Source organism: Enterococcus wangshanyuanii (genome assembly GCF_002197645.1).
GTDB lineage: Bacteria > Bacillota > Bacilli > Lactobacillales > Enterococcaceae > Enterococcus_L > Enterococcus_L wangshanyuanii.
This window is the reverse complement of record NZ_CP021874.1, coordinates 2825121-2940463: the sequence shown is the minus strand read 5'-3', so window position 1 is coordinate 2940463 and position 115343 is coordinate 2825121. Positions and strand designations below refer to the sequence as shown.

The following is a 115343-nucleotide window of genomic DNA, read 5'->3' as shown; positions in this document are numbered from 1 at the left end:
TACCTAAGGCAACTGTTCGTCAAAAAAAGAGAGTAAAACAGCCACGACCAAAGCCTAGTTGTTTTATCCTCTACATAGTATCCCTTAACTATCTTGCAGCTCTTGAAGTTCCACCTCTGTCAATGAACGATAGGCTCCCAAAGGCAGCTGCTCATCTAATACTAAACTGCCCATACGTAAACGTTTCAGATAAACAACTTTTTTATCGACCGCTTCAAACATTCGTTTCACTTGATGAAACTTTCCTTCTTGAATGATCAAACGGATCTGTGATGCTTGATCTGTTTCATTGATCGAGTCGATCAAAAGCTTGCTTGGTTTTACCTGTTCACCGTTCGTTAGAGCAAAGCCAGAAGCGAATATCTGCACATCTTCTTCTGTCACTAGCCCTTCGATTTCAGCAAGATATTCTTTATCTACATGCTTCTTAGGTGACAATAGTCGATGCGCCAATTGGCCGTCATTCGTTAAAAGTAATAACCCTTCCGTATCCTTGTCTAAACGCCCAACAGGAAATAAATCGGTACGATAATCTTCCTCTTTCAGTAAATCGATCACCGTTTGATCCCTTGCATCTTCCGTTGCGGACACAACTCCTTGCGGTTTATGTAATAGATAATAATAAAATTTTTGATAGATCACTCGTTCTCCTGCAAATAAAACGATGTCCTGATATTCATCGATATGCAGCTTGCCATCTTTTACAGGTTGTTCATTTACCGTTACGAGATTTTTTTTCAGTAATTGTTTGACTTCCTTCCTACTGCCAACTCCTGCTTCGGCAAGAAATTTATCTAAACGCATTCAATCGAGTCTCCTTTTATAAGAAAATAAGTGTGAGCAAAAGTATCACTACTTCTGCTGCACACTCTAAATTTAAATCCATCATGAGCGAATGCTCTTATCTTATTTTTAGTTTGCGGCGAATTTTATTCACGCTGCTCCCTAATAATTTATCTGCTAGTCTCAATTTCAACGTAATATAACCATATACAGCTCCGCCAAAAGCTGCCACGATGATAATGATCATAAATGACTGGAACTTACGTGTTGGGTCTAAGAATAAATATAAGAACTGACGCATAATAACAGTCGCAACGACCATCACTAACGTGATCAAAAAGATCAATAATCCTCGGCGCAAGGTCAAGCTAAAATTAAAACGGCTGACTTTTTTGATTTTTCTCAAAATCAACGTACATGCAAAAGCAAAACCGATCATCGTAGCAATCGCTGGTCCATAGACTTCAAATAATCGAATGGCTGGATATTGAACGATCAGTTTCAAGGCTAAGCCTAAGCCAAAATACTTGATGGCCGCTTTATTTTCATACATCCCCATCAACATTGTTGAAGACAACATATATAGCCCCATAAACAAGCCAGCAAAACACGCCTGTACCAAGACTGAGACTCCTAGATTATCTGGTGCATAAAACATTGTATATAACGGTTTCGCTAATACGATCATTCCAAACGTCGCCGGCAACATCACAAACATAAATAATTGTAAATTATTGCTGATCAGCTTTGAAAGATCACGGTAATTTTTCAATGTGATCGCTTCGGTGATCAATGGCAATCCCGTTGCAGAAATCGATGTTGCTAAAGCAATGACAACCATCGTTAATTTGTCAGGGTTCGCATTAAAAATAGCGAAAAATGTACGCAACTGACTGCCTGAATATGTCGTAAAAGTATTCATGAAATTTGAAAATGTAAATTGATCGACCAATTTAAACACAGTAACGCCTGAGCCTACAATGATAAATGGAATCGCTTCTTTTAATGTTTCTGTCAATAAATCACGAGTAGATGCTTCGTGCTCATTCGCACTGTGGGCTTCCAAGTAATCGAACATTGGCTTTTGTTTACGAATATAGAAAAATAGTACAACAAAGCTAGCTAACATTCCGATTGCTGCTGCCAAGGTAGATTGTGTTACCGCATCAACATAATTCCCCTTGAAAACTTTCATGATAATGAATGCTGTCAGTAACATATAGAAGACACGAGCAACTTGTTCAACGATCTGTGACAAGGCATACGGCATCATATCCTGATTTCCTTGGAAGTAACCACGAACAACACTCATACAAGGGAAGATCAAGACTGCCAAGCTCAGTGACCGCATCGTTGGAATCAAATCTTCACCGCCTCCTGACCACTTAGCCAACAAAGGCGAGGCCAGATACATGACGATAGCAAAAATCGCTCCTAAAATAGCCATCAATTGGAGAGCTTTATAAAAGAGCTGTCGGCTCACCTTATACTCATTAAGAGAATTGTAATACGAGGTTTGTTTAGCGATCGCTGCAGGAATCCCTGCTGTAGAAATTAATAAAAAAAGTGCGTAAACAGTATACCCCATTGAAGACAAACTATTCGCTTCATTGGCGTGTTCACCCATCCATGCATACCAAGGAATGATATATACTGCACCCAACAACCGAGAAATTATATTACTAGCTGTCATCCACGCCGAACCTTTGACCATTTTTTCCTGGTTCGTCAAGACTGGTTGATCAGCAGGATTTGATTGATTGATCATTTAACTCCTCCAACTTTCTTCAAACATGCTTTCTTTATTTTAATTGTTAAATCAAGTATATGCAACGAATTTCTCGAATAATTTCACTTATTTATTGTTTCCCTATATAAAATTTTGAAAAACACTCAGAAACCTATTTTTATAATTATCGATCAAACTATCACTTCGTCATCTTTTAAATAAATTAATTTAAAATAACCAAAATAAAGAGCAAATAATCATGGTTTTTTTATCTATTATTAACCAATTGTTCTTCTTATGTACAGTCAAATTTCCTGAAGTTATACAAAAAAATTCTTCTCCATTTCTTTCTACTTATATAATAAAATAGCACACATCTTGAAGTTTTACTGTTTAAATTGTATGATGAAATTCTAAACTAGTATAGGTATACCGATAAAACCTGATATTCAGATTTTAATCAGTACTTGGAGGCCGAATAATGATTATTTCTTTAGAAAAAATCCGGGAGTGTTTACTCAAAGAACACCTTTTAAAAGAATTTACTTCAGCTGAAAGCTGGAGCTTAACATCACCAATTTCATTAGAAAATAAACAATTCGATGCTCTTTCTTATGATTCCCGTACCGTAAATAGTGACACACTTTTTTTCTGTAAAGGCTTGAATTTTAAAGAAGACTATTTAACAAAGGCAATTGCAGCCGGACTTGAAGTTTATGTGGCAGAACAGCCTTATGAGGTTGAAGGGGCTCTAGGAATCATCGTCACGGATATCAAAAAAGCGATGGCTGTTTTAAGCATGGCGTTCTATGATTATCCGCAGAATAAACTGAAATTAGTTGGCTTTACAGGTACAAAAGGAAAGACAACTGCCGCTTATTTCACAAAATTCATTTTAGATCATGCGACAAATAAAAAAACAGCGATGTTATCTACTATGAACTCGACCTTGGATGGGCAAACTTTTTTCAAATCACAGCTGACAACACCTGAATCATTAGATCTTTATCGTATGATGGCAGAAGCGGTCGATAATCAGATGACCCATTTTATCATGGAGGTTTCTTCACAGGCTTATAAAACGAATCGAGTGTATGGTCTATTTTTTGATGTAGGGATTTTTCTAAATATCACACCTGACCATATCAGCCCGATCGAACATCCGACCTTCGATGATTATTTTTATTGTAAAAGGCAATTGATCTCACATTCTAAAACAATCATTTTAAACCATGATTCTGATTATTTCAAATTATTGAAGGAAACAGCAGAGCTTCACCAAATACCGTACATCATTTATGGCAGCCAGCGGGCAGATACAGATTATGCTTATCAAACCGATCCAGAAGACTCATTAGCCTTTTCTGTTACAGCTAAAAAGGACACACTTGGACTTGTTGGCGACTATCATTTACGCTTAGGCGGCGACTTCAATAAAGGAAATGCACTCAGTGCAATGATCGCTGCTTCTTTGGTCGGTGCTACTCATGATTCATGTATCCAAGGCATTCAAGAAGCGACTGTCCCAGGACGAATGGAGCTTTTAACAAACACAAATGGGGCAAAAGTCTATGTTGATTATGCCCATAATTATGATAGCTTGAAAAACCTTCTGACTTTTATAAAAGAAGAACATCCAGAAGGCCGTTTGATTGTAGTGATCGGCAGTACGGGAAACAAAGCGATTTCCCGCCGTAAAGATTTCGGCAGGGTGTTAACTGAACTTGCAGATGTCGCGATTTTAACCACAGATGACCCTGCTGATGAAGAACCTGCTGCAATTTGTAAAGAGATCGCAGAATATATAACTGCACCGATCCAGGTCGAAACGATCATCGATCGCAGTGCCGCAATAGAAAAAGCACTCTCATTGAGCAATCCGAAAGATGCCGTTATTTTGGCAGGCAAAGGAGCGGATTTATATCAAAAGGTCAATGGCGTAGATACACCCTATGAAGGTGACTTTGCCATTGCAGAGCGTTTGATCAACCGTTAGAATACACAACTAAAACGAGAGTCCAGCACAAAACTAAAAATAGCTTTGTTCTGGACCCTACTTCTTAATAAACGGTGGTCAAATGTCCTCTTATTTCTTCGGATCAAACACTTCTGTTCTGACCTATGTTTACTTTTGATGATAGGTCAGTGCTCGCTGGATACAAAAAGCTAATTCGTCTAGAGGTAATTTCTTTGCAGGATCAAGAATGATGGCGCGATTCTTAGAAAATTCAAGTTCCTTGGAAAACAACGCCCGAAATTCTTCGATCACGGTCGTTTGACAATGAAAGAAAAGGGCGATCTTGGTTTCGCCAAAGCGATCAAGTCGAATAGGTGTCCCAGATTTTGTTTGAATAGTGGAGTAAGTTGGCTGATGCCATTTTAAACTTTCTTCAATTTCACCAACACCGGAAGTTGCTTCGCCAACCTCGAAGATCAACGCCCTAAGCTTCAGCAATGACCCGCGAATACTCTCCGGGTATTGTTTAAAAACAGCTGCAACCTGTTCATTTTTGATTTCTTTCATTTTAGCTCACCTCAATTTTTGAGTGGAATCCACAACTCACAACGATACTCATCAGACATCATGTCCCCTATAGGATAATACTCTATCCGCGGTAGCTGTTGATTTTCTTCTAACGAATCACCTCTCCATGGAGCTGCCAACTGATTTTTTAATTGCATTAAATGATTAGGCTCATTTTCGCTAATAGTAGAAACCGCATTTGCGATCGCCCCCTGACAAGTAAAGACTGCCCAAGAAGATTGGACTACTTGAATGCTCATTAATTCTTCGGCTATTTCTTTTTTCTCTTGAGCTTTTACACTAATCATATAATCAAACGTTGAAGATATCTGACGATTGCTATCAGAAACCCCATAAAATCCGCCCATTTTTTCTTTAGTTTCAGATAACAGCTGATTGATCTTGGCCTCTGTTAATTTAGCCCAAAATGCTGATATTCCTTGGTAATCTTCAAAGTGATCGATCCTATTCAGTGTTTTTTGATAGCCGACCAGATTGAATTTTGGCTTTTGTTGAATGTGAAAATCCATCGTATCATCTCCTTTATTGTATGCCGTTACTTTAGCATGCAATAGATGACAACAGCTTGTCATAATTCAGGAAAATCATACCATCCATAGCATCACCAATGTCATCAGTATTAAACTAATCAAAATACTCATGGAGGAAGTAAAACCAACTGTCTCTTCCTTTACTCCAGCTTTCACACTATTGATCACAGAAAATGTCGGCATCGGTGCTAAACTTAAGACAACTAACACGATTCTCAATAATGGCTCCAACGGAATAACAAAGGCAAATATCAATGCAAAAACCAACCCGCACACATATCGCCAAAATAAGACTTCTCTAACTAATTTCAGTGCTTGTTTAGGCAAACGTAATTCAAGATATAACCCAATCATGAACATCGATAAAAAACCATTCGCTTTTGCAACTAGCTCTAGTATTTGAATCAATTCCACTGGCAATCCAACTTGAACTGCGCGCAGCAGCAGCATGATCATATAGGCCGTAAAAGGAACAGACTTAAACAATGTCGATAGAATTTTTTTTAACGTCGTTTCTTCTTTAGAACCAACCATTTTATCGATCAATAGCGTACTGCCGCCTGTCAGCATGACACTATTTCCTATATCAAACATTAGCAAAAACGGGATTGCTAACGGATAAAATCCCTGAATAAACGGCAATGTAAAATTACCAATATTATACCCTGACATCGAATACATTTGAAATGTCCGTTCCAACGTCGAACGTTTTTTGGACAACAGACTTCCTGCTAAAATCACGATGACATTCAATAAAATTCCCATTGCTAATAAAAAAAATAATGTTCCCGAAACGGTCACATTTGCCAAACTAACAATGACTGTCGCCGGAAGTGTGATATTAACTATGATTACAGATAAGGTCCCTCCGTCCGCTTTACTCAATAAACCAATACGTTTCATCAAATACCCCAAAATGATGACAACACAAAAACTAGCTGCCTGTAACAAAATCTCCTTCAACCTCTTCACCCTCATCTCTTTACTTGACTCTCTCAAATAGAGTATAACAAAAAAAAGAAAGGTCAACTCACTTAAATCAATTGTCCGCCTGTTTATATATGCTACAATTAAAGAAAACCACAAGGACGGTCCTTTTTATGAAAAAAAAACTCTTACTGGGCAGTAACTTATTTATCGGCTTTGGTGGTATTGCAGGCGGTGTACTGGCCTTATCAAGCAGTGTCCATTCAAGTTTCGGACTATCAGAAGCTATGCTACAACACTCGCCATTTACGACTTTTTTGATTCCCGGATTGTTTTTGTTATTTGTGATCGGTTGCGGTAACCTTGTCACCGGTTTAGCTAACGTTAGACAAGCGCGCACATTTCCTTATTTTGAGTGTTTGATTGGTCTTATTCTATGCATCTGGATCATGATTCAATGTCTGCTGCTATGGACTATTGTTGCCCTTCACCTTATTTTCTTCCTCCTAGGACTACTCCAATTTCTAGGTGGATATCTTTTAATTAAACAAAAACGACTGCCTTTTCCCTTCTCAGCAACTCAACATTAAAAAAGAAGAATGCACTGCTTCAAATAAGCACTGTGCATTCCTCTTTTTTTACTAAATCTAACGCAAATTCTTCTGGTACAAAAATTTGCGGACAAAAACAAACATAGATAGTCCGATCACAAGAAAATACAACGGCATGACGATCAATGTTCCATTATGAAGCACACTCATACCGAAGGTGAAAAGGCTAACCAATAAATAATAGCCCAGGCTAAAAAATGCCCCTGCAGAACCTATCATCTCTTGATACCCAACCAACGCCAGACTTAAACAGTTAGGCAGCGCCATTCCAGTACCTGTCAATACAACAAAAATACTGATCAAAACGAACCACATCTGAAATGTACTTGGTAAAAATACAGTCAATACAGTCAAAAGAAGGCCTAAACTGCCAAGTAACAGACAGCAAATACCGATATAAATGATTTTTTCTGGTCGGTAAATCGATAATAGCCTTTTAGACAACAACGAGCCTAAAATCGAAGCCCCAGCGACCCCAATCCCTAGAAAACCATAGACTGCTGTAGATAAGCCAAAATGTTCGATAAAAATAAATGGCGCTTCAGCGTAATAACTAAATAGTATCCCATTGATTGCACCGATCAAAAAGCCATAGCTCATCACCTTTGAATCAGTCAACAAACGCTTGATCACTGGTAACAGCTTTACCTGTACTCGTTTTTCCACTTGGTACGTTTCTGGCAGACATAAAAATGCATAGCAGAAAATGACGATACTCATACAAACTAACACAAGAAAAACGGCTCTAAAGCCTAAATACTGATCAACAAGCCCGCCGATCAAAGGTCCTATCGCCGGCGTAAATGCCAAAGCTGCTGAAATTTGAGCAAACAGCGCATGCCGATGATTGCCTGCATAACTTTCTCTTAAAATCGTTTGTGTCACAACAGAACCTGTACTAGCACCGAACGCTTGAATAAAACGGGCAAAGAGCAGACCATTGATCGAGTAGGCCCTGAAACATAGAAAACTGCCGATACCATAGACAAACAAGCCATAAAGCATTGCTTTTCGACGACCACTTAGATCTGACAGCCAGCCCCAAAAAAAGACTCCGAGCGCAAATGACAGAAAATAGATGCTCAATGTTAGCTGAACTGTCGCCATCGACGTTTGCAAGTCCGTCGCAATATCTGGTAATGATGGGGTGAAAATCGTTTCACTGATTTGCGGAAATCCTACCAAAACGATCAATAATAATAAAGATGGTGTTTGAGTTTTGATGCTTTTTTTCAAAAAAATTCCTCCTGAATCTATAACAGAACAGGTCGATCCAGCTTGTTACAAGAATGACCTGTTCAGCTAGAAAATTAATTTAAAGGGATGAAAAAAAACATCTTTCTCCGGGAAGCGGCGGGAGCATGATCACTATTAATTTATAGGTATCCATCTACTCGCTCACATCCTTTACTATCTTTCATTCAACTTAATGATTGCTCCACCATAGTAGCATAGATCCTTGTTTTTTCCAATCTGATCATTTTAATAGTCCATTTTCTATACTCCCAAAATAACTAAATGCTATCAATAAGCGTTATAGAACCTTTCCATATTGCTAAGCATTCACAAAATTTCCCGATCGCTCAAAATGACCTCAATTTAAATCAAGAATGGCTTCCACTGCTAAAAAAGAGTTGCTAAACTAGGCTATTTTTGGTAGCTTTACTTATAGCGTACTATTTTGTTTACTTTGCAAAATAGAATATTTTAGATGCAGGAGAGTTTGCTTTGAATCGATTAAATATAAGTTCTATCAAAAATAATAGAAAAAAGATGATTCTTTTATGTTTAGGTATTGCCGTTATTTTGGTTCTGATTCCTTTAGCTTTTACGCCAATTTCTAGTGATGATTTTATTTACGTGACGAATAATACGAAGTGGTCAAATTTAGGATGGCGCTATTTACATTGGTCCGGCCGAATTGTGGCTGATTCTTTTTCATTGATTTTGTTACAGCTTCCTTCATTCATATATAAATTTCTAAAAGCAATTATTTGGATAGGCTTACTCTTATTGATCTCCTATTTGCCATCGCTTTTAAATAAGAAACATACGTGGGAAATCAGAAATTTCGTTATCCTATTTTTACTTTACTGGGTCGCTAACCCTAATTTAGGTCAAACCTCCTTCTGGACAGTAGGTTTTGCGAATTATCTTCTCACTAATTTTTTCATTGTAGCGTATTTTGCACTAGTCTTTTATCTTAAAGATGAAAAACTAAGATCCTGGCACTTTATTGCAATCCCGATCTTAGGCTTATTAGCTGGAAACTCAAATGAAAACACATCGATTGTCGTTATTTTATTGACACTATTTTTTCTACTAATAGAGAAAAACAATCAAACTTTTTTACTCGGACTACCTTTTACGATCATTGGAACATTGACGCTGCTTCTCTCTCCCGGTCAACACGCAAGGTTGTTGAACCCAACCTTTCAAATAGCTCGTGAGCAATCGATTTTCCAGCGACTCTGGAATTATTTTTCAACCTCGTTATTTATCGACACGTTCAAAAGCTTCTTGCTGGTTTTTGTTGTCTTTATTTTGATTGGATTTATTTATCTTCTTAGAAGACAATTCCCTAAAAAAAGAAATGTTGTCTACAGTCTAATATTCTTTTTTTCTGCTGTTATTGCCAATGCTGCTTTTGGCGGCTCTTATGTCTTTCCGGTAGCTATTCGATCATTAAATGGCGCTTTGGTTCTATTTCTGATTTCGATTGCGTTTATTTTAGACGATTTACTTTACGATAAGATTCCTGTCCATAAAAAGAGTACCTCCTATATCATCGCTTTACTTTGTGTCCCATTTTTCTTTGGTTATTTCTATGCAACTAAAAGTGTCATCTCTTTACATGGACAATTCAACATAAGACAGGAAGCTATTCTTTCTGGTAAAAAAAATAACTTAGCAACCATCTATATTCCAAATTATAATGTTGGTAAGCTCTATAATGAATCTGACAGCATCGACTTATATCAGGCTGGTCTTGACATGTACTATGACGTAAAAAAACCTGTTTCGATCGCTCAGTTTACTAAGGATTTTAGCTTTGATTATAGTAGTAAAAGACTCGTAAACGCTGAGCAGATACCATTAAATACCTCTTTTGGCGGCAATGTTCATTTAAAAGCACTGAACGTTTTTAAAGATACGCGAACACTGAATAATTACAGTATCAACTTAACTTTTGATAGTAGCTTGCTGGATGTTTATTCTGCTGATAACACCACATTGTTTATCCATGTCAATTGGAAGAGAGACTCTACTTCAAAATCGACGATGTTCAATGCTGATACATCCTTAAACAATCAGCTATTCGTTGATGGAAAATACATCTTCTCTTCCCCTATCGAAGATATACGACCTCAAGACATAACAAGTGTTGACATAGGGATTTATGATACCGCAGCAAAAAAGAATCTTATAGAAACCAATATTCCAATGGATAAAAGATAACATTTTTCTCCAATTCAGAAATCTTTGAACTCTTACCATTGATCTATAGACTAAAAAACACTAAAAAAGTACTGAGACATAACTCTACGAGTTATGTCTCAGTACTTTTTAAAACAAATAAACGGTGAAAACAAAAGTAACTACTAAGCTTCGATCACATCAGCTAATACATAAGTTCACTATTGTTCAAAGAACCAAGTGAAACTAGCAAAATTCTAAGTGCTAAAGCACTAAGAGTTGAACACTTCTGTCCACCCTCTCTATACTATCTAGTAATTAGTAAATTTATTTTTTTACTTTAGATGGTTTAAATCCCTTCAACCGCAAAGCATTCAGCAATACCGACACAGAACTAAAGCTCATCGCAGCACCTGCGATCATTGGATTCAGCAATGGGCCGCCGAATAGATACAAAGCGCCCATCGCAACAGGGATTCCTAATGTGTTGTAGGCAAACGCCCAGAATAGATTTTCTTTGATATTTTTGATGGTTGCTTTACTTAATTCTACTGCTGTCGGCACATCCATCAAGTCACTTCTCATCAAAACGATATCTGCTGACTCCATCGCAACGTCTGTACCAGAACCAATCGCTATCCCGATATCCGCTTGAGCTAATGCAGGTGCATCATTGATGCCATCACCCACCATAGCAACCTTCTTGCCTTCTTTTTGAAGCTTTTGGACTTCATTTGCTTTATCTTCTGGTAAAACCTCACTTAGTACACGATCGATCCCAACTTGTTTTGCAATTGCTTGAGCTGTTCGTGTGTTGTCACCAGTGATCATCGCAACTTCAATGCCCATTTGATGCAGCTTTTTGATTGCCGGAATACTTGTTTCTTTGATCGTATCAGCCACTGCAATAATTCCTGCAAGTTCATTATCTTGAGCAATATACATTGGCGTTTTGCCTTGTTCTGCTAATTGATCGGATGTCGCACTTAAGTTGCCTAAAGAAATTTGACGATCCTCCATCAATTTTTTGTTCCCTAACAAGAAACGGCTACCTTCAATCGTTACTTCAATTCCATGACCTGGAATCGCAGCAAAGTCTTCTGTTTGGGCAAAAGGAAGATTTTTTTCTACTGCATCGTTGACGATTGCTTCACCTAGAGGGTGTTCAGAGCCTTTCTCGGCTGATGCTGCTAAACGCAGCAGTTCATTTTCTGCTAAATCGTTTGCTACAACGATATCTGTCACTTTCGGTTTTCCTTCTGTGATAGTTCCCGTTTTATCAAAAACGATCGTTTGGATCTTATGAGTAGTTTCTAGCGCATCACCACTTTTGATCAACACACCATTTTCAGCACCTTTTCCGGTACCGACCATAATCGCAGTTGGTGTTGCTAAGCCTAACGCACACGGACAAGCAATCACTAAAACAGAAATCGTGATCGTCAATGCAAAAATCCAAGATTCCTGTCCTAAGAAATACCAAGCCAAGCCAGCTAAAATCGCTAAAACAATGACGATCGGTACAAATACACCTGAGATTTTATCCGCCATTTTAGCGATCGGCGCTTTTGATCCTTGGGCATCTTCGACTAATTTAATGATTTGCGAAAGAGCCGTATCTTTTCCAACTTTTGTCGCTTTAAATCGGAAACTGCCGTTTTTGTTGATACTTGCACCAATCACATTATCGCCAGTTTTTTTCTCAACCGGCATACTTTCCCCTGTCAGCATCGATTCATCAATGGCACTAGAGCCTTCGACAACAAGTCCGTCAACAGGGATTTTTTCTCCTGGTCGAACGATGATAATATCACCTAATTGTACAGTATCTACTGGAATTTCAATTTCTTCATCGTTCCGTAAAACACGTGCATTTTTTGGTGCCAAGCCCATTAATTTCTTGATCGCTTCTGAGGTTTTCCCTTTTGAGACAGCTTCAAAATATTTCCCTAACGTGATCAAGGTTAAAATCACACCTGCTGATTCATAATACAGTGCCATCGCAAAATGTGTGTCACCTGCATAAATCATGAACGTACCATATAAGCTATAAACGAAAGCAGCACTCGTTCCTAAAGCGACGAGAGAATCCATATTGGGATGCCCTTTAGCTAATGCTTTAAATCCAATTATGAAAAAGCTCCGGCCAAAATACAGCACAGGAATCGTCAAAATCAACTGAACGGTCGCAAAAGTTGTCGCGTGCAGCATCGGATCTAAAAATCCCGGTAATGGTAACCCGACCATATGTCCCATTGCAATATAAAATAGCGGAACGGTGAACACTGCAGACAACCAAAAACGTTGCCATACTTCTTTGATATGTTTTTGCTTTTTCTCACGGTCTCTGTCTATCGTATCAGCTGAATCGATTTGTTCGACAGCACCGTAGCCAGCATCAACAACCGTTTTCGTGATATCTGAAACATTAAGAACAGCCGGATCAAAATCGACCGTCATTTTTTCTGTCGCCAAGTTTACAGCAGCAGTCTGTACACCACTTAATTTATTGACCGCCTTTTCGATGACTTGCGCACAAGATGCACAGGTCATCCCTTCGATGTCAAATGTTCGTTGCTGAGTATTGCTCAAGGCTTCATAGCCAGCATCCGCTACCGCTTTTTGGATGTCTTTTTCCGATAAGGTGGCTTCGTCATATTCCACGTTCAACTTTTCAGTTGCAAGATTGACTGATGCTTTTGACATACCAGCTAGTTTGGCCGTTGCCTTTTCGACTGTTTGTGCACAAGATGCACACGTCATCCCTTCTATATCAAATGTTTTAGATTCCACTCTTCCCACTCCTTCTTTTTGTATGTACTTTTTTATTGTTCTTGAATCGACTATAAATGTAGTCGTTCCGTTTCTTCTTTATAGTAATCTATAGAAACCGCTATGTCAATAAAAAAATAGCTTAAAAAAATTAAGCTATTTTTTATTATTTATGCAACTTTCGTTGTTTCCAGTTATTATACAGCATAAATTATAGATTTATTAAACTAGGAATTCGCTCTTCTAGAATAATAATTGTCCGATTTTTTCTAACTTTGTACTCAATATATTTATGAGATGTCTCCTGCAATCCATAATTATATGCTCGAATGAACATTTTAAAAAGTTTCTCACCACTTCTAATTCCAAGGATTTTATTTTTTAAATCTTGATCATTAATTTTTTCTATAAATGATCCCAACTCAAATTTCCTTATAGTGCTTATGTTAAAAAAGGCAATAAATAAACCTGAAACAGGTTTTATCCCGGTTTTATATATAAATTCCGTAAAATTTATTAATATCGACTCAAAACCTTCTTTATTCACAAAAACAAAGCTCCCTTCTTTCACTATATCGATATCTTTCGTACTTTTATTTAAGTTACCTAATGCTGCTGAAATAATGTCACCTAACGGTATTGATTTAAATCTGTTTATGACGTTATTCAATTCAATATAGGCTCCTATACTAGAAATACGGACAAGTTGTTCGCTATAATCTATTAAAGGAGTTTTTATTATGCAGACAAAAAACACAGCTACAAGATATTCAAAAGAGTTTAGAGAATCCATGATTTCATTAAGTCAGACCGGTCGGTCTGCGAACTCACTATCGAAAGAATACAATGTAAGTGTCTCTACACTTACGAAATGGATACGGCAGGCAGATCCATTGGATCGAAATGTTCTTTCAATAAAAGAGCAAGAATTGCTAAAAGAAAATAAACGCTTGAAAGAAGAAAATGCTATTTTAAAGCGAGCGGCGGTGCTTTTGGCAAAGAGTTGATGGCCAAAGGACGAGCGACTGTCTTACGAGTCGTTCGTGTCAATTTAGAAGCAAAGCACCGCATTACTCGTATTTTAAGGGTTCTTAAAATCCCAAGAACCACCTATTATGCGTATTTAAACTGGATGCCTAGCGATCGAATGCGCAGACGCCAACAGATAAAAGAAAAGGTATTGAAATCCTGGTTAGCCTATCCGATGTATGGATATCCAAGAATGACAAAATATTTTAAAGAAGAACTGAATATCCCTGTCAGTCGTTACCTAATTTATCGTTTAATGCGTGAATTAGGGATTCACTCTCGGATGATAAAGAAAATGAAAAAACCTAAATCTTATACTGAAGTCGCTCAATTACCTAATCTAATCAGAAAAAAGAGTGATTGGTCTAAGGTTCTTTTAACGGATATCACGTATATTCCAGTGAGAGGAAAGTGGGCGTATTTAGCCAGTCTCTATCATCCAGAAACCCGTCGGGTTATTGCTCATAAAGTTGGTGCCCACATGACGAAAGAATTAGCAACAAGCGTGCTAGAAAAAGTAAATTTACAGGCACAAGGAATAGAAATAGTACACAGCGACATGGGAAGCCAATACACAAGCGACTTATTTAATCAGACATTAACGAATAAAAAAATAAAGCATTCTTATTCAAGAAAAGGTTGTCCAGGGGACAACGCAAGAATAGAGAGCTTCCACTCTATTTTGAAACGCGAATATGTGAATTTCCAATCCTTTAAAACACTTGAGGAAGCCATCGTTGGCATTGACAGTTACATTCGTTGGTACAATACAGATCGAATTTCTCTTGTTGCTTAGTAACGTCCCCTTTTTTCAAAAAAAGACGATTGAAGGGGTTATTTAAGTGCGTCTTCTTTTGATCAGTAGAGAAATGTGCCGTCTAATTTAGAGGCATTGGTTCACACGTCTCTTTTATTTATTATTTTTAATGAGCATTAAGCAATTCTTTCGCCTTTTTTTGTTCGGAGTATTGACATAGGAGCCATAATCACTTACTTCTTCATCAACATACTTGTTAATAAAATCTTGTACACCCCAGTTATGAGCTGTATTGTTTAACTCGATAATATCATCTATATTTTTAGAGACAGTTACATAGTATGGTAACTCTATTCCATTTTTCCGAGCAATACAAAAACGATGTTGCCCATCTAAAATTTCAAGAGTGCTGTTGACAGCTATAGGGGTTAATATCCCTTTTTCTAAAATAGATTTTTCTAACTTTCTATTTGTCCTAATCTTCCTATTACCACTTACCAATTTAAATTGGTTATATTCATTAGTTATATAAATATCACTGATTACCTTATCCATCTTTTATCTAACATCTCCTTCAACCCATTCTATATAATAAAAAATTCCTTTCTTCCATTATTATTGGTTTTTCTTTTTTAGATAATTCATATTTAATTGCATTACCTCTATAAACTTGTCCTCTTAAACGATAATTATGTGCTTTTAAAAAAACTTCAATGACTATATCTAAACTCATGATCTCATTCACTAATTCTTGTTTACCCATCATATTTTTCATTAAACGTTCTTTATCAAATTTTTTTATTGTATAAAGATTGAAATACGCCAAAAATGTGTACAGAGTTCCCTTAATATTAATATGTTTAATAAATTCATAATAGTCTTCTAAAAATACACAAAAATTCGGATAATTATAAAACTCAAACTTCCCTTCTCTTACATTAACACTAGCTTGAGATGTCAAATCCAATAGCCCTTGAGCTGCAGCCGTCAATGCAGATAGAGGTATATTAGGATACTTTTGAAAGACTGTTTGCAATTTTTCATATTCTGGATTTTGATCCACTACATATTTATTTATGTAGTCTTCAAGCTTCCAAGCCTTTTTGGTATTGTTTAAATCAATCACTTCATCCATTCCAAAACCGTTATTAATCCTATAAAAAACTTTCTTTCCATATTTTTTTGCAATCTCAAAACGACTTTGTCCATCTAAAATTTCAAAATTTTCGTTCACAGCAATAGGTATTAACATACCATTTTTTAAAATGGACTTTTCTAAACTAGAATTCTTTTTTACCTTCCGATTCCCTTTCAAATAGTTAAACTTATCATATTCCTCTGTTTCATAAATTTTGCCTATATTTCTTCCCATTGTAGCTCTCCTCTCTATTAATTAGATCTCCATCCGCATACATAGTATATATCGCTTTCATTTCCTAGTTTAACTACTATTCAATTATCTTCCCTCCATTTCCATTTTTCCAATCTCATCTTAGATGAATTCGATTACCAAAACGTTACAATTTATTTACTTATGAATTAAAAAAGGAAACATATACTTTATACAAACAATAAAAGTATATGTTTCCTTAAAATTATTTAATTAATTTAGCGTTCTTTCAAATCAAGCACCGTCTCCCGCTTGATCAGCTGATGAGGAATGACTAATCGAACCCCTGTTGGTTCTTTTTGCTGTAGTGTATCCATCAGCTTTTGCATGCCCATTTTGCCCAGCTCGGCAATATCAATATCAATACTTGTTAGGTAAGGATGAACCAATGTCGAATAAATCGAGTTATTGAAACTGATCACAGAAAAGTCATCCGGCACTCGATAGCCGTACATCTGAGCCAGCTGGATCATTCTCATCGCAAAAATATCATCGATCACAACTGCAGCAGTTGCTTTAGTTTCTTTCAGCAGCTCTTCAAATGCAACATAGGCTTCTGGACTTTCCATATCGACAGACGGATGCATCGTTAATCCTGCCACCATCATTGCTTTCTGGTAACCAAAATAGCGTTCATAATAAATATTTTCATGCGTCGTATTTGTGATAAACAGAATGTTTTTGTGTCCATTCTCGATCAAGAAGTCTGTCGCATGTTTTCCTAAAAGCTGATTATCGTTGTCTACATAAACGACCTTATCTTCATTTGTATACGGCTGTCCAATCAAAGAAAAGGGTACTTGATTTTCAACTAAATAATCGATCACTGGATCATCCTTATCTGAATAGAGCAAAATAAACCCATCTACCTGCTTTTGACGATGCATCAGCTGTACATTTTCCAGCAAGGTAGTAAAAGATTGAGCCGTTGCAATCGCCGTCGTCATATCATGCTTACGTGCTTCACTATTGATCGACTCGATGATCTCTAAATAAAACGGATTTCCCATTCGTTCACGTGAATCCAGCGGAGGTAAAATCACCCCTACTGCGCCCGAGGATCGTTTGCCAAGATTACGCGCAGCAATATTTGGAACGTAGCCCATCTCTTCCATCACTTTAAAGACCTTTTTCTTCGTTGTATCAGAAATACTAGGGTGGTCATTGATTACCCTTGATACAGTGGAAGTCGCAACACCCGCTTTTTTCGCAACATCTTTCACAGTAATCGTCATCGGCTTCACTCCTTTCTAGGTTCATGTTTTTAAGAACAAATCATGCCATCGTAGAAAATAATACCATAGATCAGTAGGTCGTTGCTATCGTCATTTTATGACTGTACAAATTCCTTGACTTGAGGACTTACTTCTCTTTTCTTTCTGTCTTCCAAACACTTGTTAAATATTCCAGTGTCAGCTCTTTCGTTGAAGAAACTAACGCGACATCTTGCCCTAAGTCTTCTTTACGGCCAACACCGATAGGCACAGCCCCACTTGCTACGATTGCTTGAATCCCAGCTTTGGCGTCTTCGATCCCGAGACATTCCGGCGCTGTTAGACCAACTTCATTTGCAGCCAGTTGAAAAATCTCTGGATCCGGTTTTCCTTTTGCAACTTTAGCTGGATCTGCGATCCCGTCAAAATAAGGGAGCAAAGCCATTTTCTCTAATAAAAAAGGACCATTTTTACTAGCAGAAGCCAAAGAAATCTTGAAATTTTGCGCCTTCAGTTGTTTCAATAACGCTAAAATGCCTGGATAAACATCTGTCGGACTCATATTTTGAATCATTTCTACATAGTAGTCATTTTTCCGCTGCGCCAGTTCAGCAAATTGCTCTGGCGTAAACGCATCACTCCGTCCGCCATAAGCCAGCATCAATTTTAAGGAATCTTCTCGGCTAACACCTTTTAACTCCTCATTGAATGAACGGTCAATAGTAATACCGATCTCTTTGCCTAGTTGTTTCCAAGCTTGATAATGATACTCCGCTGTATCCGTCAACACTCCATCTAAATCAAACAACACACCTTTAAACATGCTCAGCCACCTTTTCCACCTTAACGACCACTTCATCGACTAAACTTACTTGGTTTCCATATAACTTAAGTGATAATTTATCTCCGGAAACTAATGTTAAACGAACCTCGTTTTGATCAACTGCGATAAACAATAAACGTCCGCGATAGTTCACATGAAACGCATAACTTGTCCAGCTTTTTGGTAAAAACGGCGCGAAGCTCAACGTCTCATTTGCTGTCTTCATTTGAGCAAAACCTTGAACGATCGCCAACCAGCTGCCCGTCATAGACGTAATATGCAAGCCATCTTCCGTATCATTATTATAGTTATCTAAATCCAAACGAGCGGTTCGCTGATACATTTCTACCGCTTTTTCTTCCATCCCAAGCTCCGCTGCTAACACCGCATGAATACTTGGTGACAGTGAGGACTCATGCACCGTCATCGGCTCATAAAACAAGAAATTACGCTCTTTTTCAGCTTGAGTAAAGCGTTCGCCAAAGAAATAAATTCCTTGTAGTACATCGGCCTGCTTAATGAAACAAGAACGCAGAATTCGATCCCAAGACCATTTTTGGTTTAATGGTAGATTTTCTGGCGAAAGATTGCTGCTTGGCATCAAATCCTTATCCAAAAATGTATCATGCTGGACAAAAACACACAGCTCTTCATCAAACGGATAATACATGTTTTCAATGATATCCTGCCATTTTTCTTGCTCTTCAGCTGATATTTCTACAGTTGTTTCTTTTTGATAGTTAAGATAATTTTCTAACGTATATTGTAATACCCAAGTTGCGATAGTATTAGTGTACCAATTATTGTTGACGTTATTTTCATATTCATTTGGTCCTGTGACACCATGAATCATGTATTTTCCTTTGCGTTTAGAGTAATGAACGCGATCTGCCCAGAAACGAGCAATTTCTGTTAAAACCTGTAATCCTTCATTTTTCAGATAGTCACTATCGCCTGTATAGTTCACATAATTGTAAATCGCGTAGGCGATCGCACCATTTCTGTGGATTTCTTCAAATGTGATTTCCCATTCGTTATGACATTCCACTCCTGTAAAGGTCACCATTGGATACAAGGCACCTGCCAATCCTTGCTGACGGGCATTATGTTTGGCTTGTTCTAACTGATTATAACGGTATTTCAACAAATTTTTTGTTACTTCTGGTTTTGCCAATGCAAGGTATAATGGCACTGCATAAGCTTCCGTATCCCAATAAGTGGCACCGCCATATTTTTCGCCCGTAAAGCCTTTTGGTCCAATATTCAAGCGTTCATCTTCACCATAATACGTCGTAAACAGCTGAAATAAATTAAACCGAATCCCTTGCTGCGCCGCATCGTCTCCTTGGATCGTCACATCCGCTAAAGCCCAACGCTTTTGCCACGCTTCATTTTGCTCTTGAAGAAGTTGATCAAATTGTTTTGGATTTTCTTGTAATAACTGAATAGCTTTTTCTTGTTGCTTTTCTTCAGGAATATCACGACTTGTTAGGATAATGACTTGTTTTTCCACTACCAATGATTCGCTTTCTGCTAATTCCTTTTGGAAAACCTGTTGTATTTTTAGCGCTTCTGCTTCTGAGGTCTCTTTATTCATCGTTGTGTGATGCTTCATAGCACCTGTCACAGCAAACTGTTCAATGCCAAAAGCATTAGGAATCGTGCGCGTTGTTAGAAAACCAACTTCATCAGTAAACCCTGAGCCACGAGCTTCCCAAAACATTTCATCATAGTTACTGTCTTCATTACGAACATCCCCATCGATTTTTGAGAGGATTTGAATATCTGCACGCCCTTTAAGAACCTCAGCGGTCACTCGAATAACAGCCAGTTCTTGCTGAACAATACTTAAAAAGCGCTCAAAACGGAATTTCACTGTTGCCTTGTCACTCTCTAAAATAAATGTTCTTGTCAATAATCCATTATGCATATCTAATTCTAAGTAAAAATCTTTCGGTTCCTGTATCCCTAAATCTATAGCTTCCCCATCCACAAAAATATCCATTGCAATAAAATTCAGCGCATTGATCACTTTACCAAAATAATCAGGATAACCATTTTTCCACCAGCCGACTCTTGTTTTATCTGGATACCAGACACCTGCTAGATACGTTCCTTGATGATGATCCCCCGTATAACGTTCTTCAAAATTCCCACGCATGCCCATATAACCATTTCCTATAGATGTAAGAGACTCCTGCAAACGGCGTTCGTTACGTTCTAATTGATGTGTTGCAATTTTCCATGGATCTATTTCAAATAGATGATTCATTTTGATTTCCTCCTATACCTGTTTCATTTCTTAACACCATAATAAACACAACCGATTGCATTGTCAATTATTAATTCAATGAATTAGATGAATTCATTATTACTATGCTAATTTTGTTGATTTATTCTAATTATATGTTGTTTGTGAAACACAGAAATCATTTCAGGGTTTACAAAAATAAAAAACTATTTTATACTGTTATCAACGAAAACGATTGCGTAAAAATTGCAAAGGGGAGAAAAAGAATGAAAAAGTTACTAAGTTTTGAGTTTTGGCAAAAATTTGGAAAAGCGTTGATGGTCGTCATTGCCGTGATGCCTGCCGCAGGTTTGATGATCAGTATCGGTAAAACGATCCCGCTGATCAATCCTGATTGGACTGCTTTAGCAACAACAGGAGGCGTGATCGAAAATATCGGTTGGGCTGTCATCGGCAATCTTCATTTACTGTTCGCATTAGCGATCGGCGGAAGCTGGGCAAAAGAACGAGCGGGCGGGGCATTTGCTGCCGGGCTTTCGTTCATCTTGATCAATCGAATCACTGGTTCGATTTTCGGTGTCACAAGTGAGATGCTGGCAGACGAGCAAGCCTTCACCCACACTTTATTCGGCACTAAGATCATGGTCAAAGGGTTCTTCACCAGTGTCTTAGAAGCTCCTGCTTTGAATATGGGAGTGTTCGTCGGGATCATCGCTGGTTTTGTTGGTGCTATGGCCTTTAATAAATACTACAACTTCCGGAAATTACCTGACGCTTTGTCATTTTTCAATGGAAAACGTTTTGTCCCGTTCGTTGTTATCTTCTGGTCAACGATCGTTTCTATCCTTTTAGCAATTATTTGGCCATCGATCCAAGCTGGAATCAATAACTTCGGTTTATGGATCGCCCAATCACAAGATACCGCTCCGATCCTAGCACCGTTCTTGTATGGAACATTGGAGCGACTGCTTTTACCATTCGGCCTACATCATATGCTGACGATTCCGATCAACTATACACAATTAGGTGGAACGTACGAAATCCTTTCCGGTGCACAAGCAGGAACTCAAGTATTTGGACAAGATCCATTATGGCTAGCTTGGGCGACTGATTTGGTCAACTTAAAAGGCGCTGGCGATATGTCTCAGTATGATTTCGTTCTAAACAATTGGACGCCTGCCCGCTTCAAAGTCGGACAAATGATCGGCGCTTCTGGTATTTTAATGGGAATGACTGTCGCGATGTATCGTAATGTCGATCCTGACAAACGTTCAAATTACAAATCAATGTACCTTTCTGCAGCATTGGCTGTCTTTTTAACAGGGGTAACTGAGCCATTAGAGTTTATGTTCATGTTTGCTGCTGTACCACTTTATGTTGTATATGCAGTGATCCAAGGGGCTGCTTTTGCGATGGCAGATATTGTTTCGCTACGTGTTCACTCTTTCGGAAATATCGAATTATTGACGCGAACACCACTTGCACTCAAAGCTGGTTTAGGAATGGATTTACTGAATTTCGTTCTTTGCACGATTGGGTTCGGTGTATTGACTTATTTCATCGCAAACTTTATGATCAAAAAATTCAACTTTGCTACTCCTGGTAGAAACGGAAACTATGATAGCAACGACACTTCAAGCGATTCGGCAGCTACAAGCGGAACAACAACGATCGATGGAATCGACCCTCAAATCATCGAGGTGATCCATCTACTTGGTGGAAAAGAAAATATCGTCGATGTCGATGCTTGTATGACTCGCCTACGGGTCAGCGTACATGACAAAGACAAGGTTGGAAATGAAGAGTCATGGAAAAAAGCAGGCGCTATGGGACTGATCGTCAAAGACAATGGTGTACAAGCAGTTTACGGTCCTAAAGCAGATGTGTTAAAATCAGACATCCAAGACTTACTGGATTCCGGCGCTGTAATTCCTTCAATTCAACAAACACAAGCCGAAACAACAACTGCTGCAGATACTACCAATTATCTTGGTATCACTAAAACACTGGTTCCAGTCGCTGACGGAACTGTGATCGCAATTGACGAAGTAGACGATCCTGTCTTCTCACAAAAAATGATGGGCGATGGCTTTGCTGTCATCCCAGAAAACGAGACGATCTACGCACCAATAGAGGGGGTAATCAGCAGTATTTTCCCATCAAAACATGCTTTAGGGATCCAAACAAACGAAGGGATCGAAGTTCTAGTCCACATGGGATTGGATACAGTAGAAATGAAGGATTCTGCCTTTACGATTTCTGTCACAGAAGGACAAAAAGTAACTGCAGGAGATGTTGTCGCTACAGCTGATTTAGCCAAAATCGAAGCAGCCGGCAAACAAACAACGATGATCGTCGTCTTCACGAACGGAGAAAAAATCAAACAATTTATATTAGATAAAAAAGGAAAACAAGCACCTGGAACAACCATTGGAAAATTAGAAATCTAATGACATCACCAAACAGGATTAGGCAGTTTCCTAATCCTGTTTTTCTATAGAAAGAGGTAGAAAATGAAACTATTGACGTTAAACACACATAGCTGGATGGAAGAACAACCTCTAGAAAAATTACAGCAACTCGTAAAGCAAATTTTAGAAGACGACTATGATTTGATTGCTTTGCAAGAAGTCAATCAACGGATCGACAGCCGATCGGTTATCGATCCCCCTAATTTTCACCCTACGAATGATCAATTCGCTGTCCACGAAGATAATTTCGCTTATCTACTGGTTCAACAACTAGCAGAACAACATGCCATCTATCATTGGAGCTGGGCTTACAACCACATTGGCTACGATCTTTATCACGAAGGTGTCGCACTATTATCAAAGCAGCCGATCAAACCAGAAGCAGTACTTGTCTCAAAAGAACAAAATCCGACCGATTACCGCAGAAGAGTTGTACTGCTCGGTCAGACATCCGTCGGCGAACTGCCGATCACTGCAGCAAGCTGCCACTATTCTTGGTGGACAGAAACAGACGGCTTCGCTTATGAATGGCAGCAAACAGAAGCTACTTTAAAACACTACCCTTTACCATTGATAATCATGGGCGACTTCAACAATCCTGCTGCTGCAAAAACTGGTTATCAACTTGTATGCAATAGCGAGCTAGACTTACAGGATAGCTTTTCATCTGCCAAAGAAACGACTGGTGAATTTACCGTAGAAAAAGCAATCGACGGCTGGGGCGAAAATCAAGAAAAACTTAGGATCGACTACATTTTTACTTCTCCAGAATTGACTATCAACCATTATCATGTTTTATTCGATGGTAAACAAACCCCGATCATCAGCGATCACTTTGGCATAGCTGTTACGGTCGATTAAACATTGAACCCACATGAAAATTATATATAGAGAGTGACACAAGACTATTTTCTAGTCCGATGTCATTCTCTTTCTTTGTATAAAACAGTCTGATTACGTTACACTTGTGAAAAGAAGAAAGCGGTGATTTTAATGAATATCGTTATTTTCGGCGGCAGCGGCTTCATCGGAACCGCATTATGCAAAGAACTCATCCAGCACAAGCATACTGTAACGAGCATTTCCCGTCATGGACGTCCCAACACCCTTACAGAGGAATGGGCAAATGACGTACATTGGGTACATTCCGATATTTTAAACGATACCATTTGGCAATCAGCGGTCATCAATGCGGATTGGGTGATCGATGCTATCGGCATACTGACGGAAAAACCAAATAAAGGGATTACTTACGAACGCTTTATCGTTGAACCTGTTCAACGAATCTCAACTTTTTTAACTGCACAAGTGCAACCAGCGAACTTTTTATTCCTATCTGCCAATGCTGCACCCTTTCCTTTAAAAAAATATATGTCAGCGAAGCACAAAGCAGAACAAGTGATTCACGAGCAGGGTTTTCCGTATACGATCATTTATCCTAGCTTAATCATGGATAAACAGCGTCCAACTTCCGTCATTGGCGGCAAAACGATCTTGTGCTTCAAGAAATTGCCTATCTTTAAGTACTTCGTAAGAGAATATGATCCCATCACTAGAGAACAATTAGCGATGGAAATCACCAATCTAGTCGAAGGCAAACGATCTTTTTTAACAGAACGACGCTAGCAAAAAAAGGGACCGGGACATAACTCTACGAGTTACGACCCAGTCCTCTTTAAAATGAATAAATGGTAGAAGCAGTAGTAACTCCTTCTTATTGCTGTAAAACACAACGAAGAATGCATTGATGCTTTCTCGTCAAAGACTCGTCGCAGATAAACAGTGTTGCATAGTACCTACTTGGTTCTCGGAGTTGAACACTTCTGTCCCAGCCTCTTTTTCACTACCCTTTGACAGAACCACTTGTTATTCCCTCTACATAGTATTTTTGCATAAAGATAAACAGCAGCGTGATTGGCACAGCAATCAATACACAACCGGCTGTAAAGGCCATAAAATACTGATCGATCTTGTCTCTCGTCTGCATCGTAAACAACCCGATCGCAACGGTATACTTATTCACATTATCCCCTAAAATAATTTTCGCGAAGATAAAATCCATCCACGGTGCCATAAATGCCATCAGTGCCGTATAAACAATGATCGGCTTACTTAACGGAAGGGTGATCTTAGTAAAAATCTCAAATTTACTCGCCCCATCGATCATTGCTGATTCATCCAATGCCATCGGAATCGTATCAAAGAACCCTTTTGCTATATAAAAGCTCAATGCCGCACCAGAAGAATAGACTAAAATCAACGCCAATAAACTTCCTGTCAAATTCATCGCTTTTAAAATATAGTACACAGCGATCATACTCATAAAACCTGGAAACATATTCAAAACAAGCGCTAGCTTCAAAAACGGTTTTCTCGCTCTAAATCTCAGACGACTAAGCGAATAAGCCATCGCAATCGTGATCAGCGTAGATAAAATACAACTGCAGACTGCAACAAACAGCGTATTTAAAAACCATTGTACAAACGGATACGTCGAGCTTGTCAGAAGCATTTTATAATTTTCAAAAGTAAATTGCTTTGGAATAAAGTACGTTACAAATGCCCCGCCTTCACTACGAAAGCTTGTCAACACGATCCAAACGATCGGAAAAATCCAGACGATCGACAAAATCGTCAACAATGTATAGTGAACGAACAACATTTTTCTTTTTTTCGATTTCATATGCGTTACGCCCCTTCTGTTTTAAATGAGCTGCTTCGTGTATAAGCAATCAAAGAGAAGACCGCTGATAGAACAAAGATGATGATCCCGATTACGGAAGCCAAATTATAATCCGCCGCAGTGACTGTCAGTTTATACAACCACGTAACCAGCAAATCTGTTTCCCCCGCTGAATGATAATTGCTATTAGCAGGTTGTCCACCAGTCAGCAAGAAAATCACATTGAAGTTATTGATATTTCCAATAAACTGCTGGATCAAGCTCGGTGCCATCACAAATAAAATTTGAGGGAACGTAATGTTTTTAAAAATCTGGAATTTATTTGCGCCATCTATTTCAGCAGCTTCGATTTGGTCATCTGGTAAATTAGTGATGATCCCTGTCGCTACTAACATCGTCACCGGAATCCCTACCCACATATTCACAAAAATAACAGTAACTTTCGCTAACAATCCATCTGTTAAAAACGGAATCGGCTGATCGATCAACCCCCAATTTTGCAACAGCGCATTGACTGGTCCTGATCCGTTGAATAGATTAGCCATCAGCAACAAACTCACAAACTGGGGTACAGCCATCGTGATCACAAAAATCGTCCGCCAAACTTTTTTTCCTTTAACTCCTTTGGCATTGATCAAAAGAGCTAATAAAATCCCAAAGAAAAAAGTCGTAGCTGTAGCCAATACCGCCCAAATCAACGTCCAGCTCAGAACCGGGAAGAAGGTACTCGCAATATCTCCTGTGATCACATTTCCGAAGTTCGCAAAGCCAACCCAGCTAAAAAGATTTTTCGGTGGCAAATGATTATGATCATAGCTTGTAAATGCGATCGAAATCATATAAAGCAAAGGTAAAATCGTGAATGCCAAGACACCTAACAACGGAATACTCATCAATGTCACATAAAATTTTTCATTCAGCAAACTACTTAAATCTTCTTTTAACGTCGGCAAAGGCTTATTTGCTTCTTTTAGCACAAATATTTTACGGGCACTTCTAAGATTGACAAAATAAAGAAAAATAAAAAGGACAATAAGAATAATTGCTGCAATCCCAAATAGCAGAAGCAGCATCGAGTTATCACCTGGTTGCTGCACTTCGATTCCCAACGTCTCATCCATGACCCAGCCTTGAGATTTCGTCCCCAAGGTTTGAAGCATTGAGAGTGCATGAAATCCATTCAGCACCAACCAAGCGATAAAACCAAGCTGCAACGCTAAAAAAAGGAGTCCTTTGACTATTTGACCATTCAGCAAGTTGGCCATTCCCATGAAAATAAAAGAGAGTTTGATCGATTTATCTCCTTTTTTGAACAACTGTCTAAAACTAATCTGATCATCCGCTTTCGGTTTTAACTTCATCGTGATTCACATCCTGTTCTTTTTCACTAAACTTGAGCTAAAAAGAGGAGGAGTATGAAGCGAACATTTGCATATTCGGTCCATACTCTAAACCTCAATTATCGTTTTTATTTATCTAATTTACTTGTATCTTTCACGAGTTTGTCTAATTTAGGTAAATATTGATCTTCAGCAATCTTACCGTTGTAAGTATCATTGATAACCGCTTCAACTGGTCCCCAGAATGAAACCATCGCAGGCAACTTAGGCATCACCACTGAATGATCAGCATCACTCATTGTCATAACTGCGTTTGCTACATCATCCGCTTTTACTTTTTCATCTTCCTGTGCCTCTTTATTCGCCGGCACAGTTCCATTTTTTTCAAATACTGTTAATTGGTTTTCTTTACTTGTTAAGAAATCAGCTAACGCCATTGCTGCAACTGGGCTCTTAGTTGACGCATTTACACCGAATAATTTAACACCTAAGAAGGCTTTTTGTTGCACATCGCCATTCCCTAAATCAACCGTTGGATAAGGCGCAACAGCAAAATTATCGCCTAAAGCTTTTTCTACATCATTTTTAGACCATGGACCTGACAAAAATGCATCTGTTTTTCCATTACCGATATTTGATAATGCATCCGCATTTGATTGAACAACTCCCGGATTATCTTTTTGTGCACGAATCCATTTTAAGACCTGCACACCTTTATCATTGTTGAAATTCGTGCCATCGATGTCTTCACCGTTCGCACCATACAACTCATCTCCATTTGACATAAACAACGGTGTGAAAATGTAGTTTGCTCCAGCTTCACCAAAGTTGGTTCCTAACTTCCCTTTAGAAGTCAGTGTTTCCCAGCTTTTCACGTCATCTTCAGTCAATTTTGCTTTGTTATAATATAAAATTTGCGACTCTACACCATATGGATATCCATATAATTTACCGTCATAAGTAGCAGCTTCCACTGCACTTTCAGTACTATTTTCTTTCACGCTATCTTCATATTTTGTGTTCGCATAAATAATTCCAGCGTCCACCATTTGCCCTAGTTGATCATGAGGCATCATAAATACGTCAGCTGCAGCACTAGGATCTTTTTTCAAGTTTTCTTGCGCCGATGCAGATTCGCTTGGTTTGATCGTCACTTTCCAGTCTTTATGTTCTTTTTCAAATTCTTCGACTAAAGGTTTATACGTATCAACAAACGCTACATCCACCCACAGCTTTATAGAAGCGTTTTCATTTTCTGCAGAAGTTTTTTTATCAGACGAACCTCCGCCGCACGCTGCCAACATCGCCACTGCCGCTGTCATTGTCACACCTAATGCTAAAAGCTTTTTCGTATTTCTTTTCATCTTTTTGTTCCTCCCAGGAATTATTTAAATGATTGATCTATCCGCATTATGCAATCGTTTGCGTAAAAAGTCAAGTATAAATGTGTAAAAATTCGAAAAAACAATTTATCAGATATGAATCGACTTTTTATAAGCCAGCTTAAAATAAGATTAAAACGCTCTTAATAATAAAAATGTTGAAATGAAGCTCCGCGCGCTATATAAAGTAATTCAAAAAAATAAAATGCAATCGTTTGCGAAAAATGTATTGAAAACGTTTTTCTTATGTGGCATAATATGGGTGATTTTTGAAAAATGTATTTTGTTAACTGTAGGAGGGAACAACTAAAATGAATACTGCCGCAATCCATCATCAACCCGAAAGTGAATTTGCCTATCTATATACCTTAGATAAAATGCACATCCGTTTAAAAACTGGTCGTGAAGATGTTAAACACGTCTCCTTGATCAACGGAGACCCTTATCAGTTGGATCATCATGAGTGGTTCAACCAAACGATCCCGATGGAAAAATATTTATCAACAACCACACACGATTATTGGATCGTCGAAACATCTGCTTTACACCGGAGACTTAGCTACGCATTTAAAATAGAGGGAATGGATGGAAGCATTCTGTTTTACGGCGATCATGGTTTTTTCCCGTATCAAGAAGCAACATTAAAAACAGCAAATAACTATTTTAAATTACCTTATTTTCATGAAGCTGACCGTTTCAAAGCACCTCAGTGGGTCAAGGAAACTATCTGGTATCAAATTTTTCCTGAACGTTTTGCTAACGGCGATCTCAACAATGATCCCCAAGGGACACTGCCATGGGATAGTTCTGTTTCTCCTAGCAGAGATGATTTTTTCGGCGGAGATCTACAAGGTGTTTTAGACCATTTAGACCATTTCGTTGATCTTGGGATCAACGGACTTTATTTCTGCCCGATTTTTCAAGCAAGCAGCAATCATAAATACGATACGATCGATTATTTTGAAATCGATTCCGCTTTTGGTAACAAAAAATTATTCAAAACATTAGTAGAAGAGTGCCACAAGCGCGGCATTCGCGTGATGCTGGACGCCGTCTTCAATCATATGGGCGATTTTTCACCACAATGGCAAGATGTGATCAAAAATGGCGAAGATTCACCTTATGCTCAGTGGTTCCATATTCATAAATTTCCTGTGACCTATACACCAACTGCTGATTTTGAATTTTCGGATGATATCACTTACGATACATTCGCCTTCACACCACATATGCCAAAATTAAATACAGCAAACAAAGATGTACAAGACTATTTATTGAAAATCGCTCGTTACTGGATCGAAGAATTCGATATCGATGCCTGGCGTTTAGATGTCGCCAACGAAGTAGATCATCGTTTCTGGCGAAAATTCCATGATGTTTGTACCGAAGCGAAGGAAGATATTTATATCTTAGGAGAAATTTGGCATTCCTCTCAACGCTGGCTACAAGGAGACGAATTCCACGCTGTGATGAATTATGCCTTTACTGATGCTATTCTTTCTTATTTTGTTTACCAAACGATCTCTCTAAGCAAGCTTGTGTCAGAGTTGAATCATCAATTAATGCTATACAGAGAACAAACGAATCAAATCATGTTCAACGTATTAGACTCACACGACACTCCCCGTTTATTGACGATCGCTCAACATAATAAGGACCTGATGAAACAAGTCATGGCATTCACTTATCTACAAAAAGGAGTTCCTTGTTTATATTACGGAGACGAATATGCAATGGACGGCGGAGCTGATCCTGATTGCCGCAAATGCATGGTGTGGGAACCGGAGCAACAGGATCAAGAGATGTACAGCTTCGTAAAACACTTGATTGCCTTTAGAAAAGAACATCAAACCTTACTATCTGAAGGCAAGCTTCGCTGGTTGGAAGTCGACGAACAAACAGGAACGATCGACTTTGCTTATGAATATGAAGGAACACGCTTACGCAGCATTTTCAATACTGGTGAACAACCTGTTTATGTAAAAAAAGCAGATATTTTATTCTACAACCGAACACAACGGCTAGACCAAGATACAATCGAACTTGCACCATTCGGTTTTGCTTCATCACTTGAAATAATAGAAAGGACGGATAAAAATGGGACACACCAAAACAAACGCTCACTGGTGGCAGGAAACAGCGGTCTATCAGGTTTATCCTCGTAGCTTCCAAGATAGTAACGGCGACGGAATCGGTGATCTACAAGGGTTGATCCAACGTTTAGATTATTTAGAAAAACTTGGGATCGGCGCTATCTGGCTTAGTCCAGTATACCAATCACCGAACGATGATAATGGCTACGACATCAGTGATTATGAGCAAATCATGGCAGAGTTTGGAACGATGGCAGATATGGAACAACTGATCGAGGAAGCAGACAAACGAGGAATAAAAATCATTATGGATCTCGTTGTCAACCACACGAGCGATGAACATCCATGGTTTATCGAGTCTCGTTCCTCTAAAGACAATCCTTACCGCGATTTTTACATCTGGCGAGAAGGAATCGATGGACAGGCGCCGAATGATCTAGAGTCGACTTTTTTAGGCTCTGCCTGGCAATTAGATGAGCATACCGGCGACTATTATTTACACCTTTTCAGCAAAAAACAGCCTGATTTAAACTGGGAAAACGCCGCTGTCCGCAAAGCAGTTTACGATATGATGAATTTTTGGATCGCTAAAGGAATCGGCGGTTTCCGCATGGATGTCATCGATTTGGTCGGAAAAATCCCTGATCAAAAAATCACAGGAAATGGCCCTAAACTACATGACTACCTCCGAGAAATGAATGCCGCAACCTTTGGCGGAAAAGACTTGCTGACTGTTGGAGAGACTTGGGGCGCAACACCCGAAATCGCTAAGCTTTATTCTGATCCTAAACGACAAGAGCTGTCGATGGTTTTCCAGTTTGAGCATGTCGCTTTAGATGAACAGCCCGGAAAAAGCAAATGGGATCTACGTCCGCTTGTCATTTCAGAATTAAAAGAGGTTTTCAGCAAATGGCAAACCGAGCTTGGTAACCAAGGATGGAACTCTTTGTTTTGGAATAACCACGATCTCCCTCGCATCATTTCCAGATGGGGCAATGATCGAGACTACCGCGTTCAAAGCGGCAAAATGCTGGCGATCCTACTCCATATGCTGAAAGGCACACCTTATATTTATCAGGGTGAAGAAATCGGGATGACCAATCGTGTGATCACGGACATTTCAGAAGCAGCAGATATCGAAAGTAAAAATATGTATGCGGATCGATTAGAAAAAGGCTACAAAAAAGAAGACATTCTACTATCCATCAATGCTAAGGGACGAGATAATGCTCGTACGCCGATGCAATGGGATTCAAGTAAACATGCTGGTTTCACTACTGGAACTCCTTGGCTTGCAGTCAATCAAAATTATCTTGAGATCAACGTAGCACAAGCTTTAGAAGATACGGATTCTCTTTTTTATACCTATCAACACTTGATCGCTTTAAGAAAAAAATACCCGCTGATCGTTTGGGGAACATTTGAATTGCTCACAGATACAGCGGAAGCGGTTTTTGCTTATTATCGTCATTACGAAGGGGAGAGTTGGCTGATCGTCTGCAATTTCTCTGATCAAGAGCAACCATTTTCACTGGATATCAACACAGAACAAACGATTATCGCAAATACAGACAAAAAGTATAGCAATCTTTTAGACAGGACGCTCGATCCTTACGAAGCATTTGTCGTCACGCTCGGAGGAAACCTAGATGCCTAATACAACAATCGACATCCAGCGTCAAATACTAACTGAAAAAAGCACTTGGTGGAAAAACGCCGTTGGCTATCAAATTTATCCTCGTAGTTTCAAAGACAGCAATCATGATGGAATCGGTGATTTGAACGGTATTCGCCAAAAGTTGCCTTATTTAAAAGAGCTTGGGATCGATTTTATCTGGATCAATCCAATCTATGCTTCCCCAAATGCAGATAATGGCTATGATATTTCAGATTATCAAGCCATTCATAAAGATTTCGGCACCATGGAGGATTTTCAATCCTTAGTAAAAGAAGCGCATGAGTTAGACTTAAAAATCATCATGGATCTTGTTGTCAACCATACGAGTGATCAGCATCCATGGTTTCTTGAATCAAAAAAATCACTGGATAATCCGTATCGCGATTACTACCACTGGGTCGACGCAACGCCAGAACAGCTGCCAAATGACTGGCAATCCTTTTTTGGCGGTTCGACTTGGACTTATGATGAGACAACTAAACAAGCATACTTTCATGTATTTGCGAAAGAACAGCCTGATCTCAACTGGACAAACCCTAAAGTTCGTCACGAAATCTACCAAATGATTCGCTGGTGGCTAGAGCTTGGGATCGATGGTTTTAGAATCGATGCCATCAGCCACATTCAAAAAGAACCTTGGGACTTTAAAATTACCGACAACCAGTGGGCGCCATTTATGAATGTTGCCGGTATCGAAAACTATTTAGCTGAGCTTAGAGCGATTTTCAATGAGTACAACGTAATGACCGTTGGTGAAGCTAGCGGTGTGCCTCATTCTGAAGCTTCCGAATGGACAGGAGATCATGGCTATTTCAATATGATTTTTGAATTGGAGCACTGCCAGCGCGTAGGTGAATTAGGCAGTCAAAAAGGTTCGATCCCTCATTTGAAACATTCGTTGAATCAATGGCAAACAAGTTTAGCAGACGATGGCTGGAATGCGCTATATTTAGAAAATCATGATACACCACGCAGTGTCTCTGTCTTCGGAGATGACTCGCCAGAAGCCGCAAAAGCACTGGCAACAGTTCTGCTGTTGCTAAAAGGAACGCCGTTCATCTACCAAGGACAGGAGTTAGGGATGACCAATTTTCCTTTTAGTTCTATTGAGGAAATTGACGCAGCTGATACGATCCATTTTTATCAACGTTTGTTGGAAGAAGGAAAGTCGCCAAAGGAAGCGTTACGTATTGCGGTCAACTGGTCACGAGATCACAGCCGCACGCCTTTCCAGTGGGATGATTCACTATTCGGCGGTTTCTCCACAGCGACACCTTGGTTGAACATCAATCAAAATTATCCACTCATCAACGCCGCTCAAAAAGATGTAGAGGCAAGCAGTGTGTTCCATTATTATCAGCGCTTGATCGGTTTACGGAAGAACACAGAAGCGTTCATTGATGGAACATTTACTTTGCTGTTTCCTGAACATCCGACGGTTTTTAGCTATACGCGAACAACAGAAACGGAAAGCTGGTTGATTTTAGTTCAGTTAGACCGGGAGCAAACAACTGTAGTATTTCCTGATTCGTGGGAAATCTCTGACTGGGAGGAAATCTTGACGAATACAGAATATAAACCACTTGCTCATAAGATGATTCTGTCTGATTATGAAGCACACGTTTATCGAAAATCTAAAGCATAAAAAAACAGCTGAAAAGAGATTACTATAGCTCTTTCAGCTGTTTTCTTATTTATTTTCTTCTCTTGGATATGGTTTCTATACGTCAATATCACGTAAAAATAATTACTCATCAGATCTCAGGCAGTATGCTAGAGTCACAATTTTTTCAGACTAGCTCTTTTTTTGTTCTTCTTGTTTTTTGTATTCCAAATATCCTGATCGAATTAAGTGAATCGTCCACGCAGAGAGTAGTATACCTATGATCAACGTAATAAAAATGTCTCATAGTCTCCTTCAGAGAGAGTTGTTATTGCCACGGATAAAAAAATTAGTGACAATCCTATGTTAAAAATGTAGCCTAAGAGTATTCCTAGATGTTGTAGTAGAAATTTTTGGAAAATAAACATGTTGTGTCTCTTTTCAGTGTGTTGGTGAATTGATTGGTGCGTGTCTTTTACTATTGCCGCCAATCAGGTAGTAACGTGTTCTTTTGTTTAGTTTGAATTGTATTCTTCTAAATCTTTAGATACAGAAGAATAATTTTTTTTAAATTCATCAATAATATTTATATCTTTTGACTTGAGTAATAAAACTGTACCATCCCATGAAATAAATTCTGTGTCTCCTAAAGGATGGATTATTTCTACTTTTGGCTTCCACAACGCTTCATTTCCATCTGCTATTGGTAGCGAAACCTGTAAAACATCTTTTAGTTTAGTTCCATTTGCAAAACTTGTAAATACTCCCCAAATAAACATTATTTCTTCTTGATTAAAAAGTTCTTTTAATTCAGTTCCTTTTAACCAAACATAGTCTTTGTCTATTGGTATCTGCTCAAATGGATAAATATTACATTCGTAGTTACTAATTAGCCACATTTTCTCTAATTCTTTTTGCGGGAGTAAATTAAATATTTCAGCCATGTTCGCTATATAACCTACTTTTAACTCACTAATTATTAATCCTTTCATAATAAGCTCCTATCTATTATTTTGATGGTTTTGGTCTTTTAGGATCTGACCAATCCCAAATATGTTCATGTGGGACTTTTTGATGCATTTTAGGATTACCATGATTAGTATGATGAATATCTTTAATTACTCGTCCTTTATCATTAAAAATTCTTTCACTGATTAAATTACCATTTGCATCTACTCTTTTTATCACTGTATTTGGTTTGTATGTTGTAGGTATTTTATTATTCGTAGTTGTCTCCACTGTCACTTTAACCCAATACCTAACGCTTGCATACCTTTAGCCACTAGCGATCCGGTATCATTTATTCGTTTATAAAGATGACATATGTTATTAGTTGGTTATTCATAATCCTTTAAATCTATAAAGTATAAACAATAAAATTCTTCTAAATTTTTATGAATTATTTTCTTTTAATTCTTCTAAGAAAGGCTTTCTTACTAAAGAACGAAAGCGTTCTTCACAAGCCCCATATTTTTTATAATTTTTTTTAGCTACATTCAAAGAAACATTATTTGCTCCTATGACCTTGTTTGGATGAAGTTCTGCAACAATATCCTTCTCCCAATAACAAACTTCGCAAATATCATATTCATCTTCAATAGTATAATTGTTACAACAGGGGCACTGTTTCATTTTACAATCACTCCTCTTATTTTGGTTTGTATAATTTTATTTGTTCTAACCAATAATTAGCTCCGTTATCAGGCTTGAAGTATGTTGATACTCCTCCATACTTATTTATTATGCCAAATTCATTAGTAGATGAGTCATATCTAAAGTATGTTCCTTCTTTAGATACAAAAGTTTCTGTAGTCGATGTTATAGGTTTTTCTAAAAAATTTCTGGCATTATTCAGATAGGTTTCCTTTGATGTATAACCATGTTTATTTGCATGTTTTTCTAAAGTACATTTCCCTTTTCCATTTACAAAATCAACATTAGGATTTCGTTTTTCACTATTAGCCCCACCAGTTTTTTACCAGCTGTCTGCGCATTCCTCACCGCAGCCACTGTCAGTCCGACACCCCACGCGGCATCCCAAAATCCAGATTCTTTCAGATCATTTACGGTACTTTGTATGTAGTTTAAGCCGTTAAAACCAAACATATTGACTGTATCGCCACTGAAATAATCTTTTCCGCTCTTTTGAAATTCGGTCACTCGGCGATCCATTTCTGTCGGACTTAATTCTACCACATCTAAGTTGTATTTTTTGATGAGCTTTCTTAGGTTATCGGATAAATCCTGCTCGCTTACTGGATAACGACGACCAACATATCCGCACCATGGTTTTTATCATGTACAAATACTTTCATAGTATATTAAAAAGATATCAGTAGATTCTTCTGATATCTTTTTAATAATATACAACTTATCGGACTGAAATTTAAAAGAGTGCTCAAAAAATTCTTGGGCGTTTTGTCCAATAAATATGGCTAGACTTTAGTAACTTAATTGGTTAGTTTGTTTCTTACTAGTCATATTTTATCGTTTGATTACCAATCTTGTGATAAAGCGTCTTTTCTATTTATCTGAGTTCCTTTAACCTCGATAACTTCAATTGTTTCATTATCTAAATCTACAAATTCTACTTCATACACTTCATTTTCTGAATCTAATATCATCATAATTACACCTTTAGTTCCACTCGGAACTCTTTTGTCTATTTCTACTGTGCTATATACAACATCGTATTCTTTAAACATATTGACTCACCTACTTTTTCGTTGGAATCGAGGTCACTAATCGAACAACTCCATCATTATTTTTTATCCAAACAAATTCAACATCAATAATTTTCCCGTTGACTCCTTTAATCGGAATGATTTGACTATACTTTGTTCCGTAATCAGTTACAGATGTTTGAACGGATGTCGATTTATCAAAGGTAATTTGCTTACTTAATTGCTGACTATTATTTCTATTAAAACCAAGTGCCTTATCAAACCAATTAGCTTTTGAGCCTCCAACTGGATGTTCCTTATTTAACAGATAACCATCCAATTTAGAATTGATACTTTCTTGAGTCAAATTAGGATTTTTAAGTCCACTAGCTTTCTTACCAGCTGTTTGCGCATTCCTCACCGCAGCCACTGTCAGACCAACACCCCACGCCGCATCCCAAAATCCAGATTCTTTCAGATCATTCACAACACCTTGGGCATGGTTCAAACCTTGAAAGCCAGGCATATTGACTGTCGCGCCACTGAAATAATCTTTTCCGCTCTTTTGAAATTTGATTACTCGGCGGTCCATTTCTGTTGGACTTAATTCTACCACATCTAAGTTGTATTTTTTTATGAGCTTTCTTAAATTATCGGACAAATCCTGCTCGCTTATTGGATATCGTCGGCCGTTTTTTTCAAACATATACATATCTACACCACGATCGGCATCGATGATGTGGATGATCGTGCAGCCATCAAGTATTTTTCTATCTTTGACTTCGATCGCTTTTTCGCGCTCCGTCCAATTTTTGTTCACCTCATTGATCCAGGTTCGATCGGCTAAGGAGAAGCCTTTTCCATTCCAAGCACCAGGCCCAACATGTCCTTTCTCGCTAACTCCCAATGCCTGCATACCTTTAGCCACTAACGATCCGGTATCCTTTATCCCAGTAAAATAGCTGTGGACTGTCCGCAAAAATCAAGAAACTTCTCTAATTTTTCTTGTATCTTTGCTTTTTTCGCTTGGTTTCGTGTGATACCGGCATCCATACTGGCGATTGCCGCTTGAAAGACTGCACCAAGCAGTTGCTCTTTTTCGTCTGATAAGCTTCTTTTTTGTTGGGCGTAGTTTTCTTTCGAACGCTGGAAATCTTGAATCAATGCGTTGGCTTCATCGATTTGCGCTTGTAATTCTTCGGAATCTAAATCTTCACTACCGCATGTTGAAAGATAGCCTTGCACATACTGTTCATTCGACTGTACAACAGCTTCACTGTGCATGATCGCCGCTTTGCAAAGTGCTGGATAGACAGTGGAAAGGTAGCCTTTGATCGACTCCATGCCTGCGCCGCTCAGTCCGACTGCTAATTGTATGCCTTGCGTAGCAGTTGAAACGGCATCGAGTGCTTGACTGTAGGATTTTCCGAATGCTTTGATCTCTTCGGTCTGGGTTTGGACTTCACCAATGATCATTTTGACCATCAACCTCATCCTCCTTTCTCAGCTGTTGCAGCTCTGCTTCGTAAAAAAGGTCGCTTTCATCTTCTAGGCGACGGTTTTCTTTGTGTAATGTTGCTTGTCCGTCCATCAGCTCATCAAAGAAATGGCGCTCTGCACTGCGAGTTTCTTCTGTGATTTTTTCAAAAAAGCGGACTTCTTCCTGCCGATGAAAGTAGGTGAGAACTTGGTCGTTATGGTGACGTTCTCTGGTAAATAAGTGCTCTGTCTCGCTCATGTTTCGTTCCAACAACGCGTTGAGCGTACGGTTCTCCTCTTGTTTTTCTTGTAACTCCTTTTGGGTCATTCCTTCTCTCCTTTGTTACGGAAGTCGTGTAAATAGTTGCTTCGCTTGTTGATCTGCTCGTTTGAATGCGGCAACGGCAGTTTGGATAGAAGCTACATCTCTGTTGAGTAGTTGCTGGATCGTTGCCGGGTTTTTCTTCAGCTGTTGAAAGGTACTTTCAGCCGTGGCATTGCCGGGAACCGTCGTCCCCGAAGAAAACGTCACTGTTTTTGAAAGCGACAAACGATCATTCGCCAGCCCGATTTGAGTGGCTTGTTTCTGGGCTTCTGCTTCATTTAGCTCGATCATAAAATCCCCTCATTTCGTTATTTAATATTATCTTTTTAGAATAACATACTTCGCATTACAATATCTGCAAAATGTCTTGTAATTCTATTTAAAAATAAATATTACTTTTCTTACTTATGGAGCAATTGGCATCAAAATTGATTTCATTATAGTTCAAGCAAGGGAACCGTCGATTTTTGGAAAATTGGGTAATGAGCATTTGTTTCATTTGTGCGCATCGACTAGGGCAACTCGTCGGTGTCAGAGCAGCTTTCACTGCCTTTAATAAACGGTGAGAATAAAGCACCTGCTTCGGAACTAAGCCGAACATCACAAAAATTTAAAAAGAAATTTTCATGATCTTCTTCTTAGCTCTCAGAGCGTAACGCTTTTTTCTCAACTTCTGTACACCCAAAGAGCTATTTGCTGTTCACTCTTTCGGCGCGACTGCTTCCTTGCTTGACCGATAGAACGAAAAAAACACGGTATCAGCTACCCGCTGATACCGTGCAAAAGTTCAATAAATAAGCATCGAACTGTTATTTAAAAACGCAATTGAGGTGCAAAAAAAGCTAGTAATTCACACGAAAATTGAGTAAAATAAATACAGTCAATGAAAATTGACTTGGGCAACTTGTACGATCAGCTCCGACTGATTGTATAAGGCTCTGTAGGTCGACGCCAATCTTCCTGCAGAGTGCCTTTTTATTTTGTCTAGCCATGCTAGATTTCATTCGTTCTATCTGCCTCAATTCTACCCTTAATGACAAACCAAAGTCAATGCTTTTTGAAAATAATTATCACTTAAAGTTATTTTTAATTATTGTTTATTCCTCTAAAAAATACCGCAAAACAGTTTTCATTTTCTCCGGTGCTGATTTTCTTGGGTCAGATAAATAAATTTCCCGATGATCCAGTCTTCTCTTCTGCAGCTGATGCTCCTCACAATATTTCGTCATGATCTCAAAGGTTTTCGCTTCATCATCATAAGGACCAACATGCAGCATTTGCAAGGCTCTACCGTCTTCGATCGATTCAAATTTTACGTGTTGATTGTTTGGATTTGGTTTCTTTTCAGCGATTTCTGCTAGATTATTCAGTGCTAGTTCTTCGGTGACAAATTCCGGTTGGCGGATCATGATTTTATAGACTAAATCGGCTTTATCAAAAGCTCTACCTTCTATGATGGCTTCGTCTGACATCGTCCAAATTCCTTCCAGCGGGTATACTGTGTATTCAAAATAACCTTCTGGTGTGATTCCTCTTTTCGGCATCATGCGAATACCGTAAGACATCGCATACAGAGCTGCTATTTCTTCGCCAAATTGTTCTCCATTTGGATCGCCTTTTCCTGTGATCGTATAGAAATTTTGTTTTGGTACAGTGAGTTCTGTTGGTTTTGCTTTTGGTAAATACAATTCTTTTTCTTGTTTACGCCATTCGTATTTCATCTGCTCTCTCCTTTTGCCGTTTGATTATAGTATAAACGTTTTAACCTATAGAAACCAATCGACCGTAAAAAGGAAGTCCCTCTTTTTTGGGCAGAGAAAGTGAGGTACACTGAAAGTAAATGCATTAAACTAAAAGTAGGAGTTGATTAGATATGGAGTGGGTTGACCGACTGGAACAAACATTGACGTATATTGAAGATCATTTGACAGAAGAAATCGATGTGGCTGAATTGGGGAAAATCGCTTATTGCTCTTCTTACCATTATCAGCGCGTATTTTCTTACATGGTAGGCGTGCCGTTAGCAGTCTATATTCGGCGGCGAAAATTATCCTTGGCGGGTGTAGAGCTGCAGCAAGGAGCAAAAGTGATCGACGTGGCAATAAAATATGGCTACGAGTCACCGAATTCATTTGCCCGAGCGTTTAAAAAGCAGCATGGCATCACACCATCAGAGGCACAGCAAGAAGGCAGTCGTTTAACCTCTTATCCTAGAATCAAATTCCATATTACGATCAAAGGAGATGTAGAAATGGAATATCGGATCGAAACAAAAGAGGCCTTTCGTGTGATCGGCGCACAAAAAGAATTATCTGCAAACCTAGAGGAAAATTTCGCTGAGGTACCGAAGTTTTGGCAGCAGGTCAGCATGGATGGTACACTCAATTCTATGCTTCCTATGATGAATCAAGAACCTAAGGGGGTTTTGGGGATCAGCGCAGGTTTTGATGGAGACATGAATGAAGAAAGTGATTTAAAAGGGAGCGAAGGAATGTCTTACTACATTGCCGTTGCAAGTGATCAAGCGGCTTCCGGTAATCTTGTTGAGTACATTGTTCCCTCCTTTACTTGGGCAATTTTCACAGGAACTGGCGCAATGCCGCACGCTATTCAAGAGTTAGAGAAACAGATCGTGACAGATTGGCTGCCCAGTTCTGGGTATGAATATGCGAACGGCCCTGATATTGAACTTTATCTGGATGCAAATCCAAGTAATGCAATGTTTGAAGTTTGGCTGCCAGTCACAAAGAAAAAGTAAACTCGTTGTACCCACATAACTAAAAAAGGCATCAAGGTACGTAAGAGAGCGTACCTTGATGCCTTTTTTATATGCGTTTATCTGATTTCCCAAACAGAAGACGCACCTGGTTGATCGCCTTTAGTCCAATATTTTGCTTGATACGTTTTCCCTTGATACGTTACTTGCGTCCCGCCATCATAGGCCTTATTCGTATCCCATTTGACTACTTGGTTTGACGTAAGTTTCCAAACATCTGATTGATCTGGACGATTTCCTTTTGTCCACCATTTCGCTTCATATTCTAAGCCTTCATAGAATACTTTGTCGCCAGCATTATAAATTTTATCTGCTTCCCACGTTGTCTGTTGGTTGCTGCCTTCTTTTGTTGTGACAGAAAATGCAGTACTTTCTTCGGAAACATTACCGCCAAGACTAATTGCTTTGACTTTATAAGAGTAAGTTGTTTCTGCTTTTAGTCCTGTATCTTTGAAACGATTCGCTGTTGTTGTCGTGATTTTTTTCCCGTCGCGATAGACGTCGTACTGTTTAACCCCTAGGAAGTGTGTTGATTTTGTCCACATAAGATCAACTGAAGTAGCTGTTGTTTCCATTGAGTGAAGATTTGTTGGTGCTGTCGGAGTTTCATTATCCTCAACGGCTGACGATTGCGTCGTTCCTTTTACTGCTGTACTTTTCTCGGAAACTTCACCTGTTTTACCTACCGCTTCTACTTGGTAAGAATACGTAGTATTTTCCGCTAAATTTGTGTCATTGAATTGCGTACCGCTGACTGTGCCAATTTTTTTACTATCGCGATAGATATTGTACTCACTTGCATTTGCTGCTGTATCCCAGGTTAATTTTAATGAGGATGTTGTGACAGCTGATATTTTAAGATTTGTTGGTTTTGCTGGTGCTGCTTCTTCTGGTGGTGTCGTTCCATCAGATGTCAAATTTAAATCGATCACATTATAAAAGGCATTCGGTGTGTCTGCTACATCCCAAACAGCTAACACGACATGGTAGCCAGTATGATCACTTGGAATCGTTACTTGGTGCGATTTATTATTTGAAGCGCTTGATCCATCATGCTTGATTTCGCCGATCAGCTGCATATTCTCTCTAGCTAATGGTTTTTCTGGATTCCAGCCATTTTTAGTGATATAGTAATGCCATTTTGATGTCGAGTGCGGTGCTGTATACTGCCAAGTAAATGTATTGACACCTGTTTTTGCCGGCTGTTTCGTCCAACGGTCAACACCCGTGCTATCTAGTACATAATCCCCGATTTGACCTAACCCGCCGTTTGCAGAAGCAATTCGACCATCTGCTGGCCCTTGCGCTGGAAATCCTTTTGGTGCTTCTAGCGATTGTGGATTAGTGATCACATTCCCATATTTGTTAAGAGCCTCTGTCCAACCTAGTGTATTCCGATCCAAAACGCCCTGATATCCCCGGCTCGCTGGACTTTCTACGTATCCATGAGCATTTGCTTCATCCCCCAATAATAGCCCGGCACTTCCTAAAGCGACCGCTGCGATCATTGTTAATCCTACTAATTTCTTCATAATTTTCCTCCATTCATTCTTTCACCATCAACTGGCTCAACTCTTAGTTTAATGCCTTTGAAGGATTAAGAAAGGTCATTTCTAGGCAGAAAAATGAAAAAATTGACTCCTTTTTTACCATTCCACTGATAAACAATACCTTTCAACTACTTTAACCATTAAATAACATTTTATATTAAAAAAAAGCTCATATTTTTCTTTTTGAAATAAAAAAACGAGCTCATATTTTTAAAACTACTCTAATAATAACTTGTCTAAATCTAAATACTATCTAGACAAATATGTATATCTAGCGTTAAAATAATATTGTAATGAAATTTATTTCAACTCTTAATGAACAAATATAAAAAAACAAAAAAAGAAAGTGGTGAGATCATGAAAACCATTCTTTCCTCCCGAACCAAACGTCAACTAGAACTATTGGAACTGATCATGGACGCCGATTGGGTCACTTTTCCAGCAGCCTCTACAATGTTGAATGTTCCTGTGAAGACACTCAAATCAGATATTGTTGAACTTGAAACGCTGCTTGCACCAGCAACGATCGAAACATCCAAAAAATACGGACTCCGTTTGACAACCGATCTTAATTTTTGCAAAGCAACGATTTATCAAAAAGTCTTAAAAAACAGTATTGAATTTCAGCTGATCGAAAAAATTTTTTTACATAATTTTTCTACTATTATCGATTTAGCTGATAACCTGTATATCAGTATTTCTACAATCAAACGAATCGTCCAACGCGTCAATCAGCAGCTTCAATTGGAAGGCTTTACGATCAATCTGAAGAAAATGCAGTTGATTGGCGACCCACATAGCATTTGTAATTTTATGCAACGTTACTTTCAAGAACGATATGGTGTAGCAGAAAAACTGTTGACTCCTGCTCAGCTTGCTTCTTTAGATCAAGTTGGTCTACAAATCATTAAGCAAGCACTTCCAAACCGCGAATCTTATACGATGTATTTTTCTTTATTGAATCGTCTGCGGCTTTATACATATACAGTAATCAATCTTTTGAAATATAATAATGAAAATCAGCTTTATGAGGTTCCAGAAAAGGAATTTACGATCAGCACAGACACACATGCCTGCAATGAATTTTTTACTCAATTTCAACTTCCATTGTCTCCAGAGGCTCTGAATACATTTTTCTACTTATTCTTTAGCGACAATTATGTAGATTCTCTGGAATCTGTTCAGAAATTAACGAAACAAGATCATCAAGAATTTCTAAAGTATCAAAAAATCACTCACTTAATTCGCGAAATTGAAAAAAGAATGGATTGTGAATGTCATAATTTCGAAGACATCTTCTTACAATTTTATAATTTAGAATGCGTGACCCATGGACGCACCTATATCTTATATGATCAAAATAAAGAATTTTTTTCAGGCGTCAAAAATCTCTATGGTCATTTGCCGATGGAGATCATCCATTCATTGCAGGCGATTTTTTATTTAAATCCGTATAAGGAATACATGGTTTATGAAGCGATTTCTATGTTATTCACTTATTGGCCAGCCTTGCTCGATCGTCTGGAAGCTTCTACGCCAACCTTACATGCCTGTCTTTTATTTGATATCGGTATGGAATATATGCAAATGCTTTCTGAACGAATCTCCTATTATTTAAGAGGTCGTTTCTCCTGTACACCCATTCGTGTAACAACACTTGCAGATATTGAAAAATCTTTAGCTGACTATGATTGTATCATCACGAATATTCCCGAAATCCAGATAGATAGGATTCCAACCGTGATGATTCCTTTGATCCCTGATGCAAAAAGTTTTGATAAACTAATGCTAGTCTATGAAGAACATTTCAACAACGGTTAATCTATTCTGTCTATCGTTTCAATGTTTTTTATCTATGTATTTTATTGTAAAAGCATATATTCTACGGTACTATAGATTGAGATCAATGATGCAAGCTCTTCATTTGGAGCTTGTATCATTAAACATGTATATGGCGGGTGTGTATTTTGACAGAAACAAAATCTAGAAATTATGATATTTTACCTATTTTAGCGGCTTGTCTATTGATTATCTTACAGCGAGTTTTACTGTCTGCAATTGAGATTCCACAATATGGAACAACTCCCAGCAGATTTTACCTTTATTCATTTATAAAAGTTATAGCAGGAGCGGGACTAAATCTGATCCCGTTGTATATGGGGTATCATTACCAAAAAATTTACCAAAAGAACGTGTTTAGTTATTTAAGTCGATTCTTTTTACTCTATCTCTTTATCGGATTATGCAGCAATGTCTTTTTTTATGTTCGTTCCTCTGCACTAAACCTGCATGATTACTGGTTAGGGTTCTTTCCAATCAGCCAAAATTACTTTATTTATGCTGTTTCCTGCGTACTATTGTTTTGCAGTATCCCGTGGTTGAGCAAATGGCTGGAACAAGCGTCACCTAAATTGTTGAAAAACCTCTTTTTTGCTTTAACATTGCTGCTCGTCATCCTACCAACCTTATTCAGTAAGGATTTATGGGGATTTCAAGATGGGCAAAACATTGTCTGGATTTTCTATCTATTCTTTTTAGGTTATATAATCAAACAGTTCAGCTGGATCAATAAATTAAAATTTAGCGTTTTGCATCTTGTTTTAAGCGTAGTAATCCTTGGTGGGTTGATTCTGCTGATGACTCAAATTTCCTTGATCGTCAGAGGTGATGCCTCTACTGCTAATCGTTTTTCTGTCTCGTATTCTTTGTTTTCTATGTACTATACGCTCAGTCTGTTCACCTTCTTGCAATGGCTGTCGCAAAAAGTGTCTTTACGAGTAAACGGAACGATTCTTTCTACGAGCTTGATCGTTACGATCGTTCTTGCTTATTGGCCATTGATCAGTTATCGAGTGACCACCTATGAAAAGAAATCATTCCCAGCTTCCGGCAAAGCTTGGCTTTTGAATATTTTTGAGTTTGCAGGAATCTATTTACTTGCAGCGATTTTATTTACTTTAGTATGTCTTGTGTTGCAAAAAACATGGCCGTTCAAGAAAATAAACAGCTATTTAGCCTTTAATTCCTTATCTGAGCTATCTCAAAAACTTCATACTATCAAGGAATGGCTGTATAAAAAAAGAGCGATTTTCTATGTTGGGATTTTCTTTTACTTCTTTACATTCGTGCAAATCTTCTTACTAGAGAAAAAAGAGGGCTGGAAGCAAACGATTCAGGTTGCACTTAAGGTCTTTGCCCAGCGTCAATCGATTTTAATTTTAACTACATTTATTATTATGGCTTTCTTTTTGTTATTGTTATTACTTACAAACCGTTTTTGGTATGTTTTTTCGATTACGTTAGTTATCAACTTACTGCTTACGGTCTCCAGTGTACTAAAAGTCACGCTTAGAGAAGAGCCAGTTTTTCCTTCTGATTTAAAAATGCTGAATAGTATTTCTGAATTATTGGCGATGGTCAGCCCGATATTGATAGGTGCTGGAATTATTGTCGTCGTTTTCTTAACCATCTCCAGTATTATTATCCAGCGGAAATTGCAACATCGGTACGCACTTAAATTTAATTGGAAAAAAAGAGTCATTGGGATACTGACGTTGCTTGTTTTACTTTCTGGTGTCTTCTTTATTAACCATAAAAATTCACCCTCTTACCTTCTTTTCAACCTATTTAGAGTGAATAAGACATTCTTTAATCAGGGAGATGCGGTAAGGGAAAATGGGCCGATCATTCAATTCTTGAACAATATAGATATTGAGATCATGCCTGAGCCAGAAGGGTATTCTAAAGAGAAAATCGAAGAGATCATGAAGAAATATGATATAGAAGCGGAAAATATCAATAAAACAAGACATGATTGGCTAAACAACCAAACACTGATTTTGAATTTGAGCGAGAGTTTCAGTGACCCTTCACGATTGCCTAATGTCACTGTTTCAGGCAATCCGATCCCTGAGATTTCACAAATCAAAAAGGACACAACTAGCGGTCTAATGCTGTCTTCCGGCTATGGTGGTGGCACGGCAAATATCGAATGGCAAGGGTTGACTGGTTTGGACATCAGCAGTTTATCGCCAACATTAGTCACACCTTATACTCAGCTTGTCGATACCCAACAGGTCAGTCCAAGTATCACAGATCTATTCGATGAAAAAATTGCGATCCATCCTTTTACCGCATCTTTATATAAACGAAAAGAAGTATTTGAAAAGTTTGGTTTTGACCAATTTTACTACGTTGACAGCCCTGACCAATTGACTTATACAGATAAAATCGCTAGAAATAGATATATTTCAGATGAATCAGCTTATAAAGAAACACTCAAAGCATTACAAAGTAATACTGAAACGACTCAGTTTATTCAACTTTCAACCATGCAAAACCATATGCCTTATGGTGACTTTTACGATCAAAATGATTTTAGTTTTGAAGGAACTGCTGTGATCGACAGTAAGAAGCATGAATTAGTAACATTCATGCAGGGTCTGAATTATACAGATAAAGCTGTCAAAGAATTCATAGAGGAATTGGATAAGATTCAAAAACCGATCACGTTTGTCTTTTACGGCGATCATTTACCTCCTTTATACAGCGGAAATGATATGAAAAAATACGGCTTGGAACATCATGAAACAGATTACTTTATCTATAGTAATGCTTATAGTCGTGGACAGATGCAGAAGCTAAATAAAAAAGTTGTTTCACCAAATAACTTCTCTGCTTTAGCTTTTGAACAAGCCAATATCAAAGTCACACCGTTTTATGCTTTACTTACACAAGTTGCAAATGATCTTCCAGCAGCAACGATCGATCCTGTATCGAGTGTTTCAAATCGTTACAACGGGAAACAAATTTTTGTCACTGATAAAAATAAGATGATCTCTGAAAATGAATTGACTAAAGCACAAAAAGAGATTTTAGCTGATTATAATTATATCCAGTATGATCTAACTGCTGGTGAACAATATTCAGCGTCATGGGCGCAGCAGACAGTCAAAAAATAACCGAACGTTGAGCCGCTTCCCAAAAGTTAGATTTTCAGCTCTAACTTTTAGGGGGCGGCTCAAAACTCTGGGGTCTTCTTTTCAAAATAATCACTTATCTCAAAAAAATTTGTCACTACCAACAAAATTTTTTAGAGCTAACTCCACTACGAATTGCTACATTAGTTTCCAATATGTTTAAATCAAAAAGTTCAATTCCTATTTTATAAACTCAATGTTCAGCATAAAATTCTTCACGCTCTTTTGCTTCCTTAAATAGATATATTTAATTTCATCTCTCATTCCCGATTCTACTTCCACTAACGTCATAGTATGTCTTGTAAGATGAGAACCCTTGCTAAGTAAAAAATCTCGAATAAAAAAATACCTATTGAATATTTTTTATTCATAACTAGGTATTTTCGTGATCAATTTTTCATAAATCAGTGTGCTTATCACGTATAGCATCAAGCGAGATCGAAGTGTCTTACGATTGCTCGGACTGCTATACATCACTACGGAATAGCTACTCAATGATTTTAACTGGTTTGCGGACATATTGGTTACAGCAATAACCTTTGTCCCGTTACTTTCTGCACGAATCAAGATTTCGTTGATCTCACTTACTTCTCCGCTCAGCGAGAAAACAACAACAACATCCTGATCCGTACTAATTTGCGGTATGCGTTCAATTGAAAATTTATCTGAATAATCATTCGTCCATAAATCGATCAATTTTAGCTTACGATTAAATTCAGAAGCTACTTGTGAACTGGAACCTGTTCCTACACAAAAGATTCTACGTGATTGAAGCAGGCAATCACAAATTAAATCAATTTCTTTTTCATCGACAAGTTCTAAAGTTGTTAGTGTATCTTTCTTTATCCCATCTAAAATTTGAAGAAAATCAGCCTCAATCGGAAGTTCTTCTTTCTCTTCCTTCATTGAACGTACAAACGCATACTTTAATTCGTTAAATGTGGCATAATTCAGCTTTTTGCACGCTCGAATGATCGTTGCGTTTGATACATAAAGCTTATCCTTGATATCCTTTAACTTTAGATTTCCGATATCTTCAAATTTTAAGATAAAGTCAATAACCTCTTGCTCAGCCTCTGATAGTTTTTCATAGTTGGCATGAATATTTTCGTATACCTCTGTCACCTTGTCCAAATCCCTCCTTATTCAAACAATGCTCTTTAAGTGACGCTACCAACCAACACCAAAAAAGGCGGCCTAACATAATGACTATCAACAATCCATCCATTTAAGCTTATCTTATTTTAAAAAAAGTACAAGAGGTCGTTGATATTTTTTTACATTGTTTTTATAAAATGGAACCTAAACCTTCTTATCGTGACTCATTTCATACGCTTAGCCAATTGATTTTCAGAAAATAACATCAATTTTTAGCATTCTTGAAACAGCTCTGCAGATGGTCATCTACAAGTCCTGTAGCCTGCAAAAAAGCATATACAGTCGTTGTACCTAAAAATTTGAACCCCAGTTTCTTTAAATCTTTGCTAATCTTATCCGACAAGTCTGTCGTTGCCGGAACATCCTTGATATCTTTCCAATTGTTTCGAATCGGTTGATAGTCCACATATGACCAAATGAATCGATCAAAACTCCCATATTCTTTTTGAACGCGCATAAATGCTTGTGCATTGTTGATTGCCGCAGCAATTTTAAGCTTATTTCTAATGATACCAGGATCTTGCAGTAAGGAATCGATTTTCTCTTGCTGATATTCAGCAATTTTTTCATAGTCAAATTGATCAAAAGCTTGAGTCATCGTTGCTCTTTTTTTCAAAATCGTTGACCAACTCAAACCTGCCTGCATACTTTCTAAAACTAACATCTCAAAAAGCTTATGATCGTCATGCTCTGCCGTTCCCCACTCTTCATCATGATATTTTTCTTCCAGTTCACTACCATTTGCCCAGTCACAACGCTGTTTTTCCATACACTATCCCACCTTTTTTCGTTTATACTAGCATAACACGGGAACGTACGTTTGTAAATGAAATAAAAAAGTCCAGGACAAAACTAGAAAATCGTTTTGTCCCGGACTTCAATTCTTAATAAATGGTAATCAAAAGTCAGATTTTTCAGCACTCTCGCAAAAAAACTAAGCGGCTTTTATCCCATCCTCTTTCTGAGATTTATTTATCTAATCGACTTGCCGCTTCCTCGTCAAGAATCACTGTCAAATTCGGATGTAGTTGTAATACAGATGCCGGAAACTCTTCTGTTACTGGTCCTTGAAGAACTGTTTTGACCATCTCTGCTTTTTTCGCGCCATTAACGATCAAAATCAAATGTTTCACTTTTAATACACTGACAGGACCCATTGTGACAAATTCCATGCCTTTAATCATTTCGCCTGGAACAAACCACGGCTCATCACCAGTCACTTTTACTTTGTAGGTTAAATTCTCAAAGCTTGTAGTCGTTGGCATATTGCCACAGAAATGTCCATCTGCTCCTAAACCGATCATCATCGCATCTAAACCGCCATCTAGTGCTAGTCGTTTGTCTTGTTCTGCATAATTTTCTACTGTTAATGGATGAATATTTTCTTCACTGATGTTTGCAGGCGTGAAATACAATTTTCTTAAATCTGAAATAGTGATTCCTTCCGCTTGATCAGGTACAGGAATTTCATCGAAATTATAGTAGTGAACATTCGCGTAGTCTGGTGAATCCTTAACGATCTCCACCATTCTTTTATATACTCCAACAGGCGTATTTCCTGCTGTAATCGATAGATTGACACGCTTATCCTGGCTCATATGGCCCAGTAAAATATTTTTTGTTGTTTCACTCATCGCTTCAAAATCTTTTTCGATAATAATTTTCATTCGGTTCACTCCGTTTCCTTTTTATGTATTTATTGTACTTTGTGGGAACCATCCCATGTCAATGATTTTTCGAAAGATAAAAAAACGCTTTCATTCCGTTGCAGAAAAAGCAGAACATTCGACATTATAAAAATAAGGTCCTCTGTTCTGCCATATATTATTTGTAAATCACCCAAAAATTCAAGGCTTCGTTTAATAGTTCATCTGCAGTAAATTCTTTTATCGAATGTCCCTTTTCTTCTGTATCATTGGGGTCATTCACCCAAAATTTACCATTATTTGTTCCGCTAAGCACCATGATATGACCTGTTTCTGTAAATAAACCCGGTTTGACTGAAATAATCACTGGATGGTTTTGCTTTAGATGTTCCTCAACTGCAGTTATATCAGTTTCTAAATCTTGAAACTGATAGCCTTTGACCATTGCAAAATCAGAGAAAGCCGCCCAGGCAGTTCCTTCACCTTCTAAATAATAATCATTTTTTGACCAGTTCAGGATATCTTGCGGTGTTTGGTCTTTTTGATCTAGAAAGGTCGCAACCATCGCTAAAGATAAAATTGCGCAGCCATTGATTTCCAACGTATTACCATCTGGATTCCCCATTCCATAGGGTGTGGCTTTCCAACGATCATCGGTTTGCAGTAATAACTTAATTGGCATACGATTAGCATACTTTCCTTGGCTTAGACTTTCATTAACTTGTTCCACATAAGTCAATTTTTTTTCTTCTTTTGGTTTCTTTTTACTTTCACTTGTTTCGGTCGATTTCACTTCTTCGGCCGGCTTTTCATTAAACATCGCTGAAAAGCCATGTCCTTCTTCCATTGGTGCTACTTTTGCTAAGAGCGCTCCTGCAAAAGCTGTCACAGTAAGTAATGCTATTATATAAGTATTTGATTTCTTATTCTTATTTGATTTCATGGATATCTCCCTCTTTTAAGCTGAAAGTCTCTCCTAATTAAGTACTTTCAAAAACAAATCACCTAAGAGTAATCTGTACTCTTTATATTACTGAATCTAACGAAAAAATCAAGTAGCAATCCTTTTTAGAATAATGAAAGCGAACATATTTTCTTGAAATTTTTACATTTATTAGGTAGAATAGTACTATCTGAACATTCAGTGTCTGATAAACGCAGTAAATTCGTAAAGGAGGAAGAAGAATGGAAAATGACCACAAATCAACAATGAAAAGCATTTCAAAATTGATCAGCCAATCTTCCCAAAGTTTCTTTTCGGCATTTTTAGACGACGCTAAAGATAAACAACATAAAAATAAAGAGCGTGAAGAAATTCTTAAGAAATTACAGGTTGCTTCTGCTCAAAAGAGCTTAGTTGTTTTACAATTAAAAGAAGTGCCGACTTCTCAAAAATTTGAAACAGTTGCCGGATGGATCGTTTCTAAAACGATCGGTGACTCAATTATGTTGCGATTACAAGAAGATAATCAGCAAATACGGATGATCACTGTTGCTCACATCAAAAAAGTAAGTACATTGTCAAAAAATGACAATCGCCAAATAAAATAAAATGAACTGCTGGCAAAGCACTATTAGTTGCCGGCAGTTTTATTTTTTTCAAAAAATTGTCAAAATATCACTACAAAAAAATAGCAAACAAGCTATACTATAGATAGAATATTTTTTTCAGTTGTCGCTTATCACTTAACGAAGTAGGAGGAATAGTCATGTACCTTACCTTGTATAATGAGTCACACGAATCACTCATTGCTAATTACTGTTTGTCTGAACGAAAACTTCGCTATGTCCGAGAGCCCAAAATAGCAGTGAACGATTCGCAACGCTTCTCTGTTTTAGCCTTTGAAGATGAACTTTTGGTAAATTTTTTCACCTTGCATCGCTGCCCTGATGAACCACACGGGGCAAACGCTCTGATCGTAGAAGATATTTCTACAGATTATCGTCATCTACGTAAAGGCTATGCTACTAGAGCGCTTCAATTGCTTCCAGAATTTGTTAAACAGCATTTTCCAGAGGTTACTCACTTAATACTGCTAATAACTGAAGATAAAAATTTTACTCGCTCCCTATGTAAATATGCGGGCTTTGAAGACACAGGAAACACCTCACTATCAATCGGTAATGGGCAGGTTTCTTTCCAAACATCCATTTAATTCAAAGGAGAAAATAGATGCACCTTACACTAATAGATTCAGTCGATTTTTCAATCATTCAATTTCCTGTAACCTACGAGATCCCAAAATCTTTCTATGCGTTAAACACATTTAAAAGCGTTACTTACACAGATGATGAGTGTTCGATCATCGTCCCAACAGGATCGATCGATACAACCAATGCACTAGCTGTTGACCCCGAATGGTTTATTATCCAAATTACTGGCGTTTTAGATTTTTCTTTAGTGGGGATTCTCACACAGCTAGCCGATCCTCTAGCAGAAAACGGCATCTCTATTTTCGCCTTATCAACCTATAACACAGACTATCTATTGATCAAAACTAAAGATAAAAAACAAGCGGTCCAAGTCTTATCCAATTGTGGTCATACGTTCAGTAACACTCTTTGATGGGGATTCGCCGGAAAATCTGATAGAATAAAATATATAGTAAAAAACACGGATCTAAGGAGTTGACACGATGAAAAATGAGTATGATAATCCAGCTTTTTTTGAAGCCTACAGTCAAATGGACCGTTCAAAAAAAGGGCTGGAAGGCGCAGGAGAATGGCATGAACTTAAAAAATTATTGCCTGATTTTTCTGGAAAAACCGTTTTAGATTTGGGCTGCGGATATGGTTGGCACTGCCGCTACGCTGTTGCACAAGGAGCGGAAAAAGTCATTGGGATCGACCTTTCTGAAAAAATGATCAATAAAGCGGAAGAAATGACCACTTCTTCAAAAATCACTTATCAGCTAATGGGGATGGAAGAAATCGAAGGATTGAATGAACGCTTTGATATTATCATTAGTTCACTGGCGCTCCATTATGTTCGATCTTTTGATGACATCGCAAAAAAAGTGAATCAGTGTTTAAATCCAGATGGATACTTTATCTTTTCTGCTGAACACCCAATATTCACTGCTCAGGGGGCAGAGGACTGGATTTATGACCAAAATGGGCAACCGATTTATTGGCCGGTAGATCGTTACTTTGATGAAAGTATTCGCGAAACAACTTTTTTAGGCGAAACGGTCATGAAATATCATAAAACATTGACCACCTATTTAGATGGTTTACTAACAAATGGCTTTCGAATCACTCGAGTCGTTGAGCCAATGCCGGCACCTGAAATGCTGGAAGCCAGTGCAGACATGAGAAATGAACTACGCAGACCAATGATGTTACTAGTCTCTGCACAAAAAACAATGTGATGGCAAGGAGGATCGTCTAATGCACGATTTAGCGCAAACAATCATGAATGATCTAATTCCTTTTTTTGATTTGTTTATTTTAGCATTGAACGTCTTTTCGATCGCTATTTTGGTGTGGGGAGTTATTGTTGCTGGCATTGACTTCGTTAAAAGTGAGCGCACAAATAGAAACCGGATCGTTATGACACGTCAAAATAATTTTATCAAAAGTTTTTTAGGCAGTTATATCTTATTAAGCTTAGAGATACTGATTGCTGCAGATATTATTGAGTCGATCATTAAACCAACCTTTCAAGATATTTTAAAACTGGCGATTTTAGTCGTGATTCGAACCGTGATTTCTTACTTCTTGCATAAAGAGATCGAAGATGCTTTGAAAGATAAAGAAGTAGAGATAGAATCAGCAAAAAAGTGAGTCAATAAGCAGAACGTTGCAGTCGTTCTACTTATTGACCCACTTTTTATTATTTTTTGATTTTCCGAACAGCCAATTGACTCAGATACTTGCTTTGTAAAATCGTTGCTGTCACTAAGGTCATCACAATAACTGGAATCAAGCTACCTAACCACGTACTGATTATTACTGCTGCACCGATAGTCAAAAGAGTCACAAAAATCACATGGCGCAATCTTTTTTGCAGTAGCCACTGATTTTCTTTTAACCAATAATGTGTAGCAAAAATAATTCCACCATAGATCATATAAAGCATCTTGCCCACTCCTTTTTTAGCTTACGCATCAACTCTCTCAGCCACCGCTTCCTGCGACTCTTGTTCTACTTGAATCTTTTCGAACATTTTAAAGAAAGGATAGTAAATCGCTAAGGATACTGCAAAACAAACGAATACCATTACACATGCTACCCAATTCCAGTTAGAGGTAATTAGTGCTCCTAGTGGGGCCGGTATTGAAAACGGCGGCTTGACCATCATTTTTGGCATCCATCCTAACGCGGTCACTATATAGACTAAAATCGTATTCACGATCGGTACTAAAATAAATGGGATCGCTAACAAAGGATTCATCACGATCGGTGTTCCGAAGATCACTGGTTCATTGATATTAAAGATTCCAGGTAGAATCGACAATTTACCTAATTGCTTCAAATAGGTTGATTTAGAAAATAGGAATAAACATACTAATGCTAGTGTTGCACCGGTTCCACCCATTTGAGCGTACCATTGATAAAATTGCTCTGTGAAAATATTAGGTAGATGAAATGCACTGGTCCCATTTTGAAACAATTCAGCATTTTCTAAAATTGCCTGATCCCAAAACGGGCGGATAATTGGACCTAAAACGGCATGCCCGTGAATACCTAAAACCCAAAATAGACAAATCATAAATTGAGTGATGATCCCGCCAAACAAATTATTTCCAGTCAAGAAAACCTTTAAGGGTGAAATCGCCAGACTGAGCAGATCATTCAAATTAAAATCAAAGAAATGTCTAGGGATCCAAAAAATCAAAATCACTATTAATGTAGGTAACAAAGCTGCAAATGACTCTCCTACGACCGGTGGTACACCATCTGGCATTTTTATTTCCAAGTTCTTTTCTTTCGTAAAGCGATAGATCTCCACAGAGATCAATGCGGCAACGATCGCTCCAAACAGCCCTTGTGAGCCTAGCGGCGTGATCGGAATATAACGTCCACCAGCAACCGCATTGCCGGCAATATCTACTCCTTCTTGAAGATTGATCGGTACAACCATCAGTAACGTAGCCAGCATGGAAAGAAATCCACTAGTGATCTTGTCTAAATTGTACGTATTGCCCAAAAAAGAGCCGATCGTAAACGCTGCATACAAAGACATCAAGCCAACCGTAAATCGAAACGGAACATCAAGTGCTGACAAATACGGAGCGATCAATTCTGAATAGCCTGGAATCGGTAAATTCAGCAGTATTGTAAAAAATGATCCAACAATCGTTAATGGTAAAATCGAAATCAAGCCATTTCGAATCGCCTGTAGATGTCGCTGATTACCGATCGCATTTGCGATCGGCAGTAACTTCATTGCTAAACTATCAAACGTCTTCATCATAAGAATCTGTCTTCCTTTCTTTAATCAAACCCATTTTCCTTCGCCATTTCTTTAAACCACAATCCAGATTTTTTCACTGTTTTTTCTCCTGTCGCTAAATCCAAGCGATAAAAACCATATCGATTTTTATAGGCATTGCCCCATGACCAGCAATCCACAAACGTCCACATATGATAACCAAGACAATTGCTTCCTTCTTCCATCGCTTTGTTCAAATACCTCAAATGTTCCTTCAAAAAATCGATACGGTATTGATCTTGAACGATCCCTTCTGCGATAAACGCTTCTTCCCCTTCGATCCCGATCCCATTTTCGGAAACAAACCAATCGATGTTGTTATATTCTGTCTGAATTTTTTTAGCAATATCATATATTCCTTTTGGATAAATCTCGATCCCTCGTGACGTATTCATTCGTCTGCCCGGCATCACATATTCGTCAAAGAACCATTCAGGTGAAAAAACACCTTGTGGATTCGGCACACATTCTTTCGCTTTGACTCTACGAGGCCGATAGTAATTGATGCCTAATAAGTCGATTTTCGTTTCACTGATCAATGCTAGATCCTGCTCCGTAACTTCCGGCAATTGATCATATTCTACTAATACTTCTTTTAGTTTCTCTGGGTACTTTCCTTTTAAAATCGCATCATTCACACTTTTCGTATAGAAAAGGTCTGCCATCTCTGCCGCATACAGATCCGCCGGATTTTGACTTCTTGGATACACTGGGATCACATCCATGATGATGCCGATTTTGCCCTCCTGTTTTGATTCACGATAGACGCGAACTGCTTCACAATGAGCCACGATGATATGGTGTAAAACCGTTGCTGCGCGTTTGAAATCAACAACATACGGATAATGACGATCATGAAGGTACCCTGCTTCAGCCGGAATCATTGGTTCATTAAAAGTAAACCAGTATTTCACTCGATCACCAAATAATTCAAAACACGTTTTCGCATAGTTTTTATATGCGGTGATCACTTCTCTATTTTCAAATCCGCCGATTTTTTGTAATTCCATCGGCATATCAAAGTGGTACAAATTGATAAATGGTTCAACACCTTTTTCAATCAGTGTATCGATCATGTCATTGTAAAATGCCACTGCTTTAGGATTCACGTCTCCAATACCATCTGGGATCAAGCGTGACCAGGAAATCGAGGTCCGGAAAGAGTTAAAAGAAATATCCTGCATTCTTTGAATGTCTTCTCGATAATTCCGATAAAAATAAGAAGTATTTTCTGTCGTTACTCCATCATAAAAGCGATGATTGTACTCTTTAGAAGCATAATCCCAAATATTTTCTCCTTTTCCATCCCCTGCTTGTCTGCCTTCCGCTTGTGTCGCGCTCGATGCCGCTCCCCAAAAGAAACTTTTCGGAAATTCTATGTTCATTTACCTTGTCCTCCAATATTGATTTTTTGTTGGCTAAATCGCTTTTGATTCTGCTTGCAGATTGCGCTTTCACAATCTATAATTGGAGTATAGCATTGATTATAATGTTTGTTATACGCTTTCATTTCTTTGTGATAATTGACGCCTTTTGTCACTTCTCACAATTTTGTCACAGTCTGTAACTACAAGGAGGACGCTATGCTTTTTTTAGATTATATCCCTGATTTGAATCCTTTAGAATATGAAATTTACCACTATATCGCGAACAATTTAAAGACTGTCACTTACATGCGCATCAGAGATTTAGCTACTGAAACACATACCAGTACTGCAAGTATTTTACGCTTTTGTCATAAATTTGAGTGTAATGGGTTCTCTGAATTCAAAGTCAAACTACATTTATATTATGAATCGATCAATCAGGCCCAAATTGCTGATGTCGATGAAACTCAGCATATTCACTTCTTAGAACGTGTCAATGAGCCTTTTCTTGATAATAAAATTGAACAAGCTGTCACACTTTTAGCAGATAAAGGGTTAGTCCTTTTTCTCGGTTCTGGTTCATCGGAACCAATTGCTGCCTATGGTTCTCTTTACTTCACTAATTTGTCTCAAACAGCTTTACGAATCGAGGATCCCTCCAATTACCCAATTGAATGGTTTCCTGATGATATCCTTGAACGAACATGCGTGATCGCCTTATCCGTCACAGGTGAAACGAAAGAAATCATTCACTACATCAAACGGCTAAATACAAAAAAATGCCCGATCATTTCCATCACCAACAGTGACAGCTCAACGATCAGTAGAATGTCCGATTTGAACATCCCCTATACGATCAATCGAGAGACGATCTACAAAACCAGTGATAACCATGACAAAACGATCGAGCTGACTTCTCAATTACCCGCCCTTTTCTTGATCGAAAAAATTGCTAAGCGCCTGAGATTACAAAAAAACATCTAAAAAAACACTGATAAGAGAGCAATTATAGCTTTCTTATCAGTGTTTCTAAATTATGCTTGTTTTGGCAATCCAGAAAACTCAAAATCATCTTCATGAATCAAACGCCAAGAACGTTTGGCTGTATTATAAATCAAAATAGCGATCACAGGTTCATTGCGGTAAGCAAAGTTTTTCGTTTTCCATAATGAATCTTCTACAACGTGGATCGGAATGTGATATTCTTTTCCTTTGATATCCATTTGATCGAAACAAAAGACCACACCTTCTTGTAAAATCGTCTTCATTTCTTTTAGGATATCGACATCCAATTTTTCAACCGGAATCCCTCTCTTAAAGAATGTTTTACGATCATTGACCTTTTCTAAAATCACTCGAGTGATTTTATCCGCTAAAATTCGATAAAATTCATCGATATAGCGATAATAAATACGTGTCATATGATCAACAAATTCAAAAAACACAAAATTATTTTGTAATTTATAAAAAAAGGGTGAGTGAAGACTTGTCTTCATATGACCAAAATAGAGCAATTCAGAGATTTCTAATGGTGTTAACTCTTTCAGCATCGTGACATCTGAAAAATCGATCCACTTGATTTCCTCATTCATTTTTCTGCGGTGAGTAGTTGAAAAATACTGATTTACATTATCTTCTCCGCGAATGATCTTCAAACCACTATGCATATCATATTCTCCTTCTTCTGCAGATGGATTCAGTAAAAGAAGATTTTTCGGGTGGTGAACGATCGAATGTGTAAAATCTGCATGTGTGATTCCTTTTGATAAAACTGCATTACTGGTCATGTCGATATGTACATAAATCAATTCTACCATTCGTTCGATCCCCCTATCGTTTTTCGTTACTTCCATTCTACAATATTTCTGTAATAAAAGCTTGTGTCTTTTATTTTAAGTTTCAGTTACAAAGAGTTAAAAATATTCCCTTTACCACAGTCTATAAAAGATATTTTTTTCTCAACGCCTCAAAGTCATCTCTATTTTTAACGACCCTTTTAAAAAACGAACTTTTAGAAAAAAATAAAGTTTTTAAGCTAGGGTTTCAAATCAACTTATGATACACTTATAAAAAAAGGAGGGAGCTTATGGCCTCAAGAAAAAAAGTACCTAAAAAGAAAAAATCCAGAAAACGAAATTGGCTGCTCAATATATTTTTATTCCTATTGCTGATCGTTGGTTTAGCTTTAGTTTTCAATACACAAATCAGAAACCTGCTGATCCAGCAAAATGGAAAAGCCTATGCAGTAGAAAAGCTAACACCTGACGATATCGAAAAAAACAATAAAAAAGATGTTTCCTTTGATTTTGAAGCAGTTGAATCACTCAGTACAGAAGCTGTCATCAAAGCCCAGTTTGGAAACCGAAATTTACCTGTAATTGGAGCAGTGGCACTTCCTGATGTTAAAATCAACTTACCGATTTTCAGAGGACTGGACAATGTTGTGTTATTGACAGGTGCTGGTACAATGAAACCCGATCAGGAAATGGGTAAAGGCAACTATGCGCTTGCCAGTCATCGTGTGCAAGATATGGTCTCGCTCTTTTCACCATTAGAGTATTCTAAACCCGGTGAGCTGATCTATACAACTGACTTGAATAACGTCTATACGTATAAAATCAATTATGTAGAAAAAATCGACCCTTCACGTGTCGAATTGATCGATGATGTTCCAGGTAAAAAAATGATCACTTTGATTACCTGTGGAGACATGTATGCGACAACTCGAATCGCAGTCCAAGGTGAACTGGAGTCTGTGACTCCGATCGATAAAGCAACGAAAGAAATGACAGATGCTTTCCAAATGGAACAAATGACCCTATAAAATAAAAGAAGACTGAAACAAAAAATGATCGATTTTTTGTTTCAGTCTTTTTATGAATGACTTGTCTTTCTGATTCGAATATACCCATAGCGAATGGTCGACAAAACTAAAACGATCGGATATAGAAATAGTGTCACTGCCAGCCATTCTGTAGTGAACACAGATAAGAAAGTGACATGATACGTAACAGTGTAAATCAAGGGCAGTACTATCGCCAATAAAATATAATACAAGCTCGTCTCAAATACAACTGTTTTATATGAGCCTTTCATCTTCTATTTCCTCCAATCTTTTTAATGATCATTTTACGTTGTTGCTCTACTTTTCTATTGTAAAAGATTCATAAAAAATATACATCCACCTTTAGTCTGAGATTTTGATTTCTTTTTCTATTTTTTATTCTTTAACCAAATAAGTTAGCCATGCATCGGTCCCTTGATCGACCATTTGGTATGTTTGGTTGAAATCCCCAGTATAATACGGATCTGGAACGTCTATGTTTTCTTTGCCAGTCACGCCTTCCATAAATAAGTGGATTTTCTTTTCCGTTCCATATGGTGCGATTCGTTTTAGATCTACTACATTTTCTGCATCCATTCCAATAAGAAGATCAAACTCCAAAAAATCCTGTTCTTTGATTTGTGTTGCTTTTATTCCACTAAAAGAAATCCCCTGCTTTGTTAAGATTTCTTGTGTACCTTGATGTGGTAGCCTGCCAACTTCCCAGCGACTAGTCGCAGCTGAAGAAACCTGCACCTGATTTTCCAACCTGTGATTTTTGACTTTCTCTCTAAATACAGCTTCTGCCATAGGTGACCGGCAAATATTTCCCAAACAGACAAATAGTACTTTTTTCATCTTATTCCTCCTCTTTTTATTATAATAACATAGGCAGCCGTCTAAATTTAAAGTGACTGGAACATAACTTTACGCGTTATATCCCAGTCACTTTCATTCCTATCTAAACATTGTTTGTGCCGCTTTCGCTAAGACCTTAGGATCTCGGTTATAAGGTGTCACTGGTATGATCTCTTTATCAATATCAAACAGCGTGTATACGGCAATTCGAGCTGCTCGAACAGAATACTCTTCTGTGAAGACCATATCTTTCGGTATTTCAACAAATTGACTGACCATTGCAAAGTTTGTACTATTTTCAGGTACAACAGATGGACGATCACTCATTTTTCTCGGTTGAAATTGGGCGTCGATATAAGGCATATATGCTGGAATCACATTGACGATGTCTTGTTTGATTTCTTCCCAGTCTGACTGCCAGCCCATTTGGCAAATCCATTCATAGAATATCTCTTCCCCAGTACAATCGCGCATTGGTTTTTTCACATAATCACCGATTTTATCTGTATAGATACCATAGCCCCAGAAAATCGTTGTATCAGGATTTTGATTTTTAAAATGTGGTTGTGCAGCCACAACAGTACTTAACAACCAGCTAGAATCTTTTAAGGTCATCAATGCACCTGAGCCAGGAATATTGCCTGAAAATTCTTCTATGCGTTTTAATAGCTTCTCACCTTTACAAGTCACAGTGAAGCTTTCCCAATTCGTTTCTTTTTCATTCCCGAAAAATGGTTCAGGATTTCCCAGACCCGCTTTTTTCTTAGCGATGTTGCGCCAAAGTCTTGCTGAACGTGATTCTTCTGTCACTTCAGGTGCTGGATGACTCCAGTCTCCTTCTGTTGAGCTATCGGTCATTGTGCCATTGGTCATGATAACTACATCTTCTTCATTTAATTCAATGGTTTCGCCATTTCCAAGTTTTAATGCGGTTACCGTAATTTCAGATCCAGGTTTAAATTCTAAATCCACGACATCTTCATTCAAGGTAAAGTCAACCCCATGTTTTTCGAGATAGGCTTTCAAAGGTAAAATCACACTATCATATTGATTCAACGGTGTGCGAGTCACACCTTCCAATGTATCGATTCGAGAAAATTCTAAAATCATCCGATTCATGTAGCGACGCAATTCAAATGCACTGCTCCATTTTTGGAAAGCAAAGGTCGTTTGCCACATATACCAGAAATTGGTTTCAAAGAAATGAGGACCAAACCATTCTTCGATCGTCACACCATCCAAATTTTCTTCTGGTGTTGCTAATAATTTAGACATTGCCAAACGATCTTCATTATCAAAGCCCATGGTATGCGCATCAAGAATCTCTTGTTCTTTTGTAACCAAACGTGTCTGTGCATGTGTTGGGTGTAAGTGGTCAAAGTTCAATATTTCTTCAGTTACACTGTGGTTAGGCCAGTCTAACGAAGGAATACTGCTAAATAGTTCCCAAAAATTTTCATAGGTTTCCTCATTCAGCATTCGACCGCCACGAGCTACAAAGCCTTTTTCATTCGTACCGATTCCATCATTGCTGCCGCCTAGAATTTTCATACCTTCGATCACATGGATATTCTTACCGCTGAAGTTTGCATCGCGAATCAAGTAAGCTGCCGCTGCCATCGTTGCGATACCTCCGCCGATCAGATAGACCTGCTTGTCACCATAATAACGGCTGTTGATTTCTTCTTCTACCTCGGTGAGCTTGCTTGTCTTTTTATCTGTCGCTGCTTTCTTAGCTAAAACCGCCGCTCCTAAAATACCAGCAGCCGCTAATCCAATATGTCTTTTCTTCATGAGAATCCCTCCGATTCATTTTATGAACCTAGCGTACAATGATTCCTTTGAAAAGTCTTGTGATAGCCTTTCCATTCCGTCAGCTTTTTAGACACTCTAGGCACTTTGTCACAATAACTCGTTTTCTTGTGCATAAAGACGATAAGAGAAAAATTCAGTATCTTTAGCCAAACGAAAAAGCTGTGTTGCAATCTCTAATGGCGATTCTTTGTAGCCACCTAAAATCCAATCGATCAGTACGCCACTGCAGCCATATGAAAAGAAGCGAGCATAAAAAACTTTGTCTTCTGGAAGTAATTGTTTTTCTTTATCCATCTGTTCAAACAAATGAATAAATAACTTATTTGTGATCTCAGAAAAACAGGTTCTTAAAATCTCAGAGTCAGAATCGACTGTATTATAGTAAAAATCACTTTTTTCTTGAATCGCTTTGAGCATTTTTAAGGCTTGCTCTTCCCAATTATCGATACTGGTATCCGGCGAGTCTAAATAAATCAACGCATCATGGGTATAGATCCAACGTAGTAAATCATTTTTATCTGTAAAATGGTAATAAAATGTCTGGCGGTTTAAGCCAACTTCCTTTGTAATATCCTGTACACTGATCTTGCTGAATAATTTTCGACCGCATAAATCAATCAATGCAGACGAAATTGCCTTTTTGGTAATCTGTGCTTCGCTCATCGTTTTGTCCTCACTTTTTTTAGATATATTCATCATACCAAATAATGGGGAAAATATATAAAATTGACGTATCTTTTTAAAGATTGTTAAGGGTTATTTCTTTAGCTATCTATTTCATTTTTAAAATAAATATGATTTTTAAAAGAACAAAAAGAGATTTTTTTATCAGTAATTCTTACTTCCCGTAAAATAAGAGAAAAGAATAACGACCCACTTCATGTTATATTCAACGTATTGCTAGTATCACATACATACTTAGCAAAAAAAATCTAAAAGGATGGATAAAATGATAAGTTACAAAAAAATACTTGGTGGATCACTTGTTGCTTTAGGTCTAGGTCTATTTGTTGGGCAATCTGCTGATGCAGCTTCAGTTTTAACTGAAAGCACAGATTTAAAAGGGTATGCAGCAACAATTACAACGCAAAATGATGGAACAAATGTATTAACAACAAAAAAAGGGGAGTATGTACTAAACGAAGATGCGAAAATTTACAGCTCAGCATCGATCATCATCACTCTAAACAATACTAAACCCGTAAATGTTAATTCAATCAATGCAAAACACACATTAGAATTACGCGGAAACGGAGAAATGAACGTTGATACTACCGACGATGTTGCGATCAATGTTGGAACACATTTTAGAGCATTTAAAACAACAAAATACGGTAAAGGGAAAGTTACTGCCTCTGCTGCAAAAATTGGATTGAACGTAAAAAATGAAATCCAAATGGAAGGCGGTTATGTTGAGGCTTCTGGTTCAGAATACGGTGTTTATAGCGACAACGATATCAAACCTTACTATGATGCTGTCCTTAAAGGTGTAAGTAGCAATGGTACAGGAATCTACGCTTACCGTGATATCTATGCATGGAAAGGCGCTACCGTTATTGGTGAAGGGAAAGTTGCCGGAGCACGTTCAATCATTGCACATATTCAAGCAGAAGATGCCGGAAGCTCAATCACTGGTATTTCTCACGATATCAATAGCTCATTATCTGCTTTACATGCAGACAAACAAATGCTGCGTGCTTATAATGGGGCAGTTGTTCGTGAAGAGTACGTAAAACCAGATTTTAAAATTTCTGATGAAGATCCGCTTAACTTGACACAACAATACACAACTGTTGCTCGCAATATGACAAATATGGCTAACTACAACTGGTCTTCAACACCAGAAAGCGTTTATTTAGCTGATGGCGGACTATTAGGTGACGTAGCAAAACCATTTAAAGACGGCACTGTTATTGGTACTCGTACAAATGCTGCAACTGCTGTAGGTAAAAACGAAGTAACACAATTGAAGAAAAATGGTACACACGAAGTTGTATTCTCAGGAACATCATCACATTATATCGTTCCTGTTGTTACTAGACATTATGTCGATAGTCAATTAGAAGGAAACTACGAATTATACAAAGAAGAAACTCATTATGTTGAAGTTGGTTCTTTAGTAAAAGTGGATGATTTCCAACTTGATTTCTCTTGGACGGAAAGTACGTATGAAGGTGCTGATAAAACAGACTTTATCGCAGAAAAAAATGGAACTCCTCTAGAAATTAACTACAAATATATCGCAGAGCTTTAATTAACCGAAAACCCCAGTAACTGTCAACGGCATCGCCGTTAGGTAGTTACTGGGGTTCTTTTTGTTATCTCATCATTCTGAGTAATAAGAATCATAGCCAAAATGTTCATATGCTAATGGCGTCGCAATTCTTCCTCTTGGCGTTCTTTTAATAAATCCTTTTTGAATGAGATAAGGCTCATACATATCTTCGACTGTTTCAGTTTCTTCACTGATATTGACGGCTATCGTACTTAGTCCAACCGGTCCGCCGCCATATAATTCAATCATCGTTTTCAATAATTTTTGATCGACATAGTCTAGTCCTTCGTGGTCTACTTGCAGCAAGGTCAATGCTTGATCCGCAATTGAGCGGTCGATCACGCCATCAGACTGTACTTGAGCAAAATCACGGACACGTTTCAATAATCGGTTAGCGATTCTCGGAGTCCCACGGGAACGACGGGCGATTTCAAAGGCGCCCTCTTCCACGATCTCCGTTTGAAAAATATCTGCTGAACGTTGAACGATTTCTTTCAGATCCTTGGTTTCATAATATTCCATATGAGAAATGATCCCGAATCGATCTCTAAGTGGCGCTGACAGCATTCCTGCTCTCGTCGTCGCACCGATCAATGTAAATGGCGGTAAGGGAAAATGAACTGGATGCGCCGTTGTTCCTTGCCCAACCATGATATCCACATAAAAATCCTCCATGGCAGAATACAACATTTCTTCTACAAGTCGTGGCAGTCGATGGATTTCATCAATAAATAACACATCCCCCGGCTCCAGTTCGTTCAAAATAGCAACGAGATCTCCTGCTCGTTCAATCGCAGGCCCGCTAGTCGTTCGAATATTGACTTGCATTTCATTGGCGATCACCATCGCCATTGTTGTTTTACCCAGACCAGGAGGTCCATACAAAAGGGTATGATCCAATGCTTCTTCACGACTTCGAGCGGCTTCGATATAGATCGTCAGCTCTTGTTTGACCTTATCTTGACCGATGTATTGTTCGAGAAATTGCGGACGTAGTGACTTTTCCAGTGATTCTTCACCTTCACTGCTTTGTGCAGAAAGCAGTCTTTCATCTTCTGTCATAGCTCTTCCTCCTTAACGCTTCATCATTAATTTCAATGCATTACGTAAATATTCGTCTGTCGCCTGTACGCCTAATTCTTCTAATCTAGGTGTGATCCGCTTGATTTCTTTTTCGCTGTAGCCTAAAGCACTTAATGCTTCTAAAGCTTCTGTCAGTGCTTGGTTACTTGAGGATACTTTGGACGTCTGGGTCATCGCTTCAACCGCGACGTCTGATGTCTCTAATTCCCCAAGTTTTCCTTTCAAATCTAAAACCATTTGTTGTGCAGTCTTTTTCCCTACTCCTGGGAATTTTGTCAGATATTTCGCGTCTTCACTTTCTATCGCATTGATCAAACCGCCATGATCTTCAGATGCCATGATCGCCAGCGCACTTTTTGGTCCAATCCCTGAAACGCTGATCAATTTCAAAAAGAGCTGTTTCTCGTCTAGATCACTAAAACCGTATAAGGTATGAGCGTCTTCACGAATAACTTGATGGACATAGATTTTGATTTCTTGCTCTGTTTTTCCTGAATAGCGATAAGGATTGCCTACTGAGATTTGATAGCCGATGCCGTTTGTCTCCATAACAATATAATAAGGACTGATAAAGGTCACTTTACCAAGGATATATTCGTACATAATTTCACCTTTCTGAGTGGGGGAATGTAATAAGCTGTTCACCACATTTTTTGCGTTTGGCACGCACATACGTTTCCATTCTAACACAACTTAAGGAAAAGCTGTAGCGCCAAAAGGCACCCTCACTCCTCTAAATAAAATAAACTTGCTTAAAGATTCAAGATCTTTAAGCAAGCTCATTGTTTCGTCGTTATTCAGAAATATACGTCCATTTATAATCGTAGGTTGCGCCAGCACCATGTGCAACGACACCTTTGACTTTTGAATTTCGTAGGTGAGCTTCCGCTTTTTGATAAACAGGGGCAACACCCATCTCATCAAGGATTATTTTTTCAGCTTGAACCATATCATCCCAACGTTTTTCAGGATCTCCTGCATTTGTCTTACCAGAAGCTTCAACTAATGCATCATATTCTTTGCTTGAGTAACGGCCTCTGTTATAAGCGCCGCCTGTTACAAATAAATCAGTAAAGCTGCTTGGGTCCGCATAATCAGCGCCCCAACCGCCCATAATCACTTCAAAGTCGCCATTTTTACCACGATCTAAACGCACCGTAAATGGTACATTTGTTACAGTTACATCCACACCGTCTAAGTTTTCTTTCACAGCACCTTGGATATATTCAAGGATTTTTTTCGTAGAATCTGTGTCGTCTCCAACGATATCAAACTTGAATGAATCGATCCCCAACTCTTTTTTCGCGGCTTCCCAATATTTTTTGGCTTGTTCTTTGTCCGCTTTTAAGATTCCTTTGTTTTCTTCTGCGAAGTCTTTATTCTCTTTTGGTGAAAATGACATGCCTTCTGGGACTAATCCTGTTGAGGCAATAGATCCATCACCTAAGATACGGTCAACAACAGCATCCCGGTCGATCGAGTAAGAGATTGCTTTTCTTAAGTTCTCATTATGATACGGAGAATCTGCATCTCTTTGATTAAATTCCAAGTAAGAAGTACGAGCTTCTTTTTGGATGACTAATTGTGGATCATCCGCCATTTGTTGAGCCAGTTCACCACTTAGAATCACATCATCTGTCTGACCATCTTGGAATAAGTTTAGAGAGGTCGGTGCTTCTTTAACCACTTTTACTTCGATTTTATCCAATTGAACAGTGTCTTTATCCCAGTATTGATCATTTTTCGTATATGACCATTCTGTATCTGTACCTGGACCGTCAAAGTCAGTCAAAGTGAATGGACCATTATAAACAGAAGCTTCACTCTTTGTTGCGTAGTCTTTCCCTTGTTCTTCCACTACTTTTTTATTTTGCGGGAAAAATGACGGGAAAGCGAGTAAGTAATCAAAATAAGGAGTCGTTTGCTCCAACGTTACTTCTAATTCATGATCGCCGTTAGCTTTGATTCCAAGCTCATCAAGCCCTTTTTTACCTGCAGAGACATCTGCTCCGTTTTTAACTAGTTCAAACATGTAGGCATATTCTGCTGCAGTTTTAGGATCTGCCGTACGTTGCCAGCCATAGACATAATCTGCTGCCACTACAGGATCTCCGTTAGACCATTTAGCATCTTCTCTAAGTTTGAATTTATATGTCAGTCCATCATCACTTTTTTCAGCCATTTCAATTGCACCAGCCGGCTGAGGTTTACTATTTTCATCTAAACGATACAGCCCTTCATAGACATTGTTTAGCGCTGAAAAACTAATTGTATTCGTTGCGACTGATAAATCAGCACTTGGCATTTCTTGTTGTACAACTACTCTAAAAAGCTGTTCCCCACTAGCTTTTTTATTTCCATTACTGCTACCTGTTGAATCGGTTTTCCCACCGCCTCCACATGCTGCTAAAACAAGTGTCGACAGCATCATAACACTAATTAATTTAGTCATTTTCGATTTTTTCATCTTATTCTCCTTAATAAATAATAATTTTCTTTTCAAATTTTAATATTTTGAATATTCTTATAATACTAAAAAGAAGCCAGAATAGCAACTGTTTTAGTCATATATAAAATAACAAGCGATATGAAAAGATAAAAAAAGAGGACTGGGACATAACTCTACGAGTTACGACCTAGTCCTCTTTAAAACGAATAAATGGTAGAAGCAGAAGTAACTCCTTCTTATTACTGTAAAACACAACGAAGAATGAGTTGATGCTTTCTCGTCAAAGACTCGTCGCAGATAAACAGTGTTGCACAGTACCTACTTGGTTCTCGGAGTTGAACACTTCTGATGTGACCCCAAAAAATTGTAGTTTCACGTACAACTTTTAGGGCGCATCTCATTCTGTCCCAGCCTCTTTTTATTGATCATTCGAATAAAGATTTATACTCTCCATATCCTTCTTCATCTAACTTTTCTACTGGAACAAATCTTAAGGCTGCTGCATTGATACAATAACGGAGGCCTCCTTGATCTTGCGGTCCGTCTGTGAACACATGTCCTAAATGCGAATCTGCTTCTTTACTGCGCACTTCGACTCGATGCATCCCTAGTGAAAAATCGGCTTTTTCCTTGACTCCGCGCTTTTCTATGGGATGAGTAAATGAAGGCCAGCCGCAACCTGCATCGTATTTATCAGTTGAGCTAAAGAGGGGTTCTCCGCTAACGAGATCTACATAGATTCCGTCTTGATAAAAATCATCATACTTACCTGAGAATGGACGCTCTGTTGCGTTCTCTTGCGTAACCGCGTATTCAATATCTGTTAATTTTTCTTTCAACTCTTCTTTAGATAGCTTTTCCACGACAAATCACATCCTTACTAGTTTTGTTAGTCTAATGATAGCATTATTCAGAAAAAAACACTTATTTCCTGTTTAGAAAATAAGTGCTTCTGTATTTAATCGTTCCACGGAATATCCAGATCAATATTTTTTGCAAGATCGATACTTTCTTGTCGCTTGGCTTGTCGAACGGCTTTTCTTGTTTCATAGCCTTGGCAGATAAAACGTTCTTCTTCCGTTTGAGGTTCGATCCTTTCTGGTAAATCAGCGCCTTTAGGTACAACAAACGTCATAAAGCATGTTCCTGCTAAATAACGTTCACCGGTAAATAAGTCTTCACCGATCACTTTGGCAAAAATCTCCATCGAGCGCGTTCCAACACCAGAGACATAGGCATCGATGCAAACAGAATGATTCGCTTTTAAGGGTGCCAAGAAATCTAAATGATCGACAGAAGCGGTCACGATTGCTGATCTTGATACACGTACAGCAGCAATTCCCGCCGTCTCATCCAGCCAGGCCATCAGCTGACCGCCAAATAGGGTTTTATGGAAATTTAAGTACGGATACGTAATAATATGGGTTTGAACCGCTCTGGTTTCTGAGCATTTCATCGATAGTCCTTCTTTCCGTTTTCTATTTGTTCTTAATCAAACGCAGGCAGCATCCGATACAGCGTGGCTACGGGGAGACCCATGATCGAATAATAATCGCCTTGAATACTTTTTATAAACAAAGAGCCTTGTTCTTGAATCCCATAAGCGCCTGCTTTGTCTTTGTATTCATCAGTATCTAAATAGCGATTGATCTCTTCATCGTTCAAATCATAGAATTCTACGGTTGCCGGAACAGTTGCCGAAGATTCTTGATCGTCTTTCATCAAAACGACACTTGTATACACTTTGTGTGTCCGTCCGCTGAGTTGCTTCAACATACGGAAGCCGTCTTCTCGTGATGTCGGTTTTCCTAAAATTTCGTTATCGATCGTAACGATGGTATCGCAGCCGATCACTAAGTCGTTAGGGTATTTCTTAGCAATATGCTTTGCTTTTTGCGTAGCCATCTCCAAAACATAATCCATTGGGGTAAAATAGCTTTTTACCTCTTCATTGATATTTGCTGGTACAATCTCAAAATCTGAGATGATTCGCCCAAGCAACTCCCGTCTGCGGGGCGATTGCGAAGCTAGGATTACTGCCATTTACGTCACCTTTTTCAATTTTTTAGTGCGGATCTTGAATCCGTTTAAACATTTTTTCCATATCGGAGTTTGTAAAATGAATCAAAACTGGTCGGCCATGAGGACAGTTAAATGGATTTTCGCATGTTTCCAAATCTTTTAACAACACTCTAGCTTGCTGTTCATCCAAATAATGATTTGCTTTGATCGAACGTTTACAGCTCATCATGATCGCTGTTGCTTCACGGAATTTTTTCACGCTGACTTTGCCTGTTGTTAAAAACATATCGATCATTTCACGAATGATGCTTTCTTCTTCACCAGCTGGATACCAAGTTGGATGGGCACGCACAATAAAACTATTTTGACCAAAGTCTTCCAAATGAATACCCACTTCAGCCAGAGTATCTTTTGCTTCTTTGATTTTCAGTGCGTCATTGTTCGGATAATCGATCACGATCGGTACTAAAAGCTCTTGAAGATCATCTGAAACTTCACCGATTTTTTCTCTAAAATACTCATATTTTATCCGTTCTTGCGCAGCATGTTGATCGATGATATATAGTCCATCTTTACTTTGAGCAAAAAGATAGGTGCCATGCATTTGACCGAAATATTCTAACTCTGGAAAACGTTCTTTTGGACGTTCTGCTGAAAGTTTGTTTAACGCCTGTTCTAACTGGCGATCAGAACGAGTGGTCGAAAAATCAAACTCTGGATGGTGACTCAGTTCTTCTTCGTAAATTTGTTCGTCAATCACTGTCGTTGGTTCTGTTTTTATCGCTGCTTCGTGCTGTTCCGCAGAAGCTTCCTCAACAGGCGACTGCTCTTGATTCGGTGAACTAAAGGCATAAGCCATCAGCGCTTCTTTATCAAGTTCAGCTGTCGACTTTTCTGGTAATGGCTGTGTGGAAAAATCGGCCTTGGTTTCTTTGACAAAGAAATTTCCACTCGTAGGATCATAGCCTAAACTGCCTGGTTTTCGAATAGGTTTAGCTGTCTCTTCCTGTTCTGTCAGCGGAATTTCCATTTGTTCTACTTTTGGCTGCTGCTCGATTTTCTTTTTAAAGCGCAGATTGTCAGCTGCATTTGGAATTAGCTGTTCGTGACTCAAAACTTCACGAATTGCTTCACTGATAAGTGCCATCAATTCCTTTTCTTTACTCAAACGAACTTCCTGTTTCGTTGGATGAACATTGACATCCACTAATAGCGGGTCCATTTCGATCTCTAAAACAGCAATGGGAAAACGACCAACCATCAATTTTGAACCATATCCATCAACAACAGCCTTATTCAAAGAAAAGTTCTTGATATAGCGCCCATTGATGATCGTAGATAAATAATTGCGGCTCGCTCTCGTCACTTCTGGTAAAGAGACATACCCAGTCAATTTAAAATCTAAATCTTCTGCTTCGATTTTCAGCATTTTTTTAGCGGTACTAATACCATAAATTCCTGCGATCGTTTGTTTTAGATCCCCATTGCCTGTCGTGTTCATCATTTTATTACCGTCATGAACTAAACGAAACGCAATATTTGGATGACTGAGCGCTAAACGATTGACGATATCTCCTACATTCGCTAGCTCAGTCTGGATCGTTTTCACATATTTCAAACGTGCTGGCGTGTTGAAAAATAGGTTAGAAACAGTGATTTTCGTTCCCTTCCTCAATGCCGCTGGACGGTGCTCTTCCACTTTGCCGCCCTTCATCTGGATAAAGCTGCCTTCACCTTCTTCTGAGACGGCTGTTTCTACGATAATTTCTGAAACAGAAGCGATACTGGGCAGCGCTTCACCACGGAAACCTAAGCTACGGATGCGGAATAGATCATCTCTTGTATGGATTTTACTCGTTGCATGACGTTTAAAGGCATTTAAAATATCTTCTTTTGCAATACCATCACCATTGTCGATCACTTGGATCGTTTTCAAGCCCGCTTCTTCAATGAAAATATCGATTTGTGTGCTGCCGGCATCGATCGCGTTTTCGACAAGTTCTTTCACAACGGATGCAGGACGTTCGACTACTTCTCCAGCAGCGATCTGATTGGCAAGTTGTTCTGATAATTCTTGAATTTTCCCCATCTGTCCCATCCTTTCCTGGTTTTACGTTCGTTAGATTCTTTTTTGTAGTTCGTGCAGTCTATTTAATGCATCCATCGGTGTCATTTCCAATAGATTCATTTTTTTCAACGTATCGATGACACTTAATTCATCAGTTGACACTTCTTTGAATAAGGATAGTTGCTCTGTATCTTCCTTGATTTCATCTTTGTATTCAACAGCCTTAACTGGCTGCTCTTCTGATTCCAGCGCCGAAAGAATGGTCGCTGCTCTATCCAAAAGATCGCTTGGCAAGCCAGCAATTTTAGCTACGTGAATCCCGTAGCTCTTATCAGCAGGTCCGTCCATCATTTTATGAAGGAAGACAACTTCTCCATTTTTTTCCACAGCACCAACATGAATATTTTTTAGCCCTTTCAATGTTTCATCCAAGACGGTCAATTCATGATAGTGGGTAGAGAATAGCGTTTTTGCTTTGACTTCTCTATGGATATATTCAATGATCGCTTGTGCCAAAGCCATGCCGTCATACGTTGCAGTACCGCGTCCCAGCTCATCGAATAAAATCAAACTATTAGGTGTCGCATGACGAAGTGCCTGATTGGCTTCCATCATTTCTACCATGAAGGTACTTTGTCCTGCAATCAAATCATCTGACGCACCGATCCTAGTAAAAATTTGATCGAATATCGGCAACTCTGCTGATTCGGCAGGAACAAAACAACCGATTTGCGCCATCACTACTGTGAGTGCGAGCTGACGCATATAGGTACTTTTACCGGACATATTCGGTCCCGTGATCAAAAGAATGATGTTTTCTTTGTTCATATGCACACTGTTTGGGATATATTCTTGATGTCCTAAAACTTTTTCAACAACCGGGTGACGGCCTTCCACGATATGAAGCTCTTTACTGTTGCTTTTCAAGATCGGGCGAACATATTGGTAACGCTCGCTGACTGTGGCAAAAGCTTGCAGCACATCCACCGCACTGATTGTTTTCGCTAGTTTTTGCAGCCGCTCGATATTGGCTTTGACTTTTTCACGAACTTCTAAGAATAGCTGATATTCAAGATCGACTGATTTTTCTTCTGCTTCTAAAATCAAAGTCTCCATTTCTTTGAGTTCCGGCGTAATGAAACGCTCAGCATTTGCCAATGTTTGCTTGCGCTCGTACTTACCTTCTGCTAAATTAGCTAAATTCGACTTGGTTACTTCAATGTAATAACCGAAGACACGGTTAAAGCCGACCTTCAAGGTTTTGATTCCTGTTTCTTGACGTTCTTTTGCTTCTAATTCTGCCAGCCATTGTTTGCCATGACGCATTGCATCACGATATTCATCTAATTTTTCATTGTAATTGTCTTTGATGACATTTCCTTCTGTAATTGCCAATGGCGCTTCTTCATTGATTGCTTGATCGATCAGCTCAACGATGTCTTCTGCTGGATTCAAGTCTAAAAGCAACTCGTTCCATTCGCCTTGATTGATGCCGACGATCAACTCACGGACTAACGGTACTTGCTCCAATGACGTTTTCAGCTGAATCAGATCACGACCATTCACATTACCAAACGCAACACGTCCAGCTAAACGTTCAAGGTCATAGACTTTGGTCAAAGTTGCTTGTAAATCGACCCGCTCAAAATAAGCATTCAATAGGGATTGAACCATTTCCTGTCTGGTTCGGATTTGCTTTTCCTGAATCAACGGACGATCCAGCCATTGCTTCAATAAACGGCCGCCCATTGCCGTTTTTGTTTCGTCTAATAGCCATAAAAGTGTGCCTTTTTTCAAACCAGTGCGGATCGATTGTGTTAATTCTAAATTGAATTTTGAATAATGATCCATTTTTAGGAAATGGTCTGGCTGATATTCCACCGCTTTTTGGATGTGCGCTAAGCTGCGTTTTTGCGTTGTGGTTAGATAAGTCAATAATTTCCCTGTGACTTCGACTTGTAAAGGTTCTGTCAGCTCACTTGTTAGAAAGTTGAATTCGGCATTTTCTTCCGCTTCTTTTTGCTCCGAAAAAATGATATTCAATCGGCTTTTTAGTGTTTCCTGTAACGTTTCTGATAAAGGACTCCCTAGAACCATTTCTTTCGTTTGTAGAGCAGACGCTTCATTGATCAGTCCGTCTTCATCACTTAAGACGGCTGTTTTTAATTCCCCTGTACTTAGATCGACATAGGCTAAACCAAAGTGTCCAGCGGCCTCGACTACAGCAGTCAAGTAGTTGTTGTCTTTTGCTTCTAAGCCTTTACTGTTCATGACCGTTCCCGGCGTAATCAGCTGAACCACTTCCCGTTTGACCATTCCTTTGGTCGTTTTCGGATCTTCAACCTGTTCACAGATAGCAACTTTGTAGCCTTTTTCGATCAACGTATCAATATAGCCTTGCGCTGCATGATGAGGGATGCCGCACATGGGGATCGGCTCATCTGCATTGCGATTACGGCTAGTCAGCGTTAATTCTAATAGTTGGGATGCATTGATCGCATCTTCATAAAACATTTCGTAAAAATCACCTAAGCGATAAAAAAGAAATGCATCCTGATACTGGTCTTTGATTGCTAAGTATTGTTCCATCATTGGCGTATTTTTGGTCTTTTGCGGCATTGTTACCCTTCTTTCTCTAGTTCTTCATTGATTCTATATTGGATCATGTCAGTGACATGCTGTAATAAGTCATTGGCTTCCATCAGTTGCTCACGATATGCCACTACCAATGGATGTTCATCAAATTCTTTCGTCAGCTCATCGGCTCTTTGAATAGCAGCTTTTTCCGCCTCTGGTTTGTCATAGTGGGCAAACTGGACAGCATCTTTTTGAGCCGCTTTGATCTGTTCGACCAGCTCTGTCAGTTTTTCATTATTTTGGACTTTTTCTTCTATTTTCTTATAACGTTCAATCAGTTCATCTTCACCGATCAAAGCGAGTAGTTTCATTAATTCTTCGTTGATTTTTTTATCTGTAATGGATGGCTCCATGATTTCACACCTTTATTCTTGAGTAGGATTTTATTCTAAAACAAGTCTATTTATTTTAACATAATTCAGGCAGAATCTACAGTTTGTGGAGAGAAAAAAGCGGAGTGTCCTGATTTTGAGCATCACTCAACTTCTCTTTTATACTGTCAATAACGTAGTCGTTAATTTCTTTGATTAATGAATACTTATTCGAAGTATTTTTCCCAATCTATCCAAAATGTATACACAAAACGGTATCAGTTGTTGTTCACTCACTGATTCTGTAAAAAAGAACGATATTAGTGGCCTTTTCCCACCAATATCGTTCCAACAAATTCACCTTCTTATAGCTTGAATGGCGTACACTTAATAAAATTCAAAAAGACTAGTAAAGTTTTTTTAATCCATAAGCAATAAGCATAGTTAGCTTTTTGTTACTATCAAAAACTTAATTAGTGAGTTTACGATTACCTGTTAAGGCTCTATTTTCTCGACACCAATCAATAAAGTAAATTGCCTTTTTCAATTTATAAAAATTATACTTCCAAACTGCTCTTGACTTGTTTTAATAGCTCTATTAATTCACCTTCTTCTGAATTTTTTTCTATCTCAATTTTTGTATTTTTTTCTAAATAGTTATAAAAAGTTTTAAAATCTAAATACGCTATTTGGTCTATCTCGACAGCTGGAGAACCTAATTCAACTAAAACATGTTTATCATCTAGTGGTTTAGGTAATTGAGCCATATCATAGTCATCTAAATCATTTTTAAAAGAAACAAAAACTATCTCTATTCCATATCCCTTTTTTTCTTTAAAAGCAGATAAAGCTTTCTTTAAATCTTTTCCACATACTATTGAAAAATAGGTTAACATAAGTTGGTCTACGCTTTTCTTATCATTTAAAATTTGAAGTTCATTTTCCATAACATCACAATCCAATCATTCTAGTTAAATACAGGGAAAAAGTTAGTTACTTCTCCTGTATCATTTAAATAGCCTATAAACTTTACACCATTTGGAGAAGTTCCAATAATTGTTCGACCATCTGGTTGGATTCTCCCGTTATTCATAGCAGTTCTTCCCCATTCATACATTTGATTGTCACTAATTTTTGTTGGGTCATAAACTGTTTTTGGTTTTTCAATATTTTTATAAGATACTGGCTCAGCAATATTACCAGTCGTATCTTTTCTAGGTATTTTGTATTCAACTGCATAAATACCATCAATAGTTGGGTGTGGTTTTTTTGAAACAATCAAATCTTCTGGATTAAACCCTTGATCTTTAAGTGCATTGTTGAAATCATCCATATTATGACCACCGACAACACCTTTTTTAGTATTGACCGCCTCTACATTTTTCAAATGATTCTTTGAATTACTTCCAAATTTGAAATTATTACCTCTACTGCTATTGCCTTTCTTGTATGTTCCATTTCCTGTACTTTTACTTCTATCTAATACATAATTTTTTCCATTTTTACTACCCGATAATACACCGTTCGTTCCACTAACTTTCGTATTACTTCTACTCATCGTTCCAGTCGGTCTCAACGAGGCTGTCAACGCCTTCTGTGAACCATAATCTTTCAAATTCCCATAAATCGAAGGTCCCATATTCATTAAACCAACATTCATCATGAAAGAATTCACGGCTATATCAGCACCAGCTATTTTCGCTGCTTCTTGCAATGCAGCCATTTCTCTTTCTACTCTAGCTTTTCGATTGATCTCAGCGATTTCTTTCTCGCGTTTCTCCCATGCATTTCCTATTGTAATCATCCAACGGGTATCTTTCAAGTTCTTTGGAGAAAACATGCCGGTCTTTGGATCGAAGCCTTTGCCTCCTGAAACTTGGGCTAACCCTTGATTGACGGCAGCTTGTAAGCTTGTGACTTCTGTAAAAAGTGTAGAAGAAAAGGCATGGAAAGCTAGGAGTTTTTGTAATTGTTTTTCCAGCTTTCGTTTTGCACTTGTATAATCTGAGACCAGTCCCCTTGCTTCTCTAAGATGCTGCACACGTTCGCTAGAAACTGGCAGTAATTGTTTTATTTGATCCATTTGATTTTGCATTCCTTGGATCTGTGTTTCATATCGCTGGATCTCAGCTTCCAGTTCAGAGGATCTCAAATCACAGCTATCTACTTGTGATACATAGTCATTGGGTAATTTTCCGACTGCTTTTCCCGTTGCTTCCGCTACAAGGATCGCTCCTTGAATCAGTGGAATATAGACACCTTGAAAATAGGATTTACCTGAATCGTAGGCTTGGCTTCTCAACAGGGTATCTTGTGTAAACTGACCAATAGCCGCTTGTAATGTCTGAAATCCGGCCTGATAGCTTTCGCTTAACGCGCTGGCACTGCTTCCTTGTGCTTTAGAAGAACCTAAGTACATATCAATACTCATCGCTGTCCTCCTTGTCTACTAGTACTCTCTTTTTTTCGTAATATAGCTCATCTTGACGATCTTCCATTTTTCTCTGTTCTTTATGTAATTGCTCTTTTTGATCCTCTAAATGATACAAGATCCCTTGCTGTTTCTGCTTACTTTGCCACTGCAGCTCTTCTATTTCATCTCTATCTTCTCCAATAAAATGATCCAAACGATCCATCAGCTGATTGCCTTGAAAGAAAAGTTCATGGTAATTTTCTTCGATCCTTTGTGTATCCCGTTGGACTTGGATCATTTCGTCTAGCTCATGGTCGATTTTCCGTTCCTCTACTAATAAATCATCCCATCTTGACTGGTTTTCGTTCATACATTCACCTCAACCCACGCATCATTTTACGAATCGTTGCATCCGCCTCATCAAATTCCGTTGCTACGCTCTTTATATTATTGGCATCTGTTGCAATGGATGCGCTGATCGTCTGTACCATAGACTGCAACTCTTTTATCGCATTTTTGGCTGCCGTATTTCCTGAAATCGTTGATTGCTCATCTGTAACGATGGATTGCTGGCTGTTAAGGTCATCCATCGCAGAAAAAATCCCTCTTGCGAGTTCTCCAGCAACTGCACTATTGCTACTAATTGGTTCCATCAAATCAACCCACTTCCTCATTTAATTATCATTATGATAATTATAGATTACCATAAGAATTGTTTGGATTTTTTCATAAATCTCGTGATAGATAACTATTTTTGATACTTATTTCATTCTTATAACCATTTTAATCATGCTTAATGATATTCATATTTTTAGCATGTTTGTTGATTACTTTGTTTCTCTTAGTCATATCATTGACAATCTATGTATGAAATAGAAATAAAAAAGTTGAGCGCATCCTGATTCAGAACGTTACTCAACTTTATGATTATTAACTACTCTTCAAATCCTTCTTCTTCCTCTAACTCTGGTAAGTCAATCGTTTCAACCGCTTGTTGCCCAATCGTTGTTAGATAGGCAGCTAATTCATCTACATTTTCCAATGAGGAAACAGCCGCTTCAATCACCATTGCTAAATTAAGTCCGGATACAACTCGCAATTGAGGATAGGTTCCCATCGCCATCATAGCAACATTGCAAGGCGTTCCACCTTTTAAATCTGCTATAACGATCGTAGGAACAGCCCCATTTTTTTGTAAAATCGCTTGTAATTTGGCTTGGGTACTACTTAGACCATCGTCTGCTTCCATTGAGACGATTTCAGCATTCACTAAATCGCCAACAATCATTTGAGTAGAAGCAAATGTTTCCTTAGCCATATTTCCATGACTCATTAAAATCAATTTTGGTTTCATAACTTCCTCTTTTCACCTCATTTATGTTAAAACTTCTGATATACGTCCTTCATGTTCTGCCAATAGTTGTTTGGCTTGCTGGTAATCAACAGCTGCTTTAGCCATAACGATCGCTGGTGCAACTTCTAAGTGAGCAGCTTGTAAATATTCTTTCGCCTGTTCTTCATCAATTTCAGCCGCTTCTTTGATGATGTTAGCTGCACGCTGCACTAATTTTTCATTCGTTGGCTGCACATTCACCATTAAATTTTGATAGATATTCCCGATTTTGATCATGATACCTGTCGAAAACATGTTTAAGACCATCTTTTGAGCGGAGCCCGCTTTCATTCTTGTTGAGCCTGTAATAACTTCTGGCCCCACGATCGGTGCAATACCAATTTCTGCTATTTGATTCATCGGACTTACATCATTACACGTCACAGAAATTGTCAATGCGCCAACTTCTTGCCCGTATTCAATCGCTGAAATCGCGTATGGTGTGCGCCCGCTAGCGGCAATCGCAATCACTACATCCTGTGCTGTTAGTTGGTGCTTTTTCAAATCTTCAATCGCTAATTCCTTTGAGTCCTCTGCTCCTTCAATAGCTTGATACATCGCTTTTTCACCACCTGCTAAAAGACCAAAGGCACGCTCAGGTGGAACACTGTATGTTGGTGTCAATTCAATTGCATCTAAAGCGCCTAAACGTCCAGAAGTTCCTGCACCACAATAGATCAAACGGCCCCCTTTTTTAAACCGTTCTGATGCTGCATCGATCGCTTCAGCAATTTTCGGTAAGACTTTTTGAATCGCTTCAGCAACTTTTTGATCTTCTTGGTTGATCAGCGTGACCATTTCGATCGTTGATCGTTGATCGATATTTTTTGTCGCTTCATTTCTGGCTTCTGTTGTCAATCCTTCTAACTTCATACTGCACACCCCTACTTCTCTTTTAGACGGCTGACAAGATCACTGGTCTCGATCATATTTCGCTCAATATCTGTGTCTAGATCATCTTGGATCGATCCTAGATACAAGACATCTCCCACTGCCATAGAAGAAGCGATCGAAGAGATTGCCCCCACGCGAATCAGATGTTCGTTATTAGGAACAAGCAATACTTCATCACTTAATGAGCGGACTGTTTCTCCATCATTACTGGTAATGAAAATGACTGTTGCGCCTTTTTTCTTCGCAATTTCACTGGCAATCAATGCTTCTTTCGTTAATCCACTATAGGATACAGCAATCAAAATATCTCGGTCAGTCGCATAGTTTAAAAACTCTAACATCATATGACTATCATAATTAAAAATTGCTTGACGGCCTGCTCGATTAAACTTGTGATACAGATTGTATGTCGTAAGCGATGACGCACCAATGCCTACTAAATGGATTTTCTCCGCTTTTTTTACATGAGTAATAGCTCGTTGCAAAGCTTGTTTATCTACGGTATAAAATAAGTCTTCGATCGTTGCATTTAATAACGACTCTACCTTCATACAAATCGTATCTACCGAATCATCTGCTGCTATGATTGGATCAATATCTTTTTTGCCATTCCCTGTTGCCTGTTTCGCTGCAATCGATAGCTTCAGCTCTTCCCAGCTGTCAAAACCTAGCTGTTTCGAAAAACGTGTCACAGAAGCTGGCGATGTTTCACTATTACCGGCAATTTCATTGGCCGTCAATGAGAGAAGACGGGTCGGATCCTTCAATATATAATCTGCTATTCTTTTATTTACTTTAGAAAAATCCTTATATTTTTGTCTGATTGAACGGATCGGATCCATCTTCTCATCTCCATTTCTATTTTATGAAAGTTAAAATTGATTCATCCGGCTCTGATGGAATCATTTGCGCTGTGATCGTTACACCTTGGCTGATTAATCGATGAATCGTTTGTATATCTTCCTCTGTCAATGCAACAGATTTTTTAATGGCTTTACTACCCTCTTTTTGTGATATATTGCCGATATTAAAGGTTTTCAATGGTATGCCACCGTCGATCAAAGCAGCCATATCAGCAATATCTTTGGTGATCAAGAATACTTTCTCATCTTCATAATTTCCTGCTAAAATTTTTTCAATGGCTTTTCGTTTAGATAAAATAGATAATTTGACACCCGCTGGTTTGGCCATTTTTAGAGCACCGATTTGTAGCTGATCTTTGACCGCTAAGTCATTTACCACCATGATTCTTTGAGCACCCACAGTATTGGTCCAAACAGTAGCTACTTGTCCGTGAATTAAACGCTCATCTACTCGTGCATGTACAATTGTCATACTAAATCTCTCCTATTATATACTATTTTTTTAAAATAAACTGCCAACCCAAGCCAACATTGGCTGTAAATTGCCTAAAATCATCCCAATAAAAATCAACACGAAAATCAAACGGGTGGAATTCATTTTCTTTTTTCCTAATAACCAATAGGATAAAAGAACGATCCCTAATGGAATCAAGGCTGGTAAAACTTTATCCAACATTTCTTGAACCGACAATGTCACATCGCCCATTTTATACGTCAAATCCAGCTGATACGTAATAACGGACGGAATTAAGCCGCCGACAACCGTTAACCCTAAAATAGCAGCGCCTTGTGTAAATAATTTCATTTTATCAGCGAATTCTGTCGCTATTTTCTTTCCTTGATGATAACCGATCCAAGTAAACTTATAGCGAACCCACAACACTACAGCACCTGCGATCAGCGGGATGAGTAAGCCAACAATTTGACCGCCTTGCGCCATATAAGCCGCAATTGAAAAAACGATTGCTCGGTAAATAGCGATAAAAATAGTATCGCCCACACCCGCAAAAGGCCCCATCAGACCTGTTTTCAGTCCGGTGATCGCTGTTTCATCTTTCATTCCGACTTCTTCTTCTAAAGCCATATCTGCCCCCACGATCAAATGAGACATCGCAGGTGTCGTATTCATAAAGCCTAGATGGGTTTTCAAGGCTTTTTTCATGGCTTCTGGATCATCACTGTACAAGCGCTTCAATGCGGGCATCATCACCCATGAATAACCTAATCCTTGCATTTTTTCGTAGTTCCAGCCCCACTGATAGCCAAAAAGGTTGCGGACATATACTTTGTTGATATCATTTTTTGTTAATTTGTTAGTCATCGATTTCAACCTCCTCATCGTCTTCATAAACGACTGCTCCGCTAGTTGTAGCGGCACCGCCTTTATTTTGATTCATTACATAAATTGCTGCCAATGCTAAACCGACTAATGCAACGCCTAAGACAGAGAAGAATTGCGCACCGTATGCTAACAGAACAAAACCAATAATGAAATACGGCCAATATGTTTTGATCGGTAAGTAACGCATCAAAATAGCGATCCCCATCGCAGGTAGAATAGCACCGGCCGCTTTCAAACCACTCATTACTCAAACTGGAATCCAATTATTAATAGCGTTTACAACTTGTTCTCCAAAAGCCAGTCCAATAAAAACTGGGATCACACGAGAAAGTGTCCACGGAAAAATCCCTAATACATTACAACGTTCTACTCCTTTGTAATTCCCTTCTTCTGCATAACGATCTGCTTTATGTTGGAAAAATGTATTGGCCATTCTGCCTACAATATCTAATTGCGTCAATAGTAGGCCAATCGGTACAGCAACACCAATGCCATATTCAGCCCCTTTACCGGAAATAATCGCGTAAGCCGTCCCCATAATCGCTCCTGATAGAAAATCCGGAACTGTTGCTCCGCCATAGGTTGCTACCCCTAGAGTCATTAGTTGTAATGTTGCCCCAATCATCAAGCCTGTTTGAACATCCCCTAAAACTAATCCTGTAAATGTTGCAGCAAACAGTGGTGTATAAGGACCAATTTGAATGGAAATTTGGTCAAGAACACCGACAACTGTGTAAAGACATAAAATTAAAATAATACCGATCGATACTGTCATTGCTTTTTGCTCCCCTCTTGAATACGTTTTCTTTTTACACCTGTAGGATATCACGAAAGAAATTATATTTCAAGTTATTATTAATAATAAAATTAAATGAAATTGAATTTCTTTTATGATACACTAGAATAAAAAGATTCAGGAGTGGTTTTATGAAGGTATTACTGATTTACTTCGTTACAATTTTTCTTTCCAATACAGTAGGCGCTTTATCTGGTATGGGCGGTGGCGTGATTATCAAGCCTGCTTTGGACTTTCTCGGATACCATTCATTAAATACCATTGCCTTTTATTCAAGTGTCGCTGTTTTTACGATGGCTATTTCCTCTACTTACAAGCAGTACCAAAATGGCCTTCAAATTCAATGGAAAAAGGCGGCAGGAATTTCAGCAGGATCATTGATTGGCGGAATGATTGGAGATTTGCTGCTCAATCAAGCTTTAGCAGCAGCTTCAGATCAAAGCCAAGTTCAAGTGATGCAGTATAGTATCATGTTGGTCACCTTAGTTCTCGTACTCATTTATAATCGATTTTCTCATTGGCAGTTTCATTTTAGACGCATGTTCGTTTTTGTTTCAGTTGGGCTTTTCTTAGGAATTTTATCGACTTTTCTTGGGATTGGCGGCGGACCGATCAACGTGGCTTGTTTGATTTTCTTTTTCGGCATGAACATTAAATCTGCTACGGTTTATTCCATCATCACCATTTTCTTCTCACAACTTGCGAAATTAGGAACCATTGGTTTTTCAACAGGTTTTGATTCCTTTGATCTGACTATGTTATGGGCAATTATTCCAGCGGCTCTATTAGGCGGCTATGTTGGTGGCTTGTTAAGTAAAAAAATATCCGAGCAACATGTTGCTCAGATTTACAGTCTTGTCGTTTTTTTCGTTATTGTATTGAATGCTTATAATTTATGGATGATTGTACACGCCAGTTTCTAGAAAAAAATCCCTCGCTTAGAGAATAAAAAAACATATTCTTCAAGCAAGGGATTTTTTTATGCTATTTTCTCTTCAATTCTTCTACCTGATTTTCCAACGCTTTGATTTTTTTCTGTCTTTTTCTATAGCTATAAATAATGAAAGTAACTAGCAGTAACACGAGCACTAAAAGAATGTACCACCAATAATTTACTGTATTTTCATGAATATATGCTTGGTTATTCAATTGTTTTGCTTCTTTAGCCTTGATTTCAAAGTCTTCCTCGAAATCCCAGGTTCTGCCTTTAGATTCTGCATGGATCGTTAAACTATATTTGCCAGCTTTAAACGCTGTTTCTTCTAAATTTATCGGATAATTGAACTGTGAATTTGGTGCCATCTGTAAATCATGTTGACTTGCTTCATAAAGCACCGTATTCGTATTTTTCTTTTTGATTTTTGCGCTGAGGTTCAAGCGATTCAAATAAGCAGCCTCAGGATTTTCTAATTGAGCAAATACAACATTGCGATTATTGACCTGTCCTAAATGAATACCTGCTAATTGCAAATCAGAAGAAACTTCCTTTTCCCCATGTAAAACCAATGCAATGACATAACCAAATTGATTGTTGATCGTAACATCAGCTTTCGAGTCTTTCGGATGAGCATTTTCTTCACTTGTAAAGATTATGCCGCCAGATAATAGACCAGAAAACGCTTGTTTTGGCATCGTGATCGTATAGTCTACATTTTTTGTCTCATGTGGAGCTAATGGGACTTTTTTAGTTGCTGTCTGAACAAGCTGACTTAGATCATATGACAGCTTTACAGACTTATTTTCATCACTATTGATATATTCTACGACACCATTTGTATTCGTTGTTGCTGTTTTGACTGCTGTATCGATCGTCAATGCTCTGTCAGATCGATTGGTTATTGCAACCGTGACTGTATGCTGCTCCTCTGGTTTCAAACGTAAGTCAAAGTATGTTTTCGTTGTATCTACTTGTGCAGAAGAAGGTACAGCCTTTACTTCATATTCTGCTTCTTGCGCCCATCCCGACATGGTTCCTATAATGCTGATGCAGATAAATCCCATTACCATCATCAAAATACTAAGTACTTTTTTCAACATATTGATTCCTCCATTTTTATTGCTATGTATAATGCCGTCATCACGTTATCAAGTAAAAAATAGAAGCAAAAACTGCTGTTTTATCTGCTGCCTTTGCTTCTAAATAAAAAAGGTTAATTATTCTCTGGTTGGTCTAAAAGTGTCCAAGTCAGTGTTGTTTCATATTGTTTTGCTACTTTCGTTGTTTTGCCTGGAACTTCCAAGGTCACCGCATCTTGAGCAAAACTTTCGATCGTCACACCGTTTCCTTGTTCAGCAGCTGCTGCTAAAATCGTTGCTCCTGACCCATCAGTGTTCAATACGACGTCTGTTTTTGCAGTTGCTGAGCTTGATGAATCTGCTGAAATCGTAGGTGTTTTTAATGTCATTTGGGCATTCGTCAATTCTTTTTCATCCGCTTTAAATTGTCCATTTTGTGCAACTTGGACTGTCCAGCCAGCTTCTGTTCCGCGAATATCCTGTACTGTAGTTATTGTTTCTGCTTTGTTTTTATAGACTTCATCTTTTGCTGAAATAGGGTTAGAACCAAAATCAAAGTCTGCGACATTGACTAAAGTCAGTGCTCCTTGTGTCGGTGTTGTGAAACCTACATCACTTTTTGAGTCTTTATTGTCAACCTCTTCGGCATTGGCAAGTACACTAGTACTCAACACCATCATAACTGTTACTATTCCTACAAAAATTTTGTTTGCTTTCATCTAAATTCGCTCCTCGTTTGTTAAATTTCTATATGCAAACATTCCAATTGTTACGATTAGAATGGATATGCCTGTTTTTACTATCGGTACGGTAGATTGTTTTTCCCCTGTGAGAGGGAATTTTTGACGTGCTTGTCCTTTTTCTACTTCATAAAAGCCCACTGTTGCTTTTCCTTTTGCAGCATATGCATCAACTGTAGTCATTTGTTGACTAAAACAAATTCCTATCAGAAGTAGATAGACAAGTCCTTTTTTTCTACTGTTCACATCAATACTCCTATTACTCATTTGCGACAACATCATACAATTCCCAACGAATTTCTCCTGAATATCGGTCAGCCCGTGCTTCGCCTGATTTCACATTGACCTTCAAGCCACGTTCTGAAGCTGTCCATCCTTGACTGACATTACACTCATCATGCGTCGTTGTCACCGCCGAATGAATAACTGTAGACGTGTTTGCATGTAAAGTCTGTGTTTGACTGCCGTCCGTGTAAACTAATGCATCTGGCAATACCGCTTGAGTACGCTCACCTGTCAATGGTTTATCTAATGTAGCGCGTAACTGCCAATTAGAACCCAATGTTCGTGTATCCTTTATGATGATATCCTGATCCATTGATTCGATTGCATATTCTTTATTTTCTGCAGACAGCTCATGAGTCCCAAAGCTAAGTTGTGCTGGAACAGAAGAAAAAGCAAGCTGTCCTTGATAACGATAAATGACTGTCTGTTCTTCGTTAGAAATCGTTCCTGAATCATTTTCCGGTTGTCTGATCAGCGTATAGCCCGAAATGCTTTCCGCTTTCGTCTGATAGTTCTTGCCGATTCGACCAATTATGGTTGTTTCAGGTGCTATTTCCTGTCCATCCTCATTTACGTATTTTACTGTCACTGGTTTGCCTTGAACTAAATCTGCCTCAAGCAAAGCTTCATTGCTCGTCTTTTCCTCTTGATTTAAAGTAACTGTCGCTGTATTCGGAATCAAAAACTTATCGCTAGTAAGATCTGCCAAAATTTCTTGAGCAATTTGTACACTGCCAATTAAATCAACAGTATAGGTCTGCCCATAAAAACGGCTATCGTCTAAGCTCTCGGAATTGGCCGAGATCCTCAGTTCATTTGCCTCGTTTTTATTTATGGTGAAACGATTTGTCACATTCGTGCCCAGCTCATCTTTGATCACAATATCTTGAACGGACACGACCAGTTCTGGCGCTAGCTGATCGATGATTTCCATATTTTGGATCGGTTTTTGTTGAGAATAAGCTGGGATTTTTTGCGAAATACGATACAACAGCTTTTTCTCAGAGCCCATATAATCAAAGCGACTACCTGTTTTGATCGGTGCTTCCAGCTCCTCTCCGCCAACAATATCTCCAAAATCTGGAAAGTCATTATAATCAAACGTCGCATCACTTTCCTCAGCGCTGATCGACATATTTGTATGGATATCACGCCCTGAAATCACACTCCCAAGCACCTTTCCTTGTGTATCATCAAGAAAGACAGAAGCTCTTGGAGCAAAAACGGTACCGATAAATAAGGAAGCATTACTTCTAAATTGAATTTCCTGCTCTTCATCATTAAAATTATGAACAAGATGTGTCGCTACTTTATACGTTCTTTCCTTTAAGTCTGCTGGAATCGTATGGCTGTCTGATTTGACTAAGGGAATTTCTTTATCGGCATATTTGCCTTCAAAAAAGATACCTTGATTTCCTTCAAACTTGTACTCTTCGTCTCCCGGTAAGCTTGGATAAGCGGTCGCATGAAAAAAGGTACTGCCGCTAAAATTGAAGGTTGGAAAATGTTTATAATTAAGAATCAAGTATGGCGTAAGCATCGTTTCTGGATCATAATTCGTATAGTTGATCGAAATATCCTGCGCACGTTCAAAATGATCGATTTGACCATCTACATCGACAATAATTACCGCTTGTTCTTTTGCTTCTTTTTTCAAAGCAACATTGATTTGAATCGTAGACTGACTGCCCCAATCATTTGGATTAACGACTTTTCGCTCTGTATTGATTTCTGCTGTCTGAACTGCTGAATTGAATACCATTCTTTGATTCGAATCAGTTAGCTCTGCATAATAGTCACTGACTGATTGGATATTTTCAGCTATTTGTGAAAAATTGGAAACGCCATTATCAACAAATGAAGGAAAAGTTTGCACCGAATCTTGATAGAGTCGTTCAGAAAAATTTTGCTTAAGATCAGGATAATATTTTAATGCTTCCGTTAATTCATTTTCTGTTGGCGCCTCCTCTATGTAATAATGTAACTGCTCTTTATTGGTATATCTAAAGCTATTGTCATTGGCATACCAGCGAATCAAATCCTCGCCGCTGATTTTCTCAGAAACAACTGCTGGGTCCAATTGATCTAACGTCCAGTTATTTTGCGCATTCTGGTAGTTTTGAAAGGCACTCTTAGCTAAACCAGAGGAACCTGTTGAAGTCACATTTCTAGCGAGAAACTGCCCCACTATCTGCTTTTCCTGAAGTTGATCCGTATTAAAATATAAAGTTCCTCCAGCAGTCAAATTCGTCTTAGTCGAGATGCCTAAAGGGTAGCCAGAAGGCGGTGCAGCTGTCGCGGCGAAAATAGGATCTGCCCAAATCAAATGACCTAGTATAACGAACGCCAAAAAGAAAATGTTCACTCTGATTTTCCTCATCATACACCTCTGCTATCTCTAATAATATGTATAAAAACACAAACTTCTATTCTATATGAAATAATACATTTTTTTTCAGAAAGTGACTGTACATTTTCGAAACAGTTTGTTTCATTTTCAAAAAAACATACTAGAATCTGGACTAAAAAGCAGTATTCTCTGCTTTATCCCCTGATTCTAGTATGTTTTTTTCGATAAATTATAAGCTTAGGAATAACTCTTTATAAAAAATCTGGTTGATCATGTCGATCATTTTTCCCCATTGCTCTGGATTTAGCTGTTCATCAAAGTAAAAGTGCTCTGTTTGGGGATCAATGTTTTCATAAGAATCTGAAATAACTAAATCTGCTGCCAGTACATCACTAGTAAATATGATCCGATCATGATTGTAAACATCTAAAATAATTTTTTTGATTCCTTCAGCTAAAATCAAATTATTATTAAAAATCACACAAATCAATAAACTGCCAGCTTTTTTGTTTAAGTAAATCCCTGAATAAAGTGTCAGGGTCAGAATCGACAATACACCATTGAGTGCTTGTTTTTTGATCTTTGGATAAAAATCTTGACGCTGAATGATCGTAGTGATTTTCTGGAACGTCTCCACATTTGTCTCATCATAGTCGATCATAGAATGAAAGGAAAGATCATTTCGATAATAACCAGAAATATCAATCGTGATATGTTTGATATAAATAAGCAACATAAGTAAATAGAAATAAAATATCGTATAGCTTTCCTCTGAATAGTTTAAATCAAATTCTATTCTTATTTCCTCCATCAAATTCGTGGTATGTCTAGCAACTTCAAGTGATGACTGTTGATAGTCTTCAACGATTTTCTTTCTTGTTTCTTGCGAATCTAAATTGTAGATCAAGCCTCTAGTTGCAAATAGCAGTAATGCCCGCTCTTGTTGGTATTGTTTTTTTGAGACGTGTTGTTTCAACACGGGCACTATTTCCAGCTCTTTATTATCAAAATAAGCAATATCTGCTAAAAAATCTTCCGAAAGAGCAACATAATTCTTTTGCCAAAGAGTCCTCCTCAGGGTGATCAATTGGATAAATCGTAATTTTGCCTGCTGAGATTCTGATAAGGAGTCTGCATGGTCAAAATAATGTTCAAAGTCTTTGATTTCTAACCATGCTTCCGGATAATTTTTATTATCAAACGTTGTCGATTTAAAGACGGACCAGTAGGAATAAAAACTAAATAGTCGCACGCCGATCTCATTTCCTATTAATGGACTAGACACTTCTTCAAAAGAAATTTTCCCACCAAAAGGAATCAGCATCTCCTTTAATACTCGCAGTTGCTTATACACTGATGAGCTACTCATATGCATATCTAGCGCCATTGCATCGATCGATGGGTAATTTTTTTTCAGCAAGGTATCCAATAGAAAAAATATTCCGCTCTTTTGAACATAAAACAGATGGATATAATCGATCAAATAGCCTATACTAAACATTTTCTCCGTGTGAATCTGATACATACCTGTTTGACTATTTTGAATCAAGTGTACGTTATCCTCAAATACTGTTTCTACTTCTACTGCTAAATCGTGTATATAACGACTAAGAGTACTCTTTGTCAGATGATAGGTTTCCAGCAATTCATTAAAGCTTAGTCCATTTTTTGCGAAAACAATTGCTTTAAATAATTCGAACTTCATCCGCTCTTTTTTTCCCATGAAAGAATTTCGCATCGTAGTCTCCTTATGATCGCCTATTTTGCTTTACTTAAACGCTTCTTCATTATTATAGAATACTTTGCATTACTCTTGTGCAAAAACGCTCAAGGAAGAACAGACAAAAAAACGACCCTCCTAGTTATGTTTAAGTAACGGTCGCTCAGCTTTATCTTATTTAATTATTCTTCAAACGGACGATCTTCACTGATCTGAATCGGCTCGATCTTTTTCGCTTGTCCCGTTTGGTCGTCAATATCAATGATACATGCAGATAGGATACTTCGCCCTTCTTCAACGACCTCAAATCGTTTTGGTAATGCCGTTAAGAATTTCTCGATGACCGGTCCGCGCTTCATCCCTAAAATACCATCATATGGGCCAGTCATACCAACATCACTTAAAAAGGCCGTGCCAGCTGGCAGAATCCGAGCATCATTTGTTTGGACATGTGTATGTGTCCCTACCACTGCACTGACTTTCCCGTCTAAAAACCAGCTCATCGCTTGTTTTTCACTGGTTGTTTCGCCATGAAAATCAACAAAAATCAATGGAGTTCTTTTGCGTGCTTCAGCAACTAATTCTTCTGCTTTACGGAACGGATCATCAATATCTGCCATAAATACTCGAGCCTGCATATTGATCACTGCCAGCTCAAGCTGGTTGACTTTTACGAAAACCATCCCCTGACCTGGAGTCCCTTCTGGGAAATTTGCCGGACGGATCATTTTTTTCGCGTCATCGATAAATTCAAAAATATCTTTATTATCCCATGTGTGGTTCCCTAAAGTAACTACATCCACGCCATCTTGTAAAAGTTTTTTATAAATTTTCCCAGTGATCCCTCGACCAGATGCTGCATTTTCTCCATTCGCAATCGTTACCTGCGGGCGGTACTTTTTCTTTAGTTTAGGTAAATAGGTGCTGATTGCGTCTCGTCCCATTGAACCAACAACGTCGCCTATAAATAATATACGCAAAAAAATTTCCTCTTCTCTTTTGATTTCTATGTCCATTATAGAGGTTTTTATATTGGAATAAAAGGATTTATTCACTATTTCCGTCTAGGTGTTCCAGCGGACAGCCTTCTTCTTGAAAAGCTGACTCGCCTTATGAAAATCAAAAACTAAAAATAAAGAGACAAATACTTTTTGTTTTTTAATAAAAACTCTTGATAAACTATTTGTAATATTTTGAATATTTGATATTATAATAAAAGGGAAGATATTTGGTATACTTTGATATGTATATGAAGACAGTCTCCTATTTTTAAGCAAAGGAGCCGCTTAATCAACATTGCTGATTTTATGTCTATTTCTATTACAATCATGAGTAATGCATTTTCTATTTATACTTAAAAAAGAGGGAGAACCCATGAGAAAAAACAGTAAAAACTTAAACAAATTACAAGAAATCCGCAGTGCCTATGATATCACGCAAGAAGAACTTGCAGATAAAGTCAATGTTTCGATCCAAACGATTCAGAGTATTGAAAAGGGTAGATATAAACCTTCTGATTCTTTAGCGTTTAGTATCGCCAGTTTTCTAAATAGAGAAGTCAGCGAAATTTTTACACAATCCTAAAGGGAATAGACATGAGACGAACCTCGCTTAGGTTCAAGAGACAGTCTATTTTTACTTCAATTGCTTCAAAGTAAATGTCCAGTACAAAACAATTTTCTAGTTTTGTATTGGGCATTTACTAAATTCATTCGATTATTACATCGCTTTGTCAATTTTTCATCTCATTTCTATCTACTTCTTACAAAAAACAGATGTATAACAAAAAGTCCTCTCTATATACTGTTTATGAAGGGAGGAGATACAATGGCATTACAGGGATTATTCGACTCGATTCGTGCAGTTGTTCAAAGTGCGATTTCTGGTGATTGGATGCATTTAGGTTTGAGCATTGTTGATATCGTTCAAAATGCGCTTGGCATTACGTTTGAATTGGCTTATACCTTGCTACGGATGTTAGGGTTGGCTTAAGCACTAATGTAGGGTACCAAAAATAGAGGCGAAACCATCTGTCGATGCTTCGTCTCTATTTTTCTATGCTGTTTTGGATCAAATCTATGGCTCTTGAATAATTTCCCAGGTCACCTCACCTGTATATTCTTCTGCCAGCGTTCCTTTCGCCGGAACTTCTAGCTTAAAGCCTTGATTTTTATTTCCTGCAGTATCTAAGATAAAATTGAACTCTTTTTTCGCTTTATCGTTAGTGTCCTGTTGATTATTTACCAACTCGCCGCCGGTGCCGTTCAATAGGATATTGTTCGTACCATTTTGATAGATCAAGCGTGCATCCTTCAACACTTTATTTCCAGCAGTCGTAAATTCTTTCGATAAAAAAGCGTTCAATCGAATATTTCCTCTGGTCTTCGCTGGACTAGTCGATCCACTACTTGTGATTTGTCGATTATCTCTTAACGCTACTTCAAAATCATCCACACTATCATAGGCAAGCACCTGTTCAAACGGTGAAACAAACCCCGTTTCAAAAGTCAATAAATCAGGAACTGTCAAAGTCAGCAGTCCTTCATATTTATAGTAGACCGCTTCACTGTCATATGGAAATACAGCTGCTTCTTCTGTGCCTGTGACTTTTCCTTGATCAAAATTCAAATAGCGGTAATCTGCGCTTTCAGTGTTCATTTTTGCCAGCTGGTCTTTCACTTCTTTTTGTTCTTTTAGATTGAGCGTTGAACCATTGCCACCTGTAATCGTTATCGGTGCGACTGTTTCAATATCTGTCCCATCCTGATACGCAAAATGAACCACGATTTTCCCTTCTTTGACATAGGAAATCGTTAATTTGTTGTCTTGTGTCGGCGATAACACGATCTCTTTCCCTGGATCACTGTATTCTTCATTTGACAAGTATCCATCCGGCGCCTTGATTTCTTTTAATGTATAATTCGTTACTACATAGTCTTTTAAGACGATTTGGCCATTAGCGTTAGTCGTAACCGTATCTACAAGCTTGCCATTCTTGTCGATGACTTCATAGGTGGCACCCGCGACCGGTTTGTTCGTGACAGAATCAACTGTATTGATCGTCATATCCTTCAAAATCAGATTGCCACCGCCGCCAGCACCAGAGTTATCGATATCGAATTTTCCTGACCAGTAGTTTGACATATAACTTTGTGTCGTAACATAATTATTATAGTTCGTAAATGGATGTGTAGCCCCACCACCAGAATAGCTTTTGGTTCCGCTCGTATTAAAACTCCATGTCGTTTTTACGATCAAGCCATTTTTGAGTTGATCATCGTTGATGTTTACATACCAATTAGAATAACCGCCTCCGCCTATTGAAACTGTCGATGCTGGTAGAGGATTGCCATCTCCATCAGTGACTTCTCTCAGACTCGGCAATTCCCTCATTTCATTTGCCGGCACCATTGAGGCAATTGAAACTCGTGTTCCTTTTATCAAAGCAAAGCCATTATTTTTTTTGATCGTCAATGTTGCCTCTGCAATATTTGCATAAGTTTGACTCGTAGCGAATGTGAAGCTAGCCGGCAGTCGGTTATTGAAATACAGCCATGATGTTTGATTGACAGGATCGGTATTTTCATTTGTTTGGGTAAGTTTTACAGCATCACCAGCAACATTATAGTAGTTATTTTTTGCGAGAGTAAAACTAACGATGATTGGTTTCGTCAATTTTTTATTTTTTATAACTAGTTGGCCGTCCTCTATTTTTAACTCTGGATACTCTTCATCGTCAGAAGAAAGCTCTTCGCCCAGTAGCAAGCTATTATAGTCAGTAGTAGAAAATTGCTTCACAGTATTGACCGAGAATTTCTCATCTAAAATACTTACATCTAAGCTTTTAAAATTGGCTACTATCTCATTATTAGATACAGTAGCTCCGCCAGGATTGATCAATAGTTTCACTTGATTTACTGGTTGTTCTTTTAAGAGCTCCGTCGTTGAGTTTGAGCTATTTTTACTAAGCAAAAATGGGGTGTTTGTAATAAGGTAGCTTGGTACATAAGCATAGCCTAATGTGGGAAACTCTTTTTCATCTGAAGAAGCAAATTTAAGCTTTGGTGTGATCGTATTCGCTGCACGTGAATACTTTTGATCTACCGTCAGTAAATCGACTTCTGTATTATAGGTGATCGTCAATTTTTCTTTGATCGTTTTCAAAAAGTTGATTTCAAAAGAATCTGGTTTCGTCACTAACTCATAATCTGTTCCTTCGACCAGCTCTTTTTGTGTCACACTTTTTCCAAAGGGAACAGAGGTGATCTTCAAATTGTTTAGTGTTCCAGCTTTAACGCCATTTCCAAAAGAATCTGTGATTTTAGTGACTTCTTGATAAAGCGAATTGACGGTTGCAGTCCAATTGATCACACTTTTATCTGTATTGAAGGTTCCTGTTTTTACATTATTGGCTTGGCCTTTAAATGTTGTTCCTCCACTAGTTTGATAACCATTGCCTGAAAGAACAAAGCGACTATTATACGGATTCGTTACTGTTTCGTCCATCCCCGCATAAATATCTAATCCAAATGTGTCTGTTGTATCTTCACCTAAATACGTCAACGTGACTTGCCCAAAGGCATCACTAGTGATTTCCCAGTTACTAATGGCCCTTTTAGTCCCTTCAACGATCGACCCATTCGCATTGAACGTTACCTTATACTCCTGAGCTAACTTGGTGTCGATCGCTACTAACGCCGGATCCCCCTCATTCGTTAAGGTAAAGCTGTCCCCTTTTTTCAACGGTTGATTGGTACCATTGATATAGATCGGTGTTTTAACGATTCGTTCGTTATCCTTGACGTTGGTGTCATAGATGATCGTTCCTAAACCTAAATAGCCTAATTCAACGACTCTAAAGCTTAAATAAAATCTACTAAGGGAAATAAAACTCTCTGTTGATTCACCTTGATAGATCCAAAAAGAGATGCCCATTGAAATAGAACCTGTTTTTCCGTTTGAGATTGGATTGAAGCCCGTATAGTCAAAAGTTACTTCGCCGCCAGATACTTCTAATGCTTCATGAAAACGTTCATTGAACTTCAACTGAGCAGAACCAGCTGCTTTAGGAACAATAGTAAAATCTTCACCGATCTTTAGTTCCTTTTTCTCGCCGATCCGATCCCCATCGATCGTTGTTTCATACGTATAGAATTTATAAGAATCAAGATCATGTGTCGCATTGACATAACCATCTGTCCAGTAACTTGGGAGCAATTTTTGACCCCATTCTACCTGAAGCATATTTTTGGATAAATCAACATGCATATAATTGACATTCGCTTCAGCAAATTTACCGCCCCAGTCAGGCATCAGGCTGACCTCGTTGTCTTCTTTATCGAATGTCTTACCATATACGTAGTTGCCGGTATCTTTCACATAAAGATGAAAAATATAATTCGTTGGTGTTTGTGTGTCAAATGGCATCTCTTGTTTTGAATTTAGCGAGGTATCAAAATTGATCCGTGTCACCAAATCTAAATTATATTCAGCTGACTGTACGTCTTTGACCATCGTCAAGGTCAATTTTCTGGTCGTTGGATCGATCTTGTATACCGCCGTATCACTTAATCCACCTTCAATAACCGATGAATAAGTAAATCCCTGCGGCAATATTGTCTCAAATGTATCACCAACTTTATAGTCCTTGTTGGTAAATTTGAAATTCATCGTCACTTTTACTTCTGAGTTATTTTTTAGATAATCTTCTTGTTCCAACACTCGGTTTTTTTCTGCGGGAATGATGATTTTAACATTTTGAAAAATGTTATCTGTAATTGCTCGTGTCGCAGTTATTTCTTGTGCTTGTAGTTTGTTTTTTGCGCTTAAAGAGGTCACTAAAATGGCGCTCAGTAGTATGCCGACCCCTAAAATCATCAAAGAGAGAATATACTTTTTGTTTTTCATATTAAGTATTGAAATACTCGCTATTCCAATGATTCACTCCTCTCATTTCGTTCGATAAATAACAACAACCCTTGTTTATTTTCATTTTACATACATAAATTCAATCCGATCATTGGAAAAATAGCTGCTGTTCAAGTAAAGCTTCTCTTGTTTTTTATCCCAATGAAGGTTTTCCAGCGTTAAATGCATGATTTTATTTAAATCAGGAAGTGACTGAATTTGCTTGATTCCTTTTTTTGTATATTGTAATATCAGCTCTTGGTCAGACTGTTGATAAATGGTGTACAGCTCTGATTTTTTTTCCAGTTTACTGATTTCCTCTGTGGAAAAGTCCGCTTTTTTTATTTTGGTTAGTAGTTTCACTTGGTGACCATCGTAGGTATTGACGCCTGCTGCTTTCCATTTGCCTGTATAAATCAAAGTCAGTCCATTTGTTTGCTGATAATTTGGAATCGCCAGCTCCCAGGAATGACCATCACTAGTCAACTCTAATGAGTCATCAGCTGATAGCCAACGCCCTTCGATTTTTTGGACAAACGGATAACATACATATCCAGCTATCCCACCTGCAAGCAGCACTAGAATCAGCAGACAAAAAATCACGTAAAAGGCTAGCGGCCGTTGCTTATTTTCGCTTAACTCTTCCTGATTTTGCGGAAGTGCCTCCAGTTGCTGGTCGTTGTTTTCGTTTGTCAGTTGTTGGTCGTTTGTCATGTTCTTTTCCTTTTTTTCGCTTTTTTTGCCGTGCTCGTCTTGCTGCTTCTTTCCGTTTTTTCTTCTTTTTCGAGAGTATGACCAAAACAATGATCAAAATAATCACCACTAATAGAAAAGCTGCCGCACCGATTATTACATATATCAGGTAATCTTTTTCTAGATCGACCGCTTGTTCATTCAACTCTTTCGCTTCTTTGGCGCTGATCACAAATTCTTGATCGAAGGTCCATTCTTGACCTGTTTCCTCGGATTTGGCTTTTACTTTCGCGAGATATGTGCCAGCCGCAAAGGGCTGATTTTCCCAACTGATCGGGATATTATAATTTGTATTCGGCGCAACGCGATAGCCTTTCACCTTTGTTTCATGTAAAGGCGTACTATCTCCTTTTTTACTGACAGAGGCTTCATAAGAAACCTTATCGATGATCGTTGGCGTGGGATTTTGCACGTTGATCTTAACTGTGTTGCGTCCGGCAACTTGGGAAGCAAAAACTTTTTTGAGCACCAGATCTGATTTAGGCAGCTCATCTGATTCCCGTAACTGAATTGCGACAGAATAGGCAAAATTATTCGAGATATTAAACCCTTGTTTTGTCTCCTCTGTTCCCTGCTCTTTCGTCTCCGCGCTAGTGACACGAATCGCGCCAAGAATCAATCCTTCAAAGGGTTCTTCCGGAATTTCCAATTTAACTTTTGTGGTTGTGGTTCCTTTGGCGGGAATGCTGACTGTTTGTTCAGATGTTGCAATACTGGATAATGGAAATTTTAAAGACGAGTCTTTATTCGTCTCATCTTCAGTGTAGACAAATGAACCGCCATCTCCCGTGTAGGCCGGATTGATATCGATGTTAACTGTTGCATCCTGCTCCCCTTGATTATATAGCTGAAAAGAAAGCTCTTGTTTTTCTCCTGGTTTGACCTTCAAATCATAGTACCCTGCATCTTTTGCGATTTGATTATCGGGTAAAATTGCTTTAACAGAGATTGGTACCTCAGCTCCATAGACTGGAGAAAATGATAATAGAAAGATCAGGCTTAAAAAAGACAACACTTGCCATTTCAAGTGTGTTCGTTGGTTTTGTACTCTCATAATTTTTTCCTTTCTAACAAAATTGAAGTCGGAAAAAAACAATCGCTCTCTTTTTGTTTTCTTCCGTTGTTTCATTTAACTGAAACCATTTTTAATTACGGCTAGCCATTTCCGACCTCAATCAAAAACTAGATATATGTTATGGTCCTACGGTTAAAGTCCAGTTTAATTTAGCACCATAAGATTTTGCTTGTACCCCATCGCTTTGTGGAACGTTCAGTTTCACATCTGCGTTTTTATCGGTTAATGCTGGCGAGTCAGACTTTCCGTAGTTTGATTCATCATAATCCTTTTGGAAAACAACCGAACTGATGGTTCCGTTTGTCGTTGTTTGGTCTGTTTTACCAGCTTTTGATGTCAACACTGCGATACTTCCTGTAGTGTCCACTCCTTTTACAGGAATTTGTACCGACGAATCACTTGTAATCGTTAGTCCTGTCACCACGTCAGCAACTGTAGACTGTACATTATTCGTCAGTACTTGATTATAAATATTGATTCTAGAGGCTTTCAGTGAATGTCCGCCTGTTTCTTTGAATAGTGAGTCTTGTTCTACTGTTACCGTCCAGGCAGTTCCTTGTGCACCTGAAACATCCCCAACTTGAACAAAGTGCGGGATAGCATATTTTGTGCTGTCTCCTGATTTTTGATAATGCTCATAAATGGCATCATAATTTTTTGTGTCCACACTTGTTTCATTATTGCCAAAATCAAAATCTGGTACGTGCATCAACTGAACATTTTCTACCGTTACACGTTCATTATTGCCATCGACCATATCGATTTTTTCATCTGTTCCTGGTTTGATCGTATTGATATCGCCAGATTGTGGAACGAACGAGGCCTTTCCATCAGTTTGTACTGCACCAGTTTCAGCAAATGCCGGTACTGAAAAACCCAACATGCCCGTTGCTAATAAACTTAATCCGATTACTTTATTTGCTTTCATTTTTTCTACTCCTCGTCTTTCGATTATTCTATATTTTAAGGAAATACGCTCAAGTTCTTTTATGGCTCTACTGTCAAGGTCCAAGTCAAATCGGCAGAGTAAGCTTTTGCTTGTGATTGGTCACTTGCAGGAACATTCAGTTTTACGCCTTCATAGCGTTCTGCATTTGGTGTTTTTGTTGCATCGTAATCTGCTTCTAAATAGCTATTAGCAAAAACAGAAGATGTATAAGAATTCAAAGTGAATCCTTCTGTCTTGTTTTCTAAAACAACTAAATCACCTTGACTGTCGCCAGCGACTGGGATCGTAGAAAATGAGCCAAACCCATCTGTCTGATCTAAGGCTGTACCGACCACTTTATCTGTTAAATCACTTGCTGCATAGGCAGTGCTGGTCAACGTATTACCATACACACGAATCCGAGTATTTGTTAATGTTTGCGGTGTGCTGTCTTTTGTTTTGAACACGGCATCTTGCTGTACACTTAGTTTCCATTTTGTCGCACTATTCCCTGATAAATCTGCGACCTGTACAGAATGCGGCATATAAAATGTTTCTGCACCTTGGTTTTTAGTACGTTTTTCTGTTAATGCCTCATATTCAGTTGTTTGTAAATTAGTTTTATTTGATCCAAACGAAATATTTGGTAAATGTGTCACATAAACATTGCTTACTTCTGGTAATGGTTTGGGTTTAGAGGGATCTTCTGGGTCTGGGTCTGGATCAAGTGGATTGGGATCATTCGGACCTTCTTCTGGTTTGGACGGATCTGGACGATCCCCTGCTGTAAATTCTGTTTCTGCTTTTGTTTTTGCCGAGCTTTCTTCAGCGTGAACTCCTGTCGCTGGATAGCTTAAAATTAAGCCGCTCAATAATAAACTTGTGATTACTTTGTTTTTCATTTTTGTTCCTTCTTTCGTGTGTGTTTTTTTAAATAGATAATAAAAATTAAAAGACAAACCCCTATGACTAGTAAATATAAACTTAGCTGTTCTCCAGTGTGTGGAAGAATCCCTTTTTTCTCTCCGCTGATAATGTTATCAACAATCGGAATTTTAGGCTTTTCTCCCTGTGTAAAAGTAACATCAGCTGGTGTCTTTCCAGAGGCTTGCGCAATTGTTCCAAAAAATGGTGTAAATAAGAACATTATACAAATACCAGACCAAATCAATTTTCTCATCGTTGCCTCCCCTCTGCTTTACCTGAGTGATCTTCTCTATTGAAGATACTCTGTTTTTATCGACTGTTATAGCTGAGATTCTTTTTCCATTCGACAGCTGTTTACTTTAAAAAGGAATTCTCTTTTATGATCAAACCCCAACTAAATATCTCACCCCCTCTCCATGATCGACACTTTTTGTGTCATGCAGATAAAGTCAACATATAGCCTCTTGATCGAACTGTTTTGATCAGCTCAAGCTCCCCTCGATTGACATGAGAGATTTTTGCGCGTACCTTACAAACAATATTCGCGATTCTACTTTGCGCCAAATCGACATTCGTTTGGGATTCCTTGCCTAACAAAGCTTCCGCGAGCATTTTATATGTACAAACTTCTCCCTTGTTTTCATAAAGAACTTCTAATAAACAGTACTCTAATCTAGTTAGTGGTACATTGTTCTTGCCAATCGACAGCGCCAATCTTAATGGATCCAATGTAAAAGAACTCCCTGAATATGTTGTTGTTTGTGTTTCTCCGTGATTTTTCATCGCCTGCAAGCTATTACCGATCGAAAGATCTATTTCTTCAATCGTATAATCTTTTTCGAATATGCCGCAAACACCTAATTGCAGGTAAATATTCTTTTCTCCCAAATGCTGTTCATTGGTGGCTATCCAAATAGGGACAGAGTCATGTGTTTTTATTTTGATGACCCATTCACAAATCTCACGTAAACCAAACTGTTGATTTTTGCAAATGAGCAATGCGTCTAACCCTTTTAAATCTGTTTCCTTCACCACCTCTTTCCCTTCGAGGAAGTGCGTGTACGTGTGTCCCGCAATAAATTCCCTACTGATTGTTTTCTCAGTATCCAATATTCCAACCTTCATAGCTTCTTCTCCTGTTTTTTCTCTTTTAAAATCAAATATATATCGATTCATTTTCGTTACATATCAAAAACAAATGATATTTATTTATCTTTTACCTTACTAATATTCTTTCAAATCCAAGCAAAAAACAATAATCGTTCGTTTACTTTTTTCCCTTCTTTTCATAAATTTCCGCGATTTTTTCGAACTTTTAAAAAAACAAAGAAAAAAATTGCTATTTAATCTAGATGCTTCCTATCAAAAAGTGTATTATATTAATGGATTTCTTTTTAAAAAAATATTTCTATTAAACTCAAAAGATATTTTAATGATTTTTTTCTTACAAATTATTTAATCTATTTTTGTTACATATTGCTTTATTTTCACATAATCTATTATTATTTTATTGAGAGGACATACTATTGATTAATTTTAAGAAAACGTTTTTCCCTTCCGCTTTATGTGTCGGTCTTTACCTTTTTAGCAATGATCCAATTGAAGTGATTGCTTCAAATCCAGAAGATCTAACGGTTGTAGAGCAGACGACTTCTACTCTTCCTGGAAATAAGATGGACGCTCAAGTCCCTGTACCTAATTCCATAGATACTGAACAAGAACTCGTTCCTGACACAGTTTTAAAGGAAGCTATTTTGACTACATTAGGTAAATCACCCGCAAGCAACTTGACAAAACAGGATATGGCAGCCTTGATTTCATTGAATATTCCATCAGATAAATCAGCTCAAATCAGTGATTTATCTGGACTAGAATATGCGGTAAATCTGACTGATCTTTTTTTGCTCACTAGTAAAGTGACTGACTTTAGTCCTTTGGAACAGTTAACAAATCTCGTTTTTGTTAGATTAGGCGGTAGTAGCTTAACCTCTGATAACTTCCCTGATTTAAAAAAAAGCACTGGCATCACACACATCTCTGCAAGTTCTGCTCAGTTGACCAATGATGTTTTTCCAAAGCTGACACAGTTTCCAGAGCTTCAACGTCTTTATCTAGATTCAAATATCGGCATCACAACAATCGAACCTTTAAAGGTTTTACCTAAATTACGATCAATTTCCATTCAGTTTTGCGGGGTCACAGATTTCACTGTGATCAATGCATTTCCTGCGCTTAACGATTTAGCTGCATTCGGGCAAAATACCGGACGTATGAACTCAGCAACTACCATTACGCGTTCAGCATTGACCTATAATGCTGAGCAAGAAACGCTTTTTATTCCGTTTTCCTTGATGCCTGATCGTCTAACGAATTTCGATGGTTACTTACCGCCATTTTCAACTTCAAACTCTGCCAACGAGATGATCCTTAAATTTAATGGTTCACAGTTACCAGAAAATCGTTTGCAAGTCTCTGAACAGGGAATCACTGTGTTGCATGTCACACCTGCAGAGTCTTCAAATCTTAGTACTATGTATTACAATGCCCGCATCAATAATCCTGTGGGAAGCTATGCGACACCTCCAAATCTCAGTTTTTATTCGATTTCTGCTGGAACTTATTTGCAGAATTTCACTATTGTGGATGATCCTATTCTTGGTGCTCCAGTTACGATCAACTTTCGTGATAGAACAGGCAACGATATCGTTGAACCACTTATTTTAAATGGAAACATTGATGAGCCCTTCCAAGCCCAGCCGAAAGATCTAGCTGACTGGATTTTAATTACCAGCCCTGATCATGCAGAGGGTAAATTTACACAAGAAGCGCAAGAGCTGACCTTTATCTACGAAAAAGCAGAAGGCGCCGCTGTTACTGTTTTATATACGGACGACAAAGATACCCCACTTGCAGCTTCTGACACACTGAGCGGGCAATTAGGAGCTACCTATCAATCTCAACCGAAATCTATCGAAAATTATCAGTTGATCCAACAGATTGGACATAGCGAAGGAACGTTTACAAAACAAGCACAAACGATACACTATATCTATAAAAAGGTTGAGTCAGTAACTGTCCCTTCCGTTGATGAACCACTCATTTCTAATGTACTGCCAGAAACAGGTACAGTAACACAGCCTTTAGCTTTTCTCAGTCATTCTGCAACGGTGCAAACACACACCAATCAACTACCAGATAAAACAGTACAAACTGTAGATGCCATACAACAACCGTTATTACCTGAAACCTCAGCAGGTTTTAAAAAGCCACGTGCTGCTGTTAATGAAAAAAAAGCTCCTAAAAAAGACGATATGAATGCTGGAAAAGGTTCTGTTACGGTTAAATTTGTTGATGAAAAGGGGAATGAATTGGCTAAATCCAACACTTTAACAGGAAAAATCGGAGAGTCGTATAAAGTAACGGCAAAGAAGACCCCTAGATCAAAATAGACGCTATCCGGTGAACTAGTTAGAGGTTGTGGCAAAATCGACACTTAGGCAACTATTATATTAGGAGAAAATAAATGGACTATTTAGCTTTTTTAGATGATGAAGATCGTGATAAGCTCACCGTACTTATGACGCTGCAATCATACAATGATCAATATTTGACTCAAAAAAGATTAATTGAACAAACGGGTTTATCCAAATTTTTATTGGAAAAGTATTTAAAAGAATTGAATCTAGAATGTCCTGAACTAATGATTTCTGATGAGCTTTACGATGAGATGTCGTATCACGCGATTTCCAATGATACCGTCCAAAAAATACAGCACATGTATGCCCAACGTTCATTAAAATTTCGTTTTTTTGTGGAGGTACTGATCGAGGAAAAAACAGTCAAAAAATTTCAAGAAGAACAACATATTGCGAAAACAACGCTATATCAAATACGTACGAAAGTTTTAAACAGCTTAAAGAAAGAAAAAATACTTATTCAAAAAAATAAAATGATCGGACCAGAAATGCATGTTCGATCGATCATTTTTGATGTTGTGTCCTATTTTTATTTTGGAGAATCTTATCCTTTTTCCAGTCAGTGTAGAAATGAAGCGAAACAGTTGTTACAGCTACTGATCTCTTATTTCAATTTAGATTTAACTTTTTTCCAGAAAAAGAAACTCTCCCTATTTATCCATATTGTTCAAATTAGAATCAAAAATCAGCATATGATCAACGAGAATCTATGCATGATCAACGAGAAAACACAGCAAACATATCAACGACAGCTGACGATGATCGAACAACTCTTAGCTCCGTCATTAGAGTCCACCTCTGAATCTTCCAAAGAAAGCAATTATTTACTAACCTTTTTGTTTGTTTCGGAGATGCTTGATCTTGAATTAACGTTCAATAAAGAAATGTTTAGCAAAACAAAAGAAACTGCACAAACCTTATTGAATAGTCTGTCCAGACAGTTTCAGGTGAAAGATAGTCAGAAAAAAGAGTTATATGATTCATTTTTAAAAAAATTACTTAGTCTATCTATTTTTAGACAAAATTATACAACCTTTGTTGATACTGCCGCCTATAGTTATTTTGCTGAGGTATATTCTTCCTTACATAGATTGATTTTACATTTTATCCGTAAAGAGCCGTTCCTTTTGTCTTTAGAATTATCTAAAAATGATCAGGCAAAGCTTTACTATGACATAATGTTTACCGTACTTTCTTCATTAGAGCCTGTACAGTTGGGAAGACCTATTACTATTTACATTGATTTCTCACACGGCTTAGCTTATACAGAGTATATTTGTCAAAGCTTACAGCGATTTCGTGATTTAAATATCAGCATCCAAAATAGATTCAATAACGAGACGCAAATTGTTTTATCTGATTATCGATTAAAAAAAGCAACCTGTCAGCAAATCATCTGGAAACAGCCGCCCACTCCCTCCGATTGGGCTAAATTCGCGGATGTAGTCATTGAATTAAGGGAGAAAGAAAATGAAAAAAATACGCTCTTTTAAGATGTACGTTCTCATTACACTGCTCGTTGCTTTACTTGTCATCCAACCTACAACAATTGTCTATTATGCTAAAGGTGCTGACCGCCAACTGTGGGAATTAGTGACTCCTTCTACTTCACAAGAAGGTGAGTTTACAGAGGAACCGCAAGAGATTGTCTTTGTTTATCGAAGAAAAAAGAGCAGCATTCCTTCTCAACTGATCACAATACCGCCAACAATTGCAACAATACCTCCAGGTCGTGAACAGTCCTCACGTTACGGAGAGCTATTACGCGGATTCTCTGGAATCTTTCTATTTGGCTCTATGCGTTCTTAATGGGATTGGGGGAAAATATTTATTCAAGAAAGAACGAGACTGAGACAAAAAGCGTTTATTCAGATTTAGAGAGCGAAACAAAACTGATTTTTAGTTTTGTTTCGCTCTCATTTTTTGATTTTTAATAGTTATCATTCATTTTAACATTGCGATTCAACATACAAGTTAGATGGCTCTTTATTAAGAAAAAAGATAAGGCAAACAATCTTTTGTCTGCCTTATCTTATATTGTTAATTCTTATTCTTCAATGTATGTCCATTTGAAATCGTATTTCGCTCCAGTAGAGTGGTACACAACATCCTTGATTTTTTCAGAACGCAAACGTGCTTCTGCTTTTTGATACAATGGGATAACACCCATGTCATCCATGATGACTTTTTCAGCATCAAGCATATCTTGCCAGCGTGCTTCTGGATTGTTGGCATTTGTTGTTGCAGCACTGTTCACTAATTTATCATATTCAGGGTTTGTATAATGTCCTCTATTATAAGCATTTCCTGTAACGAATAAATCTAAGAAGCTGCTTGGATCTGCGTAATCTGCTCCCCAAGCACTTACTGCAATTTCAAAATCGCCTTTGTTTGAGCGGTCTAAACGTACAGAAAATGGTACCGGACTAACAGATACCTTTAAACCATCTAAGGTTTCAGATAGTGAGCCTTGTAGATATTCCGCCATTTTTTTCGCGTTATCTGTATCGTCGATCAATAAATCAACAGATAAAGTAGAAATACCTAACTCTTCTTTGGCTTTTTTCCATGACTCTTTAGCTTTATCAACATCATAAACGATATCATTTCCTGATTCCTTAGCGAAATCTTCGTCTGTTTTCGGATTAGCTGCCAAGCCTACAGGAACTAGCCCTTCCGGTTCTGTAGAACCGTTTGCTAAAATTTGATCCACTAACGCTTTACGGTCAATAGCATAAGATAAAGCTTTACGCAGATTTGCATTGCGGTATGGTGATTTTTCCTCAATTTGGTTTGGTTCAAGATAGAAGGTTGATGCTGCTTTTAAAGTAATGAAGTTTGGATCACTCTTCATTTGCTGCGCCAATTCGCCAGATAATGGCACATCGTCCGCTTGACCATCTTGGAATAAGTTCAATGATGTTGGCGCTTCTTTTACAACATCGATCGTTACTTTGTCTAATTTGACTGTATCTTTATCCCAATATTTATCATTTTTTGTATAAGACCAATTTGTATCTGTTCCTGGTCCATCAAAATCAGTTAATGTAAATGGGCCATTGTAGACCGCTTTATCGCTATCTGTTGTATAGTCCTTGCCATATTTTTCAACGATGTCTTGTCTTTGTGGTAAAAATGATGGGAAAGCTAATAGATAGTCAAAAAACGGAGTAGCCTGTTCCAAAGTGATTTCAAGCTCATAATCACCAACCGCTTTGATCCCTAGTTCTTCTTTTTTCATTTCACCTTTAGAGATTTTTTCAGCATTTTTTACAGAATTGAACATATAAGCATACTCTGAGCCAGTCGCTGGATCAACTGTTCTTTGCCAGCCATATACATAGTCTTCAGCTTTTACTGGTTTGTCATCTGTCCATTTTGCATCTTCTCTTAATTTGATTTTATATGTTAGTCCATCTTCACTAACTTCCGCTTTTTCAGCAGCACCAGCTGGTTGTGGTTTGCTGTCTTTATCTAGGCGGTAAATTCCTTCGTAGACATTATTTAATGCAACAAAACTTACTTCGTCCGTTGCTAATGAAGGGTCTGCACTAGGCATTTCTTGTCTTTCAACTAAACGAAATACTTTCTCCTCTCCACTTGTACCACCATCAGCCTTTTTTGAACCTCCGCCGCAAGCAGCTAATGTAATACTCGATAAAGCAACTAAACCCAGAAAAGCGCTTTTCTTTAATTTCATACTAAAAAACCCCCAGTTTTAATAAAATTCTATAAAGAATATAACAAAGTTGTAGGCTTATAGCAATTAAAACACTGCAGCTAGTTTAGTAAAAATATTCTGAACTTTTTCTCATTTATTTTACAAAAATAGGGTGAAAATATGTCTAAAAAGCCATTTTCTGTGATTGATCAAATCAATAAAACCCAAAAAAAGAAACAGCCTGCTTATCAGCAGTGGCTGTTTCTCAAAGTTCTTGATTTATTTTGCGTAGTCTACCGCACGTGTTTCGCGAATAACCGTTACTTTGATATGACCTGGATAATCTAGGTCATCTTCGATTTTCTTACGAATATCTCGTACTAAGCGTACAGCTTCTAAATCGGTAATTTCGTCTGGTTTAACCATTACTCGTACTTCACGACCAGCTTGTACGGCAAAACTAGATTCAACGCCTTCAAAACCATTAGAGATATTCTCTAAGTTTTCTAAACGGCGAATATAGTTTTCCATGGATTCGCTACGAGCTCCTGGTCTAGCAGCTGACAATGCATCTGCAGCCGCTACTAAAACAGAAATGACTGACGTTGCTTCCACATCGCCATGGTGAGAGGCGATCGCATTGATCACTGTCGCATTTTCTTTATACTTAGCAGCTAACTCTGCACCGATCTCTACGTGAGAGCCTTCGATTTCGTGATCCAACGCTTTACCGATATCATGCAGCAAACCTGCACGTTTCGCTAATTGAACGTCTTCACCGATCTCAGCTGCTAATACACCCGTTAATTTGGCTACTTCAATCGAGTGATTCAATACATTTTGTCCATAACTTGTACGGAAACGTAAACGACCTAAAATTTTGATCAAATCTGGATGAAGCGTATGTGCACCAACCTCAAAGGCAGCCTGCTCACCGTATTCACGAATTCGTTCGTCCATTTCTTTACGAGACTTTTCAACCATTTCTTCAATACGAGCTGGATGAATTCTACCATCTTGAATCAATTTCTCCAAGGTCATCCGAGCAATCTCTCTTCTGATTGGATCAAATCCTGAAAGAACTACTGCTTCTGGCGTATCATCGATAATCAAATCGATCCCAGTCAAAGTCTCTAACGTACGAATATTACGCCCTTCACGACCGATGATTCTACCTTTCATCTCGTCATTTGGTAAACTAACAACTGAAACGGTTGTCTCAGAAACTGAATCAGCTGCACAACGTTGAATCGCTAATGAAAGTAAGTTCTTCGCTTTACGATCAGATTCTTCTTTCGCACGCTGTTCTGATTCTTTCACCATAACAGTTAATTCATGACTTAGTTCTTCTTCGGTAGATTTCATGATGATATCTTTTGCTTCATCTTTCGATAGTGAAGCAATACGTTCTATTTCTTGGTGTTGCTTTTCAACTAGTTCTTCTACATCTTTTTCTCGCTCATCAATTAATTGCTGTCTAGCACCAAGTTTCTCTTCTTTTTCTTCCAGTGAGTTTTCGCGTTTTTCAAGAGAGTCATCTTTTCTATCTAGATTTTGCTCTCTTTGTAATAAGCGATTTTCTTGAGATTTCAGTTCTAATTTGCTTTCTTTCAACTCACTTTCAATTTCTGATCGATACTTCTGGTTTTCTTCTTTAGCTTCTAGCAAAGCTTCTTTTTTCAGAGTTTCTGCTTCTTTATTAGCACTTTCAATAATACCTGCAGCTGAAGACTTTGCACCATCTATAGCCTTTTCATGACGTGATTTTGCAACGACTAACCCTAAACCCAGACCGACAATTAAACCGATAATAGCGAGGAGAATTTGTAAACCCATTGTTTCCACCTCCGTACTATCTTCAAATTTTCAATATTCATGTAGTTTTCTGATAAACTATAATCAATTATCAATATGCCTACTTGCATACGTGTAGTTATACACAACTTTATTCTAATGTTTGTACACCAGTGTGTCAACTCAAAAAAGCCCTTTCCTATTTGAAAGCGCCTTGTTCCAATCAAGAAATAAGATCAGAGAAAAAAACAAACCAAGAAAAAGCGATCACAGCTCTTTTTTAGTTTGTTTCTTTATTGTTCTTATTCTTCGTCAAGCGGTAATTCTTCTTGACCTTCTTCTACTTCAACAACTGCCGTACCGTCGCCGATACCATAAGCATCACGTACACGCTTAGAGACTTCTTCAACCATTTCTGGATGCTCCAGCATGTAGACTTTCACATTCTCACGGCCTTGTCCGATGCGTTCTTCTTTGTAGCTGTACCATGCGCCGCTCTTGTCTACGATATCTTTTTCAACAGCCATATCAAGAAGCTCACCTTCTTGAGAAATCCCTTGACCATACATGATGTCAACTTCCGCAACCTTGAATGGCGGTGCTACTTTGTTCTTCACTACTTTGATTTTCGTACGGTTACCAACAATATCTGTTCCTTGCTTCAATTGTTCCGCACGTCTTACTTCTAAACGAACTGTCGCGTAGAATTTCAATGCACGTCCGCCTGGAGTTGTTTCGGGATTACCAAACATCACACCGACTTTTTCACGAATTTGATTGATAAAAATAGCGATCGTTTTTGTTTTGTTAATAGAGCCTGAAAGCTTACGCAATGCTTGTGACATCAAACGTGCTTGTAACCCAACGTGACTGGCACCCATTTCGCCATCAATTTCTGCACGAGGCACTAAGGCTGCTACCGAGTCGATAACAACAATATCGATCGCACCACTGGAAACTAAAGCATCAGCGATTTCCAAGCCTTGCTCTCCTGTATCTGGTTGTGAAAGTAATAATTCATCAATATTTACACCTAGTTTTTGTGCATATTGCGGATCTAAGGCATGCTCCGCATCGATAAAGGCTGCTGTTCCGCCTTGTTTTTGTACAGATGCAATCGCATGCAAGGCAACTGTCGTCTTACCGGAACTCTCTGGTCCGTAGACTTCAACGATCCGTCCGCGAGGATATCCGCCGACACCTAATGCAACGTCTAGAGCTAATGAGCCACTAGGAATCGTAGAGATCTGTTGATCAATCTTCTCCCCTAATTTCATTACTGAACCTTTACCAAAGTTCTTTTCGATTTTTTTTAATGCGGCATCTAAGGCCACTTTACGATCATCTGCCAATCGATAATCCTCCTTATATATAAACGATTTAAGTTCCTTTTCAATAAATATATCATAACTGGTTTATCTAAAAAAAGCAAGAGAAAAACGAACAAACGTTCACCTTTTTTATTTTTACTTATCAATAGCCCTACGAACCATATCCAAGCCCTTCATTACAGCACTTCGACGGATATACCTTCTGTCTCTGGTAAAATGCTGAAGTTCTGCTATCGTTGGTTTCCCCTTTTCTGCCAATCCAATCCAAACCGTTCCAGCCGGCTGCCCCTCCAATTCATCTGGTCCTGCTACCCCAGTGAAGGAAACCGCAAAATCAGCCTCACTCAAGATCCTTGCCTGCTCAGCCATTGCAATCGCACAAGCTTCACTAACTACACCATTTTTTTCGATTAAGGTGGGTTCAATCCCTAAGAACGTTTCTTTTGTCTGTTCAGAGTATGTGACAAACCCTCCTTTAAACACCTCTGAAACTCCTGGAACATCTCCTAAAGTACTCTGAAATAGACCAGCTGTTAAGCTTTCCGCTGCTGAAACGGTTTTTCCAGCTTGTTTTAATCGCTCGACAGTTACTTCAACTAAGCTATTCTCATCACCATAGCCGTAAAAATACTCACCTACTAGTGACATGACCTCAGCTTCAGTCTGATCCAACAACCGCTCTCCTTCTTTGCGATCCGTCACTTTAGCAGTCAAACGCAACGTGACTTCGTTGGGTTTAGCATATGGAGCAATCGTTGGATTGCTCTGATTATCGATCAGTCCCTTTAATTCTGTGACTAATTGTGATTCACCGATACCATAGAATCTAAGTACTCGCGATAATAGCTGCTCTTGCTGGGGAAAAAGCTCTTCCAACAAAGGACGGGCATTTTTTTTGAACATCGGTTTCAATTCATTTGGCGGCCCCGGTAACAATAAATAAGTTGTATCAGCTTCCGTAACTAATGATCCTACAGCCAAACCAGCTGGATTCTGAATGGCTCTGCCACCTTCGATCATTAGTGTTTGCCGCAGGTTATTTTCCGTCATTTTATTCTTAGAGAAGTTAAAATAATCGTGCAGCTGTGCTAACGCCTCTTCATCCTGAATCAACGAATGATGAATGTGAGCTGCTACAGTATCCTTTGTTAAATCATCATCAGTCGGACCTAAGCCGCCGCATAACACAATCAAATCACTACGCTCTTGCGCTTGTGTCAATAGCGCCTCTAAACGTACTGGGTTATCACCTACAACGGTATGATAATATACCTCAATACCTAGATCCGCTAATTCTTCTGATAAAAATGTCGCATTCGTATTCACGACTTGACCTAATAATAACTCTGTACCAACTGCTATAATTTCTGCTTTCATTTTTCTCCCCTTCTCTGTTAAGATACGCAATTCATTCTACTTTCATTTTATCACAAGAATTTTTTTCGCATCAGAAACTTGTCTTTGTTTCTCACCAAGTTTGTATAATTCCTGTCTTTAATTTTAAAATATGATACAATTTGTTTATACATAAAAAGGAGGAATAATGAAAATATGAGTGCAATTATTGGTTTATTAAGTGTTTTGGGGATCATTGTAGGTGGTGTTTTGTCTGTAAAAGCAGTAATTCAACGAAAACAAAAGCAAAAACCGCTGCTTTTAACTGGGGTCAGCCTACTTTTATTGATTGTAGCAATCGTTTTATCACCATCTTCGCCTACTTTGGAATTTGACGACTCTTCACTGAAAACGAATAGCCAGGGAATCGCTACGATCACTGGGAAAACAGATAAAGAAAGTGAACTGAGTGTAGACGGCGAACAAATTACTACGAAAGACGGTTCTTTCAGTTATAAAGTCAGTTTGACAAGTGATCAACCGAAAAAAGTGACATTCACAGCCGCACATGGAATACAGAAAAAGAAGAAATTATCACAGTCAAGCCTTCAAACGCTTTTATTGCATTCTTAAATGAAGCAAAACAGGAACAAGAATCCATTGAACAAGCGGAAACAGCGCTTGCTTTAGCAGAGAAAAATCCAACACAAAAAAACTACGATGAAGCGGCAACATTAGTCACTTCGCTGACACAAGAAGATTTGACGAAACGCTTAGCGATCGTCAAAGAAAATGTACCGATCTATGCAGCCGTTGAACTTGCTGAAACGAAGCAAACAAAAGAACAGCTTGATTCCGCTACTGCCTTAGTAGATAAGGCAACATTAAATAAAGATTCTTTGTTAAAACGGTTATCTACTGTTCAGCAAAAAATCACTGAGAAAGAGCACAATGAAAACCTTATTGCGGCAGCGCGAACAGCTGTTGAAAAAGCAGAGCAGGAACCAACGGACGAACACTACGATCAAGCCGTTGCCCGCATCAAAGAGTTGCCTAATGGCAATAAAGATTTAAGCAATCGAGCGAGCGGAGTCAAACGAACACTGGACACACAAAAAGAAGAAGCAAAAAAGGTTGCTGAAGCTCAGAAAAAAGCAGAAGAGCAAGCAGCAGCTGAAGCACAACAAGCCGCTGCTGTAGCCGCCCAAACACCCGAAGCACCTGCACCAGACACACAAGGTGTTCAACAAATGGTCTTAGTTACACCGACGGGTTCAAAATACCACGCACGAAAATGCGGAAATGGTATGTACACACCTGATACATTGGAAAATGCCACTGCGCGTGGATTAACCCCTTGCTCTAAATGCTATTAAAAAAACACGTCTTTCGAATTATCAGCTTCGGAAGACGTGTTTTTATTATTAATGTGTGTATATATAAGCAGAGATCAAATACAAGATCCAAATGTGCAGCGGATAGAAGAAGTAAAAGAAATTCCGCATGCCTTTTCCTTTTTCCCCATTAAACAAAGCGATCGGAAGGATTGCAAAAATCATCATCCACTGTGTCGAGCCTTGCGAAAAGAAAAATACAGCAGCTAAACCAATCAGTAAACATTGAATCCAACGATGATTTTTTGCTAAATACATTAGTGGGATCAATAATACTAAGAAATTATTCTCCGTAAATAATAATGCTGGAATGAAATTACCGATCCAAACTGCTGCAAACATAGTTGATGGATTTGACATCAAAGAAATTAGAATAACAGACGTCACTATCGGGAATAAAATAAGCACCAGACCCCAAACGATCTTACCGATTTTTTTGCTGGATGCTCCTTCTGATAGCTGATCGATCCCATACATCATCAATGTACCGACAAAAAGATCTCTAAAGATATTATTCATTAACTGAACTTCTTCATATCCCACAAACTTCTGTAAAAAAAAGCTGCCAAAGGTCATAATGATCATTCCTAAATACAGTCGCAGCATATATTTCTCTTTGCTTCGAGTATGGCTAAATCCAACTACACTAACAAAAAAGAATAATGTGGCTACAGGTCGTCCAAACCAATCCAACCAATTTGGCGCCCCCATCGGTACAAACATTTGATGAATATGATCGATAAACATAAGAATGATTCCTAAGATTTTCAAATCAAATGTCGTAAGTCCTCTATACTTACTTGCCGTAAAACGTTCCATTCATATCTTCTCCTTATTCGTTTTGTCTAACATAGTATAAAAGAAAAAAATATAAATTACCCTCGCTTGAGCTTTCAATAAACTATCGTTTTTGTCATATCAGACTATAAAAAAATACGAGAGCGAAGTGAAACGATCCACTTCGCTCTCGTATTAAATATCCTTTTTATTGATGCACGCTAAACCGTTGATCTGGATGTGCATTATTTTGAATTTCATCAACCATCGCGATGGCATAATCCGCATAAGAAATATAGCTCTTACCATCTGCACCTGTCTCTAATTCTTCACCTGCCGCTACATACTTACCTGTTGCTGCTCCTTCAGCATCAAAATCTGCTGCTGGGCTAATATATGTCCAATGGATATTTTTTGCTTCTTTTAATAGATCCAATCCTTTACCCATCGCTGTAGCTAATGGTTTGAAGGCCTCTGGAAAATCTGGCGTTTCACTTAGACGTACCGTGTGTTCTGGATCAACATATAAGCTGCCAGCTCCACCAACAACTAATAAACGAGTGTCTAAGCCATTTAAAATATCGATCAAATGTTGGGTTGAACCCGTAAATTCACTCACATCTCCCCAAAAGCCTAATGCACTGACTAATACATCAAAATCCTTTATGTCTGCTGCGGTTAATTGATAAACATCTTTCTCAATAACTGGTGTACCATCTGTGATTTTCGCTTTGTCGCGAACAATCGCTGTAACATCTAGCCCTCTTTGTTTCGCTTCTGCTAAAATCGCTGAACCTGCTTTTCCGTTTGCTCCTAAAATTGCTACTTTCATGTTTGATCTTCCTTTCTTATAATGAAACTTATTTTGTTACATTTAATAGTAAAAAGAGAAGAGACCTACTTGTCTCTTAATGCTTTATTTGATGAATGACATCAGCTAAAGGAATCTCTTTTAATTCTGTTTCCATGCTTTCTTGTACTTTACTATATTGTTTTTCTAATGCAGCTTGAATATTTGCTCCTACCAGACAATTCGGGTTTGGATTTTGATGGATATTGAATACCTCATGCTCTAATTCTACCGCTTCATAAATATCGTAAAGAGAAATTTCTTCTGGTTTCTTCAATAAATAGGTCTGTGTTGCCCCTCTGCTCGTATGAATCAGTCCAGCCTTTTTCAACTTACTCATCAGTCGTCTAACAACGACTGGATTCGTATTGACACTTGCTGCGATCAATTCAGAATTCACTTGATCCGGCGGTCCGATTTCGATCAGGCTAAGGATATGAATCGCAACACTTAATTTCGTCGACATGGCCATGTCTATCACTCCAATTTAAAAGTAACTATTTATGTTACATTTAAAGTTTACTGCGTTTTTTAATGAAAGTCAATAGAAAATACTGATTTTTATTTGGCGTA

The 115343-nt window shown here is 38.2% G+C and carries 107 protein-coding genes and 1 pseudogene (1 of these 108 only partly in view); 29 read left to right on the top strand and 79 right to left on the bottom strand.

The features are described 5' to 3' along the window. Window positions 1-84 precede the first annotated feature (84 nt). Together CC204_RS14660 and CC204_RS14655 are read right to left on the bottom strand one after the other, a co-directional pair. Window positions 85-804 carry a pseudouridine synthase gene (locus CC204_RS14660; protein WP_088270849.1) on the bottom strand — a complete coding sequence of 240 codons (720 nt, stop codon included), beginning with the start codon at window positions 802-804 and terminating at the stop codon, window positions 85-87. A gap of 97 nt (window positions 805-901) precedes the next feature. Next, window positions 902-2551: a putative polysaccharide biosynthesis protein gene (locus CC204_RS14655; RefSeq protein ID WP_088270848.1), complete on the bottom strand. Its 1650-nt coding sequence runs from the start codon at window positions 2549-2551 to the stop codon at window positions 902-904. Between the two features lie 442 nt (window positions 2552-2993). Here CC204_RS14655 and CC204_RS14650 point away from each other — a divergent pair, with 442 nt between their 5' ends. After that, window positions 2994-4508, top strand: coding sequence for a UDP-N-acetylmuramoyl-L-alanyl-D-glutamate--L-lysine ligase (locus CC204_RS14650; protein ID WP_088270847.1), 1515 nt, complete (start codon window positions 2994-2996; stop codon window positions 4506-4508). A gap of 129 nt (window positions 4509-4637) precedes the next feature. Here the strand turns inward: CC204_RS14650 and CC204_RS14645 are convergent, their stop codons facing one another. From CC204_RS14645 to CC204_RS14635, 3 genes are all read right to left on the bottom strand, one after another. Beyond that, window positions 4638-5036: a DUF1801 domain-containing protein gene (locus tag CC204_RS14645; protein ID WP_088270846.1), complete on the bottom strand. Its 399-nt coding sequence runs from the start codon at window positions 5034-5036 to the stop codon at window positions 4638-4640. Between the two features lie 11 nt (window positions 5037-5047). Continuing rightward, entirely contained in the window at window positions 5048-5566 is a 519-nt protein-coding gene (locus tag CC204_RS14640) for a GyrI-like domain-containing protein (protein WP_157894308.1), read from the bottom strand. Window positions 5567-5641: 75 nt separating this feature from the next. Continuing rightward, window positions 5642-6550 (bottom strand): AEC family transporter, encoded by a 909-nt coding sequence (locus tag CC204_RS14635; RefSeq protein WP_088270844.1) that lies wholly within the window; start codon window positions 6548-6550, stop codon window positions 5642-5644. Between the two features lie 137 nt (window positions 6551-6687). Between CC204_RS14635 and CC204_RS14630 the strand changes: the two genes are divergently transcribed. After that, the gene (locus tag CC204_RS14630; protein ID WP_088270843.1) at window positions 6688-7104 is read left to right on the top strand and encodes a hypothetical protein; all 417 of its coding nucleotides are present in this window, start codon (window positions 6688-6690) and stop codon (window positions 7102-7104) included. Window positions 7105-7161: 57 nt separating this feature from the next. Here CC204_RS14630 and CC204_RS14625 read toward each other — a convergent pair whose 3' ends face one another. Further along, window positions 7162-8361 carry a multidrug effflux MFS transporter gene (locus tag CC204_RS14625; RefSeq protein ID WP_088270842.1) on the bottom strand — a complete coding sequence of 400 codons (1200 nt, stop codon included), beginning with the start codon at window positions 8359-8361 and terminating at the stop codon, window positions 7162-7164. A gap of 492 nt (window positions 8362-8853) precedes the next feature. On the opposite strand from CC204_RS14625, the gene CC204_RS14620 reads away from it, so the two are divergent. Next, on the top strand, window positions 8854-10584 hold the full coding sequence (locus tag CC204_RS14620) for a DUF6056 family protein (RefSeq protein ID WP_088270841.1): 1731 nt from the start codon (window positions 8854-8856) through the stop codon (window positions 10582-10584). A 285-nt stretch (window positions 10585-10869) separates the two neighbouring features. Here CC204_RS14620 and CC204_RS14615 read toward each other — a convergent pair whose 3' ends face one another. Together CC204_RS14615 and CC204_RS14610 are read right to left on the bottom strand one after the other, a co-directional pair. Then, window positions 10870-13335 (bottom strand): heavy metal translocating P-type ATPase, encoded by a 2466-nt coding sequence (locus CC204_RS14615; RefSeq protein ID WP_088270840.1) that lies wholly within the window; start codon window positions 13333-13335, stop codon window positions 10870-10872. A gap of 190 nt (window positions 13336-13525) precedes the next feature. Next, window positions 13526-13984 carry a hypothetical protein gene (locus tag CC204_RS14610; protein WP_088270839.1) on the bottom strand — a complete coding sequence of 153 codons (459 nt, stop codon included), beginning with the start codon at window positions 13982-13984 and terminating at the stop codon, window positions 13526-13528. A 70-nt stretch (window positions 13985-14054) separates the two neighbouring features. Here CC204_RS14610 and CC204_RS14600 point away from each other — a divergent pair. After that, a protein-coding gene (locus tag CC204_RS14600; RefSeq protein WP_120308903.1) for an IS3 family transposase occupies window positions 14055-15139 on the top strand; the annotation gives its coding sequence in 2 pieces (ribosomal slippage) (window positions 14055-14292 and window positions 14292-15139; 1086 coding nt in all). A gap of 114 nt (window positions 15140-15253) precedes the next feature. On the opposite strand, the gene CC204_RS14595 is transcribed toward CC204_RS14600, so the two are convergent. The 5 genes from CC204_RS14595 to CC204_RS14575 all read right to left on the bottom strand — a co-directional run bounded on the left by CC204_RS14595 (window position 15254) and on the right by CC204_RS14575 (window position 20799). Next, window positions 15254-15655 (bottom strand): ParB N-terminal domain-containing protein, encoded by a 402-nt coding sequence (locus CC204_RS14595; RefSeq protein ID WP_088270838.1) that lies wholly within the window; start codon window positions 15653-15655, stop codon window positions 15254-15256. 19 nt (window positions 15656-15674) lie between these two features. Continuing rightward, window positions 15675-16472 carry a ParB N-terminal domain-containing protein gene (locus CC204_RS14590; protein WP_088270837.1) on the bottom strand — a complete coding sequence of 266 codons (798 nt, stop codon included), beginning with the start codon at window positions 16470-16472 and terminating at the stop codon, window positions 15675-15677. A 236-nt stretch (window positions 16473-16708) separates the two neighbouring features. Continuing rightward, the gene (locus tag CC204_RS14585; RefSeq protein ID WP_088270836.1) at window positions 16709-17725 is read right to left on the bottom strand and encodes a LacI family DNA-binding transcriptional regulator; all 1017 of its coding nucleotides are present in this window, start codon (window positions 17723-17725) and stop codon (window positions 16709-16711) included. Window positions 17726-17852: 127 nt separating this feature from the next. Beyond that, a complete protein-coding gene (gene pgmB / locus CC204_RS14580) occupies window positions 17853-18527 on the bottom strand; it encodes a beta-phosphoglucomutase (protein WP_088270835.1) in 675 nt (224 codons plus the stop codon). Further along, the gene (locus CC204_RS14575) at window positions 18520-20799 is read right to left on the bottom strand and encodes a glycoside hydrolase family 65 protein (protein WP_088270834.1); all 2280 of its coding nucleotides are present in this window, start codon (window positions 20797-20799) and stop codon (window positions 18520-18522) included. The genes pgmB and CC204_RS14575 overlap by 8 nt, the downstream gene beginning before the upstream one ends. Window positions 20800-21044: 245 nt before the next feature. Between CC204_RS14575 and CC204_RS14570 the strand changes: the two genes are divergently transcribed. The 3 genes from CC204_RS14570 (at window position 21045) to CC204_RS14560 (ending at window position 24875) form a co-directional block, all read left to right on the top strand. After that, complete coding sequence (locus CC204_RS14570) at window positions 21045-23228, top strand: PTS transporter subunit IIBC (RefSeq protein WP_088270833.1); 2184 nt, start codon at window positions 21045-21047, stop codon at window positions 23226-23228. A gap of 63 nt (window positions 23229-23291) precedes the next feature. After that, window positions 23292-24110, top strand: coding sequence for an endonuclease/exonuclease/phosphatase family protein (locus tag CC204_RS14565; protein ID WP_088270832.1), 819 nt, complete (start codon window positions 23292-23294; stop codon window positions 24108-24110). 132 nt (window positions 24111-24242) lie between these two features. Beyond that, a complete protein-coding gene (locus CC204_RS14560) occupies window positions 24243-24875 on the top strand; it encodes an SDR family oxidoreductase (RefSeq protein ID WP_088271733.1) in 633 nt (210 codons plus the stop codon). A gap of 217 nt (window positions 24876-25092) precedes the next feature. Here the strand turns inward: CC204_RS14560 and CC204_RS14555 are convergent, their stop codons facing one another. The 3 genes from CC204_RS14555 to CC204_RS14545 form a co-directional block, all read right to left on the bottom strand. After that, on the bottom strand, window positions 25093-25932 hold the full coding sequence (locus tag CC204_RS14555; RefSeq protein WP_088270831.1) for a sugar ABC transporter permease: 840 nt from the start codon (window positions 25930-25932) through the stop codon (window positions 25093-25095). Between the two features lie 5 nt (window positions 25933-25937). Next, window positions 25938-27293 (bottom strand): carbohydrate ABC transporter permease, encoded by a 1356-nt coding sequence (locus CC204_RS14550; RefSeq protein WP_088270830.1) that lies wholly within the window; start codon window positions 27291-27293, stop codon window positions 25938-25940. 107 nt (window positions 27294-27400) lie between these two features. Further along, window positions 27401-28636, bottom strand: a complete 1236-nt coding sequence (locus tag CC204_RS14545) for an extracellular solute-binding protein (protein ID WP_088270829.1) — start codon at window positions 28634-28636, stop codon at window positions 27401-27403. 329 nt (window positions 28637-28965) lie between these two features. Here CC204_RS14545 and CC204_RS14540 point away from each other — a divergent pair, with 329 nt between their 5' ends. Genes CC204_RS14540 through CC204_RS14530 form a run of 3 tightly spaced genes read left to right on the top strand, consistent with a single transcriptional unit; the run spans window position 28966 to window position 34070 of the window. Continuing rightward, window positions 28966-30819, top strand: a complete 1854-nt coding sequence (locus CC204_RS14540) for a glycoside hydrolase family 13 protein (protein WP_088270828.1) — start codon at window positions 28966-28968, stop codon at window positions 30817-30819. Then, on the top strand, window positions 30752-32404 hold the full coding sequence (locus tag CC204_RS14535) for a glycoside hydrolase family 13 protein (RefSeq protein ID WP_088270827.1): 1653 nt from the start codon (window positions 30752-30754) through the stop codon (window positions 32402-32404). Before CC204_RS14540 ends, CC204_RS14535 begins: the two co-directional genes overlap by 68 nt. After that, window positions 32397-34070 carry a glycoside hydrolase family 13 protein gene (locus CC204_RS14530; RefSeq protein ID WP_088270826.1) on the top strand — a complete coding sequence of 558 codons (1674 nt, stop codon included), beginning with the start codon at window positions 32397-32399 and terminating at the stop codon, window positions 34068-34070. The genes CC204_RS14535 and CC204_RS14530 overlap by 8 nt, the downstream gene beginning before the upstream one ends. 473 nt (window positions 34071-34543) lie before the next feature. On the opposite strand, the gene CC204_RS14525 is transcribed toward CC204_RS14530, so the two are convergent. The 10 genes from CC204_RS14525 to CC204_RS14475 form a co-directional block, all read right to left on the bottom strand. Continuing rightward, window positions 34544-35020, bottom strand: coding sequence for a hypothetical protein (locus tag CC204_RS14525; protein WP_088270825.1), 477 nt, complete (start codon window positions 35018-35020; stop codon window positions 34544-34546). A 16-nt stretch (window positions 35021-35036) separates the two neighbouring features. Beyond that, complete coding sequence (locus CC204_RS14520; protein WP_157894307.1) at window positions 35037-35267, bottom strand: hypothetical protein; 231 nt, start codon at window positions 35265-35267, stop codon at window positions 35037-35039. Between the two features lie 153 nt (window positions 35268-35420). Continuing rightward, window positions 35421-35660, bottom strand: a complete 240-nt coding sequence (locus tag CC204_RS14515; RefSeq protein ID WP_088270823.1) for a CPCC family cysteine-rich protein — start codon at window positions 35658-35660, stop codon at window positions 35421-35423. 291 nt (window positions 35661-35951) lie between these two features. Then, window positions 35952-36224, bottom strand: coding sequence for a hypothetical protein (locus tag CC204_RS14505; protein ID WP_088270822.1), 273 nt, complete (start codon window positions 36222-36224; stop codon window positions 35952-35954). 299 nt (window positions 36225-36523) lie between these two features. Beyond that, window positions 36524-36733, bottom strand: a complete 210-nt coding sequence (locus CC204_RS14500; RefSeq protein WP_088270821.1) for a DUF4926 domain-containing protein — start codon at window positions 36731-36733, stop codon at window positions 36524-36526. 10 nt (window positions 36734-36743) lie between these two features. Continuing rightward, window positions 36744-37670, bottom strand: a complete 927-nt coding sequence (locus tag CC204_RS14495; protein ID WP_157894306.1) for a DUF6883 domain-containing protein — start codon at window positions 37668-37670, stop codon at window positions 36744-36746. Beyond that, window positions 37637-38176 carry an LXG domain-containing protein gene (locus CC204_RS14490; RefSeq protein WP_157894305.1) on the bottom strand — a complete coding sequence of 180 codons (540 nt, stop codon included), beginning with the start codon at window positions 38174-38176 and terminating at the stop codon, window positions 37637-37639. Before CC204_RS14490 ends, CC204_RS14495 begins: the two co-directional genes overlap by 34 nt. Next, on the bottom strand, window positions 38154-38498 hold the full coding sequence (locus tag CC204_RS14485; protein WP_088270818.1) for a DUF3958 family protein: 345 nt from the start codon (window positions 38496-38498) through the stop codon (window positions 38154-38156). Before CC204_RS14485 ends, CC204_RS14490 begins: the two co-directional genes overlap by 23 nt. 15 nt (window positions 38499-38513) lie before the next feature. Then, window positions 38514-38786, bottom strand: coding sequence for a TIGR04197 family type VII secretion effector (locus CC204_RS14480; protein ID WP_088270817.1), 273 nt, complete (start codon window positions 38784-38786; stop codon window positions 38514-38516). An 806-nt stretch (window positions 38787-39592) separates the two neighbouring features. Further along, window positions 39593-40216 (bottom strand): GyrI-like domain-containing protein, encoded by a 624-nt coding sequence (locus CC204_RS14475; protein ID WP_088270816.1) that lies wholly within the window; start codon window positions 40214-40216, stop codon window positions 39593-39595. A 152-nt stretch (window positions 40217-40368) separates the two neighbouring features. Between CC204_RS14475 and CC204_RS14470 the strand changes: the two genes are divergently transcribed. After that, window positions 40369-41253, top strand: a complete 885-nt coding sequence (locus CC204_RS14470; protein ID WP_088270815.1) for an AraC family transcriptional regulator — start codon at window positions 40369-40371, stop codon at window positions 41251-41253. Between the two features lie 77 nt (window positions 41254-41330). Here the strand turns inward: CC204_RS14470 and CC204_RS14465 are convergent, their stop codons facing one another. After that, window positions 41331-42803, bottom strand: coding sequence for a lytic polysaccharide monooxygenase (locus tag CC204_RS14465; RefSeq protein WP_227011164.1), 1473 nt, complete (start codon window positions 42801-42803; stop codon window positions 41331-41333). 375 nt (window positions 42804-43178) lie between these two features. Here CC204_RS14465 and CC204_RS14460 point away from each other — a divergent pair, with 375 nt between their 5' ends. Then, window positions 43179-44642, top strand: a complete 1464-nt coding sequence (locus CC204_RS14460; protein ID WP_088271732.1) for a helix-turn-helix domain-containing protein — start codon at window positions 43179-43181, stop codon at window positions 44640-44642. A 146-nt stretch (window positions 44643-44788) separates the two neighbouring features. After that, complete coding sequence (locus CC204_RS14455) at window positions 44789-47782, top strand: sulfatase-like hydrolase/transferase (RefSeq protein ID WP_088270813.1); 2994 nt, start codon at window positions 44789-44791, stop codon at window positions 47780-47782. 381 nt (window positions 47783-48163) lie between these two features. On the opposite strand, the gene CC204_RS14450 is transcribed toward CC204_RS14455, so the two are convergent. From CC204_RS14450 to CC204_RS14435, 4 genes are all read right to left on the bottom strand, one after another. After that, the gene (locus tag CC204_RS14450) at window positions 48164-48925 is read right to left on the bottom strand and encodes a MurR/RpiR family transcriptional regulator (RefSeq protein WP_088270812.1); all 762 of its coding nucleotides are present in this window, start codon (window positions 48923-48925) and stop codon (window positions 48164-48166) included. A 238-nt stretch (window positions 48926-49163) separates the two neighbouring features. Further along, complete coding sequence (locus CC204_RS14445) at window positions 49164-49727, bottom strand: DNA-3-methyladenine glycosylase I (RefSeq protein WP_088270811.1); 564 nt, start codon at window positions 49725-49727, stop codon at window positions 49164-49166. Between the two features lie 199 nt (window positions 49728-49926). Next, window positions 49927-50625, bottom strand: a complete 699-nt coding sequence (locus CC204_RS14440; RefSeq protein ID WP_088270810.1) for a glucosamine-6-phosphate deaminase — start codon at window positions 50623-50625, stop codon at window positions 49927-49929. Between the two features lie 157 nt (window positions 50626-50782). Further along, the gene (locus CC204_RS14435; protein WP_088270809.1) at window positions 50783-51547 is read right to left on the bottom strand and encodes a C39 family peptidase; all 765 of its coding nucleotides are present in this window, start codon (window positions 51545-51547) and stop codon (window positions 50783-50785) included. 242 nt (window positions 51548-51789) lie between these two features. Between CC204_RS14435 and CC204_RS14430 the strand changes: the two genes are divergently transcribed. From CC204_RS14430 to CC204_RS14410, 5 genes are all read left to right on the top strand, one after another. Beyond that, on the top strand, window positions 51790-52155 hold the full coding sequence (locus tag CC204_RS14430) for a hypothetical protein (RefSeq protein WP_088270808.1): 366 nt from the start codon (window positions 51790-51792) through the stop codon (window positions 52153-52155). Between the two features lie 158 nt (window positions 52156-52313). Beyond that, window positions 52314-52760: a GNAT family N-acetyltransferase gene (locus tag CC204_RS14425; protein WP_088270807.1), complete on the top strand. Its 447-nt coding sequence runs from the start codon at window positions 52314-52316 to the stop codon at window positions 52758-52760. A 17-nt stretch (window positions 52761-52777) separates the two neighbouring features. Beyond that, window positions 52778-53170 (top strand): ACT domain-containing protein, encoded by a 393-nt coding sequence (locus tag CC204_RS14420; protein ID WP_088270806.1) that lies wholly within the window; start codon window positions 52778-52780, stop codon window positions 53168-53170. A 70-nt stretch (window positions 53171-53240) separates the two neighbouring features. Next, the gene (locus CC204_RS14415) at window positions 53241-53975 is read left to right on the top strand and encodes a class I SAM-dependent methyltransferase (protein ID WP_088270805.1); all 735 of its coding nucleotides are present in this window, start codon (window positions 53241-53243) and stop codon (window positions 53973-53975) included. Window positions 53976-53994: 19 nt separating this feature from the next. Further along, window positions 53995-54390 (top strand): DUF1622 domain-containing protein, encoded by a 396-nt coding sequence (locus tag CC204_RS14410; protein WP_087640588.1) that lies wholly within the window; start codon window positions 53995-53997, stop codon window positions 54388-54390. Window positions 54391-54439: 49 nt separating this feature from the next. On the opposite strand, the gene CC204_RS14405 is transcribed toward CC204_RS14410, so the two are convergent. From CC204_RS14405 to CC204_RS14395, 3 genes are read right to left on the bottom strand one after another with little or no spacing between them, the layout of a single operon-like run. Further along, window positions 54440-54685 (bottom strand): hypothetical protein, encoded by a 246-nt coding sequence (locus tag CC204_RS14405; protein ID WP_088270804.1) that lies wholly within the window; start codon window positions 54683-54685, stop codon window positions 54440-54442. 21 nt (window positions 54686-54706) lie between these two features. Then, window positions 54707-56020, bottom strand: coding sequence for a PTS sugar transporter subunit IIC (locus CC204_RS14400; protein WP_088271731.1), 1314 nt, complete (start codon window positions 56018-56020; stop codon window positions 54707-54709). Between the two features lie 23 nt (window positions 56021-56043). Beyond that, window positions 56044-57426 (bottom strand): glycoside hydrolase family 1 protein, encoded by a 1383-nt coding sequence (locus CC204_RS14395; protein ID WP_088270803.1) that lies wholly within the window; start codon window positions 57424-57426, stop codon window positions 56044-56046. A 198-nt stretch (window positions 57427-57624) separates the two neighbouring features. Between CC204_RS14395 and CC204_RS14390 the strand changes: the two genes are divergently transcribed. Continuing rightward, window positions 57625-58392 (top strand): MurR/RpiR family transcriptional regulator, encoded by a 768-nt coding sequence (locus CC204_RS14390; protein ID WP_088270802.1) that lies wholly within the window; start codon window positions 57625-57627, stop codon window positions 58390-58392. 50 nt (window positions 58393-58442) lie between these two features. Here the strand turns inward: CC204_RS14390 and CC204_RS14385 are convergent, their stop codons facing one another. Continuing rightward, a complete protein-coding gene (locus tag CC204_RS14385; protein ID WP_088270801.1) occupies window positions 58443-59225 on the bottom strand; it encodes a hypothetical protein in 783 nt (260 codons plus the stop codon). 269 nt (window positions 59226-59494) lie between these two features. Here CC204_RS14385 and CC204_RS14380 point away from each other — a divergent pair, with 269 nt between their 5' ends. Then, complete coding sequence (locus tag CC204_RS14380; protein WP_088270800.1) at window positions 59495-60232, top strand: class A sortase; 738 nt, start codon at window positions 59495-59497, stop codon at window positions 60230-60232. 50 nt (window positions 60233-60282) lie between these two features. On the opposite strand, the gene CC204_RS14375 is transcribed toward CC204_RS14380, so the two are convergent. The 4 genes from CC204_RS14375 to CC204_RS14360 form a co-directional block, all read right to left on the bottom strand. After that, the gene (locus CC204_RS14375) at window positions 60283-60504 is read right to left on the bottom strand and encodes a hypothetical protein (RefSeq protein ID WP_088270799.1); all 222 of its coding nucleotides are present in this window, start codon (window positions 60502-60504) and stop codon (window positions 60283-60285) included. Window positions 60505-60628: 124 nt separating this feature from the next. Next, complete coding sequence (locus CC204_RS14370; protein WP_088270798.1) at window positions 60629-61090, bottom strand: low molecular weight protein-tyrosine-phosphatase; 462 nt, start codon at window positions 61088-61090, stop codon at window positions 60629-60631. 99 nt (window positions 61091-61189) lie between these two features. Then, window positions 61190-62884, bottom strand: a complete 1695-nt coding sequence (locus CC204_RS14365) for an oleate hydratase (protein WP_088270797.1) — start codon at window positions 62882-62884, stop codon at window positions 61190-61192. A 108-nt stretch (window positions 62885-62992) separates the two neighbouring features. Then, window positions 62993-63568, bottom strand: coding sequence for a TetR/AcrR family transcriptional regulator (locus CC204_RS14360; protein ID WP_088270796.1), 576 nt, complete (start codon window positions 63566-63568; stop codon window positions 62993-62995). A gap of 286 nt (window positions 63569-63854) precedes the next feature. Between CC204_RS14360 and CC204_RS14355 the strand changes: the two genes are divergently transcribed. Beyond that, on the top strand, window positions 63855-65159 hold the full coding sequence (locus tag CC204_RS14355; RefSeq protein ID WP_088270795.1) for a hypothetical protein: 1305 nt from the start codon (window positions 63855-63857) through the stop codon (window positions 65157-65159). A 72-nt stretch (window positions 65160-65231) separates the two neighbouring features. Here the strand turns inward: CC204_RS14355 and ruvB are convergent, their stop codons facing one another. The 19 genes and pseudogenes from ruvB to CC204_RS14255 all read right to left on the bottom strand — a co-directional run bounded on the left by ruvB (window position 65232) and on the right by CC204_RS14255 (window position 83430). Continuing rightward, on the bottom strand, window positions 65232-66242 hold the full coding sequence (gene ruvB / locus CC204_RS14350) for a Holliday junction branch migration DNA helicase RuvB (protein ID WP_088270794.1): 1011 nt from the start codon (window positions 66240-66242) through the stop codon (window positions 65232-65234). A 12-nt stretch (window positions 66243-66254) separates the two neighbouring features. Continuing rightward, window positions 66255-66866: a Holliday junction branch migration protein RuvA gene (ruvA, locus tag CC204_RS14345; protein WP_088270793.1), complete on the bottom strand. Its 612-nt coding sequence runs from the start codon at window positions 66864-66866 to the stop codon at window positions 66255-66257. 190 nt (window positions 66867-67056) lie between these two features. Beyond that, window positions 67057-68730, bottom strand: a complete 1674-nt coding sequence (locus CC204_RS14340; protein ID WP_088270792.1) for a peptide ABC transporter substrate-binding protein — start codon at window positions 68728-68730, stop codon at window positions 67057-67059. Window positions 68731-69137: 407 nt separating this feature from the next. Next, window positions 69138-69575 (bottom strand): peptide-methionine (R)-S-oxide reductase MsrB, encoded by a 438-nt coding sequence (gene msrB, locus CC204_RS14335; protein ID WP_088270791.1) that lies wholly within the window; start codon window positions 69573-69575, stop codon window positions 69138-69140. Window positions 69576-69670: 95 nt separating this feature from the next. Further along, window positions 69671-70168 carry an acyl-CoA thioesterase gene (locus tag CC204_RS14330; RefSeq protein ID WP_088270790.1) on the bottom strand — a complete coding sequence of 166 codons (498 nt, stop codon included), beginning with the start codon at window positions 70166-70168 and terminating at the stop codon, window positions 69671-69673. Between the two features lie 32 nt (window positions 70169-70200). After that, the gene (locus CC204_RS14325) at window positions 70201-70755 is read right to left on the bottom strand and encodes a Maf family protein (protein ID WP_088270789.1); all 555 of its coding nucleotides are present in this window, start codon (window positions 70753-70755) and stop codon (window positions 70201-70203) included. A 22-nt stretch (window positions 70756-70777) separates the two neighbouring features. Beyond that, window positions 70778-72823, bottom strand: coding sequence for a DNA mismatch repair endonuclease MutL (gene mutL, locus CC204_RS14320; protein WP_088270788.1), 2046 nt, complete (start codon window positions 72821-72823; stop codon window positions 70778-70780). A gap of 30 nt (window positions 72824-72853) precedes the next feature. After that, window positions 72854-75421 (bottom strand): DNA mismatch repair protein MutS, encoded by a 2568-nt coding sequence (gene mutS / locus CC204_RS14315; RefSeq protein WP_088270787.1) that lies wholly within the window; start codon window positions 75419-75421, stop codon window positions 72854-72856. 2 nt (window positions 75422-75423) lie between these two features. After that, a complete protein-coding gene (locus CC204_RS14310) occupies window positions 75424-75792 on the bottom strand; it encodes a YlbF/YmcA family competence regulator (protein ID WP_088270786.1) in 369 nt (122 codons plus the stop codon). Between the two features lie 515 nt (window positions 75793-76307). Then, window positions 76308-76697 (bottom strand): hypothetical protein, encoded by a 390-nt coding sequence (locus CC204_RS14305; RefSeq protein WP_088270785.1) that lies wholly within the window; start codon window positions 76695-76697, stop codon window positions 76308-76310. 20 nt (window positions 76698-76717) lie between these two features. Next, window positions 76718-78181: an EndoU domain-containing protein gene (locus tag CC204_RS14300; protein ID WP_088270784.1), complete on the bottom strand. Its 1464-nt coding sequence runs from the start codon at window positions 78179-78181 to the stop codon at window positions 76718-76720. Beyond that, a complete protein-coding gene (locus CC204_RS14295; RefSeq protein WP_088270783.1) occupies window positions 78171-78533 on the bottom strand; it encodes a DUF3958 family protein in 363 nt (120 codons plus the stop codon). Before CC204_RS14295 ends, CC204_RS14300 begins: the two co-directional genes overlap by 11 nt. Window positions 78534-78537: 4 nt before the next feature. Then, a complete protein-coding gene (locus CC204_RS14290) occupies window positions 78538-78816 on the bottom strand; it encodes a TIGR04197 family type VII secretion effector (RefSeq protein ID WP_157894304.1) in 279 nt (92 codons plus the stop codon). Window positions 78817-79097: 281 nt separating this feature from the next. Further along, complete coding sequence (locus CC204_RS14285; RefSeq protein WP_088270781.1) at window positions 79098-79517, bottom strand: PTS sugar transporter subunit IIA; 420 nt, start codon at window positions 79515-79517, stop codon at window positions 79098-79100. A gap of 21 nt (window positions 79518-79538) precedes the next feature. Next, the gene (gene murQ / locus CC204_RS14280; protein ID WP_162288358.1) at window positions 79539-80429 is read right to left on the bottom strand and encodes an N-acetylmuramic acid 6-phosphate etherase; all 891 of its coding nucleotides are present in this window, start codon (window positions 80427-80429) and stop codon (window positions 79539-79541) included. An 11-nt stretch (window positions 80430-80440) separates the two neighbouring features. Next, complete coding sequence (locus CC204_RS14275) at window positions 80441-81292, bottom strand: MurR/RpiR family transcriptional regulator (RefSeq protein WP_088270779.1); 852 nt, start codon at window positions 81290-81292, stop codon at window positions 80441-80443. Between the two features lie 16 nt (window positions 81293-81308). After that, window positions 81309-81785, bottom strand: coding sequence for a PTS sugar transporter subunit IIB (locus CC204_RS14270; protein WP_088270778.1), 477 nt, complete (start codon window positions 81783-81785; stop codon window positions 81309-81311). A gap of 30 nt (window positions 81786-81815) precedes the next feature. After that, window positions 81816-82634, bottom strand: coding sequence for a PTS system mannose/fructose/sorbose family transporter subunit IID (locus CC204_RS14265; RefSeq protein ID WP_088270777.1), 819 nt, complete (start codon window positions 82632-82634; stop codon window positions 81816-81818). Further along, a pseudogene (locus CC204_RS14255) lies at window positions 82627-83430 on the bottom strand (PTS mannose/fructose/sorbose/N-acetylgalactosamine transporter subunit IIC). Before CC204_RS14255 ends, CC204_RS14265 begins: the two are co-directional and overlap by 8 nt. A gap of 218 nt (window positions 83431-83648) precedes the next feature. Here CC204_RS14255 and CC204_RS14250 point away from each other — a divergent pair. Then, window positions 83649-84374, top strand: a complete 726-nt coding sequence (locus CC204_RS14250) for a sulfite exporter TauE/SafE family protein (protein WP_229677508.1) — start codon at window positions 83649-83651, stop codon at window positions 84372-84374. Window positions 84375-84435: 61 nt separating this feature from the next. Here the strand turns inward: CC204_RS14250 and CC204_RS14245 are convergent, their stop codons facing one another. From CC204_RS14245 to CC204_RS14220, 6 genes are all read right to left on the bottom strand, one after another. Continuing rightward, window positions 84436-85488: a WxLIP family cell surface protein gene (locus CC204_RS14245; protein ID WP_088270773.1), complete on the bottom strand. Its 1053-nt coding sequence runs from the start codon at window positions 85486-85488 to the stop codon at window positions 84436-84438. A gap of 113 nt (window positions 85489-85601) precedes the next feature. Beyond that, window positions 85602-86186: a WxL domain-containing protein gene (locus CC204_RS14240; RefSeq protein ID WP_088270772.1), complete on the bottom strand. Its 585-nt coding sequence runs from the start codon at window positions 86184-86186 to the stop codon at window positions 85602-85604. Continuing rightward, a complete protein-coding gene (locus CC204_RS14235; RefSeq protein WP_157894303.1) occupies window positions 86187-86453 on the bottom strand; it encodes a hypothetical protein in 267 nt (88 codons plus the stop codon). Window positions 86454-86466: 13 nt separating this feature from the next. Then, on the bottom strand, window positions 86467-88872 hold the full coding sequence (locus CC204_RS14230) for a MucBP domain-containing protein (RefSeq protein ID WP_088270770.1): 2406 nt from the start codon (window positions 88870-88872) through the stop codon (window positions 86467-86469). Between the two features lie 199 nt (window positions 88873-89071). Next, window positions 89072-90580, bottom strand: coding sequence for a helix-turn-helix domain-containing protein (locus CC204_RS14225; protein ID WP_088270769.1), 1509 nt, complete (start codon window positions 90578-90580; stop codon window positions 89072-89074). A gap of 164 nt (window positions 90581-90744) precedes the next feature. Next, complete coding sequence (locus tag CC204_RS14220; protein WP_088270768.1) at window positions 90745-91542, bottom strand: TIGR00282 family metallophosphoesterase; 798 nt, start codon at window positions 91540-91542, stop codon at window positions 90745-90747. 394 nt (window positions 91543-91936) lie between these two features. Here CC204_RS14220 and CC204_RS14215 point away from each other — a divergent pair, with 394 nt between their 5' ends. Then, complete coding sequence (locus CC204_RS14215) at window positions 91937-92146, top strand: helix-turn-helix transcriptional regulator (protein ID WP_088270767.1); 210 nt, start codon at window positions 91937-91939, stop codon at window positions 92144-92146. Between the two features lie 243 nt (window positions 92147-92389). Continuing rightward, the gene (locus CC204_RS14210; protein WP_120308911.1) at window positions 92390-92554 is read left to right on the top strand and encodes a beta-class phenol-soluble modulin; all 165 of its coding nucleotides are present in this window, start codon (window positions 92390-92392) and stop codon (window positions 92552-92554) included. Window positions 92555-92638: 84 nt separating this feature from the next. Here CC204_RS14210 and CC204_RS14205 read toward each other — a convergent pair whose 3' ends face one another. The 7 genes from CC204_RS14205 to CC204_RS14175 all read right to left on the bottom strand — a co-directional run bounded on the left by CC204_RS14205 (window position 92639) and on the right by CC204_RS14175 (window position 101277). Further along, window positions 92639-96469 carry a SpaA isopeptide-forming pilin-related protein gene (locus tag CC204_RS14205; protein ID WP_088270765.1) on the bottom strand — a complete coding sequence of 1277 codons (3831 nt, stop codon included), beginning with the start codon at window positions 96467-96469 and terminating at the stop codon, window positions 92639-92641. 81 nt (window positions 96470-96550) lie between these two features. Next, window positions 96551-97183 carry a hypothetical protein gene (locus CC204_RS14200; RefSeq protein WP_088270764.1) on the bottom strand — a complete coding sequence of 211 codons (633 nt, stop codon included), beginning with the start codon at window positions 97181-97183 and terminating at the stop codon, window positions 96551-96553. Next, window positions 97095-98276 carry a WxLIP family cell surface protein gene (locus CC204_RS14195; RefSeq protein WP_088270763.1) on the bottom strand — a complete coding sequence of 394 codons (1182 nt, stop codon included), beginning with the start codon at window positions 98274-98276 and terminating at the stop codon, window positions 97095-97097. The genes CC204_RS14200 and CC204_RS14195 overlap by 89 nt, the downstream gene beginning before the upstream one ends. 139 nt (window positions 98277-98415) lie before the next feature. Further along, window positions 98416-99225: a WxL domain-containing protein gene (locus CC204_RS14190; protein ID WP_088270762.1), complete on the bottom strand. Its 810-nt coding sequence runs from the start codon at window positions 99223-99225 to the stop codon at window positions 98416-98418. Window positions 99226-99284: 59 nt separating this feature from the next. Beyond that, window positions 99285-100127 (bottom strand): WxL domain-containing protein, encoded by an 843-nt coding sequence (locus tag CC204_RS14185; protein WP_088270761.1) that lies wholly within the window; start codon window positions 100125-100127, stop codon window positions 99285-99287. Continuing rightward, on the bottom strand, window positions 100124-100405 hold the full coding sequence (locus tag CC204_RS14180; RefSeq protein ID WP_088270760.1) for an LPXTG cell wall anchor domain-containing protein: 282 nt from the start codon (window positions 100403-100405) through the stop codon (window positions 100124-100126). The genes CC204_RS14185 and CC204_RS14180 overlap by 4 nt, the downstream gene beginning before the upstream one ends. A gap of 182 nt (window positions 100406-100587) precedes the next feature. After that, window positions 100588-101277 (bottom strand): winged helix-turn-helix domain-containing protein, encoded by a 690-nt coding sequence (locus CC204_RS14175; protein ID WP_157894302.1) that lies wholly within the window; start codon window positions 101275-101277, stop codon window positions 100588-100590. Window positions 101278-101678: 401 nt separating this feature from the next. On the opposite strand from CC204_RS14175, the gene CC204_RS14170 reads away from it, so the two are divergent. The 3 genes from CC204_RS14170 (at window position 101679) to CC204_RS14160 (ending at window position 105437) form a co-directional block, all read left to right on the top strand. Continuing rightward, the gene (locus CC204_RS14170; protein ID WP_088270758.1) at window positions 101679-103601 is read left to right on the top strand and encodes a MucBP domain-containing protein; all 1923 of its coding nucleotides are present in this window, start codon (window positions 101679-101681) and stop codon (window positions 103599-103601) included. A gap of 74 nt (window positions 103602-103675) precedes the next feature. After that, window positions 103676-105121 (top strand): helix-turn-helix domain-containing protein, encoded by a 1446-nt coding sequence (locus tag CC204_RS14165; protein WP_088270757.1) that lies wholly within the window; start codon window positions 103676-103678, stop codon window positions 105119-105121. Beyond that, window positions 105099-105437, top strand: coding sequence for a MucBP domain-containing protein (locus CC204_RS14160; protein WP_088270756.1), 339 nt, complete (start codon window positions 105099-105101; stop codon window positions 105435-105437). Before CC204_RS14165 ends, CC204_RS14160 begins: the two co-directional genes overlap by 23 nt. Before the next feature lie 238 nt (window positions 105438-105675). Here the strand turns inward: CC204_RS14160 and CC204_RS14155 are convergent, their stop codons facing one another. From CC204_RS14155 to CC204_RS14140, 4 genes are all read right to left on the bottom strand, one after another. After that, entirely contained in the window at window positions 105676-107328 is a 1653-nt protein-coding gene (locus CC204_RS14155) for a peptide ABC transporter substrate-binding protein (protein ID WP_088270755.1), read from the bottom strand. A gap of 240 nt (window positions 107329-107568) precedes the next feature. Then, window positions 107569-109125, bottom strand: coding sequence for a ribonuclease Y (gene rny / locus CC204_RS14150; RefSeq protein WP_088270754.1), 1557 nt, complete (start codon window positions 109123-109125; stop codon window positions 107569-107571). 260 nt (window positions 109126-109385) lie between these two features. Then, window positions 109386-110435: a recombinase RecA gene (recA, locus tag CC204_RS14145; RefSeq protein WP_088270753.1), complete on the bottom strand. Its 1050-nt coding sequence runs from the start codon at window positions 110433-110435 to the stop codon at window positions 109386-109388. 114 nt (window positions 110436-110549) lie between these two features. Continuing rightward, entirely contained in the window at window positions 110550-111791 is a 1242-nt protein-coding gene (locus tag CC204_RS14140; RefSeq protein ID WP_088270752.1) for a competence/damage-inducible protein A, read from the bottom strand. Window positions 111792-111965: 174 nt separating this feature from the next. On the opposite strand from CC204_RS14140, the gene CC204_RS21535 reads away from it, so the two are divergent. Further along, window positions 111966-112382: a hypothetical protein gene (locus CC204_RS21535; RefSeq protein WP_227011163.1), complete on the top strand. Its 417-nt coding sequence runs from the start codon at window positions 111966-111968 to the stop codon at window positions 112380-112382. A 128-nt stretch (window positions 112383-112510) separates the two neighbouring features. After that, the gene (locus tag CC204_RS21530) at window positions 112511-113125 is read left to right on the top strand and encodes a hypothetical protein (RefSeq protein ID WP_227011162.1); all 615 of its coding nucleotides are present in this window, start codon (window positions 112511-112513) and stop codon (window positions 113123-113125) included. 48 nt (window positions 113126-113173) lie between these two features. Here the strand turns inward: CC204_RS21530 and CC204_RS14130 are convergent, their stop codons facing one another. The 4 genes from CC204_RS14130 to CC204_RS14115 form a co-directional block, all read right to left on the bottom strand. Further along, complete coding sequence (locus tag CC204_RS14130; protein WP_088270751.1) at window positions 113174-113962, bottom strand: TraX family protein; 789 nt, start codon at window positions 113960-113962, stop codon at window positions 113174-113176. A 166-nt stretch (window positions 113963-114128) separates the two neighbouring features. Then, window positions 114129-114752, bottom strand: a complete 624-nt coding sequence (locus tag CC204_RS14125; protein ID WP_088270750.1) for an NAD(P)-dependent oxidoreductase — start codon at window positions 114750-114752, stop codon at window positions 114129-114131. 76 nt (window positions 114753-114828) lie between these two features. Continuing rightward, the gene (locus tag CC204_RS14120; RefSeq protein WP_088270749.1) at window positions 114829-115242 is read right to left on the bottom strand and encodes an Rrf2 family transcriptional regulator; all 414 of its coding nucleotides are present in this window, start codon (window positions 115240-115242) and stop codon (window positions 114829-114831) included. 89 nt (window positions 115243-115331) lie between these two features. Continuing rightward, a protein-coding gene (locus CC204_RS14115; protein WP_162288357.1) for a helix-turn-helix domain-containing protein crosses the window boundary here: on the bottom strand, window positions 115332-115343 show its final stretch. Its footprint extends 828 nt past the window's final position; 12 of the gene's 840 nt are visible here — the last part of the coding sequence; the start codon falls outside the window, past its right edge; it ends in the stop codon at window positions 115332-115334.

What these genes read in the sequence shown, in the direction of transcription:
- CC204_RS14630 (WP_088270843.1), top strand. Translation starts at nt 6,688, where the DNA reads ATGAAAAAAAAACTCTTACTGGGCAGTAACTTATTTATCGGCTTTGGT.
- CC204_RS14445 (WP_088270811.1), bottom strand. Translation starts at nt 49,727, where the DNA reads ATGGAAAAACAGCGTTGTGACTGGGCAAATGGTAGTGAACTGGAAGAA.
- CC204_RS14275 (WP_088270779.1), bottom strand. Translation starts at nt 81,292, where the DNA reads ATGGATCCGATCCGTTCAATCAGACAAAAATATAAGGATTTTTCTAAA.
- CC204_RS14530 (WP_088270826.1), top strand. Translation starts at nt 32,397, where the DNA reads ATGCCTAATACAACAATCGACATCCAGCGTCAAATACTAACTGAAAAA.
- CC204_RS14430 (WP_088270808.1), top strand. Translation starts at nt 51,790, where the DNA reads ATGGAAAATGACCACAAATCAACAATGAAAAGCATTTCAAAATTGATC.
- CC204_RS14125 (WP_088270750.1), bottom strand. Translation starts at nt 114,752, where the DNA reads ATGAAAGTAGCAATTTTAGGAGCAAACGGAAAAGCAGGTTCAGCGATT.
- CC204_RS14365 (WP_088270797.1), bottom strand. Translation starts at nt 62,884, where the DNA reads ATGAAGAAAAGACATATTGGATTAGCGGCTGCTGGTATTTTAGGAGCG.
- CC204_RS21535 (WP_227011163.1), top strand. Translation starts at nt 111,966, where the DNA reads ATGAGTGCAATTATTGGTTTATTAAGTGTTTTGGGGATCATTGTAGGT.
- CC204_RS14555 (WP_088270831.1), bottom strand. Translation starts at nt 25,932, where the DNA reads ATGAAATCGAAAAAAAGAAAAATGTTGTTCGTTCACTATACATTGTTG.
- CC204_RS14515 (WP_088270823.1), bottom strand. Translation starts at nt 35,660, where the DNA reads ATGAAACAGTGCCCCTGTTGTAACAATTATACTATTGAAGATGAATAT.
- CC204_RS14440 (WP_088270810.1), bottom strand. Translation starts at nt 50,625, where the DNA reads ATGAAAATTATTATCGAAAAAGATTTTGAAGCGATGAGTGAAACAACA.
- CC204_RS14310 (WP_088270786.1), bottom strand. Translation starts at nt 75,792, where the DNA reads ATGGAGCCATCCATTACAGATAAAAAAATCAACGAAGAATTAATGAAA.
- CC204_RS14120 (WP_088270749.1), bottom strand. Translation starts at nt 115,242, where the DNA reads ATGGCCATGTCGACGAAATTAAGTGTTGCGATTCATATCCTTAGCCTG.
- CC204_RS14590 (WP_088270837.1), bottom strand. Translation starts at nt 16,472, where the DNA reads ATGGGAAGAAATATAGGCAAAATTTATGAAACAGAGGAATATGATAAG.
- CC204_RS14470 (WP_088270815.1), top strand. Translation starts at nt 40,369, where the DNA reads ATGGAGTGGGTTGACCGACTGGAACAAACATTGACGTATATTGAAGAT.
- CC204_RS14200 (WP_088270764.1), bottom strand. Translation starts at nt 97,183, where the DNA reads ATGACAAACGACCAACAACTGACAAACGAAAACAACGACCAGCAACTG.
- CC204_RS14465 (WP_227011164.1), bottom strand. Translation starts at nt 42,803, where the DNA reads ATGAAGAAATTAGTAGGATTAACAATGATCGCAGCGGTCGCTTTAGGA.
- CC204_RS14360 (WP_088270796.1), bottom strand. Translation starts at nt 63,568, where the DNA reads ATGAGCGAAGCACAGATTACCAAAAAGGCAATTTCGTCTGCATTGATT.
- CC204_RS14165 (WP_088270757.1), top strand. Translation starts at nt 103,676, where the DNA reads ATGGACTATTTAGCTTTTTTAGATGATGAAGATCGTGATAAGCTCACC.
- CC204_RS14375 (WP_088270799.1), bottom strand. Translation starts at nt 60,504, where the DNA reads ATGAAAGGCTCATATAAAACAGTTGTATTTGAGACGAGCTTGTATTAT.
- CC204_RS14160 (WP_088270756.1), top strand. Translation starts at nt 105,099, where the DNA reads ATGAAAAAAATACGCTCTTTTAAGATGTACGTTCTCATTACACTGCTC.
- CC204_RS14485 (WP_088270818.1), bottom strand. Translation starts at nt 38,498, where the DNA reads ATGACCCAAAAGGAGTTACAAGAAAAACAAGAGGAGAACCGTACGCTC.
- CC204_RS14570 (WP_088270833.1), top strand. Translation starts at nt 21,045, where the DNA reads ATGAAAAAGTTACTAAGTTTTGAGTTTTGGCAAAAATTTGGAAAAGCG.
- CC204_RS14250 (WP_229677508.1), top strand. Translation starts at nt 83,649, where the DNA reads ATGGGCGGTGGCGTGATTATCAAGCCTGCTTTGGACTTTCTCGGATAC.
- CC204_RS14565 (WP_088270832.1), top strand. Translation starts at nt 23,292, where the DNA reads ATGAAACTATTGACGTTAAACACACATAGCTGGATGGAAGAACAACCT.
- CC204_RS14265 (WP_088270777.1), bottom strand. Translation starts at nt 82,634, where the DNA reads ATGACTAACAAATTAACAAAAAATGATATCAACAAAGTATATGTCCGC.
- CC204_RS14225 (WP_088270769.1), bottom strand. Translation starts at nt 90,580, where the DNA reads ATGCGAAATTCTTTCATGGGAAAAAAAGAGCGGATGAAGTTCGAATTA.
- CC204_RS14340 (WP_088270792.1), bottom strand. Translation starts at nt 68,730, where the DNA reads ATGAAAAAATCGAAAATGACTAAATTAATTAGTGTTATGATGCTGTCG.
- CC204_RS14240 (WP_088270772.1), bottom strand. Translation starts at nt 86,186, where the DNA reads ATGAAAGCAAACAAAATTTTTGTAGGAATAGTAACAGTTATGATGGTG.
- CC204_RS14390 (WP_088270802.1), top strand. Translation starts at nt 57,625, where the DNA reads ATGCTTTTTTTAGATTATATCCCTGATTTGAATCCTTTAGAATATGAA.
- rny (WP_088270754.1), bottom strand. Translation starts at nt 109,125, where the DNA reads ATGGGTTTACAAATTCTCCTCGCTATTATCGGTTTAATTGTCGGTCTG.
- CC204_RS14175 (WP_157894302.1), bottom strand. Translation starts at nt 101,277, where the DNA reads ATGAAGGTTGGAATATTGGATACTGAGAAAACAATCAGTAGGGAATTT.
- mutS (WP_088270787.1), bottom strand. Translation starts at nt 75,421, where the DNA reads ATGCCGCAAAAGACCAAAAATACGCCAATGATGGAACAATACTTAGCA.
- CC204_RS14475 (WP_088270816.1), bottom strand. Translation starts at nt 40,216, where the DNA reads ATGAAATACGAATGGCGTAAACAAGAAAAAGAATTGTATTTACCAAAA.
- CC204_RS14435 (WP_088270809.1), bottom strand. Translation starts at nt 51,547, where the DNA reads ATGAAATCAAATAAGAATAAGAAATCAAATACTTATATAATAGCATTA.
- CC204_RS14370 (WP_088270798.1), bottom strand. Translation starts at nt 61,090, where the DNA reads ATGAAAAAAGTACTATTTGTCTGTTTGGGAAATATTTGCCGGTCACCT.
- CC204_RS14290 (WP_157894304.1), bottom strand. Translation starts at nt 78,816, where the DNA reads ATGGAACCAATTAGTAGCAATAGTGCAGTTGCTGGAGAACTCGCAAGA.
- CC204_RS14415 (WP_088270805.1), top strand. Translation starts at nt 53,241, where the DNA reads ATGAAAAATGAGTATGATAATCCAGCTTTTTTTGAAGCCTACAGTCAA.
- CC204_RS14210 (WP_120308911.1), top strand. Translation starts at nt 92,390, where the DNA reads ATGGCATTACAGGGATTATTCGACTCGATTCGTGCAGTTGTTCAAAGT.
- CC204_RS14420 (WP_088270806.1), top strand. Translation starts at nt 52,778, where the DNA reads ATGCACCTTACACTAATAGATTCAGTCGATTTTTCAATCATTCAATTT.
- CC204_RS14270 (WP_088270778.1), bottom strand. Translation starts at nt 81,785, where the DNA reads ATGACAATTGTACATGCACGAGTAGATGAGCGTTTAATTCACGGACAA.
- CC204_RS14185 (WP_088270761.1), bottom strand. Translation starts at nt 100,127, where the DNA reads ATGAAAAACAAAGTAATCACAAGTTTATTATTGAGCGGCTTAATTTTA.
- CC204_RS14230 (WP_088270770.1), bottom strand. Translation starts at nt 88,872, where the DNA reads ATGAGGAAAATCAGAGTGAACATTTTCTTTTTGGCGTTCGTTATACTA.
- CC204_RS14325 (WP_088270789.1), bottom strand. Translation starts at nt 70,755, where the DNA reads ATGGCAGTAATCCTAGCTTCGCAATCGCCCCGCAGACGGGAGTTGCTT.
- CC204_RS14575 (WP_088270834.1), bottom strand. Translation starts at nt 20,799, where the DNA reads ATGAATCATCTATTTGAAATAGATCCATGGAAAATTGCAACACATCAA.
- CC204_RS14285 (WP_088270781.1), bottom strand. Translation starts at nt 79,517, where the DNA reads ATGAAACCAAAATTGATTTTAATGAGTCATGGAAATATGGCTAAGGAA.
- CC204_RS14535 (WP_088270827.1), top strand. Translation starts at nt 30,752, where the DNA reads ATGGGACACACCAAAACAAACGCTCACTGGTGGCAGGAAACAGCGGTC.
- CC204_RS14480 (WP_088270817.1), bottom strand. Translation starts at nt 38,786, where the DNA reads ATGATCGAGCTAAATGAAGCAGAAGCCCAGAAACAAGCCACTCAAATC.
- CC204_RS14595 (WP_088270838.1), bottom strand. Translation starts at nt 15,655, where the DNA reads ATGGATAAGGTAATCAGTGATATTTATATAACTAATGAATATAACCAA.
- CC204_RS14180 (WP_088270760.1), bottom strand. Translation starts at nt 100,405, where the DNA reads ATGAGAAAATTGATTTGGTCTGGTATTTGTATAATGTTCTTATTTACA.
- CC204_RS14425 (WP_088270807.1), top strand. Translation starts at nt 52,314, where the DNA reads ATGTACCTTACCTTGTATAATGAGTCACACGAATCACTCATTGCTAAT.
- CC204_RS14190 (WP_088270762.1), bottom strand. Translation starts at nt 99,225, where the DNA reads ATGAAAGCAAATAAAGTAATCGGATTAAGTTTATTAGCAACGGGCATG.
- CC204_RS14395 (WP_088270803.1), bottom strand. Translation starts at nt 57,426, where the DNA reads ATGAACATAGAATTTCCGAAAAGTTTCTTTTGGGGAGCGGCATCGAGC.
- CC204_RS14490 (WP_157894305.1), bottom strand. Translation starts at nt 38,176, where the DNA reads ATGGTCAAAATGATCATTGGTGAAGTCCAAACCCAGACCGAAGAGATC.
- CC204_RS14560 (WP_088271733.1), top strand. Translation starts at nt 24,243, where the DNA reads ATGAATATCGTTATTTTCGGCGGCAGCGGCTTCATCGGAACCGCATTA.
- CC204_RS14545 (WP_088270829.1), bottom strand. Translation starts at nt 28,636, where the DNA reads ATGAAAAGAAATACGAAAAAGCTTTTAGCATTAGGTGTGACAATGACA.
- CC204_RS14380 (WP_088270800.1), top strand. Translation starts at nt 59,495, where the DNA reads ATGGCCTCAAGAAAAAAAGTACCTAAAAAGAAAAAATCCAGAAAACGA.
- CC204_RS14405 (WP_088270804.1), bottom strand. Translation starts at nt 54,685, where the DNA reads ATGCTTTATATGATCTATGGTGGAATTATTTTTGCTACACATTATTGG.
- CC204_RS14525 (WP_088270825.1), bottom strand. Translation starts at nt 35,020, where the DNA reads ATGAAAGGATTAATAATTAGTGAGTTAAAAGTAGGTTATATAGCGAAC.
- CC204_RS14645 (WP_088270846.1), bottom strand. Translation starts at nt 5,036, where the DNA reads ATGAAAGAAATCAAAAATGAACAGGTTGCAGCTGTTTTTAAACAATAC.
- CC204_RS14400 (WP_088271731.1), bottom strand. Translation starts at nt 56,020, where the DNA reads ATGAAGACGTTTGATAGTTTAGCAATGAAGTTACTGCCGATCGCAAAT.
- mutL (WP_088270788.1), bottom strand. Translation starts at nt 72,823, where the DNA reads ATGGGGAAAATTCAAGAATTATCAGAACAACTTGCCAATCAGATCGCT.
- ruvB (WP_088270794.1), bottom strand. Translation starts at nt 66,242, where the DNA reads ATGACAGAAGATGAAAGACTGCTTTCTGCACAAAGCAGTGAAGGTGAA.
- CC204_RS14655 (WP_088270848.1), bottom strand. Translation starts at nt 2,551, where the DNA reads ATGATCAATCAATCAAATCCTGCTGATCAACCAGTCTTGACGAACCAG.
- CC204_RS14300 (WP_088270784.1), bottom strand. Translation starts at nt 78,181, where the DNA reads ATGAGTATTGATATGTACTTAGGTTCTTCTAAAGCACAAGGAAGCAGT.
- CC204_RS14385 (WP_088270801.1), bottom strand. Translation starts at nt 59,225, where the DNA reads ATGGTAGAATTGATTTATGTACATATCGACATGACCAGTAATGCAGTT.
- CC204_RS14305 (WP_088270785.1), bottom strand. Translation starts at nt 76,697, where the DNA reads ATGGAAAATGAACTTCAAATTTTAAATGATAAGAAAAGCGTAGACCAA.
- CC204_RS14140 (WP_088270752.1), bottom strand. Translation starts at nt 111,791, where the DNA reads ATGAAAGCAGAAATTATAGCAGTTGGTACAGAGTTATTATTAGGTCAA.
- CC204_RS14500 (WP_088270821.1), bottom strand. Translation starts at nt 36,733, where the DNA reads ATGTTTAAAGAATACGATGTTGTATATAGCACAGTAGAAATAGACAAA.
- CC204_RS14330 (WP_088270790.1), bottom strand. Translation starts at nt 70,168, where the DNA reads ATGAAATGCTCAGAAACCAGAGCGGTTCAAACCCATATTATTACGTAT.
- CC204_RS14155 (WP_088270755.1), bottom strand. Translation starts at nt 107,328, where the DNA reads ATGAAATTAAAGAAAAGCGCTTTTCTGGGTTTAGTTGCTTTATCGAGT.
- CC204_RS14130 (WP_088270751.1), bottom strand. Translation starts at nt 113,962, where the DNA reads ATGGAACGTTTTACGGCAAGTAAGTATAGAGGACTTACGACATTTGAT.
- CC204_RS14245 (WP_088270773.1), bottom strand. Translation starts at nt 85,488, where the DNA reads ATGTTGAAAAAAGTACTTAGTATTTTGATGATGGTAATGGGATTTATC.
- CC204_RS14640 (WP_157894308.1), bottom strand. Translation starts at nt 5,566, where the DNA reads ATGGATTTTCACATTCAACAAAAGCCAAAATTCAATCTGGTCGGCTAT.
- CC204_RS14295 (WP_088270783.1), bottom strand. Translation starts at nt 78,533, where the DNA reads ATGAACGAAAACCAGTCAAGATGGGATGATTTATTAGTAGAGGAACGG.
- ruvA (WP_088270793.1), bottom strand. Translation starts at nt 66,866, where the DNA reads ATGTACGAATATATCCTTGGTAAAGTGACCTTTATCAGTCCTTATTAT.
- CC204_RS14585 (WP_088270836.1), bottom strand. Translation starts at nt 17,725, where the DNA reads ATGACGATTACTGTGAAAGATGTTGCGAAAAAAGCGGGTGTTGCGACT.
- CC204_RS14540 (WP_088270828.1), top strand. Translation starts at nt 28,966, where the DNA reads ATGAATACTGCCGCAATCCATCATCAACCCGAAAGTGAATTTGCCTAT.
- CC204_RS14205 (WP_088270765.1), bottom strand. Translation starts at nt 96,469, where the DNA reads ATGAAAAACAAAAAGTATATTCTCTCTTTGATGATTTTAGGGGTCGGC.
- pgmB (WP_088270835.1), bottom strand. Translation starts at nt 18,527, where the DNA reads ATGTTTAAAGGTGTGTTGTTTGATTTAGATGGAGTGTTGACGGATACA.
- CC204_RS14650 (WP_088270847.1), top strand. Translation starts at nt 2,994, where the DNA reads ATGATTATTTCTTTAGAAAAAATCCGGGAGTGTTTACTCAAAGAACAC.
- CC204_RS14660 (WP_088270849.1), bottom strand. Translation starts at nt 804, where the DNA reads ATGCGTTTAGATAAATTTCTTGCCGAAGCAGGAGTTGGCAGTAGGAAG.
- CC204_RS14215 (WP_088270767.1), top strand. Translation starts at nt 91,937, where the DNA reads ATGAGAAAAAACAGTAAAAACTTAAACAAATTACAAGAAATCCGCAGT.
- CC204_RS14460 (WP_088271732.1), top strand. Translation starts at nt 43,179, where the DNA reads ATGAAAACCATTCTTTCCTCCCGAACCAAACGTCAACTAGAACTATTG.
- CC204_RS14410 (WP_087640588.1), top strand. Translation starts at nt 53,995, where the DNA reads ATGCACGATTTAGCGCAAACAATCATGAATGATCTAATTCCTTTTTTT.
- CC204_RS14195 (WP_088270763.1), bottom strand. Translation starts at nt 98,276, where the DNA reads ATGAGAGTACAAAACCAACGAACACACTTGAAATGGCAAGTGTTGTCT.
- murQ (WP_162288358.1), bottom strand. Translation starts at nt 80,429, where the DNA reads ATGAAGTTAGAAGGATTGACAACAGAAGCCAGAAATGAAGCGACAAAA.
- CC204_RS14355 (WP_088270795.1), top strand. Translation starts at nt 63,855, where the DNA reads ATGATAAGTTACAAAAAAATACTTGGTGGATCACTTGTTGCTTTAGGT.
- CC204_RS14550 (WP_088270830.1), bottom strand. Translation starts at nt 27,293, where the DNA reads ATGAAGTTAAAACCGAAAGCGGATGATCAGATTAGTTTTAGACAGTTG.